99 protein-coding genes, 1 tRNA gene, 5 pseudogenes and 1 riboswitch (1 of these 106 running past the window's edge) are annotated in these 115,343 nt (G+C 69.9%); of the genes and pseudogenes, 42 read left to right on the top strand and 63 right to left on the bottom strand.

Features of this window, described 5'->3' with window-relative positions; genetic code table 11:
• From AB0915_RS03690 to AB0915_RS03675, 4 genes are all read right to left on the bottom strand, one after another.
• Nucleotides 1-603: the start of an ATP-binding protein gene (locus tag AB0915_RS03690; protein ID WP_366689524.1), read on the bottom strand. The gene continues 1,869 nt to the left of window position 1, outside the view; only the first 603 of its 2,472 coding nucleotides appear in the window; the start codon lies at nt 601-603; its stop codon lies off the left edge, out of view.
• 212 nt (nt 604-815) lie between these two features.
• Nucleotides 816-1,139, bottom strand: coding sequence for an STAS domain-containing protein (locus tag AB0915_RS03685; protein ID WP_266981423.1), 324 nt, complete (start codon nt 1,137-1,139; stop codon nt 816-818).
• A gap of 236 nt (nt 1,140-1,375) precedes the next feature.
• Complete coding sequence (locus AB0915_RS03680; protein WP_366689523.1) at nt 1,376-2,224, bottom strand: 3-hydroxyacyl-CoA dehydrogenase family protein; 849 nt, start codon at nt 2,222-2,224, stop codon at nt 1,376-1,378.
• Nucleotides 2,225-2,397: 173 nt separating this feature from the next.
• Nucleotides 2,398-3,039, bottom strand: coding sequence for a helix-turn-helix domain-containing protein (locus tag AB0915_RS03675; protein WP_366689522.1), 642 nt, complete (start codon nt 3,037-3,039; stop codon nt 2,398-2,400).
• Nucleotides 3,040-3,311: 272 nt separating this feature from the next.
• On the opposite strand from AB0915_RS03675, the gene AB0915_RS03670 reads away from it, so the two are divergent.
• Entirely contained in the window at nt 3,312-3,884 is a 573-nt protein-coding gene (locus tag AB0915_RS03670) for a cob(I)yrinic acid a,c-diamide adenosyltransferase (RefSeq protein ID WP_366689521.1), read from the top strand.
• Nucleotides 3,885-3,945: 61 nt separating this feature from the next.
• Here AB0915_RS03670 and AB0915_RS03665 read toward each other — a convergent pair whose 3' ends face one another.
• Nucleotides 3,946-4,488: a hypothetical protein gene (locus AB0915_RS03665; protein ID WP_366689520.1), complete on the bottom strand. Its 543-nt coding sequence runs from the start codon at nt 4,486-4,488 to the stop codon at nt 3,946-3,948.
• Nucleotides 4,489-4,639: 151 nt separating this feature from the next.
• Here AB0915_RS03665 and AB0915_RS03660 point away from each other — a divergent pair, with 151 nt between their 5' ends.
• The 3 genes from AB0915_RS03660 (at nt 4,640) to AB0915_RS03650 (ending at nt 8,530) form a co-directional block, all read left to right on the top strand.
• Nucleotides 4,640-5,836, top strand: coding sequence for a histidine kinase (locus tag AB0915_RS03660; RefSeq protein WP_366689519.1), 1,197 nt, complete (start codon nt 4,640-4,642; stop codon nt 5,834-5,836).
• Nucleotides 5,833-6,483: a response regulator transcription factor gene (locus tag AB0915_RS03655; protein ID WP_366689518.1), complete on the top strand. Its 651-nt coding sequence runs from the start codon at nt 5,833-5,835 to the stop codon at nt 6,481-6,483. The genes AB0915_RS03660 and AB0915_RS03655 overlap by 4 nt, the downstream gene beginning before the upstream one ends.
• 169 nt (nt 6,484-6,652) lie before the next feature.
• A complete protein-coding gene (locus tag AB0915_RS03650; RefSeq protein WP_366689517.1) occupies nt 6,653-8,530 on the top strand; it encodes a glycoside hydrolase family 18 chitinase in 1,878 nt (625 codons plus the stop codon).
• Nucleotides 8,531-8,722: 192 nt separating this feature from the next.
• Here AB0915_RS03650 and AB0915_RS03645 read toward each other — a convergent pair whose 3' ends face one another.
• The 25 genes from AB0915_RS03645 to AB0915_RS03525 form a co-directional block, all read right to left on the bottom strand.
• Nucleotides 8,723-9,169, bottom strand: a complete 447-nt coding sequence (locus tag AB0915_RS03645; RefSeq protein WP_266981437.1) for a DUF2550 domain-containing protein — start codon at nt 9,167-9,169, stop codon at nt 8,723-8,725.
• 137 nt (nt 9,170-9,306) lie between these two features.
• Nucleotides 9,307-9,681 (bottom strand): F0F1 ATP synthase subunit epsilon, encoded by a 375-nt coding sequence (locus AB0915_RS03640; RefSeq protein ID WP_366689516.1) that lies wholly within the window; start codon nt 9,679-9,681, stop codon nt 9,307-9,309.
• Nucleotides 9,682-9,791: 110 nt separating this feature from the next.
• Entirely contained in the window at nt 9,792-11,234 is a 1,443-nt protein-coding gene (gene atpD / locus AB0915_RS03635) for a F0F1 ATP synthase subunit beta (RefSeq protein ID WP_358857416.1), read from the bottom strand.
• A complete protein-coding gene (locus AB0915_RS03630; protein WP_366689515.1) occupies nt 11,234-12,148 on the bottom strand; it encodes a F0F1 ATP synthase subunit gamma in 915 nt (304 codons plus the stop codon). The genes atpD and AB0915_RS03630 overlap by 1 nt, the downstream gene beginning before the upstream one ends.
• A 3-nt stretch (nt 12,149-12,151) precedes the next feature.
• Complete coding sequence (gene atpA, locus AB0915_RS03625) at nt 12,152-13,723, bottom strand: F0F1 ATP synthase subunit alpha (RefSeq protein WP_366689514.1); 1,572 nt, start codon at nt 13,721-13,723, stop codon at nt 12,152-12,154.
• 133 nt (nt 13,724-13,856) lie between these two features.
• Complete coding sequence (locus tag AB0915_RS03620; protein ID WP_366689513.1) at nt 13,857-14,672, bottom strand: F0F1 ATP synthase subunit delta; 816 nt, start codon at nt 14,670-14,672, stop codon at nt 13,857-13,859.
• Nucleotides 14,669-15,214, bottom strand: a complete 546-nt coding sequence (locus tag AB0915_RS03615) for a F0F1 ATP synthase subunit B (RefSeq protein ID WP_366689512.1) — start codon at nt 15,212-15,214, stop codon at nt 14,669-14,671. The genes AB0915_RS03620 and AB0915_RS03615 overlap by 4 nt, the downstream gene beginning before the upstream one ends.
• A gap of 38 nt (nt 15,215-15,252) precedes the next feature.
• A complete protein-coding gene (locus AB0915_RS03610) occupies nt 15,253-15,480 on the bottom strand; it encodes a F0F1 ATP synthase subunit C (RefSeq protein WP_351077768.1) in 228 nt (75 codons plus the stop codon).
• Nucleotides 15,481-15,552: 72 nt separating this feature from the next.
• Entirely contained in the window at nt 15,553-16,389 is an 837-nt protein-coding gene (atpB, locus tag AB0915_RS03605) for a F0F1 ATP synthase subunit A (RefSeq protein ID WP_366689551.1), read from the bottom strand.
• A 210-nt stretch (nt 16,390-16,599) separates the two neighbouring features.
• Complete coding sequence (locus AB0915_RS03600) at nt 16,600-17,037, bottom strand: hypothetical protein (protein ID WP_366689511.1); 438 nt, start codon at nt 17,035-17,037, stop codon at nt 16,600-16,602.
• A gap of 258 nt (nt 17,038-17,295) precedes the next feature.
• Nucleotides 17,296-18,672, bottom strand: coding sequence for an MraY family glycosyltransferase (locus tag AB0915_RS03595; protein WP_366689510.1), 1,377 nt, complete (start codon nt 18,670-18,672; stop codon nt 17,296-17,298).
• A 92-nt stretch (nt 18,673-18,764) separates the two neighbouring features.
• Complete coding sequence (glyA, locus tag AB0915_RS03590) at nt 18,765-20,030, bottom strand: serine hydroxymethyltransferase (RefSeq protein ID WP_366689509.1); 1,266 nt, start codon at nt 20,028-20,030, stop codon at nt 18,765-18,767.
• A gap of 89 nt (nt 20,031-20,119) precedes the next feature.
• Nucleotides 20,120-20,761 (bottom strand): protein-tyrosine-phosphatase, encoded by a 642-nt coding sequence (locus AB0915_RS03585; protein ID WP_366689508.1) that lies wholly within the window; start codon nt 20,759-20,761, stop codon nt 20,120-20,122.
• Nucleotides 20,758-21,405, bottom strand: coding sequence for an L-threonylcarbamoyladenylate synthase (locus AB0915_RS03580; protein ID WP_114246670.1), 648 nt, complete (start codon nt 21,403-21,405; stop codon nt 20,758-20,760). Before AB0915_RS03580 ends, AB0915_RS03585 begins: the two co-directional genes overlap by 4 nt.
• Nucleotides 21,406-21,469: 64 nt before the next feature.
• Entirely contained in the window at nt 21,470-22,315 is an 846-nt protein-coding gene (gene prmC, locus AB0915_RS03575; protein ID WP_366689507.1) for a peptide chain release factor N(5)-glutamine methyltransferase, read from the bottom strand.
• A gap of 40 nt (nt 22,316-22,355) precedes the next feature.
• Nucleotides 22,356-23,432, bottom strand: coding sequence for a peptide chain release factor 1 (gene prfA, locus AB0915_RS03570; protein WP_366689506.1), 1,077 nt, complete (start codon nt 23,430-23,432; stop codon nt 22,356-22,358).
• Between the two features lie 186 nt (nt 23,433-23,618).
• Nucleotides 23,619-23,843, bottom strand: a complete 225-nt coding sequence (gene rpmE, locus AB0915_RS03565; RefSeq protein WP_093693080.1) for a 50S ribosomal protein L31 — start codon at nt 23,841-23,843, stop codon at nt 23,619-23,621.
• A 182-nt stretch (nt 23,844-24,025) separates the two neighbouring features.
• The gene (locus AB0915_RS03560) at nt 24,026-25,129 is read right to left on the bottom strand and encodes an LCP family protein (RefSeq protein WP_366689505.1); all 1,104 of its coding nucleotides are present in this window, start codon (nt 25,127-25,129) and stop codon (nt 24,026-24,028) included.
• Nucleotides 25,130-25,499: 370 nt separating this feature from the next.
• Nucleotides 25,500-27,494 (bottom strand): transcription termination factor Rho, encoded by a 1,995-nt coding sequence (gene rho, locus AB0915_RS03555; protein ID WP_366689504.1) that lies wholly within the window; start codon nt 27,492-27,494, stop codon nt 25,500-25,502.
• Nucleotides 27,495-27,877: 383 nt separating this feature from the next.
• The gene (gene thrB / locus AB0915_RS03550; protein WP_366689503.1) at nt 27,878-28,795 is read right to left on the bottom strand and encodes a homoserine kinase; all 918 of its coding nucleotides are present in this window, start codon (nt 28,793-28,795) and stop codon (nt 27,878-27,880) included.
• A gap of 259 nt (nt 28,796-29,054) precedes the next feature.
• Nucleotides 29,055-30,125, bottom strand: a complete 1,071-nt coding sequence (thrC, locus tag AB0915_RS03545) for a threonine synthase (protein WP_366689502.1) — start codon at nt 30,123-30,125, stop codon at nt 29,055-29,057.
• A gap of 6 nt (nt 30,126-30,131) precedes the next feature.
• Nucleotides 30,132-31,487: a homoserine dehydrogenase gene (locus AB0915_RS03540; RefSeq protein ID WP_366689501.1), complete on the bottom strand. Its 1,356-nt coding sequence runs from the start codon at nt 31,485-31,487 to the stop codon at nt 30,132-30,134.
• 96 nt (nt 31,488-31,583) lie between these two features.
• Nucleotides 31,584-32,975 (bottom strand): diaminopimelate decarboxylase, encoded by a 1,392-nt coding sequence (gene lysA / locus AB0915_RS03535; RefSeq protein WP_366689500.1) that lies wholly within the window; start codon nt 32,973-32,975, stop codon nt 31,584-31,586.
• 26 nt (nt 32,976-33,001) lie between these two features.
• Entirely contained in the window at nt 33,002-34,066 is a 1,065-nt protein-coding gene (nrtL, locus tag AB0915_RS03530; protein WP_366689499.1) for an ArgS-related anticodon-binding protein NrtL, read from the bottom strand.
• 55 nt (nt 34,067-34,121) lie between these two features.
• Nucleotides 34,122-34,604: a response regulator gene (locus AB0915_RS03525; protein ID WP_366689498.1), complete on the bottom strand. Its 483-nt coding sequence runs from the start codon at nt 34,602-34,604 to the stop codon at nt 34,122-34,124.
• 207 nt (nt 34,605-34,811) lie between these two features.
• Here AB0915_RS03525 and AB0915_RS03520 point away from each other — a divergent pair.
• Nucleotides 34,812-34,883, top strand: a tRNA-Arg gene (locus AB0915_RS03520).
• A gap of 891 nt (nt 34,884-35,774) precedes the next feature.
• Here AB0915_RS03520 and AB0915_RS03515 read toward each other — a convergent pair.
• Complete coding sequence (locus AB0915_RS03515; RefSeq protein WP_366689497.1) at nt 35,775-37,115, bottom strand: DUF2254 domain-containing protein; 1,341 nt, start codon at nt 37,113-37,115, stop codon at nt 35,775-35,777.
• A gap of 200 nt (nt 37,116-37,315) precedes the next feature.
• On the opposite strand from AB0915_RS03515, the gene AB0915_RS03510 reads away from it, so the two are divergent.
• Together AB0915_RS03510 and AB0915_RS03505 are read left to right on the top strand one after the other, a co-directional pair.
• Nucleotides 37,316-37,579 carry a CopG family transcriptional regulator gene (locus tag AB0915_RS03510; protein ID WP_366689496.1) on the top strand — a complete coding sequence of 88 codons (264 nt, stop codon included), beginning with the start codon at nt 37,316-37,318 and terminating at the stop codon, nt 37,577-37,579.
• On the top strand, nt 37,576-37,989 hold the full coding sequence (locus tag AB0915_RS03505) for a PIN domain-containing protein (RefSeq protein WP_366689495.1): 414 nt from the start codon (nt 37,576-37,578) through the stop codon (nt 37,987-37,989). Before AB0915_RS03510 ends, AB0915_RS03505 begins: the two co-directional genes overlap by 4 nt.
• Nucleotides 37,990-38,374: 385 nt before the next feature.
• Here the strand turns inward: AB0915_RS03505 and AB0915_RS03500 are convergent, their stop codons facing one another.
• The 4 genes from AB0915_RS03500 to AB0915_RS03485 form a co-directional block, all read right to left on the bottom strand.
• Entirely contained in the window at nt 38,375-39,115 is a 741-nt protein-coding gene (locus AB0915_RS03500; protein WP_366689494.1) for an amino acid ABC transporter ATP-binding protein, read from the bottom strand.
• Nucleotides 39,112-40,011, bottom strand: coding sequence for an amino acid ABC transporter permease (locus AB0915_RS03495; protein WP_366689493.1), 900 nt, complete (start codon nt 40,009-40,011; stop codon nt 39,112-39,114). Before AB0915_RS03495 ends, AB0915_RS03500 begins: the two co-directional genes overlap by 4 nt.
• A gap of 11 nt (nt 40,012-40,022) precedes the next feature.
• The gene (locus AB0915_RS03490; protein ID WP_366689492.1) at nt 40,023-40,892 is read right to left on the bottom strand and encodes an ABC transporter substrate-binding protein; all 870 of its coding nucleotides are present in this window, start codon (nt 40,890-40,892) and stop codon (nt 40,023-40,025) included.
• Between the two features lie 216 nt (nt 40,893-41,108).
• Nucleotides 41,109-41,969 carry an SAM hydroxide adenosyltransferase gene (locus AB0915_RS03485; protein WP_366689491.1) on the bottom strand — a complete coding sequence of 287 codons (861 nt, stop codon included), beginning with the start codon at nt 41,967-41,969 and terminating at the stop codon, nt 41,109-41,111.
• Between the two features lie 606 nt (nt 41,970-42,575).
• Between AB0915_RS03485 and AB0915_RS03480 the strand changes: the two genes are divergently transcribed.
• Entirely contained in the window at nt 42,576-42,743 is a 168-nt protein-coding gene (locus AB0915_RS03480) for a hypothetical protein (protein ID WP_366689490.1), read from the top strand.
• A 65-nt stretch (nt 42,744-42,808) separates the two neighbouring features.
• On the opposite strand, the pseudogene AB0915_RS03475 reads toward AB0915_RS03480, so the two are convergent.
• Nucleotides 42,809-43,066: pseudogene (locus AB0915_RS03475) on the bottom strand (site-specific integrase); the annotation flags it as partial.
• Between the two features lie 315 nt (nt 43,067-43,381).
• Here AB0915_RS03475 and AB0915_RS03470 point away from each other — a divergent pair.
• Both AB0915_RS03470 and AB0915_RS03465 read left to right on the top strand, forming a co-directional pair.
• Entirely contained in the window at nt 43,382-44,425 is a 1,044-nt protein-coding gene (locus AB0915_RS03470; protein WP_366689489.1) for a hypothetical protein, read from the top strand.
• A 52-nt stretch (nt 44,426-44,477) separates the two neighbouring features.
• A complete protein-coding gene (locus AB0915_RS03465; RefSeq protein ID WP_366689488.1) occupies nt 44,478-44,738 on the top strand; it encodes a hypothetical protein in 261 nt (86 codons plus the stop codon).
• 142 nt (nt 44,739-44,880) lie between these two features.
• Here AB0915_RS03465 and AB0915_RS03460 read toward each other — a convergent pair whose 3' ends face one another.
• Nucleotides 44,881-46,188: an MFS transporter gene (locus AB0915_RS03460; RefSeq protein ID WP_366689487.1), complete on the bottom strand. Its 1,308-nt coding sequence runs from the start codon at nt 46,186-46,188 to the stop codon at nt 44,881-44,883.
• Here AB0915_RS03460 and AB0915_RS03455 point away from each other — a divergent pair.
• Nucleotides 46,187-47,176, top strand: coding sequence for a DUF5937 family protein (locus AB0915_RS03455; RefSeq protein ID WP_366689486.1), 990 nt, complete (start codon nt 46,187-46,189; stop codon nt 47,174-47,176). The genes AB0915_RS03460 and AB0915_RS03455 overlap by 2 nt on opposite strands.
• A 243-nt stretch (nt 47,177-47,419) precedes the next feature.
• Here the strand turns inward: AB0915_RS03455 and AB0915_RS03450 are convergent, their stop codons facing one another.
• A complete protein-coding gene (locus AB0915_RS03450; protein WP_366689485.1) occupies nt 47,420-48,076 on the bottom strand; it encodes a hypothetical protein in 657 nt (218 codons plus the stop codon).
• 101 nt (nt 48,077-48,177) lie between these two features.
• On the opposite strand from AB0915_RS03450, the gene AB0915_RS03445 reads away from it, so the two are divergent.
• From AB0915_RS03445 to AB0915_RS03430, 4 genes are all read left to right on the top strand, one after another.
• Complete coding sequence (locus AB0915_RS03445) at nt 48,178-49,725, top strand: RNase A-like domain-containing protein (protein ID WP_366689484.1); 1,548 nt, start codon at nt 48,178-48,180, stop codon at nt 49,723-49,725.
• A 27-nt stretch (nt 49,726-49,752) separates the two neighbouring features.
• Nucleotides 49,753-50,316 carry a hypothetical protein gene (locus AB0915_RS03440; RefSeq protein ID WP_366689483.1) on the top strand — a complete coding sequence of 188 codons (564 nt, stop codon included), beginning with the start codon at nt 49,753-49,755 and terminating at the stop codon, nt 50,314-50,316.
• Nucleotides 50,317-50,399: 83 nt separating this feature from the next.
• A complete protein-coding gene (locus tag AB0915_RS03435; protein ID WP_366689482.1) occupies nt 50,400-50,699 on the top strand; it encodes an RNase A-like domain-containing protein in 300 nt (99 codons plus the stop codon).
• Between the two features lie 13 nt (nt 50,700-50,712).
• Nucleotides 50,713-51,369, top strand: a complete 657-nt coding sequence (locus AB0915_RS03430) for a contact-dependent growth inhibition system immunity protein (protein WP_366689481.1) — start codon at nt 50,713-50,715, stop codon at nt 51,367-51,369.
• A gap of 209 nt (nt 51,370-51,578) precedes the next feature.
• Here the strand turns inward: AB0915_RS03430 and AB0915_RS03425 are convergent.
• The 3 genes and pseudogenes from AB0915_RS03425 to glyA (AB0915_RS03415) all read right to left on the bottom strand — a co-directional run.
• Nucleotides 51,579-51,707: pseudogene (locus AB0915_RS03425) on the bottom strand (DNA-binding protein); the annotation flags it as partial.
• Nucleotides 51,694-51,849: a hypothetical protein gene (locus AB0915_RS03420; protein ID WP_366689480.1), complete on the bottom strand. Its 156-nt coding sequence runs from the start codon at nt 51,847-51,849 to the stop codon at nt 51,694-51,696. The pseudogene AB0915_RS03425 and the gene AB0915_RS03420, both read right to left, overlap by 14 nt.
• Before the next feature lie 78 nt (nt 51,850-51,927).
• Entirely contained in the window at nt 51,928-53,202 is a 1,275-nt protein-coding gene (gene glyA / locus AB0915_RS03415) for a serine hydroxymethyltransferase (RefSeq protein WP_366689479.1), read from the bottom strand.
• 39 nt (nt 53,203-53,241) lie between these two features.
• A riboswitch (ZMP/ZTP riboswitch) is annotated at nt 53,242-53,367 on the bottom strand.
• A gap of 128 nt (nt 53,368-53,495) precedes the next feature.
• Here glyA (AB0915_RS03415) and AB0915_RS03410 point away from each other — a divergent pair.
• Both AB0915_RS03410 and AB0915_RS03405 read left to right on the top strand, forming a co-directional pair.
• Nucleotides 53,496-53,975, top strand: a pseudogene (locus AB0915_RS03410) (hypothetical protein); the annotation flags it as partial.
• A 355-nt stretch (nt 53,976-54,330) separates the two neighbouring features.
• On the top strand, nt 54,331-56,280 hold the full coding sequence (locus AB0915_RS03405; RefSeq protein WP_366689478.1) for a S53 family peptidase: 1,950 nt from the start codon (nt 54,331-54,333) through the stop codon (nt 56,278-56,280).
• Nucleotides 56,281-56,387: 107 nt separating this feature from the next.
• Here AB0915_RS03405 and AB0915_RS03400 read toward each other — a convergent pair whose 3' ends face one another.
• Nucleotides 56,388-57,446: a Ku protein gene (locus tag AB0915_RS03400; protein WP_366689477.1), complete on the bottom strand. Its 1,059-nt coding sequence runs from the start codon at nt 57,444-57,446 to the stop codon at nt 56,388-56,390.
• A gap of 70 nt (nt 57,447-57,516) precedes the next feature.
• Between AB0915_RS03400 and ligD the strand changes: the two genes are divergently transcribed.
• The 7 genes and pseudogenes from ligD to AB0915_RS03365 all read left to right on the top strand — a co-directional run bounded on the left by ligD (nt 57,517) and on the right by AB0915_RS03365 (nt 65,598).
• Complete coding sequence (gene ligD / locus AB0915_RS03395; protein ID WP_366689476.1) at nt 57,517-58,404, top strand: non-homologous end-joining DNA ligase; 888 nt, start codon at nt 57,517-57,519, stop codon at nt 58,402-58,404.
• Nucleotides 58,405-58,531: 127 nt separating this feature from the next.
• Nucleotides 58,532-60,688, top strand: coding sequence for a HEAT repeat domain-containing protein (locus AB0915_RS03390; RefSeq protein ID WP_366689550.1), 2,157 nt, complete (start codon nt 58,532-58,534; stop codon nt 60,686-60,688).
• Nucleotides 60,685-61,002, top strand: a complete 318-nt coding sequence (locus AB0915_RS03385; protein ID WP_366689475.1) for a zinc-ribbon domain-containing protein — start codon at nt 60,685-60,687, stop codon at nt 61,000-61,002. Before AB0915_RS03390 ends, AB0915_RS03385 begins: the two co-directional genes overlap by 4 nt.
• Nucleotides 61,003-61,114: 112 nt before the next feature.
• Nucleotides 61,115-61,300, top strand: a pseudogene (locus tag AB0915_RS03380) (hypothetical protein); the annotation flags it as partial.
• 14 nt (nt 61,301-61,314) lie between these two features.
• Nucleotides 61,315-62,637 (top strand): HAMP domain-containing sensor histidine kinase, encoded by a 1,323-nt coding sequence (locus tag AB0915_RS03375; protein ID WP_366689474.1) that lies wholly within the window; start codon nt 61,315-61,317, stop codon nt 62,635-62,637.
• A 55-nt stretch (nt 62,638-62,692) separates the two neighbouring features.
• Nucleotides 62,693-64,072 carry an FtsW/RodA/SpoVE family cell cycle protein gene (locus AB0915_RS03370; RefSeq protein WP_366689473.1) on the top strand — a complete coding sequence of 460 codons (1,380 nt, stop codon included), beginning with the start codon at nt 62,693-62,695 and terminating at the stop codon, nt 64,070-64,072.
• The gene (locus AB0915_RS03365) at nt 64,069-65,598 is read left to right on the top strand and encodes a penicillin-binding transpeptidase domain-containing protein (protein ID WP_366689472.1); all 1,530 of its coding nucleotides are present in this window, start codon (nt 64,069-64,071) and stop codon (nt 65,596-65,598) included. Before AB0915_RS03370 ends, AB0915_RS03365 begins: the two co-directional genes overlap by 4 nt.
• A gap of 100 nt (nt 65,599-65,698) precedes the next feature.
• Here AB0915_RS03365 and AB0915_RS03360 read toward each other — a convergent pair whose 3' ends face one another.
• A complete protein-coding gene (locus AB0915_RS03360) occupies nt 65,699-66,802 on the bottom strand; it encodes a ferritin-like domain-containing protein (RefSeq protein WP_366689471.1) in 1,104 nt (367 codons plus the stop codon).
• Between the two features lie 178 nt (nt 66,803-66,980).
• Between AB0915_RS03360 and AB0915_RS03355 the strand changes: the two genes are divergently transcribed.
• From AB0915_RS03355 to AB0915_RS03325, 7 genes are all read left to right on the top strand, one after another.
• Nucleotides 66,981-67,916, top strand: a complete 936-nt coding sequence (locus AB0915_RS03355; RefSeq protein WP_366689470.1) for a diiron oxygenase — start codon at nt 66,981-66,983, stop codon at nt 67,914-67,916.
• Between the two features lie 93 nt (nt 67,917-68,009).
• On the top strand, nt 68,010-68,213 hold the full coding sequence (locus tag AB0915_RS03350; RefSeq protein WP_366689469.1) for a hypothetical protein: 204 nt from the start codon (nt 68,010-68,012) through the stop codon (nt 68,211-68,213).
• Nucleotides 68,210-68,476, top strand: coding sequence for a hypothetical protein (locus AB0915_RS03345; RefSeq protein ID WP_327244355.1), 267 nt, complete (start codon nt 68,210-68,212; stop codon nt 68,474-68,476). The genes AB0915_RS03350 and AB0915_RS03345 overlap by 4 nt, the downstream gene beginning before the upstream one ends.
• 100 nt (nt 68,477-68,576) lie before the next feature.
• Nucleotides 68,577-71,183 carry a PQQ-binding-like beta-propeller repeat protein gene (locus AB0915_RS03340; RefSeq protein ID WP_366689468.1) on the top strand — a complete coding sequence of 869 codons (2,607 nt, stop codon included), beginning with the start codon at nt 68,577-68,579 and terminating at the stop codon, nt 71,181-71,183.
• Nucleotides 71,184-71,379: 196 nt separating this feature from the next.
• Nucleotides 71,380-72,549 (top strand): C40 family peptidase, encoded by a 1,170-nt coding sequence (locus tag AB0915_RS03335; RefSeq protein ID WP_366689467.1) that lies wholly within the window; start codon nt 71,380-71,382, stop codon nt 72,547-72,549.
• Between the two features lie 291 nt (nt 72,550-72,840).
• Complete coding sequence (locus tag AB0915_RS03330; RefSeq protein WP_366689466.1) at nt 72,841-73,179, top strand: DUF6479 family protein; 339 nt, start codon at nt 72,841-72,843, stop codon at nt 73,177-73,179.
• 458 nt (nt 73,180-73,637) lie between these two features.
• Complete coding sequence (locus AB0915_RS03325) at nt 73,638-75,278, top strand: ubiquinol-cytochrome c reductase cytochrome b subunit (RefSeq protein ID WP_366689465.1); 1,641 nt, start codon at nt 73,638-73,640, stop codon at nt 75,276-75,278.
• Between the two features lie 9 nt (nt 75,279-75,287).
• On the opposite strand, the gene AB0915_RS03320 is transcribed toward AB0915_RS03325, so the two are convergent.
• From AB0915_RS03320 to AB0915_RS03290, 7 genes are all read right to left on the bottom strand, one after another.
• Nucleotides 75,288-75,677: a cytochrome c oxidase subunit 4 gene (locus AB0915_RS03320; protein ID WP_366689464.1), complete on the bottom strand. Its 390-nt coding sequence runs from the start codon at nt 75,675-75,677 to the stop codon at nt 75,288-75,290.
• Nucleotides 75,674-77,308: a cytochrome c oxidase subunit I gene (gene ctaD, locus AB0915_RS03315; protein ID WP_366689549.1), complete on the bottom strand. Its 1,635-nt coding sequence runs from the start codon at nt 77,306-77,308 to the stop codon at nt 75,674-75,676. Before ctaD ends, AB0915_RS03320 begins: the two co-directional genes overlap by 4 nt.
• A 485-nt stretch (nt 77,309-77,793) precedes the next feature.
• Nucleotides 77,794-79,041: a styrene monooxygenase/indole monooxygenase family protein gene (locus AB0915_RS03310; RefSeq protein WP_366689463.1), complete on the bottom strand. Its 1,248-nt coding sequence runs from the start codon at nt 79,039-79,041 to the stop codon at nt 77,794-77,796.
• Between the two features lie 226 nt (nt 79,042-79,267).
• Nucleotides 79,268-79,918 (bottom strand): ATP/GTP-binding protein, encoded by a 651-nt coding sequence (locus AB0915_RS03305; RefSeq protein WP_366689462.1) that lies wholly within the window; start codon nt 79,916-79,918, stop codon nt 79,268-79,270.
• Nucleotides 79,899-80,312, bottom strand: coding sequence for a DUF742 domain-containing protein (locus tag AB0915_RS03300; protein ID WP_366137515.1), 414 nt, complete (start codon nt 80,310-80,312; stop codon nt 79,899-79,901). The genes AB0915_RS03305 and AB0915_RS03300 overlap by 20 nt, the downstream gene beginning before the upstream one ends.
• A complete protein-coding gene (locus tag AB0915_RS03295; RefSeq protein ID WP_366689461.1) occupies nt 80,309-80,791 on the bottom strand; it encodes a roadblock/LC7 domain-containing protein in 483 nt (160 codons plus the stop codon). Before AB0915_RS03295 ends, AB0915_RS03300 begins: the two co-directional genes overlap by 4 nt.
• Nucleotides 80,788-83,673 carry a nitrate- and nitrite sensing domain-containing protein gene (locus AB0915_RS03290; protein WP_366689548.1) on the bottom strand — a complete coding sequence of 962 codons (2,886 nt, stop codon included), beginning with the start codon at nt 83,671-83,673 and terminating at the stop codon, nt 80,788-80,790. Before AB0915_RS03290 ends, AB0915_RS03295 begins: the two co-directional genes overlap by 4 nt.
• A 366-nt stretch (nt 83,674-84,039) precedes the next feature.
• Between AB0915_RS03290 and AB0915_RS03285 the strand changes: the two genes are divergently transcribed.
• The gene (locus AB0915_RS03285) at nt 84,040-84,825 is read left to right on the top strand and encodes a hypothetical protein (RefSeq protein ID WP_366689460.1); all 786 of its coding nucleotides are present in this window, start codon (nt 84,040-84,042) and stop codon (nt 84,823-84,825) included.
• 347 nt (nt 84,826-85,172) lie between these two features.
• On the opposite strand, the gene AB0915_RS03280 is transcribed toward AB0915_RS03285, so the two are convergent.
• Nucleotides 85,173-85,655 carry a MarR family transcriptional regulator gene (locus AB0915_RS03280; protein WP_366689459.1) on the bottom strand — a complete coding sequence of 161 codons (483 nt, stop codon included), beginning with the start codon at nt 85,653-85,655 and terminating at the stop codon, nt 85,173-85,175.
• A 242-nt stretch (nt 85,656-85,897) separates the two neighbouring features.
• Between AB0915_RS03280 and AB0915_RS03275 the strand changes: the two genes are divergently transcribed.
• Both AB0915_RS03275 and AB0915_RS03270 read left to right on the top strand, forming a co-directional pair.
• A complete protein-coding gene (locus tag AB0915_RS03275; protein WP_366689458.1) occupies nt 85,898-86,749 on the top strand; it encodes a lysozyme in 852 nt (283 codons plus the stop codon).
• Nucleotides 86,750-86,923: 174 nt separating this feature from the next.
• The gene (locus AB0915_RS03270; protein WP_366689547.1) at nt 86,924-87,688 is read left to right on the top strand and encodes a polysaccharide deacetylase family protein; all 765 of its coding nucleotides are present in this window, start codon (nt 86,924-86,926) and stop codon (nt 87,686-87,688) included.
• On the opposite strand, the gene AB0915_RS03265 is transcribed toward AB0915_RS03270, so the two are convergent.
• Nucleotides 87,676-87,897, bottom strand: coding sequence for a hypothetical protein (locus tag AB0915_RS03265; RefSeq protein WP_366689457.1), 222 nt, complete (start codon nt 87,895-87,897; stop codon nt 87,676-87,678). The genes AB0915_RS03270 and AB0915_RS03265 overlap by 13 nt on opposite strands.
• Before the next feature lie 104 nt (nt 87,898-88,001).
• Nucleotides 88,002-90,422, bottom strand: coding sequence for an endopeptidase La (lon, locus tag AB0915_RS03260; RefSeq protein ID WP_366689456.1), 2,421 nt, complete (start codon nt 90,420-90,422; stop codon nt 88,002-88,004).
• 187 nt (nt 90,423-90,609) lie between these two features.
• On the opposite strand from lon, the pseudogene AB0915_RS03255 reads away from it, so the two are divergent.
• Nucleotides 90,610-90,768, top strand: a pseudogene (locus AB0915_RS03255) (nucleotidyltransferase domain-containing protein); the annotation flags it as partial.
• Here AB0915_RS03255 and AB0915_RS03250 read toward each other — a convergent pair.
• Complete coding sequence (locus AB0915_RS03250) at nt 90,702-91,064, bottom strand: hypothetical protein (protein ID WP_366689552.1); 363 nt, start codon at nt 91,062-91,064, stop codon at nt 90,702-90,704. The pseudogene AB0915_RS03255 and the gene AB0915_RS03250 overlap by 67 nt on opposite strands.
• A gap of 345 nt (nt 91,065-91,409) precedes the next feature.
• Here AB0915_RS03250 and AB0915_RS03245 point away from each other — a divergent pair, with 345 nt between their 5' ends.
• From AB0915_RS03245 to AB0915_RS03230, 4 genes are all read left to right on the top strand, one after another.
• Nucleotides 91,410-92,102 carry a spermidine synthase gene (locus AB0915_RS03245; protein ID WP_366689455.1) on the top strand — a complete coding sequence of 231 codons (693 nt, stop codon included), beginning with the start codon at nt 91,410-91,412 and terminating at the stop codon, nt 92,100-92,102.
• A 235-nt stretch (nt 92,103-92,337) separates the two neighbouring features.
• A complete protein-coding gene (locus AB0915_RS03240) occupies nt 92,338-93,075 on the top strand; it encodes a response regulator transcription factor (protein WP_366689454.1) in 738 nt (245 codons plus the stop codon).
• Nucleotides 93,072-94,148 carry a HAMP domain-containing sensor histidine kinase gene (locus tag AB0915_RS03235; protein ID WP_366689453.1) on the top strand — a complete coding sequence of 359 codons (1,077 nt, stop codon included), beginning with the start codon at nt 93,072-93,074 and terminating at the stop codon, nt 94,146-94,148. Before AB0915_RS03240 ends, AB0915_RS03235 begins: the two co-directional genes overlap by 4 nt.
• A 260-nt stretch (nt 94,149-94,408) precedes the next feature.
• Entirely contained in the window at nt 94,409-98,188 is a 3,780-nt protein-coding gene (locus tag AB0915_RS03230) for a multifunctional oxoglutarate decarboxylase/oxoglutarate dehydrogenase thiamine pyrophosphate-binding subunit/dihydrolipoyllysine-residue succinyltransferase subunit (RefSeq protein ID WP_366689452.1), read from the top strand.
• An 89-nt stretch (nt 98,189-98,277) separates the two neighbouring features.
• On the opposite strand, the gene fxsT is transcribed toward AB0915_RS03230, so the two are convergent.
• The 8 genes from fxsT to AB0915_RS03190 form a co-directional block, all read right to left on the bottom strand.
• Nucleotides 98,278-101,271 (bottom strand): FxSxx-COOH system tetratricopeptide repeat protein, encoded by a 2,994-nt coding sequence (gene fxsT, locus AB0915_RS03225; RefSeq protein WP_366689451.1) that lies wholly within the window; start codon nt 101,269-101,271, stop codon nt 98,278-98,280.
• Nucleotides 101,272-101,364: 93 nt separating this feature from the next.
• Entirely contained in the window at nt 101,365-102,753 is a 1,389-nt protein-coding gene (locus AB0915_RS03220) for an HEXXH motif-containing putative peptide modification protein (protein WP_366689450.1), read from the bottom strand.
• On the bottom strand, nt 102,750-103,967 hold the full coding sequence (locus tag AB0915_RS03215; RefSeq protein WP_366689449.1) for an FxsB family cyclophane-forming radical SAM/SPASM peptide maturase: 1,218 nt from the start codon (nt 103,965-103,967) through the stop codon (nt 102,750-102,752). Before AB0915_RS03215 ends, AB0915_RS03220 begins: the two co-directional genes overlap by 4 nt.
• A 169-nt stretch (nt 103,968-104,136) precedes the next feature.
• Complete coding sequence (gene fxsA / locus AB0915_RS03210) at nt 104,137-104,370, bottom strand: FxSxx-COOH cyclophane-containing RiPP peptide (protein ID WP_366689448.1); 234 nt, start codon at nt 104,368-104,370, stop codon at nt 104,137-104,139.
• A 119-nt stretch (nt 104,371-104,489) separates the two neighbouring features.
• Nucleotides 104,490-107,933 carry an SAV_2336 N-terminal domain-related protein gene (locus AB0915_RS03205; RefSeq protein ID WP_366689447.1) on the bottom strand — a complete coding sequence of 1,148 codons (3,444 nt, stop codon included), beginning with the start codon at nt 107,931-107,933 and terminating at the stop codon, nt 104,490-104,492.
• A gap of 7 nt (nt 107,934-107,940) precedes the next feature.
• Nucleotides 107,941-108,987, bottom strand: coding sequence for a MoxR family ATPase (locus tag AB0915_RS03200; protein WP_366689446.1), 1,047 nt, complete (start codon nt 108,985-108,987; stop codon nt 107,941-107,943).
• Between the two features lie 115 nt (nt 108,988-109,102).
• Nucleotides 109,103-111,127 carry a trypsin-like peptidase domain-containing protein gene (locus tag AB0915_RS03195; protein WP_366689445.1) on the bottom strand — a complete coding sequence of 675 codons (2,025 nt, stop codon included), beginning with the start codon at nt 111,125-111,127 and terminating at the stop codon, nt 109,103-109,105.
• 56 nt (nt 111,128-111,183) lie between these two features.
• Complete coding sequence (locus AB0915_RS03190; protein WP_366689444.1) at nt 111,184-111,795, bottom strand: CU044_2847 family protein; 612 nt, start codon at nt 111,793-111,795, stop codon at nt 111,184-111,186.
• A gap of 395 nt (nt 111,796-112,190) precedes the next feature.
• On the opposite strand from AB0915_RS03190, the gene AB0915_RS03185 reads away from it, so the two are divergent.
• Entirely contained in the window at nt 112,191-112,370 is a 180-nt protein-coding gene (locus tag AB0915_RS03185; protein ID WP_023586593.1) for a DUF6104 family protein, read from the top strand.
• 62 nt (nt 112,371-112,432) lie between these two features.
• Here AB0915_RS03185 and AB0915_RS03180 read toward each other — a convergent pair whose 3' ends face one another.
• A complete protein-coding gene (locus AB0915_RS03180; RefSeq protein ID WP_366689443.1) occupies nt 112,433-113,254 on the bottom strand; it encodes a hypothetical protein in 822 nt (273 codons plus the stop codon).
• Nucleotides 113,255-113,407: 153 nt separating this feature from the next.
• On the opposite strand from AB0915_RS03180, the gene AB0915_RS03175 reads away from it, so the two are divergent.
• Nucleotides 113,408-114,265 (top strand): DUF4097 family beta strand repeat-containing protein, encoded by an 858-nt coding sequence (locus AB0915_RS03175; protein ID WP_366689442.1) that lies wholly within the window; start codon nt 113,408-113,410, stop codon nt 114,263-114,265.
• A gap of 1 nt (nt 114,266) precedes the next feature.
• Nucleotides 114,267-115,253: a helix-turn-helix transcriptional regulator gene (locus tag AB0915_RS03170; RefSeq protein ID WP_366689441.1), complete on the top strand. Its 987-nt coding sequence runs from the start codon at nt 114,267-114,269 to the stop codon at nt 115,251-115,253.
• The last annotated feature ends 90 nt before the right edge of the window (nt 115,254-115,343 follow it).

Here is a 115,343-nt window from a genome sequence, read left to right as displayed (position 1 = left end):
GACGGCGCCGACGGACCGGAGCTTCTCGAGAAGTACGGCGCGGTCGGGGCGGAGCAGCGGTGCGTCGTAGACCGCCTCGAAGAGCCCGTACAGCAGGTCCGTGACGGTGCGCTTGAGGCCGGAGAGCCGGACGACTCCGTCCGGTGCGAGGTCCGCGCAGTCGGCGGCGACGGCGCTCAGCAGCGCCGTGCGGCCGGACCCGGCCGGCCCCGTGAGCCGTACCGAGCGGCCGCGCGCCAGCAGGCGCACCAGCCGCTCACGCTCTTCCTGGCGCTCCAGGAGCGGCAGTTGGGGGGCGGGCGGACCCGGTGGTACGGGCGGTGCGGCGGCACGCTCGCGGTCGGCGCGCTCGGCGGCGTTGCGGCGGACCGGCACGGGGGGCTGCTCGCCCGGCGGGCAGAGCTCGACCTCGCTGCCGTCGACCGGGTTGACGGTGAGCAGGAAGTCGCCGGAGACGACCTGCACGACACGCGCCCGCTGCATCGCCTGCTGACCGAAATCGCTGGTCAGCGGCGCGCGGAGCTGCGCTCGCCGTCCGCTTTCCTCGCCGTGGCCGTCATTGTCCTGGCCGAAATCCTCCGGCCCCCGGTGTATCGGGTCCATCGCCAAAGTCCCCCAGACGCGTCGCGCGGTTGCCCCTCCCGGCCTCGCACGCACCGCTGTCGCCTCTGGTCCGGTGTCCGCCCCATGGGTTCCGTCATTCGGGGGACGGCCGAACCCTAGACCGTCGCCCCGTATCCACAAACCATCGGGGTGCCACGCCGCCCAGGACGTCACGGTCTCGTGAGGATTGTGCGTGTTCGGATGAACGCCCTCTACACCCGCGGCAGGGAGTCTGCGGCGATTCCACCCTCGATGGCCAGAATGCGGTGCAGTCGGGTCGCCACCAGCAGGCGCTGCATCTGCGGCGGCACTCCGCGGAGCACCAGCCGCCGCCCGGCCCGCCCGGCCCTCCGGTGTGCGCCCATGATGACGCCCAGTCCGGTGGCGTCCCAGGAATCCAGCTCGGTCAGGTCGAGCACCAGGTCGCCGACTCCGTCGTCGAGGGCGGAGTGCAGGACCGTACGGGCGTCCGCCGCGCTCCGGACGTCGAGGCGGCCCCCGACGACCAGCTCGGTGTGGTCGCCCCTGATATGCATATGTGCTCCCCGGAAATACTCCATGGACGGTCCGTCTGCCTGTTCCTGCCCCTGCTCCGTCTCTGCCACAACTGACTGTGCCGGCCACAGGGAAGTTGCCGTCTGTAAGCGAACCGATACCGAATTCACTCCGTGGAGTGACATCGGCCCGCTGAAGGTCCACCGCAGCCGGGAGCCTCCCCCGGCTGCCCCGGGCCTGATCGACGGCAGATCAGGCACCCGGGGGCCGAATGCGATCAGTAGGTGTAGAAGCCCTGCCCGCTCTTGCGGCCGATGTCACCTGCGTCGACCATCCGGCGCATCAGCTCCGGTGCCGCGAACTTCTCGTCCTGCGACTCGGTGTAGATGTTGGAGGTGGCGTGCAGCAGGATGTCGACGCCGGTCAGGTCCGCCGTCGCGAGGGGGCCCATGGCGTGACCGAAGCCCAGCTTGCAGGCGATGTCGATGTCCTCGGCTGAGGCAACACCCGACTCGTACAGCTTGGCGGCCTCGACGACGAGCGCCGAGATCAGCCGGGTGGTGACGAAGCCGGCGACGTCACGGTTGACCACAATGCAGGTCTTGCCGACGGACTCGGCGAACTCACGCGCGGTGGCGAGGGCTTCGTCGCTGGTCTTGTAGCCGCGTACGAGCTCGCAGAGCTGCATCATCGGGACCGGTGAGAAGAAGTGCACACCGACGACGCGCTCCGGGCGCTCCGTGACAGCCGCGATCTTGGTGATCGGGATGGCGGAGGTGTTGGAGGCGAGGACGGCGTCGTCCCGCACGATCTTGTCGAGGGCGCGGAAGATCTCGTGCTTGACCTCGAGCTTCTCGAAGACGGCCTCGACGACGACGTCCGCGTCGGCGACGGCGTCGAGATCGGTGGTCATGGTGATGCGGGCCAGCGCGGCGTCGGCGTCGGCCGCCTCCAGCTTCCCCTTGGAGACGAACTTGTCGTACGAGGCCTTGATGCCGTCGAGACCACGGGTCAGGGCCGCGTCGGTGACATCGCGCAGCACGACGTCCCAGCCCGCCTGGGCGGAGACCTGCGCGATACCGGACCCCATGAGTCCGGCCCCGATGACGGCGAGCTTCCTGGCCACGTTCGCACCCCTTTGTGTTCGGCCCCGACGGGCGTCGTCCGCGACGACGGTCGGGACGGATTCTTAACGGTTGTTCACATGCTCTCCGGCGGAGATTAGTACCCGTGAGGCGCGCTGGGGCGGCGAAGAGATGCGCGTCACGTCTCACATGACGGACATCACACCGGGACGCGTCATTCGGCAGCGCGTCGCGCGTAGTTGAGCACCTTGTCCCCGAGCACGTCCTCCATCTCGTCGAGAAGGACGAGGGCTGCGCGGGATACCTCGGCGGGCTTGCGGCCGGCGACCATCTCGCGGCTGATGTGGCCGAGCAGGGTGGAGTGGACCCAGGAGAGCTGACCGGCCACCAGCAGCGGCAGCGGGTCGCCGGAGCCGGTGCCTGCCTCCTCGCGCAGGGTCGTCTCCAGGTGGACGAGCGCGTCCTGCTGGACGTACCAGAGGCGGGCCTTGAGGCTGTCGGCCTCCTGGACGACCCGCATGAAGCGCTCGTACCCCTCGATCAGGCCGACCGTCGGCGAGACGCCTTCGACCTGGATGCGCAGTTCACGCAGAACGGCGTCGGCGGCGGACTCGCCCCGGTCGCGGCCGCGCACGTACCGCGAGAGGCGGCCGACGACATCGCTGCTGCGGTCGAGGAACAAGTCCTCCTTGGTGGGGAAGTAGTTGTAGACCGTGTTCACGGAGACGTCCGCGGCCCGCGCGATCTCGGCGATGGTGACCACGTCGAAGCCGCGCTCCAGGAAGAGGGCGGTGGCCACGTCCGAGAGGTGCTGTCTGGTCTGCTGCTTCTTCCGCTCCCTGAGTCCCTCAGCCATAGCACCATCCTAGTTTCGCTGGCGTCGCTTAATTTTTGGGCTGCCGGCAAACTTTCATGGACTCTGTTTTTGTGGTGCCATGCCGGTCATCACCGCAACCGCGCCCGCCCGGACCTTCGCGATCGGACGCGTCCCCGTCGAAACGGTCCGCTCCGTCAACCTCCGCGTCGAGGGCGGCGAGATCCTCGGCTTCCGGCCCCCTTGCGATCGCACGCACCGGACGACGCTCCTCATGGGGCAAACCTGCCGGTCACGGCACTAGGCTCGGCCGCATGGTCAATCTGACGCGCATCTACACCCGTACCGGTGACCAGGGCACGACCGCCCTCGGCGACATGAGCCGCACCGCCAAGACCGATCTGCGGATCTCGGCGTACGCCGACACCAATGAGGCCAATGCCGTCATCGGTACGGCGATCGCGCTCGGGCAGCTGCCGAAGGAGGTCGTGAAGGTCCTCGTCCGGGTGCAGAACGACCTGTTCGACGTGGGTGCGGATCTGTCGACGCCGGTCGTCGAGGAACCGAAGTACCCCCCGCTGCGGGTCGAGCAGCACTACGTCGACCGGCTGGAGGCGGACTGCGACCACTTCCTGGAGCAGCTGGAGAAGCTGCGGTCCTTCATCCTGCCGGGCGGTACGCCGGGGGCGGCGCTGCTGCACCAGGCGTGCACGGTGGTCCGGCGGGCCGAGCGGTCCACCTGGGCGGCGCTGGAGGTGCACGGCGAGGTGATGAACGCGCTGACCGCGACGTACCTCAACCGCCTCTCCGACCTCCTGTTCATCCTCGCGAGGACGGCGAACAAGGAAGTCGGCGACGTGCTGTGGGTACCGGGCGGGGAGCGGTAGGACGGGGCCCCTTCGTCCCGTCCGGCCTTCGAGGACAACGTCTGCCGGACGGGACGGGCCCCTACCGCTCCGCCTTCGCCCGCTTCGGGAACACTGTGTAGCTCACGGCGATGATCAGGTTGATCCCGATCACGAAGAGCATCGTCTGCTGCCAGGACCGCAGCGACGCCACGTCCCCGTCCCCGCCCACGTACCAGATCGCCCCCTGCAGCAGCGCCAGCGCGGTCACCGCCGCGAGCACCCACCGCCCCGCGACCCGCCACTCGTGGACCGCCCTCGGCATCCCGTACTTCGGCGGTTTCACCGGCGGCGGGCCGCCTGCGAACCGGTGGGCGACGCGGGCATCGACCCACATGATGGTCGAGTGGCCGAGTCCGACGGTGAAGCCGATGTACACCGCGGCCAGCCCGTGCTTCCAGTCCGGCTGGGCGCCGTTCTTCAGGTCGATGGCCGTCACCACCAGCAGCGCGAGCTCCAGCAACGGCTCGCACAGCAGCAGTGCGGCCCCGAGCCTCGGCTTCTTCGCCAGGTACCGCATCGCGAGTCCCGCGGCCAGCAGCACCCAGAAAGCGATCTCGCAGAACACGATCAGCGTGACGATCACGGCACTTCTCCTCCCGTTCCCCTTCATCCTGCTCGTTCCACCTGCGCGCTTCGTCGTCGCCAATGACGAGCCGCGACTGCATCCTTCTATGTAGTCGCGGCTCGCCCCGGGTAGGGAGGCCGGCCGCGCGACGACCGTGTTGGATGGGGACATGCTCCTGCCTGCCCGCCCGCACCGCCACGACGTACTCATCGCGGTCATCGGACTGGTCAGCGGTGTCTCGCTGACGGCCGTCGGTCTGGCCATGCAGACCGGCCGGCTCCTCGACTCCCTGTGGGCCACCCTGCCGCCGCTCGCGGTGATGTCGTCGCTGGAGCTGCTGCGCAGATCGGCGCCCCAGACGGCGCTGGTCATCGGCACGCTCACGCTGATGGCCGATCAATTCACGCCGGGGAACCTGGCGACCGTGCTGATGTTCACGGACCTTGTGTACGCGGCGGTGGTGTACGGGTCCCCGGCCGCCGCCCGCCGTATCCCGGTGACCACGTTCCTCATCACGGTCGCGGTCACGATCGGGTTCCTGGCCTGGTTCCGCAGCCCCGAGGCGCTGCTCGTCGGCATCGTCTCCGGCCTGGTCTCGTTCGGGCCCGCGATCACCGGAGTCAGCGTGCGGAACCACCGGGACGCCGCGGAGACCGCCCAACTGCGCGCCGAACAGACGGCGCTGCTGGCCGAGATGGACCGGGCGCAGGCGGTGACCGCCGAACGCGCCCGGATGGCCCGTGAACTGCACGACATGGTCGCCAACCATCTCTCCGCGATCGCCATCCACTCCACCGCGGCGCTCTCCATCGACGAGCCCTCGACAACCCGGGACGCGCTCGGCGTCATCCGGCAGAACAGCGTCGAAGGGCTGGCCGAGATGCGACGGATGATCGGGCTGCTCCGTACCGGGAGCAAGGGGGCGGAACCGAGCATCGCGCCGACCCTGGCCACCCTGGACACACTGATCGAGCAGACCCGCACGGTCGCCGCGTCGAGCGGGCTGACCTGCACCTTTGAGGACACCCGCAGCGAGCAGGAGGCGCTGCCGGCACCGGTCGAGCTGGCCGCGTACCGGATCGTCCAGGAGTCGCTGACGAACGCGCTCAAGCATGCCGCGCCGGGCCCGGTGGGGGTGCGGCTCGGGCGGGCCGGACAGCTGCTGACGGTGGAGGTCACCAGCGTGTTCGGGGACCGCCCGGGGCCGCGCGCACCGGGGTCGGGGGCAGGCCTCGTCGGGATGCAGGAGCGGGTCGCGCTGCTGGGCGGCGAGATCGCGGCGGGACCCGTCACTCCCGGGGACGGGCCGAGGATATGGCGGGTGCGGGCCGAACTGCCCGTCGAGGAAAGGACGGTGAAGGGATGACGATCCGGGTACTGGTGGCGGAGGACCAGTCGGCCGTGCGGGCGGGACTGGTCCTGATTCTGCGCAGCGCGCCCGATGTCGAGGTGGTCGGGGAGGCACCGGACGGTGAGGCGGCGGTGCGGCTGGCCCGTGAACTGCGCCCGGATCTGGTGCTGATGGATGTGTCGATGCCCCGGCTGGACGGGGTGTCGGCAACGCGGCAGGTGGTGGCGGAGGGGCTGGCCGATGTGCTGGTGCTGACGACGTTCGATCTGGACGAGTACGTCTTCGGGGCCCTGCGGGCGGGCGCTGCGGGTTTTCTGCTGAAGAACACCGAGGCGCGTGAACTGCTCGAAGCGGTACGTACGGTGGCGCGCGGCGAGGGCATGATCGCCCCGGCCGTGACGCGCCGGCTGATCGCGGAGTTCGCCGGGACCGCCCCGGCGCGAGCGGCCGGCGCACCCGATCCTGCGGTCCTCGACACACTGACGCGACGCGAGCGCGAGGTACTGGGATGCCTGGGCCAGGGGCTGTCGAACGCCGAGATCGCGGTGCGGCTCTCGATGGCTGAGGCGACGGTGAAGACGCACGTCAGCCGCTTGCTGGGGAAGCTGGACCTGCGCAGCCGGGCCCAGGCAGCGGTGCTGGCACAGGGGTTGGGGATGTGAGGCCGAGAACCGATCTATGGTCCAGACCTCTTGACGATTGGTCCAGACCTTCCTAATCTCACCAGCACACTGCGGTGAGCACGCCATGACAAGGCGGGCTCAGGGCGGCGCAGGGTTTGCAGTCCACGGACCACCCCCCGTTTGTCCGGACCTCACCCGAGGAGCACCGTTGAGCACCGAAACCCCTCTACGCCGAACCGGATTCGGATTCGGCCCGGCCACCACCACCCGTACGAGAGCGATGGCAGGCCTCATCGCGCTGCTGCTCCCCCTCGCCGCGATGGTCGGACTGGCCGCCCCGGCCCAGGCCGCCACCTCCGCGACGGCCACCTACCTCAAGAAGTCCGACTGGGGCACCGGCTTCGAGGGCCAGTGGACGGTGAAGAACACCGGCACCACCGCGCTCAGTTCCTGGACCATCGAGTGGGACTTCCCCTCCGGCACGTCGGTCACGTCCGCCTGGGACGCCACCGTCACCAACTCCGGAACCCACTGGACCGCCAAGAACGCCGGCTGGAACGGTTCGGTCGCCCCCGGCGCCAGCGTCAGCTTCGGCTTCAACGGCGCCGGTCCCGGCGCCCCCACCGGCTGCAAGCTGAACGGTGCCTCCTGTGACGGCGGCAGCGTCCCCGGCGACAACGCACCCTCCGCTCCCGGCACCCCCACGGCGAGCTCCGTCACGGACACCTCGGCGAAGCTGAGCTGGAGCGCGGCCACCGACGACAACGGCATCAAGAACTACGATGTGCTGCGCGACGGTGCCGTGGTCGCCACGGTCACCGGTACGACGTACACCGACACCGGTCTCACCGCGGGCACCGACTACTCGTACACCGTCCGGGCCCGTGACACGGCCGGCCAGACCGGTCCGGTCAGCGGCGCGGTCAAGGTCCGCACCACCGGTGGCGGCGGCAACCCCGACCCGGGCACCGGCGGCAAGGTCAACCTCGGATACTTCACCGACTGGGGTGTCTACGGCCGGAACTACCACGTCAAGAACCTGGACACCTCCGGCTCCGCCGCGAAGATCACCCACATCAACTACGCCTTCGGCAACGTGACCGGCGGCAAGTGCGCGATCGGTGACGCCTACGCCGACTACGACATGGCGTACACCGCCGACAAGTCCGTCGACGGCGTCGCCGACACCTGGGACCAGCCGCTGCGCGGCAGCTTCAACCAGCTGCGCAAGCTCAAGGCGAAGTACCCGAACATCAAGGTCCTGTGGTCCTTCGGCGGCTGGACCTGGTCCGGCGGCTTCGGCGAGGCGGCGAAGAACCCGGCCGCGTTCGCCCAGTCCTGCTACGACCTGGTGGAGGACCCCCGCTGGGCCGATGTCTTCGACGGCATCGACATCGACTGGGAGTACCCCAACGCCTGCGGCCTGACCTGTGACACCAGCGGGCCGGCCGCACTGAAGAACATCACCACCGCACTGCGCTCGAAGTTCGGCAGCAACAACCTGGTGACGGCCGCCATCACCGCCGACGGCTCGGACGGCGGCAAGATCGACGCGGCTGACTACGCCGGCGCCGCCCAGTCCCTGAACTGGTACAACGTGATGACGTACGACTTCTTCGGCGCATGGGCGGACAAGGGCCCGACGGCCCCGCACTCCCCGCTCACCTCGTACAGCGGCATCCCGCAGGCCGGCTTCAACGCGTCCGACGCGATCGCCAAGCTGAAGGCCAAGGGCGTCCCCGCCTCGAAGCTGCTGCTGGGCATCGGCTTCTACGGCCGCGGCTGGACCGGCGTCACCCAGGACGCGCCCGGCGGCACCGCCACCGGTGCGGCCCCCGGTACGTACGAGGCGGGCATCGAGGACTACAAGGTCCTCAAGACCAGCTGCCCGGCCACCGGCACGATCGCCGGCACGGCGTACGCGCACTGCGGCACCAACTGGTGGAGCTATGACACCCCGGCCACCATCGCGTCCAAGATGACCTGGGCGAAGGGCCAGGGCCTGGGGGGCGCGTTCTTCTGGGAGTTCAGCGGTGACACCAGCAACGGTGAGCTCGTGAGCGCGATCAACAGCGGTCTGAAGTAACCCCCACGATCCGCTTCGGGATCAGCGCACAACCCCGGAAAGCAGCCGGGGAGACAGGTCCGCCCCCTGTCTCCCCGGTCCTTCGCTGTGCTGCTGTCCGTGGTGTCCGTGCCGCGCCTGCCCTGAAGTGCCTCAGTCGACGTTCATCCTGCCCCGGACATGTCCCGGGGGCCCCTTCGAGCGAGGCCCGTCTCAAGCGACATTGACTCGCTGGCCGGGCGGAGCCGCCTCCAGCCAGGCGAGGAAGCCGGTCAGGGCGTCCTCGCTCATCGCCAGTTCCAGGCGCGTCTCCCGGTGGAGACAGCCGAGCACGACTGCGTCGGAGAGCAGCGCGAGCTCCTCCTCGCCCTCGGGCAGCCGTCGGTCGATCACCTCGATCGCGGAACGCTCAAGGACGCGGCGGGGCCGGGGAGCGTACGAGAAGACACGGAACCAGTCGATACGGTCACCGCTGTAGCGCGCAACGCCGTACACCCAGCCCTTGCCCGAGAGGTCGGGCTCGGCCGACACGTTCCACCGCACGCTGCAGTCGAAGGTGCCACCGGAGCGCTGGATCAGCCGCCGGCGCAGACCGAAGACGAAGAGACCCACCGCAACCAGTACGACGACCAGGCCGCACACCCACAAAGCGAGGACCATCTCCACCGACCTCCTCGCATCGTCGAGTAACGGATACCACCCGGACTGCACCTGCACCTGCATCGCCTCAGCCGCGGCACGGTCTGGAGAGTTCCAGCTCGGGCCGCGGCTGAGGGTAAAGACATTCGGCGGGGTGCCTAGCGCACCGCCACCGCGCGGATTCGCACATCGGCGCGACGCTCGGCGGCGCCGTCCGCGTCCGACTTCGCACGCTCCAGCGCACGCTCGGCGCGCTCGACATCGATCTCGTCCGCCAGCTCGGCGATCTCCGCCAGCAGCGAAAGCTTGTCGTCAGCGAACGAGAGGAAACCGCCGTGCACCGCCGCGACTACGGTTGCGCCCTCGCTCGTACGGATCGTCACCGGGCCCGACTCCAGCACACCGAGAAGCGGCTGGTGACCGGGCATGACGCCGATGTCGCCGGACGTGGTACGCGCGACGACCAGGGTGGCCTCGCCGGACCAGACACTGCGGTCCGCGGCGACCAGCTCGACGTGCAGCTCAGCAGCCAAGAGTGGCTCCTCGGGTCACCACCCGGCCGTTGGAGCCGGGTGTTGGGTCAATTCTACGGGGCGTGGTGAGGGGGACGGGACGCACCCGCCCCCCTCGGTGAGCCATGGGCTCAGGAGACGCCGAGCTCCTTGGCGTTGGCCTTGAGGTCCTCAATGCCACCGCACATGAAGAACGCCTGCTCCGGGAAGTGGTCGTACTCACCGTCGCAGATCGCGTTGAACGCGGAGATCGACTCCTCGAGCGGAACGTCCGAACCGTCCACGCCGGTGAACTGCTTGGCGACGTGGGTGTTCTGCGACAGGAAGCGCTCGACACGACGGGCACGGTGGACAACGAGCTTGTCCTCCTCGCCCAGCTCGTCGATACCGAGGATCGCGATGATGTCCTGGAGGTCCTTGTACTTCTGGAGGATCCCCTTGACACGCATGGCGGCCGCGTAGTGGTCCTGCGCGATGTAGCGCGGGTCCAGGATCCGGGACGTGGAGTCCAGCGGGTCCACGGCCGGGTAGATGCCCTTCTCGGAGATCGGACGGGAGAGAACCGTCGTCGCGTCGAGGTGGGCGAAGGTGGTGGCCGGGGCCGGGTCGGTCAGGTCGTCCGCGGGGACGTAGATCGCCTGCATCGAGGTGATCGAGTGACCACGGGTCGACGTGATGCGCTCCTGCAGCAGACCCATCTCGTCGGCCAGGTTCGGCTGGTAACCCACTGCGGACGGCATACGGCCGAGCAGCGTGGAGACCTCGGAGCCGGCCTGGGTGTACCGGAAGATGTTGTCGATGAAGAAGAGCACGTCCTGCTTCTGCACATCGCGGAAGTACTCCGCCATGGTCAGACCGGCCAGCGCGACACGCAGACGGGTGCCCGGGGGCTCGTCCATCTGACCGAAGACAAGGGCGGTCTTGTCGATGACGCCCGAGTCCTGCATCTCCTCGATGAGGTCGTTGCCCTCACGGGTACGCTCACCGACGCCCGCGAACACCGACACACCGTCGTGGTTGTTGGCGACGCGGTAGATCATTTCCTGGATCAGAACGGTCTTGCCGACACCGGCACCACCGAACAGACCGATCTTTCCACCCTTGACGTACGGGGTGAGAAGGTCGATGACCTTGACGCCGGTCTCGAACATCTCGGTCTTCGACTCGAGCTGGTCGAAGTTGGGCGCCTTGCGGTGGATCGGCCAGCGCTCGGTGACCTCGGCCTCGGCCTCGGGCTTGTTCAGGATCTCACCGAGGGTGTTGAACACCTTGCCCTTGGTGATCTCGCCGACCGGGACCGTGATGCCGGTGCCCGTGTCGGTCACCGGGGCCTGGCGGACCAGACCGTCGGTGGGCTGCATCGAGATCGCGCGGACCAGGCCGTCGCCGAGGTGCTGGGCGACCTCGAGCGTCAGCTTCTTGAGCTTGCCGTCCTCGGCCGGGTCGGCCACCTGGACGGTCAGCGCGTTGTAGATCTCCGGCATCGCGTCGACGGGGAACTCCACGTCGACGACCGGGCCGATGACCCGGGCGACGCGGCCCGTGGCGACGGCCGTCTCAACTGTGGTCGTCATTACTTGTCACTCCCCGCGGTCGCGTCGGCCAGCGCACTGGCACCACCGACGATCTCGCTGATTTCCTGGGTGATTTCGGCCTGGCGGGCCGCGTTGGCAAGCCGGGAGAGGCTCTTGATGAGCTCTCCGGCGTTGTCGGTGGCCGACTTCATCGCGCGGCGGCGGGCGGCGTGCTCGGAAGCAGCGGCCTGCAGCAGTGCGTTGTAGATCCGGCTCTCGACATACCGCGGAAGCAGGGCGTCGAGGACGTCCTCCGCCGACGGCTCGAAGTCGAAGAGCGGCAGGATCTCGCCCTTGCCCTCTTCTTCCTTCGTCGTGTCGAGGCTGAGCGGCAGCATCCGGTCGTCCACCGGGTTCTGCGTCATCATCGACACGAACTCCGTGAAGACGATGTGCAGCTCGTCCACGCCGCCCTCGGCGGTCTCCTGGGTGACCGCTTCGATCAGCGGGGCCGCAGCCCGCTTCGCATCCGCGTACGTCGGGCTGTCGGTGAAGCCGGTCCACGAGTCCGCGATCTTGCGCTCACGGAAGCCGTAGTAGGCGACACCCTTGCGGCCGATCACATACGTGACGACCTCCTTGCCCTCACCGTGCAGACGCTCGGTCAGTCGCTCCGCCGCCTTGATGGCGTTGGAGGAGTAACCGCCGGCCAGACCGCGGTCGCTCGTGATGAGCAGGATCGCGGCCCGCGCCGGAGCGTCGGCCTCGGTGGTCAGCGGGTGCTTGGTGGTGGAGCCGGTCGCCACCGCGGTCACCGCACGGGTGAGCTCGGTCGCGTACGGCGTCGACGCCGCCACCTGGCGCTGCGCCTTGACGATGCGCGAAGCGGCGATCATCTCCATCGCCTTGGTGATCTTCTTCGTGGCGGTGACGGAGCGAATGCGGCGCTTGTAAACGCGAAGCTGAGCGCCCATCGATCAGCCCTCGCCCAGAAGCTTGCCGTCCGAGGTCTCGAACTGCTGCTTGAAGGCGGCGACCGCGTCGGCAACCGACTGCAGCGTGTCGTCGGACATCTTGGCGCCCTCGGCGATGCTGGTCAGGAGCTCCTTGCGCTCGCGGCGCAGGTACTCCAGCAGCTCGCTCTCGAAGCGACGGATGTCCTCGACCGGGACGTCGTCCATCTTGCCGGTGGTGCCGGACCAGATGGAGACGACCTGCTCCTCGACCGGGTACGGGTTGTACTGCGGCTGCTTCAGCAGCTCGACCATGCGCTTACCGCGCTCCAGCGACGCCTTCGAGGCCGCGTCCAGGTCGGAACCGAAGGCGGCGAACGCCTCCAGCTCACGGTACTGGGCGAGGTCGACACGGAGACGGCCGGAGACCTGGCGCATCGCCTTGTGCTGGGCGGAGCCACCGACACGGGAGACCGAGATACCGACGTTCAGGGCCGGACGCTGGCCGGCGTTGAACAGGTCGGACTCCAGGAAGCACTGGCCGTCGGTGATGGAGATGACGTTGGTCGGGATGAACGCCGAAACGTCGTTCGCCTTGGTCTCGACGATCGGGAGGCCCGTCATCGAACCGGCGCCCATCTCGTCGGAGAGCTTCGCGCAGCGCTCCAGCAGACGCGAGTGGAGGTAGAAGACGTCGCCCGGGTAGGCCTCACGGCCCGGCGGACGGCGCAGCAGCAGCGACACGGCGCGGTAGGCGTCGGCCTGCTTCGAGAGGTCGTCGAAGATGATCAGGACGTGCTTGCCCTGGTACATCCAGTGCTGACCGATGGCCGAACCGGTGTACGGCGCAAGGTACTTGAAGCCGGCCGGGTCGGACGCCGGGGCGGCGACGATGGTCGTGTACTCGAGCGCGCCGGCCTCTTCCAGGGCACCGCGCACGGAGGCGATGGTGGAGCCCTTCTGACCGATGGCGACGTAGATGCAGCGCACCTGCTTGTTCACGTCGCCCGAGCGCCAGTTGTCGCGCTGGTTGATGATCGTGTCGACGGCCAGAGCGGTCTTACCGGTCTGACGGTCACCAATGATCAGCTGACGCTGGCCGCGGCCGATCGGGACCATGGCGTCGACGGCCTTGTAGCCGGTCTGCATCGGCTCGTGCACCGACTTACGGACCATGACGCCAGGGGCCTGCAGCTCGAGGGCGCGGCGGCTGTCGGTCGCGATCTCGCCGAGACCGTCGATCGGGTTGCCGAGCGGGTCGACGACGCGACCGAGGTAACCCTCGCCGACGCCGACGGAGAGCACCTCACCGGTGCGCTGCACCGGCTGGCCCTCCTCGATTCCGCTGAACTCGCCGAGCACGATCGCACCGATCTCGCGCTCCTCGAGGTTGAGGGCGAGACCGAGGGTTCCGTCCTCGAACTTCAGCAGCTCGTTCGCCATGGCCGAGGGAAGACCCTCGACCTTCGCGATGCCGTCGCCGGCAACGCTGACCGTACCGACCTCCTCGCGCGAGGCCGCGTCCGGCTTGTACGCCTGGACAAAGTTCTCCAGCGCGTCCCGGATCTCCTCCGGCCGGATCGTGAGCTCCGCCATCTGGGTTCCCTGCTCTCCTTGTTGGGCCCGAAGTTTCTTAAGGGGGTCTGGGGGCCGACCCCCAGGAATCTTCTGCAGTTTCTGCACGGCCCAACCGGGCCGCTGGTCTTGCTTGTTCTGTTGCTGCGCTGTGTCAGCCGGCCATGCGACGGGACACCTCGTCGAGGCGCTCCGCGATGCTGCCGTTGATGATCTCGTCACCGACCCGCACCGCGATCCCGCCGAGGACCGTCGGGTCCACGTCGAGGTTCAGGTGCATCGGCCGACCGTAGATCGTCGTCAGTGCGGCGCCGAGGCGCTGCTTCTGCTGATCGCTCAGCGGCACTGCCGACGTGACCACGGCGACCATGCGGTCCCGGCGCTCCGCGGCAAGCTTGGAGAGGGACTCGAGTCCCGCTTCCAGGCTACGTCCCCGGGGCTGGGTCACAAGCCGCCCGACGAGGCGCTCGGTGGCGGGCCGTGCCTTGCCGCCGAGCAGGCTGTGCAGCAGCTCAGCCCTGGCAGCGGCGGACGCGGACCGGTTGGTGAGCGCGGCGCGCAGCTCCTTGTCGGAGGCGACGATCCGGCCGAACCGGAAGAGCTCGTCCTCGACGTCGTCGAGATCCCCGCTGCGCTGGGCGGCGGTGAGATCTGCGGTGCTCGCCAGTTCCTCGACCGAGTCGACCAGGTCACGCGACTGCGACCAGCGGGAGCGGACCATGCCGGAGATCAGGTCGACGGTCTCGCCGCCCACCTGGCCGCGCAGCAGTCGTCCGGCCAGCTCCGCCTTGGCCTCACCGGCCTGCGACGGGTCGGTCAGGACCCGCCGCAGTGAGACCTCGCGCTGGAGCAGCGCCGTGACGGCGGCCAGCTCCTCGGCGAGCTTCGCCGCGTCGACCGACGTGTGGTCGGTCAGCGCGTCGAGACGCTCACGTGCGGCAGCCAGTGCCTCGCGGCTCGCGCCGTTCATCGGACAGCCTCGGCCTTCGCCTCGAGCTCGTCGAGGAAACGGTCGATGGTGCGGCTCTGCCGGGCGTGGTCCTCGAGGGACTCGCCGACGAGCCTGCCGGCCAGGTCGGTGGCGAGCTTGCCCACGTCCTGACGCAGCGCGGAAGCCGCGGCCTTGCGGTCGGCCTCGATCTGGGCGTGGCCGGCAGCGATGATCTCCTCGCGCTGCCGCTGGCCTTCCGCCCGCATCTCCTGCAGGATCACGGTGCCCTGCTCCTGCGCCTCCTGGCGCAGGCGGGCGGCCTCGTGACGGGCCTCGGCGAGCTGAGCCTTGTACTGCTCAAGCACGCTCTGGGCCTCGGTCTGGGCCGCATCGGCCTTCTCGATACCGCCTTCGATGGCCTCGCGGCGCTCGTCCAGAACCTTGTTGATGTTCGGGAGGAGCTTCTTGGCGAGGAAGCCGAAGACGATGACGAAGGCGATCAGACCGATGACGAGCTCAGGGATCGGCGGAAAGAGAGGATTCTCTGGTTTTTCGGCCGCGAGCTGAACCAGGGGGTTCACATCAGTGCCTTTCGTCGGAACGGACTAGTCGCAGTTCGTCAGCTGTAGACGAACGGCATGACCAGACCGATCAGGGCGAGCGCCTCACAGAAGGCGAAGCCGAGAATCTGGTTGGCGCGGATCAGGCCGGCAGCCTCGGGCTGACGGGCGAGAGCCTGCGTGCCGTTACCGAAGATGATGCCGACGCCGACACCCGGGCCGATTGCGGACAGGCCATAACCGATGGAGCTGAGGGAACCGGTGACGGCGGCAAGGGTCTGGGACATGCCAGTTCTTCCTTCTCTTTCACGGACCGGTGGGGGTTGGCCACCGGACGACTGGGGGGAGGGGAGGCGCGATCAGTGGTGCTCGGCGACAGCGCCCTGGATGAAGCTGCACGCCAGGAGCACGAAGACGTACGCCTGAACAGCCTGGATGAAGAGCTCGAAGGCGGTCATCACGACGACCATCACGAACGAGACACCCGCGTAGGCGATACCGATGCCGTTCAGCAGGTACCAGCTGGCGATGGTGAAGAGCAGCAGCAGCGTGTGACCGGCGAACATGTTCGCGAAAAGTCGGACCGCGTGCGTGAAGGGCCGGACCAGGACGTTCGAGAAGAACTCGATGACCATGACCAGCGGCAGTACCGGGCCGAGCGACTTGTCGTAGCCCGTCAGGTTCTTGAAGCCGCCGACGAAGCCGTGCCGCTTGAAGGTGATGCTCATCCAGAGGATGTAGACGATCGCCGCCAGGCCCGCCGGGTACGCGATGACCGAGGTCACCGGGAACTGGGCGAGCGGGATGATCGACCAGAGGTTCATCATCCAGACGAAGAAGAAGATCGACACCATCAGCGGGACGTACTTCTCGCCCTCGCGCTTGCCGAGCGTCTCGTAGACGATCCCGCGGCGGACGAAGTCGTAACCGGCCTCGGCGACCATCTGCAGCTTGCCCGGGACGACCTTCGGCTTGCGGAAGGCGGCCCAGAAGAAGCCGACGATGATGACCGTACCGAGGAGCGCCAGCAGCATCGTCTTGTTGAAGTAGACGTTGCTGTCCGCGTTTCCGAAGATCGGCTCGAACAGGAAAGAGTGCAAGCCGGGACCCGGGAAACCACAACCGGAGAAGATGTGGCAATCGGTCTCGAAGGCGAGCACCTGTGTCGGGTCAGCACTCACCGCGGGCTCCTTCAGCGTGGCGCATAGGTACGGCAACCTCGTTGTGTCGGCGCGGCGCGCAGCCGCGGTTCGGCACTGGACTGGTGTTACGGATGTGTGAGCGGCAGTCAGGCATTGAGCCTCGCGATCGAGCAGGCGTCAGCTCACATGCCCGCGCCCGCAATGCCGCAGTTGGAACCGGACGATAGCAGGGTCTGAAACCTGCACTTATACCGCCCCTACCTTTCACGTCTTCGGGCCCGCGTTCGTGGGCTTGTCGCCCTGGTCGGACTCGGGCTCGACGTACAGGATCTTGGCCTTCATGTGCGCACGCGCCTGTGCGCCGATCCACACGAGAGTCAGCGCGACCAGAGTGATCGCGAAGGCTTTCGGGTCGAACATCGTCGTGTTCTTGAATGCGGCGACAAAGATGAACAGCAGGAGGAGCTGAGCCGTATACAGCATCAGCCCCATCGCCTGGAAGAGGTGAGGCAGGGACCTGGCGGTCCGTTGCAGAACCACGAGGCCGATCCCCATGAAGAGGACCACCACGATGGTCGCAACGAGCGCCCCGAGGGCTCCCTTGCCACCGGCGACGCCACTGCTGACGGCGACGGCGACGGCGCCGGCGACAGCGGTGGGTACGGCGGCTTGAAGGAGAGTCCGGACGTCGTTGGACGGCATGGCGGCAGCTCCGCTTGCAGGGGGTGGGCAGTGTGTCGTCATGGACGAGCGTAGGCCCGGTCCGAGTCGATGCTTCGGGCCGATGGACCGTCTCACTGGGGTCCTTCGACTGTGTCACCGGGCTTAGTGAACGGTATCACAAACTATTTGATGAGGTCTTTACTAAGAAAGTGTGCTTGCTGTCACACGTGAGAGTTAACCCGCGCGTGTGAGCAAGATGACTCGACCTCTTGTCCGGTATTGCCCCTGATGCCTGAATCATCGGCGGGCGGAATCGGCCTTACGACTTTTCGAAGAACGCGAACGGGGTCCGATCGCGGTCGCTCCGTTGACGCCGGAGACACCGACGACGACGCGTTCCGGCTCCCGCGGCCCATGCTCGTCCTGCCCCATTTGCCGTTCCCGGGGCTCCTGTTGCGCGTCGTGCGCGGCTTCGGAGCTCTTGCCCCGTTGGTCCCAGCGGCGGTAGCGGGGCGGCACGAAGCGCTCCGCCCAGCGCGGGGCGCGCGGTGTGAAGCGGGGCATCAGCAGCAGGACCAGACCCACCGCGCTCAGCCCCACGATCACCAGCGCGATCCACAGCGACGTCGAGTGCACGGAGTAGCCGACCGCACCGAAGGCGATCAGGGCCGACCAGAAGTACATGATCAACACGGCCCTGCTGTGCGAATGGCCGATCTCCAGCAGCCGGTGGTGCAGATGGCCGCGGTCCGCGGCAAACGGCGACTGGCCCTTCCAGGTGCGCCGGACGATCGCCAGCACCAGGTCCGCGGCCGGGATCGCGATGATCGTCAGCGGCAGCAGCAGCGGAATGAAGACCGGCAGCATCGCGTGCGTGGCCTCTCGCTCACTGCCCGCGAAGAGCTTCATCGCGTCCGGGTCGACCTGCCCCGTGACAGAAATCGCACCGGCGGCCAGCACGAGACCGATCAGCATCGAGCCGGAGTCACCCATGAAGATCCGGGCGGGATGCATGTTGTGCGGCAGGAAGCCGAGGCACATGCCCATCAGGATCGCTGTGAAGAGCGTCGCGGGGGCGGCCGCCTCGATCATGTGCCCGTACCAGAGCCGGTACGTGTAGAGGAAGAACGCGGCCGAGGCGATGCACACCATGCCGGCCGCCAGACCGTCCAGGCCGTCGACGAAGTTGACCGCGTTGATCGTGACGACGACCAGCGCGACGGTGAGCAGCGTGCCCTGCCACTGGGTGAGCGCGACCGTGCCGATGCCGGGGATCGGCAGCCACAGGATGGTCAGCCCCTGGATGACCATGACCGCGGCGGCGATCATCTGCCCGCCGAGCTTGATCAGGGCATCGATCTCGAACTTGTCGTCGAGGACGCCGATCAGCCAGATCAGCGCGGCACCGGAGAGCAGCGCCCGCGGTTCGCTGGACAGGTGGAAGACACTGTCGAGGTTGTACAGATGGGCCGCGACGATCAGTCCGGCGCACAGCCCGCCGAACATGGCGATGCCACCGAGCCTCGGTGTCGGTTCTCGGTGGACGTCACGCGCACGGATCGCGGGCATCGCCCCGACCGCGATGGCGAACTTCCGCACCGGGCCGGTGAGCAGATAGGTCACCGCGGCCGTGACACAGAGCGTCAGCAAGTAATCACGCACGGGCTGCCCCACAGATATCGCCGGCCATCTCAGCCCACACCTTAACTACGTCGGCCTCATGGTTGAGGACACGGAGGTACGGGCGATGGTTGCATGCACCACGTCTACCCCGGATAGGGAGGATATTTCCCGGCCAGTTCCCTCACCTCGGCGCGGACGTCGCCTTCCTCACGTACCGCAGCCCCGAAGAGCACCGCGAGCCGTGCCATGTCGGTCACGTTCATGCCCTGGGTGGTGACCGCGGCAGTGCCGAGCCTGATGCCCCGGGCGTCCCCGTAAGGCAGCGCGCAGGTGTCCAGCACCATGCCCGCCGCCGCGAGCCGTTCGCGGGCGGTGCGGCCGTCGACGCCCAGTGGCGCCGGGTCCACGACGATCAGGTGGGTGTCCGTGCCGCCGGTGGTCACTTCGAACCCCTCGGCCTCCAGACCGGCCGCCAGAACCCGGGCGTGTGCCACCACGTGATGGGCGTACGCGGCGAACGCCGGTGTTGCCGCCTCGCCGAACGCGACCGCCTTCGCCGCAACCGTGTGCATCTGCGCGCCGCCCTGGGTGAACGGGAAGACCGCCCGGTCGATCCGCTCGGCCAGCTCCGATCCGCACAGGATCATGCCGCCGCGCGGCCCGCGCAGCACCTTGTGCGTGGTGGCGCACACCACGTCGGCGTACGGGACGGGACTGGGCGCCGCTCCCCCGGCGATCAGCCCCATCGGGTGCGCGGCGTCGGCGATCAGATACGCGCCGACCTCGTCGGCGATCTCGCGGAACAGCTTGTAGTCGGGATGGCGGGGGTACGAGATCGAGCCGCTGACGATCGCCTTGGGCCGGTGTGCCCGGGCCAGGGTGCGCACCTGCTCGTAGTCGATCAGGCCGCTCTCCGAGTCGACCCCGTACCCGACGAACTCGAACCATCGGCCGGAGAAGTTGGCGGGCGAGCCATGGGTGAGATGTCCGCCGTACGGGAGACCCATCGCGAGCACCGTGTCGCCGGGGCGCAGCAGGGCCGCGTACGCCGCCAGGACGGCCGAGGAGCCGGAGTGCGGCTGAACGTTCGCGTGCTCGGCGCCGAAGAGCGCAGTGGCCCGCTGGACGGCGATGAGTTCGGCGGCGTCGGCCAGCTCGCAGCCGCCGTGATGGCGGGCGCCGGGGTAACCCTCGGCGTACTTGTTGGCGAGCGGCGAGCCGAGGGCGGCGAGTACCGCGGGCGAGGTGAAGTTCTCGGCGGCGATCAGCTGCAGCGTGCTCGACTGCCGGTGCAGCTCCCCCAGCAGCACGTCGGCGATTTCCGGGTCTCCCCGGAGCAGGGCGCCGAAATCCTGCGGCAGGGCTGTGACGGTGGCGGAGGAGGGTGCGGCGGGAGTGGTGACCGACATCTGACGGCTCCGGGCCTGGGGAGGGGGATGCGTTGGCGTCGGATCCAATGTAGGCCGGTACGCGTGCGCCCGCCCGCTGCCCGGGCGCGTCAGTGCGGGGCCGGTACGCCCGTCAGTGCGGTGACCACCGGGTCGAGCGCCTGGTTGATCTCGTCGCCGATGGAACGGAAGAACGTGATCGGGGCACCGTACGGGTCGTAGACCTCGTCCGCCTCGGCAGTGGGGGCCAGCAGCCAGCCGCGCAGCGCGGCGGCCGCACGGACCAGCGCACGGGCGCGTTCGACAACACCCTCGTCGCGCGGGTCGGGCAGCGTCGCGGGGTCTATGGCCCGGACCAGCCGGGTGAATTCCTTGAGCGTGAACGTCCTCAGGCCGGCCGAGTGACCCATCGAGATCACCTGGGCGCGGTGGTCCCGGGTGGCGGTCAGGACGAGGTCGGCGCGGATCACGTGCTCGTCGAGGAGCTCGCGGCCGACGAAGCCGGTGGCATCGGCGCCGAAGTCGGCGAGGACGATCTCGGCGTTGGTTTCCATCGGGGCGCCTTCGTGCCCCCAGGTGCCCGCGCTCTCCACGACCAGGCCGCCGCTGAGCGGGTCGCCGAGCCGGTCCACCAGGGCATGGCGGGTCAGCCGCTCGGTGATCGGCGAGCGGCAGACGTTGCCGGTGCTGACGTGGAGGATGCGGAAGGTGTCGGTCCGCCCCGCTATGCCACGCCCCTCAGGGGCGGTCAATTGGCCACCTCGAGGTCCGGTACCACCTTGCGGAGTTCCTCGACGGAGAGGGCTCCGGCCCGCAGCAGGACCGGGACCTTGCCGGTGACGTCGACGATCGAGGACGGCACGATGCCGGGCGTCGGGCCGCCGTCGAGGTAGACGGAGACGGAGTCGCCGAGCATCTCCTGGGCGGCGTCGCAGTCCTCGGGAGCCGGGTGTCCGGTGAGGTTGGCGCTGGAGACGGCCATCGGGCCGACCTCGGTGAGCAGTTCGATGGCGACCGGGTGCAGCGGCATCCGGATGGCGACGGTGCCACGGGTGTCGCCGAGGTCCCACTGGAGCGAGGGCTGGTGCTTGGCGACAAGCGTGAGGGCTCCCGGCCAGAAGGCGTCGACGAGTTCCCAGGCCTGCTCGGAGAAGTCCGTGACGAGGCCGTGCAGGGTGTTCGGGGAGCCGATCAGGACAGGGGTCGGCATGTTGCGGCCGCGGCCCTTGGCGTCGAGCAGGTCGGCGACGCCCTCGGAACTGAAGGCGTCGGCACCGATCCCGTAGACGGTGTCGGTGGGCAGCACGACCAGCTCTCCGCGGCGGACGGCGGACGCGGCTTCACGCAGACCCGTCGTACGGTCGGTCGCGTCGTTGCAGTCGTATCGCCGAGCCATCAGCCGGCCTCCTCAAGCATGTACGGGTATGGCGGGTACGGGTCGTGCGGGTGCGTGGCGCCGGTCACGGCATGGCCTTGCGGGCCGTCGCGAACCGGGGCCGTCGGTTCAGATCGGGGTGGTCGGCCGCGTCGGCCCAGCCCCGCTCCTCGGTGAAGATCCACGGCACCTGGCCGCCCTGGGTGTCGGCGTGCTCGATGACGACGAGGCCACCGGGGCGCAGCAGGCGGTGCGCGGTGCGTTCAAGGCCGCGGATGGTGTCGAGTCCGTCCTCGCCGGAGAAGAGCGCCATCTGCGGATCATGGTCACGGGCCTCGGGTGCCACGTACTCCCACTCGGTGAGCGGGATGTACGGCGGGTTGGAGATGACCAGGTCGACCTGGCCGTCGAGCTCGGGAAGGGCTGTCAGAGCGTCTCCGCGGTGCACGGTGACCCGAGACCCCTCGGCGTTCTTCCGCGTCCATCTGAGGGCGTCCTCGGAGAGCTCCACGGCGTGCACGCGCGAGCGCGGCACCTCCTGGGCCATGGCGAGGGCGATGGCGCCCGATCCCGTGCACAGGTCGACGATCAGCGGCTCGACGACGTCCATCGCCCGGACGGCGTCTATCGCCCAGCCGACGACCGACTCGGTCTCCGGGCGGGGCACGAAGACTCCGGGGCCGACCTGGAGCTCCAGGTAGCGGAAGAAGGCGCGGCCGGTGATGTGCTGGAGCGGTTCGCGGGCCTCGCGGCGGGCGATGGTCTCCCAGTACCGGGCGTCGAAGTCCTCGTCCGGCACCAGGTGCAGCTCGCCCCGCTTGACACCGTGCACGAACGCGGCAAGTTCCTCCGCGTCGAATCGCGGCGAGGGTACACCGGCGTCGGCCAGCCGTTGGGTGGCCTGGGCCACCTCGGCGAGCAGCAGGTTCATCGCGGTTCTCCGTACGGGTTTACGGGCGGGGCGGGCGTTCTTATGCGGCGGCGAGCTTGGCGGCGGAGTCGGCGTCGACACAGGCCTGGATCACGGCGTCCAGCTCCCCGTCGAGCACCTGGTCCAAGTTGTACGCCTTGAAGCCGACGCGGTGGTCCGAGATCCGGTTTTCCGGGAAGTTGTACGTACGGATCTTCTCGGAACGGTCGACGGTACGCACCTGGCTGCGCCGGACGTCCGAGGCTTCCTGCTCGGCCGCTTCCTGGGCCGCGGCAAGCAGTCGCGAACGCAGGATACGCATCGCCTGCTCCTTGTTCTGGAGCTGGCTCTTCTCGTTCTGGCAGGAGGCGACCACACCGGTCGGCAGGTGTGTGATGCGGACGGCGGAGTCCGTGGTGTTGACGGACTGGCCGCCGGGGCCCGAGGACCGGTAGACGTCGATACGGAGATCGTTGGCGTGGATCTCGACGTCGACCTCCTCCGCCTCGGGCGTGACGAGCACACCGGCGGCGGAGGTGTGGATACGGCCCTGCGACTCGGTGGACGGCACGCGCTGCACGCGGTGCACCCCGCCCTCGTACTTCAGCCGGGCCCACACGCCCTGGCCGGGCTCGGTGGCGCCGTTGCCGCCCTTGGTCTTCACCGCGACCTGGACGTCCTTGTAGCCGCCGAGCTCGGACTCGGTGGAGTCGATGATCTCGGTCTTCCAGCCGATGCGCTCGGCGTACCGCAGATACATGCGCAGCAGATCGCCGGCGAAGAGGGCCGACTCGTCGCCGCCCGCGCCCGCCTTGATCTCCAGGAGCACGTCCTTGTCGTCACTGGGGTCGCGCGGGACCAGGAGGAGGCGGAGCTTCTCGGTCAGCTCCTCGCGGTGCTTCTCCAGCTCCTTGACCTCGGCGGCGAACTCGGGGTCGTCCGCGGCGAGCTCGCGGGCGGTTTCGATGTCGTCACCGGCCCGCTTCCAGGAGCGGTACGCACCGACGATCGGGGTCAGCTCGGCGTAGCGCTTGTTGAGCTTGCGCGCGTTGGCCTGGTCGGCGTGGACCGCGGGATCCGCGAGCTTCTTCTCGAGATCGGCCTGTTCGCCGATCAGTTCCTCGACCGCCTCGAACATCGGGGGCTCCTGGGGGTGGGGTATCCCCTGCTCATGAAGAGCTTGGGGAAGGTACTCGATATGCCTGCTGCACGGCGTCGTGCTGTCCGGGCGGGGTACGGGGAGACCCCGTACACCCGGCCGGAAAAAAACGCCGGCCTCGGCGCCCCCCCGGAAGAGGGCGCCAAGGACCGGCGCAAGAGCTCGCTACTTGCTGGCGGAGCCTGCAGCCTTGCCGAAGCGGGCCTCGAAGCGGGCCACACGGCCACCGGTGTCGAGGATCTTCTGCTTGCCCGTGTAGAACGGGTGGCACTCGGAGCAGACGTCGGCGCGGATGTTGCCGCCGTCGATGGTGCTCCGGGTGGTGAACGACGCGCCACAGGTGCAGCTGACCTGCGTCTCGACGTACTCGGGGTGGATGTCGCGCTTCAAGGGTGTCTCCTAGGTTCGGGAGGGCGCCGGGTCGCATGCGCGGATTTGCGCATCCGTGAACCGGGACCGACGTACCAGTCTGCCAGGACCAGCCGTATCTCCCAAAACCGGGGGCGGGCCGCAACTATTCCCGACCGTTCGGGAACACATCGCGTCTGTCCTGTTACCGATGTGACGGGGGTCTACTGGACGACCTTGCCGGCCACGCCCTTGTCGCCCGCCGACTTCTCGGTGGCGGAGGCCGGGATCGGCTTGTCGTGCTTGAGGGCGGTCCACACCTGCTGTGCGGACTCCTCCAGCGGAATGACGCGGTTCGGGTCGGCCGGGTCGTACTGCACGGGCATCGTCACCATGGTGACGTTCTTCGAGCCGAGCCCCTTGAGACCGGTGGCGAAGCCGGTGAGCTTCTCGACCGAACCCAGGTCGGAGTCGGTGGTGACGGCCTTCGTCGCCGTGTCCGCGAGGTCGAACAGGGTCTTCGGGTTCGAGAACACCCCGACGCTCTTCACCTGTTCCATCAGCGCCTTGATGAACGCCTGCTGGAGCTGGATGCGGCCGAGGTCGCTGCCGTCGCCGATGCTCTTGCGGGTGCGGACCAGGCCGAGCGACTGTTCTCCGTCGAGGGTGTGGGTGCCGGGCTGCAGATGCAGATGACTCTTGGAGTCGTCGATCGCCTGCGTGGTGGTGATCTTGACTCCGCCGAGCTGGTCGATGAGCTTCTTGAAGCCCGTGAAATCGACCTCGACGTAGTGGTCCATGCGGATGCCGGACATCGACTCGACGGTCTTGACCGCGCAGGCCGGTCCGCCGACCTCGTACGCCGTGTTGAACATCGCGCGCTGCTGGCCCGCGACCGTCTCACCGGTGGTGTCGCTCGTGCAGTCGGGGCGGGTGACGAGGGTGTCGCGCGGGATGGAGACGACGCTGGCCGTCTTGTGACCCTTGTTGACATGCACGACCATCGCGGTGTCCGAGCGGGCGGTGCCTTCGTCCGCGCCGTAGGCGGAGTTCGCGCCGGAGCGGGAGTCGGAGCCGAGGACGAGAATGTCCTGCGAGCCGTTGTCGACGTTGACGGGGCGGTTCTTGCCGAGCGCGGCGTTGATGTCGACGGCCTTGAGATTGTCGTTGAGCTTCACGTACGCGTATCCCAGCCCCGCACCGCCGACGACGACCACACCGGCCGCGGTCCAGGCGGCTATGACCGTGGCCCTGCGGCGGCGGGACGGCTTCTTCCGGCGCTTGCCGGTGGCGCGTATCCGGGTGCTGCTCCCGCTCTGCCCGGCCATCCGTCTCCCTCGATCCTCGCTTGCTCCCGGCGACCCCTTGCTGTGGTGTTCGGGCATTGGTTGTGTCGCTCTGTCGCCACTTCGTACGACGACGTGACTCGGAGAAGGGTTGCACAGCAACATGTGACGCCCATGTGGCGACGGAACCCGCACGCAGCGCCGGTGAACAGCCGGTGACCCCGCACCCACCTGCGGTTTCTTGCCCGCTACAGCCAATTTGGACGCGGGGGCGGAACGGTCGCCGTGTGGCGAAGGTCTCGGATCGGGCGGTTCGAGCGAAACACCGGAAAAAGGGCCGACCCCGTCACCGAGGTGACGGGGTCGGCCCTTTTGACGACCGGCGGTGCAGGACTGCCGGAACGGTACGAGGTCAGTCGTTGCCGTTGCCCGGGGCGGGTGTCGTCTTCTGGATCTGGAGGAGGAACTCCGCGTTGGACTGGGTCTTCTTCATCCGGTCCAGGAGCAGCTCGATCGCCTGCTGCTGGTCGAGCGCGTGGAGCACCCGGCGCAGCTTCCAGACAATCGCCAACTCGTCGCTGCCGAGCAGGATTTCTTCCTTACGGGTGCTGGACGCGTCGACGTCCACCGCCGGGAAGATGCGCTTGTCCGAGAGCTTCCGGTCGAGCTTGAGCTCCATGTTGCCGGTGCCCTTGAACTCCTCGAAGATCACCTCGTCCATGCGCGAGCCGGTCTCGACGAGCGCGGTGGCCAGGATGGTCAGCGAGCCGCCGTCCTCGATGTTGCGCGCAGCACCGAAGAAGCGCTTCGGCGGGTACAGCGCGGTCGAGTCGACACCACCGGACAGGATGCGGCCGGATGCCGGGGCCGCGAGGTTGTACGCGCGGCCGAGGCGGGTGATCGAGTCCAGCAGGACGACCACGTCGTGACCCAGCTCGACGAGACGCTTGGCGCGCTCGATTGCCAGCTCGGCGACGGTGGTGTGGTCCTCGGCGGGACGGTCGAAGGTCGAGGAGATGACCTCGCCCTTCACCGACCGCTGCATGTCGGTGACCTCTTCCGGACGCTCGTCGACCAGGACGACCATCAGGTGGCACTCGGGGCTGTTGACGGTGATCGCGTTGGCGATCGCCTGCAGGATCATGGTCTTGCCGGTCTTCGGCGGGGCCACGATCAGGCCTCGCTGGCCCTTGCCGATGGGAGCGACCAGGTCGATGATCCGCGTCGTCAGCACGTTGGAGTCGGTCTCCAGACGGAGCCGGTCCTGCGGGTAGAGCGGGGTCAGCTTCTGGAACTCCGGGCGGCCGCGGCCGGACTCGGGCGCCATTCCATTGACCGAGTCGAGGCGGACGAGCGCGTTGAACTTCTCGCGGCGCTCGCCGTCCTTGGGCTGGCGCACCGCACCGGTGACGTGGTCACCCTTGCGCAGGCCGTTCTTGCGGACCTGGGCGAGCGACACGTACACGTCGTTCGGGCCCGGCAGGTAGCCGGAGGTCCGGATGAACGCGTAGTTGTCGAGGATGTCCAGGATGCCCGCGACGGGGATCAGGACGTCGTCGTCGGTGACCGGCGGTGCGTCGCTCGCGAAGTCGTCGCGGCCACGACGGCCACGGCGGTCGCGGTAGCGGCCACGGCGGCCGCGACGGCCACCTGCCTCGTCGTCGTATCCGTCGTCCTGCGGGCCGCCGCCACCCTGCTGGCCCTGGCGCTGCTGGCGCTGGCCGCCCTGCTGACCCTGGCCACCGCCCTGCTCGTCGCCCTTGCCACGGCGGTCGCGCTGACGGTCACGGCGGTCGCCGCGCTCACCGCGGTCGCCACGCTCACCGCGCTGACCGCGGTCGCCACGGCGGCCCTCGGCGGTGTCCACGGCGGCTTCGGCCTTCGCCTCGGCGCGGTCCTCGCTCTTCGGCTCGGCCGGCGTCTCCGCCTTGGCCTCGACCTTGGGCTCCGTCTTGGTTTCCGGGCTGCCCGCCTGTGCGGTCGCACGGCGCCGACGACGCTCGCCCACGGGCTGGTCGTCACTGGCCGGCTGGCCGGGGATGTCGATCTGCTGCTGAGCCGTGGCCTTCTCGGCGGGCGCGGCGGCGGACTCGTCCCCGGTGCGCGACTTGGAGGTGGCGCGCCGCTTGGGCTTGGTCTCGGCGGGCGCGGCATCGGCCTTGGGCGCAGCACTGCCGGCCTGCGCCTCCTTGATGACCTCGATCAGCTGGCCCTTGCGCATCCGCGCAGTGCCCTTGATGCCGAGGCCGGACGCGACCTGCTGCAGCTCGGCCAGGACCATGCCATCGAGGCCGGTGCCGGAGCGGCGGCGCCGTGCGGTGGTGCCAGTGGCAGCACCTTCGGCGGGCGCGGCGCTGTCGACAGTCTTGTCGGCAGTCACGCCCATCAGATCGGTGGTGTCGCTCACGAAGGGTCCTTCCCTGGAGCGGACGTCGGCCTTCTGGCTCGGCGACCGGTTGTGCTGTCCGACTGCGGTCTTTGATCTTGCGGACCGTGCCGGGGCGGTGGTCCGCCGGGTACGGCGGAGAGATGAATGTGCAAGGGTCCGGCGCGAGCATCCCCCTGCTCGGCCCACTCCTGGACAAGCGAGGGGTGTCGTGCCGGTTCCGGAGCGTGCTCGAAACTGCTCAGGCAGGCTGCTCAGGCAGTTGGGGAGGCTCTCGGAAGAAATGGTGGCCCCTGAAAGGGACACGAAGCAACGCGCCACATAGACGTCGGTTGCAGACTTGAGGTTAACACTACCGGCTCCAACAAACATTCCCCCTCTCACTCACCGGCAATCACTTCTCGCTACGGGGCGAGCGGCAGGACACTCGCACCCGAGGCGTCGAGAGCGAGCCGGTTGGCCGCCCATCCCTCGCCCGCCAGTCGTGCGACCTTGTCGGCCGCACCGTCCTCGGCCAGCGCCAGCACGGTCGGCCCGGCACCGGAGATGACTGCAGGGACGCCGTCGGCGCGCAGTCGGTTGACAAGTTCCACGCTCTCCGGCATCGCCGGGGCGCGGTATTCCTGGTGCAGTCGGTCCTCGGTCGCGGCGAGCAGCAGCTCCGGGCGCCGGGTCATGGCCTCGACAAGGAGCGCCGCACGGCCTGCGTTGAACGCGGCGTCGACGTGCGGGACGGTGCGCGGCAGCAGTCCGCGGGCGGTCTCGGTGAGCACCGGCTTGCCGGGGACGAAAACCACCGGAACGATGGAATCAGAGGGATCCATCCTGATCGCCCGGGCGGATCCGCCGTCCATCCAGGCCAGCGTGAAGCCGCCGAGCAGACATGCGGCGACGTTGTCGGGGTGGCCCTCGATCTCGGTGGCGAGTTCCAGCAGGGCCGCGTCGTCGAGCCGGGCGTCGCCGCCGATGGTCACGGCGCGGGCCGCGACGATGCCGGCACAGATGGCGGCGGAGGAGGAGCCGAGGCCGCGCCCGTGCGGGATGCGGTTGGCACAGACGATCTCCAGGCCGCGGGGCTGTCCGCCGAGCAGGTCGAAGGCGGTGCGCAGGGAGCGCACGAGGAGGTGACTCTCGTCGCGGGGCAGGGTGTCGGCACCCTCGCCGGCGATGTCGATGTGCAGCCCGGAGTCGGCGACACGGACGACGACGTCGTCGTAGAGCCCCAGCGACAGGCCGAGGGCGTCAAAACCCGGGCCCAGGTTGGCGCTGGTGGCGGGGACGCGCACCCGGACGGCGGCGGCTCGGAAGGCGGGACCGGCCATCGCTTCGACGACTCTCCTTGTGAGGCAGCGGGGATGTGTTGCGGCAGGGATTGTGGCGGTGGATCTTTCGTAAGCCTGTGGAGAACCCGATGGCCACGACGGCAGCACCGCGGCAGGTGCGGCGTGGCAGGTTGGGTACAGCTTATCGAAGGAAGGTTCTGTCGCGACATAGGGCGCACAGGAGGCGCACGATGCGTGTCGCACGCCTCCCATGCGCTCTCCGCCCCGAAAAGGGGCGGTTGAGCCGCTGCTGTTCCGGTTACGCCAGGCCCAGCTTCTCCGCAGCGGTGGCCGCATCGACCGGTACAGTGACCGGCTGCGGGGCACCCGCAACGGCCCAGTCTGGATCCTTCAGGCCGTTGCCGGTGACCGTGCAGACGATCTTCTGGCCCGGGTCGACCTTGCCCTCTTCGGCGGCCTTGAGAAGACCGGCGACCGACGCGGCCGAGGCGGGCTCCACGAAGACGCCCTCCTGGGAGGCCAACAGCCGGTAGGCGGCCAGGATCTGACGGTCCGTGACCTCGTCGATGAAGCCGCCCGACTCGTCCCGCGCGGCCAGCGCGTACTGCCAGGAGGCCGGATTGCCGATCCGGATCGCGGTGGCGATGGTCGACGGGTCCTTGACGACCTCGCCGCGGACGATGGGCGCGGAGCCGGAGGCCTGGAAGCCCCACATGCGCGGCCTGTGCGTGGACATCGCGTCCGCCGCGTACTCCGTGTAGCCCTTCCAGTACGCGGTGATGTTGCCCGCGTTGCCGACCGGCAGGACGTGGATGTCCGGAGCGTCGCCGAGCGCGTCGACAATCTCGAACGCCGCGGTCTTCTGGCCCTCGATCCGGACCGGGTTGACCGAATTGACCAGAGCCACCGGGTAGTTGTCCGAGAGCGAGCGGGCCAGCGTCAGGCAGTCGTCGAAGTTGCCGTCGACCTGCAGGATCTTGGCGCCGTGGACGAGCGCCTGGCCCATCTTGCCGAGCGCGATCTTGCCCTGCGGCACGAGGACGGCGCAGACCATGCCGGCCCGCACCGCGTACGCGGCGGCGGAGGCGGAGGTGTTACCGGTGGAGGCGCAGATGACGGCCCGCGCACCCTCTTCCTTGGCCCGGGTGATCGCCATCGTCATCCCGCGGTCCTTGAAGGACCCGGTGGGGTTGGCGCCCTCCACCTTGAGGTGCACCTCGCAGCCCGTACGCTCGGAGAGGACCTGAGCGGGAACGAGCGGCGTACCACCCTCACGAAGCGTGACGACCGGCGTCGTGCTCGTGACCGGAAGGCGGTCCCGGTACTCCTCGATGATGCCGCGCCACTGGTGGGTGCCCTTGGTGGTCATGGGTCCTTACTCCCCTTCAACACGCATGATGCTGGCGACACCGCGCACGGTGTCGAGCTTGCGCAGCGCCTCGACGGTCGCCGAGAGGGCGGCGTCGGGCGCGCGGTGGGTGACGACGACGAGGGACGCCTCGCCGCCTCCACCCACCCGTCGCCCGCCGCCGCCCTGCTCGATGGCGACTTCGTCGCCGCTGCCTGAATTTCGGCCTTGCTGACGGACCGTATCGATGGATACGCCCTGTTCGGCGAAGACCGTCGCGACCTGGGCGAGTACGCCAGGTTTGTCGGCCACGTCGAGGCTGATGTGGTACCGCGTGACGACCTCGCCCATGGGGCTGACCGGCAGACGCGTGTACGCGGATTCTCCGGGGCCGGTGGCCTCGCCGAGCTTGTTGCGGCAGACCGCGACCAGGTCGCCGAGGACCGCGGAGGCGGTCGGCGAGCCACCGGCGCCGGGGCCGTAGAACATCAGCTGCCCCGCGGCCTCCGCCTCGACGAAGACCGCGTTGTACGCCTCGCGGACGGACGCCAGCGGGTGGCTGAGCGGGATCATCGCGGGGTGCACGCGCGCGGTGACGGACTGCCCGTCGGCGGCCCGCTCGCAGATGGCGAGGAGCTTGACGGTGCAGCCCATGCGGCGGGCCGAGGCGATGTCGGCGGCGGTGACCTCGGTGATGCCCTCGCGGTGCACCTCGCCGATCCTCACCCGGGTGTGGAAGGCGATCCCGGCAAGGATCGCGGCCTTGGCGGCGGCGTCGAAGCCCTCGACGTCGGCGGTCGGGTCGGCTTCGGCGTAGCCGAGGGCGGTGGCCTCGTCGAGTGCCTCGGAGTAGCCGGCGCCGCTGGTCTCCATCCTGTCGAGGATGAAGTTGGTCGTGCCGTTGACGATGCCGAGCACCCGGTTGACCTTGTCGCCGGCGAGGGACTCGCGCAGCGGCCGTACGAGCGGAATGGCACCGGCGACGGCTGCCTCGTAGTAGAGGTCCCGGCCGTGCTGCTCGGCGGCGGCGTGCAGTGCGGCGCCGTCCTCGGCGAGCAGCGCCTTGTTGGCGGAGACGACGCTCGCGCCGTGCTCGAAGGCGGTGGTGATGAGCGTCCGGGCGGGCTCGACGCCGCCGATGACCTCGATGACGACGTCGATGTCGCCCCGTTTGACCAGGGCGGTCGCATCGGTGGTGATGAGTGCGGGGTCGATGCCCTCGCGCACCTTGGAAGGGCGGCGGACGGCGACGCCGGCGAGCTCCACGGGCGCGCCGATGCGCGCGGCGAGGTCGTCGGCGTGCGTCGTCATGATGCGCGCCACCTCTGAGCCGACCACTCCACAGCCCAGCAGCGCCACCTTCAGCGGACGCGTACGCATCATCCGACCTCGTTTCTCATACATGCTCATGTGTGGACCAGTCTCACTCACCGGACGGGCGTTTCTGCCACCCGTCCGGATCCTGAGACATATATTTCATCAGCCGACATCGAGACGCAGGAGATCTTCCTCCGTCTCCCGCCGGACGATCACGCGCGCCTCTCCGTCGCGCACGGCGACGACGGGCGGGCGCAGCGCGTGGTTGTAGTTGCTCGCCATGGCGCGGCAGTAGGCGCCGGTGGCGGGCACCGCGAGCAGGTCGCCGGGCGCGAGGTCCGACGGCAGGAACGCGTCCTTGACCACGATGTCGCCGCTCTCGCAGTGCTTGCCGACGACGCGGACGAGGAGGGGCTCGGCGTCGGAGCGGCGGGAGACGAGCGCGACGGAGTACTCGGCGTCGTACAGCGCGGTGCGGATGTTGTCCGACATGCCGCCGTCGACACTGATGTAGGTACGGAGCCCCTCGAGGTGCTTGACGGTGCCGACCTCGTACAGCGTGAACGCGGTGGGTCCGACGATGGCGCGCCCCGGCTCGACGGAGATCCGCGGGGTGGCGAGCCCGGCCGCCTCGCACTCGCGGGTCACGATGTCGCCGAGTGCCTTGGCGATCTCGTGCGGCTCGCGCGGGTCGTCGTCGGACGTGTACGCGATGCCGAGACCACCGCCGAGGTCGATCTCCGGCAGCTCGATGCCGTGCTCGTCGCGCACCTCGGCGAGGAGCTGGACCACACGTCGGGCGGAGACCTCGAAGCCGGCCATGTCGAAGATCTGCGAGCCGATGTGCGAGTGGATGCCGACGAGTTCGAGCCCGTCGAGAGTGAGCGCCCGGCGGACCGCCTCGGCGGCCTCTCCCCCGGCCAGCGCGATGCCGAACTTCTGGTCCTCGTGCGCGGTGGCGATGAACTCGTGGGTGTGTGCCTCGACGCCGACGGTCACCCGGATCTGTACGCGCTGCCGCTTGCCGAGCCGCTGCGCGACGTGCGAGACCCGGACGATCTCCTGGAACGAGTCGAGCACGATCCGCCCGACTCCGGCCTCGATGGCGCGCTCGATCTCGGCGACGGTCTTGTTGTTGCCGTGGAAGGCGATGCGTTCGGCGGGCATCCCGGCGTCGAGCGCGACGGTCAGCTCACCACCGGAACAGACGTCGAGGTTGAGCCCCTCCTCCTGGAGCCAGCGCACGACGGCCCGCGACAGGAACGCCTTTCCGGCGTAGAAGACATCGGCGTCCCGCCCGAAGGCGTCGGCCCAGGCGCGGCAGCGGGCACGGAAGTCGCTCTCGTCGAGGAAGTAGGCGGGCGTCCCGAATTCCTCGGCCAGCCGGGTCACTTCGATCCCGCCGACGGCGACGACACCGTCGGCGTTGCGGGAGACGGTGCGGGCCCAGACCTTCTCGTCGAGGGCGTTGAGGTCGGCGGGCGGGGCTGCGTAGTGGCCCTCGGTCAGGACGTCGGCGTGACGGGGACCGGCGGGGTGTGCGGATCGGCTCATGGTGGTGCTCTGCTCTCTCAGGTCTCTCAGAGGACTTCGGGTGCGCTGATGCCGAGCAGGGACAGGCCGCCTGCGAGCACCGCCCCGGCAGCTTCGGCAACGGCCAGCCGGGAGCGGTGGGCGGCCGAGGGTTTCTCGTCGCCCTTGGGCAGCGGCGGGCAGGCGTCGTGGAAGTCGAAGAAGGCGTGCGCGATCTCTTCGAGCTGCCGGGCGAGCCGGTCGGGCGCGCGGTGACGGGCGGCGGCGGCGAGAGCCTGGGGGTAGTCGGCCAGCGTACGCAGCAGTGCGGGGGCGTCGACGTCCTCGTCGTACGTCCCGGTGAATCCGAGAAGGGCCGCGCCACGGGTGAGGGCGCAGACCCGGGAGTGGGCGTAACGGACCAGGAAGAGCGGGTTGCCGGTGCCCTGGACGAGCAGCTCCGCACCGAGCGGGGCGTGGTCGTGCCCGGCCGGCCGCAGCAGTCCCCACCGGGTGGCGTCGGGACCGAGCCGCCGCAGCAGCTCCCCCGCGCCGGCACCGGCGGGAACGGGCCGGATGGCGGTGAGCGGAGTCGGCGGCTTCCCCTGTGCGTCGACGTGGACACCCAGCCGTGCCCAGTCCGGGTCGGGCGTCCCGTCGCAACTGGTACGCACCAGCGCGCCCTGCGTCCGCGCGATCGCGCGCAGCGTGTGGGTGGTGACCGCCGCCCGGACCTCGCGGGCGTGGCTGAACTGGAGGATGTCTCCGGCGAGCGCGTCCCCGTGCCCGTACCGGGCCCCTCGCGCCAGCACCTCACGTACGAGTGCCTCGCGCGCCCGGACATCGGCCGACGCGTCGAGGGTGAAGCTCAGGAACCCGGGCCCGGTGACGTCGACCCGCCCGATCCCGGGCACGCCGGCGACCCGGTCCCGCAGGATCTCGGCCACTTCCCTGGCCGGACGCGCGGCGGGCCCCGCCAACTGAAGTGCGACGGCACAGGCGTAGTCCCCGGTCCCGCCGGGCCTGGTCCTCTCCACCCGCACGCGCGCGGGCACGGGCGCGCGCAGGACGTCCTCGTCGACCGCGCGGCGCACGGCGTGCAGCACGGTCCTGGAGAGATCGGCGGGGGTCACGGGACAAGCGTATGGGAGGGAGGGGGGCCTTTCGCGACCCGGTTTCGCCATGCGGTCAGCCCGCGGCGCTCTCCGCCCTCCCGGCACGGTGTCTGCCGTCGACCGACGGCGGGGCCTCCCTGTTCGCCAACTGTTGTACGAGCCGCACCAGCTCGCTCGGCTCGAAGGGCTTCGCCAGGAAGGCGTCGACCCGGGCGACGACGCCGTTGTCCACCTCGTACTGCGTACCGGCGCTGATGATCGCGACAGGCAGATGGCTGGTCCGGGGATCGGAACGGAGCCGGGTGGCGGTCTGCAGACCGTCGAGCCGGGGCATGACGACATCAAGGGTGATCACATCCGGACAGACCTGATGCACCAGATCCAGACACTCGACACCATCGGCCGCGGTCACGACCTCGAAGCCCTCAAGCTCAAGATTGACCCTGATCAACTGCCGGATGACCTTGCTGTCGTCGACAACAAGCACGCGGCCACACGCCCCTGACACACTCAGAGGGTAGGTCGGGCGTAGGGGCCGCGTACGGGTTTTGCCCATTTCCGGCCCCGGACGGGTGGCGGGCGGACGGCACATGGCCGACACGGCGGCCCTGCGGGCGGGCGCGCGACCGGGCCGGCGGCGCGGGGCACGGCTGCGCCGGGGCGCGGGGGCGACGCGCGACGGCGACCGCGCGGAAATACCTGTTCACGGACACCCGCCAGAAGCTGGTAGTGTTTCATTCGTCGCCAAGCAGTACGGCGACACGCCCCCGTAGCTCAGGGGATAGAGCATCGGCCTCCGGAGCCGGGTGCGCAGGTTCGAATCCTGCCGGGGGCACCGCAGTCCGGACAGCGTGATCAAGCCGCTGATCAGGCAAAGTGCCAAGTACAAAGGGTCGGACTCAGTCTCACTGAGTCCGACCCTTTGTCGTTGTGTGTCACTGATCGCGAGTGAGTGGCGAGTGGGTTTTCAGGGTTGAGCGCAGCTCACTCGCTGGTCTCCTCGCCCCATCCCATGGCCTTCTCGATCTTCTGGTTGTTCAGCTCCTCGTGCCCGTCGATGCAGCCCGCGTACCGGCGACCAGCACGGGTGGTATCGGCACTGGGCGGTCGGTGTTCGCCTCACGTGATTTAAGGCCGCGCCGGTCGTGCCGGTGACCGGAGTCCGTCCACTTCGTTCCGACCACCGGGCGCGTCTCGCGAAAAGTCAGGGTGCCGCACCCCTTTTCGGGGAGATAACAGTCCTTCTTCCGGAGCCCTACCGCTTCGGCCACCCGTCGGCGGCTGTCCTTGGTCAATGAATTTAGTCGACACCGGTTGCGTGACCTGCGGCGACTGTCTTCGCTGTCAGGGGGCGGATGACGCTCGCCGCGATTGAGCGACGGATCAAGGCGTGGGTCATTGCCTCGTGTGGGGGTTTGGGCTGTCGGTCTCGGCTTCGGGAGGTTGTAGAGCGCCGCCCCACTACGAGGTCCGGGGGCAGGCGGCGAAGCGGTGGTCCAGGGCGTGTTGCGGGTCGGCGGTCCAGGGCCTCGGTGCGTGCCTCAGTGGGCGCTGGTGCGCAGCACGGCGGCTTGCCAACCGGCGAAGGCCGCTACCTCGACGGCCACAGCCGGCAGCAGGACGGACACGGCGTCGACCGGTCGCGTTACCGCGAGGTTCGAATCCTGCCGGGCGCAGTGGACAAGCCGTGGCGCTGCAGGACTGCCGGCATTGCCTGCCGACGTGGTCAGGGAGTTGGTGGCCCGTCTGGTCGGTTGTCGGGGGTGTGAACGGTCGAACGATTCCTGGCCACTTGCCGGCGCATGGCTTCCGCCTCCGCGTGGGCGAGGGCGAGGTCGGTCGGCTGCGCCACCTCTCGCTCGGCGTCGGCGATGACGATGCGGGCCTGTTCCTCGATCGCCGCCGACCGCTCGGCATCGTCGGCGACCACGGCGGCGCAGTTGTGGAGCAGGCGGAGCAGGGCATGGGCGACGGTCGGTTCACGGGCCCCGTAGCGTCGGATGAGCCCGCACATCACGGCGAGGTATTCCGGAAACCGCCGCCCGGGAATGATCACGGCGGCCCCGCCGGCGTCGCGGACGACGTGGTTGCCCAGGGGGCGCCGGGCGAGCACACAGAAGATCACGGACAGATGGTCGATGGCCTGCACCGCCGTGTACGGATCGTTGACCGCCGGAGACAACGCCTTGCAGGCGACGTCGACCAGTTGCCGGATTCCGAGCGCAGCGTCCTGTTCCAGGGTGCGCTCGAATCCGATACGGACGCCGGCATCCATCGCCTGCGAGAACTCCTGAGGGGCCGGAGCGGGATCATGCGGTGAAGCCCGCCAGATCCACGCCAGCGTCGTTCCCGCGACGACGTGTTCGCCCACCCGGGGTCGCAGCCGCAGACAGACACCGTGCCCGGCCGCGGTCCGCAGCAGCAGGTGCGGGCGCACCACCTGTACGTACCCGGAGCGGTGGGAGGCAATGGCCACGGCCCACTCCGGCACGTCGACGACATCCTCGCCACTCGCGAACACCCCATCGCGGATCACCCGGACGGTGTTGCGCTCCACCACACTCATGATCGCGTCGACCTGGATGGAGTGCACCAGATGGTCGGCGAAGAACACCAGCAGGCCGAGGCTGACGAACAGCAGGACGAGCGCGCCGCTCACCGCAACCCGGGGAAAGTTCTCGGAGCGGCCCCCTCCCGAAACACCGACCGTGTAGAGACCGGCCGCGCTGTAGGCGAAGGTGGCCACGAAGACGCTGAGCACGATCTGATTGGGCCGGTCGCGGAGAAAGTTGCGCAGCAGCCGCGGCGAGAACTGGGTGGATGACAGTTGCAGCGCGACCACGGCCAGGCCCAGCAGCACGGCGATGACCGTCACCATCGTCCCGGTGATCCCGATCAGCAGCGTCCGGGCATCGTCGGCGGTCCCCTGAAACGCCAGCGGCGAGCCCGAGCCGGTCTTGACGAGGGACAGCAACGACCCGGTGACCAGTGCGGCCACCACGGACAGGGTGGGAAGCACCCACAGCGATCCGCGAACGTACTCCGCCAGCGCATCACGTCGGATCATGGGCAACCCCCGCACGTCGATGCTTGGCCGGGTATGGCCAGTATCCGACGTGCGCGTCGGCTGTCCAAGTGATCACGCTCCCTGAGATCACTGCGTTCCGACAGTCCGCGTCCTCGGTCAATCCTGTTCAACGGGGTCGCCCCATAGCGAGCAGACGGATGGATAACCCATCAAGGATGATTGGAGGTAGGATAAAGGGCATGAGCGAGCCTACCGGCAAATACTCGATTACCATGCCGCGCGACATCGCGGAGGCCGCCAAGGCCCGCAGCGGTCCCTCCGGTCTGTCCGCCTACGTGGCCGCCGCCGTCGCCCGGCAGATCGAACGCGACAACCTCAACGAACTCATCCAGGTCGCCGAGGCCGAGCACGGCCCCGTCACCGACGAGGAGATCCAGGCGCTGCGCGACCAGCTCCACCAGGCCTGCCTCGAGCAGACCCGCGGCAGGACGGACGCGGCGTGACCCGCTCTCCCGCCGTACCCGGCGGCACCTTGGTTCTCGACAGCGAGGGGCTGTCGAAGGCCGTGCTGCGCGACCGTACGGTCACCGGCTGGTTCGCCCTGGCCCGCGCCGACGACCTGAGGGTGATCACGTCTGCGGCCACCCTGGTCGAGGTGGTCCATCCCCGGATCAATCGCCCCGCCCTGGAGTGGACCCTCTCCCGCCTCATCGTGGAGCCGGTCACCGAGCCGATCGCCCGGCACGCCGCCGCCCTCCTGGCCGGCACCGGCCTGCACGGCCACAGGTACGCCATCGACGCCATGCTCAGCGCCACCGCCCTCGCCGCCCCCGGCCCCGTCACGATCCTCACCTCGGACCCCGAGGACCTGACCGCCCTGTGCGGCGGCCAGGCCACCGTGATCAAGATCTGACCCAAGCCCTCGTCGGTGAGGGCCCCCCTTCAGTCCTGCCTCTACTCGTCATCAGGCTCGGGTGCCTTACCGGGGGCACCCTTCATGAGGCGCCCAAAGACCCCGTCACCAGCGGAAACGCTGAGGCCGGGGTCTTCGCGTATGTGCAGGCGTGTGCGGCCGCGAGCGGCACTATGACGCCGTCTGTGGACTGTTCGTGGACAGGATCGTGGAGCATCTGCCCTGGTCAGCCCTCAGAGATGGCGGGGTCCGATGCTGCGCGACGTCCGGGCCTCGGGTTGCAGACTGTAACGACAACCCGAGGCCCTACGTCTGGACGAAGGCCGCCGACCAGATCCTCGAGTCCCTCGCCGGAGACTGCCGAGGGATCAAGGACTTCGGGACACTAGCGTTCCAGCACGCGGGACAGGAAGCGCCGGGTCGACTCCTGGCGGGGGTCGGTGAGCACCTGCTCCGCGGTGCCCTGTTCGCGGATCACGCCGTCCTGGAGGAAGCAGACCTGGTCAGCGGCCTGCCGGGCGAAGCCCATCTCGTGCGTGGCCATCAGAATGGTCAGGCCGCGCTCCTTCAGGTCCGTGACCACGTCCAGCACCTCGCCCACCAGTTCGGGGTCGAGCGCCGAGGTGATCTCGTCGAAGAGCAGCACCTGCGGGTCGGTGGCCAGGGCCCGGGCGATCGCGGCCCGCTGCTGCTGGCCGCCGGAGAGCCGGTCCGGGTAGTCGTGCGCCTTGTCCGCGAGGCCCAACCTGGCGAGCAGTTCGCGGGCCGACTCCTCGGCCTGCCTGCGCGGCACCTTGTGCACCTGGCGCGGGGCGAGCGTGATGTTGTCCAGCACGCTCAGGTGCGGGAACAGGTTGTACGCCTGGAAGACGATGCCGATCCGCCGGCGGGCCAGGTTCGCGTCCAAGCGGGGATCGGTCAGCTCGGTCCCGCCGAGATGGATGGTGCCGTCGTCGACAACGTCCAACAGGTCGATGCAGCGCAGCAGGGTGGATTTGCCTGAGCCCGATCCGCCGATCAGGCAGACCACCTGGTGCTCGGCGACATCCAGGTCGATCGAGCGCAGGACCAGGCGTGAACCGTACGCCTTACGCAGGGCGCTGATCCGCAGCAGTGGCTCGTTCACTGTCCAGCCTCCGCCCAGGTGCGCTGTGCAGCGCGGCGCTGCAGTCGGTCGGCGTACCTCGTCAAGGGGATGGTCACCGCGATGAACAGGGCTGCCGCCCCCAGGTAGGGGGTGTAGTTGAAGTCGTAGTTCGCCTTGATCTGCGCGACCCTCAGCGCCTCCAACGGCCCGAGGACGGCCACCAGGGCGGTGTCCTTCTGCAGTGCGATGAAGTCGTTGAGCAGGGGCGGCAGGACGTTACGCACCGCCTGCGGGAGGATCACCCGCCGGAGGGTCTGCGACTCGCTGAGCCCGAGCGCCCGCGCGGCGTTGCGCTGCGCGGGGTGAACCGAGTTCAGGCCGGCCCGTAGCACCTCACCGACGTAGGCGGTGTAGGAGAGCACCAGCGCGATCACCCCGAGCAGCCAGGGCTGGGAGGGGGTGCCCTGCAGCTGGAGCGCCGGCAGGCCGAAGCCGACCAGGAAGACCAGCAGCAGGGTCGGCACTCCGCGGAAGACGTCCACGTACAGGGTCGTGGCCAGGCGCAACGGCTGCAGGCCGGGCGCCCGGGTGACCCGCACCAGGGCGATCAGCAGGCCCAGGACGAGGATCAGCACCTCGGCGATCAGGAACATCTGGACGTTGAGCCAGAAGCCGTCCAGGATCTCGGGGAACGTCTTGCGGAACTCCGCGCCGTCCAGGAACCGGCTGTGCAGCCGGTCCCAGCCGGGCGAGGCGACCACTGTCGCCGCCACCGCCACCAGGCTGACCAGGGTGCACAGGGTCGCGATCCATCTGTTGCGCCGCTGGCGGGCGCGGCGGAACCGCTCCCGCTCGAGCTGCCGCTCGCTCGGCCGGTATTGCTTGTCCTGCGGGTTGGCCTGCTGATCCAGCTCGGCCGTGGTCTTGTGCTCCACTGTGCGACCCGCTACGGCTTGAGCTCGGGGGCGTTGGCCGAGGCCGACAGCCACTGGGAGGTGATCTTGTCCAGCGTGCCGTCGGCCTTGAGCTCGGCGAGCGCCTGGTTGACGCAGGGGGTCAGCCCGCTGCCCTTGCCCAGCAGCAGGCCGAACTGCTCCGGCGTGCCGCCGTGGTAGCCGAACTGGCCCAGGATCTTGCCACCGTGCACCTGTGTGCCGGCCAGGTAGAACACCGTCGGCAGGTCGGTGACGAGCGCGTCGATCTGGCCGTTCTGCAGGGCGTTGATCTCGTCGTTGGTGGTGTTGAAGACGCTCGGCTGCCGGCCGGGCTTTATCTCGTCGAGCACCGCCTGGTAGCTGGTGGTGGCAACCTGCACGCCGATCTTGGCGTCCTTGAGCGCGGCCAGTGAAGTGGCGCCCGCGTACTTGGACTTGTTCAGTACCAGGACGGCCTGATTGGCCGTGTAGTAGCTGGTGGAGAAGTCCACCGCCTTCGCCCGCGCCGGGGTGCTGGAGATCTGGTTGATGTCGAAGTCGAAGTTCTTCGGTCCCGGGGCGTAGGAGTTGTCGAACGGTTCGACCACCCACTTCACCTGGCTCCGGCTGAAGCCGAGCTTGCCGGCCACCGCGTAGGCCACGGCACTTTCGAAGCCCTTGCCGTTGGACGGGTCGTTGTGGTCGAACCACGGCGTGTAGGCCGGGGAGTCGGTGGCGACGGTCAGCTGCCCCTGCCGGTGGAGGCTCGGGCTGGTCGCGCAGTTGCCGGAGGCCGTTGCGGTGGCCGTGGCCGTGCTCTGGGGCTGGGGCGCGCAGGCGGCGGCCGTCAGCACCACGACGGCGCCCAGCGAGGTGGCGAGGGACGTGCGGGAAAGGGACATGGGGGTTCCTTTGGAAATGCTGTCCGGAACGGACGGTGCGAAAGAAAAGCGGGGGGGGGTAGTGCGCTCAGCGACACAGATCGGCGGCGCAACGCACGTGGTCAACGTGCCGACGGCGCACCAGGCGGAGGATTCCGGACATGCGCTTCAGCATTCCGGGCGCTGCGCTGCGGTGTCAATCGAGGCGGCCGTCGTTCGAGACGCCGCGACAACGCGTCAGCTGGTGGGATGGAGGACCCGGTCGCCTTCGCGCAGACCGAACAGTTCGGCTGCGGAACCGCCCCGCACCACCAGTTCGGCGAATCCCAGGCCCGAACTTCCGGTGGTGATGCCCGGCTCGCCGTACGGCACATCGGGCAGCCGGTCGTAACAGCGCACCTGGATCCGGCGGCCGTCGCGGGCGCTGTGGACGGACAGACCAGCCGCCACCCGGTGGCCGGGGATGGCAGCGACGGGGCGGTCCAGCTTGCAGTTGCCGAAGTTGTCCACCACGGCGACCCGCACCACGCCGGCCGTCTCGGCGCCCACCGCCCGCTGGTCGGGCCCGCCCACGACGTGCGGCCGCGCGGGGACCGGGCGACCGTCCACCAACCAGCGGGCCAGCAGCGGCACGTACCAGAGGCTGCGGAACTGGGTCCGCCCGATCTCCTCGGCCTCGGCCGGCGACAGCTCGGCCCACTGAGCGGCGGCCGTCTCCACCACCTCGCGCACGTCGGTGACCTGAATCTCCGTCAGGTCCAGGTAGGTCGACAGCGGCGCGAGGACTCGGGGATTCAACGTGCTGATCACCAGGTGCTGCTTGTGGCGGAAGTAGCAGAACGGCGCCCCGTTGGGCCAGGAGCCGTCCCGCGGCGCGATATTGACCAGCACCACGACCGGGTGCGTCGGCCCGCCGACGAGATCGGTGGCGCGCAGCAGGTCGAGCAGCGTGAGCGCGGCGACGCCCTCCGGGTCCGGCCCGGTCAGCGGAAGGACACTCGGCGTGGCCCCGAAGAGGGCGGCGATCCTGGCCGACTGTCGGGCCACCGCGTTGGGGTCGGCGCAATCGGTGAGCGAGATGACCGGGGGGTGGGTCATGGCGAGGTTCTCCTGCCGGATGGAGTCGGCCGCACGCGGCGGCCACGGGGACGACTGGGGGTCGGTGAGGAGCGCGGGAGGCAACGGGGACAACAAAAAACGGACCCCCCGTTGCCGGAGGGTCCGTCGCGTCCTGCGCGCACACGGCTTCGCTAGCGAAGCGCCTCCGACATTCGGGGCATCATTCGCATCATGGCGAGGGTGGTGGTGTGCAGCATGGGCGGCACTTTAGCACCGCAAATACCCACCCGGTCCACCCTGACCAGAATGTGGACCGGGACCGTCGCGGGGAGGGGCTACGCGGGCCGGTCGGCAAGGACCGAGTTGGCGAGTGCGAACCGGGTGACCCGCTGTATGTGCAGGCGTGTGCCGCCCGAAGCGGCCGTATGTCGGGGTCCGTGGACGAGCCGTGGACGGGATCTTGGAGCATTCCCGCAGGTGATGAGACTCCTTGGAGTCGAGCAGACCTGCTCCTCATTATCGTCGTCCCGGTCTTGGACCATATGCCGCGGGCGGGGAGTATGAGCATGACTGAGGGGGCTGTCGTGCCCTCTTCAGTCGCCGCCCGCCGGCAGACGAATGGACGAGTTGGGGGATCTCGTGGATGTGACCACGCTTGCCGTTGCGCTCATCAGCGTCGGAGGAGCGCTGGGCGGAACTCTGGGCGGGGCAAAGCACACTCGCTTGCATATGCTCGATGCGCTCGATAGCGATTCGACGAACCTTGAGCGCCTGCTCGCCTCCGAACAGAGCCAGGTCGCCAGGTCTGCTTGACGGGCAGCACAAATGATGAGGCCCCTGGGCAGGACGCCAGGGGCCTCGGACGTGGTCGGGTGCTGTCACTCGTACTCGCGAAGCAGGTCCTCGATACGCCGGTTGGCAACGTCCTGCCGTCCGTCGAGGCATTTCGCGTAACGGGTCAAGAGGACCTCAGCGCTGTTGCCGGCGCGTTCGGCAACCTCGGTGGGATCGACTCCAGCATTGAGCCACGTCGACAGCGCCGAGTGCCGAAGGTCGTACGGCCGACTCGCGAGAGGCGAGGCCACGACAGCCGGCGGCAAGGCGAGGAGCCGGGCCTCCTGCCACAGGCGGTAGTACTCCAGCCGTAGATCGTGCAGTCGGCACGCCGCACCGGTGCAGAACAGCCTTCAGTGCAGCGAGATCCAATCGTCCGCAAGGCCCGTTCGTTCCTCCCCCAGGCGAGGGAGGCGGATGGTCCGTGCGTTGGATGTGACCGGTGCGGGTGCGGGGGAGTCTTGGTTGTCAGCAACACGGAACCGGAGGTCAGGGTGGCTGTTCCTACGAACTCGCAGACACATGCCGGCTCCAGGCCGCCGTTGCAGGACACGGGGTGGACGGTGTGGTCGCGGCGCTGGCCCATATGGGCACCGCATGCCGCCGCGGCGTGGGGCGTGTTGTTCGCCGCAGTCCAGGTCACATGGGCTGCATCGGGCACCACCGTGCCCTGGTCGCCGGACGTCGCGTATGCGCCGGGGGTCCAACTGCTCCTGGCTGCCCTCGCCGTCCTGGCCGCCGGAGCCTGCCTCGCCACCACCCGGACGCTCGCCAGGCGTGGCCGCGTGACGGTGGCGGCGTCGCTGATCCTGGCGGTCCCGGTGTTCGTCATGGGGATGGCCGGCCTGCCGGCGTACTTCGTGATGCTGGCGTCGTTCTCCGGGGTGGAGAGCGCCACCGGCCTGGCGCATACGCTGTTGAGCGCGGTGGGCGCCGCACTTCTGATCCTCGTCGCAATGTCGTACCGCCGACGGCTGCGCGGCAGGTGCCCGCGGTGCGGACACGACCATCCAGGTGATTTTGACGGTCCGCTCGCCCATCCCGGCCCCTCCCTCGCGTCGAGGCGAACCAGAGTCACGGTCTACCTGCTCATGGGCGGGCTCCTGCCGTGGGCCGCAGTCAAGACGATCTGGACGCTGGGCGGCGATGCGATCGGTGTGACGGCCCAGGGGTGGCGGGAGAGCAACGCGGGCGCGTCGGGGGTCGCGAAGGCCCTCGCATCGGTGGGAATCGACGTCACCGTGCTGGCCGCGGCGGCCGCGGTCTTCCTGCTCCTGGGACTGCTGCACCCGTGGGGACAAGTCTTCCCCCGCTGGACACTGTTCCTCTCCGGGCGGCGAGTTCCACGGCTACTGCTCTTGCTGCCGGCCTGGTTGTGCGCGGTCGGCCTGTCGGTGTACGGAGTCGTCCTGCTGATCACGGCCCCGCTCATCGGCATCGGAGTGCTGCCGAAGCTGGAGCCGTCCGGTGCGTTCACCACCAGTTCCGGGATCACCTGGATGGTCGCGTTCGGCGGGCTGGCCTTTGGCGGTCTGGGCTTTGGCCTCATCGCGGCCGCCCGTTCCTACTCCGCCCGGACCCGCCCCGCCTGCGCCAATGCCGCCACTCCAGTACCGACACCGTCAGCAGGGCGATCGAGCTCCGTCAGCCCGCCGGCGTGATCACGATCTACGGCTGGAGTATTAGTAGGCATCCTTTGGCCTGCTGGACGTATTGGCAGGCGAACGGCCCGGCTGGAGGGAACGCGCCGCGAACCTCGCCAACGACGTCGCCGCCGTCCACGCCTCCCAGTCCGCGGTCACGCATGCGGCGGCGAAGCTCCACACGGCCGAAGCGGTGGCCGGTGGCCAGGAAGAGATCGTCCAGTTCGAGGTCCCACTAGGCGGTGGCGTGCTCGACGATCACCTTGGGAGGCTGCCCCGCCGCTGTCACTACCTGCGGTGGTGTCACACGTTCGAGGGGCGGTCTCCGTGAGACCGCCCCTGCACGTTCAAAGCCCCGCTAACACTCCCGCCACCCGGTGAAACCCACAGGTCAGACACCGAATTCCTGCTGGAGTACTAGGCGAGGGCGACAAGGAGCATCACGCCTGCGATCGCGCCCGGACGCGGCCGGGTCACGGGCTGGTTCCGAGGGTGGTCATTTGCCGAACCGGCGACAGCGCGATCGGGATCCACACACAGGCCAGGAACGCGGCCGAGGCTCCCAGGGCCCACCGGATACCACTGGCCGTGGCCAGAGCACCAGTTGTTGCGGCGCCAAGCGCGACAGCGCCGGTGAAGAGCACGCGCATGGTGCCGTTGACACGGGCCATGAGGCTGGCAGGGGTGACTTGCTGCCGGAAAGTCATCATCAGGACGGAGTCGAAGCCGACTTTGAGCATGACCAGCGCCCACCCGACAGCTGCAATGGGGCCGGGCACAGGTCGGCCGAGCAGAGGGATGGCGATAGCCAGTGGTGCGACCGCGATCCCGACGAGCAGGACCGCTCGACCTGCGCCGAGCTTGTCGGCCAGCCTGACGGCTGTCACGGCGCCAATCAGGCCGCCGACACCGCCAGTGCCGAGGAACATCCCCAGAGTCCTCTCACTCCATCCGAGCTCGGTCAGCGCGAGCACTGGGAGCAGCGTCATCACTCCGGCGATACCGATGTTGACCATGGAGCCGGCGATCACCACGGTGCGTAGGACAGGCTGGCGGGCGACGAACGTGACGCCCTCGCCGATCTCGTGCAGTAGGTGCCGTCGAGGGGCATCGCTGGCCGGACGCTCCCGCGTGGTGAGCGTGGACAACCACCCTGCGGACCACAGGTATCCCGCGGCCATGACGAGCAGCACCATGGGCGCGGTCAGCAGTCCGGCCGCCCACCCAGCCAACGGTGGACCCCCGATGAGCGCTGCCTGGGTGATCGTGGCCAAGCGCGCGTTGGTGCGCGCGAGCAGGGCACCGGGGGCTAGATCCTTGACGAAGCTCTGGGCGCCCAGGTCGAAGAACACCGTTGCCACGCCCTGAATCACCACGACTGCCAGCAGGTGGGTCATCGTCAAACGCCCGAACCGCGCGGCAACGGGCACGGTGATCAGCGCAGCCGCCCGCACCAGGTCCGCGCCGATCATGACCGGACGGCGCCGCACCCGGTCCAACCACGCACCGACCGGCAATCCAAGGATCACGAAGGGCAACGTCAGCGCGGTCTGCAACAGCGACGTCCCTTCTGCCCCCGCGTGCAGCATGGTGACCGCCGTCAACGGAACGGCCACCTGACCAATCTGGGCACCCCACAGCGCAACCCCGGACGCCGTGAGATACCGAGTGCGCTCCCGTGGAGCGGCCGCCGAACCCGCCGCGATTGTCTCAGTCATGGCAGGCAGCGTCCGGGAACTCATCACGCTCTTCAATGGATTCACGCTAGAGTGAATGCTCATGACGCCCACGCTCACCCTGGCCTTGGACACGGCTGATCTGAGCCATCTGCGCTGGGCCATCTCGCCGGCCTGGGAGCTGCTGGCATCCATCAGGACACTGACCCAGTCGGCAAGCCACGCGATCCACATGCCATGGCTGTCCGATCACCGCCACGACCCGCTCCTCACCGGACCTGGAACGGCCGCAGCCCGCGACCTCACCGCAGGCCCCCCGAGCCACCTTCCCGGGTTCCTTGCGCCCACCCCGCTCTCACCCCTGACCGCGCTCGACGACGAACTCGACGAGGTGCGCCGCACCCCGTCCGATGTCGTCCGCCGTGACTTGGCCGCAGTCTTCGGTGGCGATCTACCGGCCAGCTTGGCACCGATGCTGCGCGCGCCCCGACGCGAAATGGAGACGATCGTCGCTGACCTACGTCGCTACTGGCAGCGCGCCCTGGCCCCGACCTGGCCGAAGATCCAAGCCCTGCTCGAGTCCGATATCCACTACCGGGCCCGCTCCCTGACTGAGCGCGGACCTGCGGCGATGTTCGCCGACATCCACCCCGACCTCGCCTTCGATCAGGCCACCGGAACTCTACGGATCGTCAACCGACAGGCAGGTCTTGTCGATCCGCATCGCTCACTAGAGGGACGCGGCTTGGTCCTGGTGCCGTCGGCGTTCGCGTGGCCAAGGCTCTACGTCAAGACATCGGCGCCTTGGGTTCCCGTGATCCGCTACCCCGTCCGTGGCATCGGAACCCTGTGGGAATCACGCGCCGACACCTCCGACTTGGCCCCAGCGCTCGGCGCCACCCGAGCCATGCTCCTCAACCTCCTCGAAACCCCAGCCAGCACTTTGGAGCTCGCCAACCGAACCGGACTGGCTCCTGGCGGTGTATCCGCACAGCTGCACAAGCTCACCCAAGCCGGCCTCGTCGTACCCCACCGAACAGGACGAATCGTGCTCTACGCCAGAACAGTCAGAGGCGAAGCCCTGCTCCGCTGAGACGGGCCATGAAGATCTCGATCTACAGCTGGAGTACTAGCCCCTTCAGTCGTAGATCAGTACCGCCGCTGTAGTTTGCTCGGCTCTGTTCGGCGGGGGTCGTGGGGTGCCGGGTGCGGCTGAGCGGCTGTGGTTGCGTCGTCGGTGACAGGCGCGGGCGAGGCCTGGTGGTAGCGGCGCCAGCGTGACCAGTGCAGTCCGTGCCTGATCCGCTCCTTCGGTGCGGGCTGAGGGGCCATCACCTCAAGGAGTCGACGGACCTCGTAGGCGGTATAGGCGATCGGGGCGGTGCCATCGAGGCTGGTGGGACCTCGGAAGTCCCCCTCTCTGCCCCAGCGGCCTGTCGGGCCGGGGAGTGGCCTGTTCGCGTGCGGCGGCGGCCTGGGCGACCAGGAAGGCGGCGGCCAGTTGCGCCAGGGTGATGTGCCGGTACCAGCCGTGGAAGGAGCGCACCTCGTAGTCGGCCATCCCGGCCGCCGACTTGGCCAGCTTGATAGCTTCTTCCACCCGCCGGCGCGCCCCGGGCACCAGTACGAGCTCCTCCACCTCGGTCTCCTGCGGGCCCCAGGCCAGGTAGTAGTCCCGCTTGTCGGGTTCGGCCGGGCGGCGGCGGACGATCACCCACCGGGCCCAGGCACCCTCCCCGACCTCCGAATCGGGGTCCGGGATGCGGCGCACCCACCACTGCCAGGCGCGGGAGTCCAGTTGGCGCGGGCCGGCCGCGAGCTCGACCCAGTCCTGGTCGCCCGCGACGCGTTCGACCAGGCGGGCCAGGTGCCGCCAGCCCGGGCGCGGCAGCACCGTGTGGTCGGCCGGCACTTTGACGGCATAAGGCAGGCGGTGCCGCTCCAGGAAGGCACGGAAGGCCCCGTCGCGGCCGTAGACCTCGTCCGCGGCCACCCACACGCGCCCGGTCGGCAGGTCGGCAGGTCGGCAAGGATCCGCTCGATCATCTGCTCGGCCAGCCTGGGCTTGGTGGCGAAGCCCAGCTCATCGGGGACGTGCGCGGGCTGGAGGTCTGGGGCAGATCCGTGCTCAGCGTCGGCGGCGTAGCAGTCGGGTTCACCGAGACGGCCAACGCCTACACCCGGGCGGACGCGGCGACCCACCCCAAGCCGGGGAAGACGGCCGAGCAGCGCCCGCGGCCCACGGTCATCGACAAGGCCCCGAACTTCGACTCGATACCCGACATCAAGTGGGGCGACGACGACGGCGACGACATCCTGCGCGGTCTGATGGAGGGGATCCCGGAGATCGTCCGGGACGTCCTCCAGCCCCTGTGCAAGCACGTGTTCCGGGTCGGCAAGGTCGCGGACGTCCACCCCTTCCCGCAGCAGCACTACCTCAACTCCCTGTGCCACAGCTGGATGAGCGTCTCCATCACGGCGTCGCTGGGGGCGGACCAACTCACCCAGGCCGTTGGCGCCATCACCAACCACCAGCAGGCCGACTGGGAAGCCGCGATGCGGACCTTCTGCAGCGCCCTGTGGGGCGCGACGGCCTGGGGGCAGCAGCGGAACGGTTACCAGTGGGCGCAGACGGCCGGCTCCGGTCCAGGCACGCCCCGCGTGCCCACGGGCAGCGAGCCGGTGCTGGCCGTACTGAAGGACACGGCCGACAACATCGCCACTATCCTGCGCGAGTACGCGGAAGCTGCCGTCGACCTGAACCGCGATGTCGCGGACGAGCTCCACCGCGCCATGTGGAAGGCCGCCAAGGAGATCATCGAGGACCTGGCCAAGCCCAAGGACCCCAAGAGCATTCTCAGCACCGTCACGTCCGTCATCGGCAAGGGTGCGGGCCTGGTCCTGTCGTTCGACGTCAAGACCGTGCTGAACATCGACACGGCCAAGCTGAACGGGATCGTCGACACGTACACCGGCATTCTGGCGGGTCTGACCACCCGCATGGAGGCGCTGAAGGAGCCGCTGGACGAGGCGTACCTGAGCGCCCCCAAGTTCGAGGCCGGCGTCGCCCGTGCGCAGGGCTTCGGCGCCCGGGCCCTGGAGGAGTTCAAGGACTCGCAGGTCTGGCTGAAGGTCGACTCGAACGGCAACTACGACCTGAACCTCGCCGCCAACGAGTACATGGCGGACGGCCATACCCTGGACAAGCACGTCGGCAAGACGGACGAGCAGCTCGCGCAGCGCCTGCGCGACCAGCAGTCGAACGGCCCGACGCAGGCCTGGCCGTATGGCAAGCCCATGCCAAGCGGCTCCTCGGCCTTCCCGAACTACCAGCGCGCGGAGGAGCTGACCGAGTACACCCTCAACAAGAACAAGGCCGCCATCGAGGCGTGGATCAAGGGCCCACCGCCGGCGTCCGACGGCGACGTCAAGTCGTTCTACGCGACGGCGCCCAACGGCGAGACCAGTGGCCGCAGCGTGAGCAAGCAGCCGGTGGACCCGAACGACCCGCTGTCCGGGTACAAGCAGGGCGGCCTGAACGCCAAGGCGTACGACGTGAACGGCATCGACACGCGAATCCGGTACGACAGCAGCCGCACCCCACCGTTCACCGTCATGACGTCGATGCCCTCCAAGTCCTAGCGCCCCGCCGAGAAAGGCCAGCACCACATGTCCGTCGATCAGGCGTCCTGGGAAGCCGCAGTACGCCACCTGTACGAGGACGCGTACCCGTACGACGCCACGGGCCCGCGTCGCCACGAGGACTGGATCCTCGACGTCCTCGCGCTGATGGCCCGGGCCGTCCCGGACCCTCGGGGCTGGGCCGGTCTCGACGACGCGGCGCAGAGCCCGGAGCGCGAGGGATTCCCCACGTACCCGTTCGCCGTCCACTCCCCGGAGTACGTCGCGCAGCGCCTCCACGAGATCAACCAGGCCAGCGCCGAGAACCTGCTGCTGGCCCTCACGGACGACTGCTGCACCCTGTCCAACTTGGAGCGCTTCACAGAGAGCGAGGCGGAGCTACGGGCGATGGCGCGCACGATCCTCGCGCGTTACGGGGACGAGGCCACCTATCACACCAACGTCAGCAGGCCCGGCCCTGTGCCTGGCACGCTCGACTTCACGACGCCGAACTGGGGGTACAGCCTGCTGAGCGTTTACACGGAGGACTACGGTCTGGTCGTCGTCACGGACACCGAGGTGGGCATGTTCTGGAACTTCTCCGACTACTGATCCGCCTGCGGACCCGGCTGCCGATCCGAATGCCGATCCGAATGAGCGCAGCTCCTGACCAGGTGATTTGAGAGGATTCCCCCGTGCTGACCCGTTCCGCTTCCTATCCCGACCGGGAGACCGCCCAATGGGCCACCCAGCAGGTGGTGACCGCCAACGAGCAGGCCGTCCACCGCTGGCTCGCCCAGGGCACCCGGGCACGCCTCACCATCGAGGCCGCCTGGCCCTCCCGCGAGGATCCCGTGGGCCGGGTCCAGCTGGAGGCCGACCTGCTGGCCGGGCAGGGGCCCGTCGATGTCCGCGCGGCGCGCGTGGTGTTGCGCCGCGAACCGTCGAGCCCGCACGGCTTCGTCGTCCACACGACCGTCCCGTTCTACCTGTAGGGGCCGCACGCACATGTCCATGAAGCCCCTCGAACACGACCGCCGGTACGGCGAGCTGGACCAGGTGATGCGCGCGTACCTGGGGCAGCCGGCCGACGACACCCCGGAGCGGCGCAGCCGCGCGCTGGACGCGTACCTCCGTCGCACCTGGCACACCCGCCCCTCGGCCATCGCGGAGGCGGAGCGCCAGCTGCGCGAGTACAGCCGCAACCCTCCGGGCCGCATCCGGCACGGCCTGGGCGAGTTCTACGCGATCCCGGACACCGGGATGCCCCAGTCGGAGATCGGCGGCTGGCTGATGGTGCTGGCCGACCACCTGAAGAAGAGCATCGAGGAAGGCGACGTCCCGGAACCGTCGTCCCCGCAGACTCACTGGGAGTGGCACGCACGCTTCCCGGAGACCGCGCAGCTGCTCGGGGGCTGGTTCTCGCAGGACATCGTCGACGAGTTCCCCGACCACGACGCGGCCGCCGCCGACTACGCGGCCACCACCGACCCCCAACTGGTCGCACGCCTCGTGGGCGAACTCCACGAGTTGCTCACCCTCCCCCTGGACGAGGGGGACTACGCCTTGGCAGCCGCCGAACTCGGCATGGAGGTAGGCCCGCCCGAGCCGTTCTCCTACGGCGCCTGGTTCCAGTCGCTGGCGACGACGCTGTCCAGCATCTGATCCAGCCCCCTGACCTGTGGCTTTCCCGAGGCGAAGCGGGCGCTACCAGTTGGCTGCCGCACGGCGCCCCGCGTTACGGGACACATGGAGGGCGCGAGCGCGCATGGAAAGGGGCGGGGTGATCCCCTTTGTCCAGCTCCACCGGAGCATCGGGAGGATCGCAGGTGGGATGGATGGCATGAGCGAGCACACCGGTAAGTACTCGATCATTCCAGGGCTGGGCGGTTGGTGCGCGGGTGAACCACCTCCGCCAGGGTGGCCGCGGATGTGATCACGCGCAGGTCGTCGGTGCGGGCCAGGGCGAGCCAGGTGGCGACCGTGCGGTCACACAGGACGGCGGACGGATTGACCGGGGCGGACGGTCACCGCCGCGATCTCGGTCTCTGCTGGTGCAGGGACGATGCCGGGGGCCACCAGTTCCGCCCAGACCGTTTTCCCGACTCCGGCCGGACGGTTGTCCACACCCCAGCGGTCTGCCACCGGCAGGACCGTACGGCCGAGCCGGTGACGGACGCCGGATCCCGGGGTGCGGGATCCGGCGGACATCACGCGGTCAGGTCACGCCACCGGCAGACCCGGCGCCGGATACGCGTCCATCAGGGCCTTCACCTCGCCGCGCACCTTCTCGACGGCGGACTCGTCGCCCGTGCGGGCCGCCTCGACGACGCGGTCGATCCACTCCGCGACCGTGCCCATCTCGGAGGCGGGGATCCCGCGGGAGGTCAGGGCCGGGGTGCCCATGCGGATGCCGGACGGGTCGAAGGGCTTGCGAGGGTCGTACGGAACGGCGTTGTAGTTGACGACGATGCCGGCCCGGTCCAGGGCCTTCGCCGCGATCTTGCCGGGTACGTCCTTGCCGGTGAGGTCGATCAGCAAGAGGTGGTTGTCCGTGCCGCCGGAGACCAGGTCGAAGCCGCGGGAAGCCAACTCCACACCCAGGGCGCGGGCGTTGGCGACGACCTGGTGGGCGTAGTCGCCGAAGCCGGGGGTCGCGGCCTCCTTGAGGGCCACCGCGATCGCCGCCGTGGTCTGGTTGTGCGGGCCGCCCTGGAGGCCGGGGAAGACGGCGCGGTCGATGGCGCGCGCGTGCTCCGCCCGGCTCAGCAGCATCGCGCCGCGCGGACCGCGCAGGGTCTTGTGGGTGGTGGTGGAGACCACGTCGGCGTACGGGGCGGGCGAGGGGTGGGCGCCGCCCGCGATCAGGCCCGCGATGTGGGCGATGTCGGCGACCAGGACGGCACCGACCTCGTGGGCGATCTCGGCGAAGCCGGCGAAGTCGATCGTCCGGGGTACGGCCGTACCGCCGCAGAAGATCAGCTTGGGGCGCTCGGCGCGGGCCAGGTCGCGGACCTCGTCCAGGTCGATGCGGCCGGTGTCGCGGCGGACGCCGTACTGCACACCGCGGAACCAGGTGCCGGTCGCGGAGACGCCCCAGCCGTGTGTGAGGTGGCCGCCCATCGGCAGCGACATGCCGAGCACGGTGTCGCCGGGCTGCAGGAAAGCCAGGTACACCGCGAGGTTGGCGGGCGATCCGGAGTACGGCTGCACATTGGCGTGGTCCATGCCGAAGAGGGAGGTGGCCCGTTCGACGGCCACCGTCTCCACCTGGTCGATGATCTGCTGGCCCTCGTAGTACCGCTTGCCGGGGTAGCCCTCGGAGTACTTGTTCTGGAGCACTGTGCCGGAGGCCTCCAGCACGGCTGCGGAGACGTAGTTCTCACTGGGGATCAGGCGAAGGGTGTCGGCCTGGAGCTGCTCCTCCGCGGTGACGAGGGCGGCGAGCTCCGGGTCGGTGGCGGTGAGTGCGGGGCGGCGGTTCTCGGGTGTCGTCACGGGATCCTCCCGGGTCTGGCGCATGGCTGCGGCGTGGACCCGGATTGCCCAGGCGGACGGCTCTCCGGCGGTAACGCCTCCAGGCAGGCCCGGAGTGTGCCGCTTCCTCGTGGTCGGTTCCACGGATCACCCCTGCCGGGATGCGCGCCAGTCGCGGCGCCTCTCAGTCTACTGACGGGGGCGGCCCGGGGAGCTGTGTGATGGGCCGTTCGTGGATGTTTCACCCCGATTGACACCCTTCGTGGCCGCGAGGATGGCGGGAGGGCCGGGCGCGGTCAGGGGTGCCGCGCCGGCGGGCGCACGCCCGGGACATCGCCATCGCCGCGGAGATCGCCGCCGACCGGCCCGCGGCGGGCAGGCGGCTGCCGCCGTCCGGGAGTCCGGGCGGTTCCCGGACGGAGCTCGTGATCAGCAACGACGCCCCGAGCGGCGTCGAGATCCTCTACACCGGTCCGGTCACGGCCGCGTCTCACTCAAGGGGTGCGGCAGCTGTCGGCAGTACACCTCGGAGGGCAGCGGGTCGTCGCTCGCCTGCAAGTCCGGCGGCAGGAACTATCCGGAGGCGCGGTTGCGGCTTCCTGCGGGCGAGTACCACTTCCTGTACAAGCACGGCACGGGTGCGAGCGTGGCCGTCCACAGCTACTCGTCCGGGTCGCGGATCAAACCCGGCTACACGTATACGAGTTGTACGTACGTCGTCGAGAGCTCGTACGGGCTGGCTGCCCTCCCTGACCAATCCCGTCAGCCTTGCGCCAGCGGGTTCTTCTCGGTGATCCCTGCGGACTGCGTGGTCACTGGGTCCCCTTTCCGTTTCGGCCGGCATCCTGCGCACCGGCGCGTCCTCAGGTTCTCCTGCGGTCCGGCGGAGCAGTCCCGTTCGCGAGGCAATGGCCCCTTTCCGGACAGACACGCGCGGACAACCGGTCAAAGACGGCCGGAGCAGTACCCTCCCGGCTGCACGCATTTCCGGACTTTCACCTCGAAATGCCCTTCGCACGGCTCCTCTTGACAGTTTCTTGGTGAACGCATGCCCCTTACGTAAAGGGTTCCTCGCCAGAGTGGCGGCTTACATGTGCACATCATCCGGCACATGCTCCACACGCGAAGAACCACATCGCAGGGGGTTTCATGAGAACCAGTCGTGCCAGACGTCGCGCCGGGCTGAGCATGGCAGCGACACTGCCGCTGCTCGCCGGTGCACTCGCCCTCGGCATACCGTCCGCCAGCGCGGACTCCGCACCCGCCGGCCGCGATGCTCTGCAGGGCACCAAGCCGGTCTGGGCCACGGCCAAGGCCGACCAGGGGGCCACCGCCGACAGCGGAAAGGTGAGTGTCCGGGTCCATCTGGCCGGCCGGGACGCGAAGGGGCTGGCCGCCTACGCCGCCGCCGTGTCCGACCCGAAGTCCCCTTCGTACGGGAAGTACCTGAGCGCCAAGGAGGCGCAGGCCCGCTTCGGGGCGACCCAGCACCAGATCGACCAGGTCGTTCAGTGGCTGAAGTCGAGCGGGCTGACCGTCACCGGCGCCCATCAGCACTACGTCTCCGCCACCGGTGACGTCGCCGCGGCCGAGAAGGCGTTCAGCACCCAGCTGCGCAACTACCGCAAGGGCAGCCGGACCTACCGCGCCCCGTCCTCCACGGCCTCCGTCCCGGCCGCGCTGAGCGACGCCGTCCTCGCCGTCTCCGGTCTGGACAACGCGCCGCACAAGTCGAGCCACGACGAGACGCTGCCACCGCCGGACGCGGTGTTCCGCAACTCCGGTCCGTTCTCCTCGTACTTCGGCTCCAGGACGGCCTCGACGCTGCCGAGCGCGTACGGCTCCAAGGTCCCGTACGCGATCAAGGGCTACACCGGCAAGCAGCTGCGCGCCGCGTACGGTGCGGGCAGATGGACCGGCAAGGGCGTGACCGTCGCGATCACCGACGCGTACGCCTCGCCGACCATCGCGAAGGACGCCGCCGAGTACGCCAAGCGCAACGGCGACGCCCCGTACAGGCACGGGCAGCTCAGCCAGGTCCTGCCGGACGACTATACGAAGACCGAGGAGTGCGGGGCGTCCGGCTGGTACGGCGAGGAGACCCTCGACGTCGAGGCCGTGCACGCGGTCGCGCCCGCCGCCAACATCGTCTACGTGGGCGGCGCGTCCTGCTACGACGCCGACCTGCTGGACTCGCTCAACAAGATCGTCGACCACCGGCTCGCCGACATCGTCTCCAACTCCTGGGGCGACGTCGAGGCCAACGAGACCCCGGACGTCGCAGCCGCGTACGACCAGGTCTTCAAGATGGGTGCGGTCGAGGGCATCGGCTTCTACTTCTCCTCCGGCGACGACGGCGACAACGTCGCGTCCACCGGCACGAAGCAGATCGACGTCCCGTCCAACTCTGCCTGGGTGACGTCGGTCGGCGGCACCTCACTGGCCGTCGGCAAGCACGACACGTACCAGTGGGAGACCGGCTGGGGCACGCTGAAGGCGTCCCTCGCCGCCGACGGCAAGAGCTGGACCGGCTTCCCCGGCGCGTACACCTCGGGCGCGGGCGGCGGCACCAGCTCGACCGTGAAGCAGCCGTTCTACCAGCGCGGTGTCGTCCCGGACTCGCTCGCGCGGGCGAACGGCAAGGCCCGGATGCGTACCGCCCCGGACATCGCGGCGGTCGCCGACCCGAACACCGGCTTCCTGGTCGGCCAGACGCAGACGCTGCCCGACGGCTCCCTCGGCTACGACGAGTACCGCATCGGCGGTACGTCGCTGGCGGCGCCGGTCATCGCGGGCGTCCAGGCGCTCGCGCAGCAGGCCCAGCACGGCCGGCCGCTCGGCTTCGCCAACCCGGCGATCTACGCCCGGTACGGCTCGAAGACGTACCACGATGTCACCGACCACCCGCTGGGTGCCAAGCGTGACCTCGCGGTCGCCCGCGTCGACTTCGCCAACAGCTCCGACGCGGCGGACGGCTTGCTGACGTCGGTGCGCAGCCTCGGCAAGGACGCCTCGCTCAAGGCGGTCAAGGGATACGACGACGTGACGGGTGTCGGGACTCCGGCAGCCGGATACGTGAACTCGTACCGCCGGCACTGACGCACAAGCTCGACGCGATGACTGCTCCGGGGCTTCGGCTCCGGGGCAGTCCTGCGTGGCAGCCCTGCGGACGCCCGGTCCCGGCGGCAGCGACTGCCGGCGTCCCGTCAGGCCGAGGCGCGTTTCCTGGGGGTTGCCTTCTTGGCCGTGGTCTTCGCGGTCTTCTTCGTCGCCGTCTTCGCGGTCGACTTCGTGGTCGACCGTGCGGTGGTCTTCTTTGCCGGGGTTCTGCCCGGTGTCGACTTCTTCGCGGCGGTCTTCCGGGGGGTGGCGGTCGCGGAGGCCTTCTTCTTCGCGCCGGTTCCGCCGCTCTTCTTGCGGGTGGCGAGCGACGTCACCTCGGCCACCGGTGCGCTCTCGGATTCCTCCGCCTCTTCCACCTCCTCGCTGCGGGCCTTCTTCGCCGCCCGGACGCTGCTCTCCAGTGCCGCGATCAGGTCGATGACCTTGCCACCGCCGATGTCGCCGGATGCTGCCGGTTCGAGTGCCTCGCCGGAGGCCTTCGAGGCGATCAGCGCCTCGACCGCCTCGCGGTAGTCGTCGTGGAGGGTATCCATGTCGACCTCGCCGAGCGTGGCCATCAAGGCGTCCGCCAGGTCGAGTTCGGCTTCGCGGATCGTGATGTCGGTCTCCGGGGCCACACCGTCGGTGGCGCGGATCTCGTCGGGCCAGAGCAGGCCGTGCATCGCGATCACGTCGTCGACGACGCGCAGCATGCCGAGCCGCTCCCGGCCGCGGAGCGCGTACTTGGCGACGGCCACCTTCTGGCTCCGCTTCAGGGCCTCGCGCAGCAGCGTGTACGGCTTGGCGGCGGGGACTCCGTTGGCGGAGAGGTAGTACGCCGTGTCCATTTGGAGCGGGTCGATCTCGGTGGCGGGCACGAAGGCGACGATCTCGATCGTTTTCGCGGTGGGAAGCGGGAGCGAGCCGAGGTCCTCGTCGGTGATCGGGATGATCGAGCCGTCCGCGTCCTCGTACCCCTTGCCGATCTCGGCGGCCGTCACTTCCTGCTCGTCGATTTCACAGACCTTCCGGTAGCGGATCCGGCCGCCGTCGGCGAGGTGGATCTGGCGGAAGGAGATCGAGTGGCTCTCGGTGGCGTTGACCAGCTTGATGGGGATGCTGACCAGCCCGAAGGAGATCGCGCCGTTCCAGATGGACCTCACCGTTCACCCCTTTGTCCATGGAAATACCGATAGATCACCGTTGATACCAAATTCATGTGATTCTTATCGTATGACGCCGATCACCGAGGTGGAGGGGCGGCGCCTGGCGCTCAGCAATCTCGACAAGGTTCTGTATCCGGCCACCGGAACCACCAAGGGCGAGGTGCTGCACTATTACGCGGCCACGGCGGCGGGAGCCCTGCTCGCGCATCTGTACAACCGGCCGGTGTCCTTCCTGCGCTATCCGGACGGGCCGGACGGGCAGCGGTTCTTCACCAAGAACCCCCCGCAGGGCACCCCGTCCTGGGTACGGATCGCCGAGGTGCCGCGGCATATGGCGCAGCAGGCCGGACAGGTGCTCATCCAGGATCTGGCGTCGTTGATGTGGGCGGCGAACCTGGTGGTGGAGTTCCATACGCCGCAGTGGCAGGCCGACAGGCCGGGGATCGCCGACCGAATGGTGTTCGACCTCGATCCGGGGGCTCCGGCAACCGTCGTGGAGTGCTGCGCGGTGGCCCTGTGGCTGCGCGAAAGGCTGGCGGCGGACGGGCTGCTCGCGTACGGGAAGACCTCTGGATCGAAGGGGCTGCATGTTCTCGTACCGCTGGAGCCGGCCTCCTCCGATCGGGTGTCGGCGTACGCGAAACAGCTGGCGGTGGAGGCGGAGCGGGACCTTCCGGAGCTGGTGGTGCACCGGATGACACGTGCGCTGCGGCCGGGGAAGGTGTTCGTCGACTTCAGCCAGAACGCGGCGGCGAAGACGACCGCCACCCCGTACACGCTGCGTGCCAGGGCCGAGCCGACCGTGTCCGCGCCTGTCACCTGGGCGGAGGTCAAGGACTGCCGGAGCCCCGCCGAACTGGTCTTTCTGGCCGGTGACATGGCCGGGCGGCTGGAGCGGTACGGGGATCTGCTCGGCCCGCTCATCAATCCGAACCGGGCCCGGCCGCTGCCCTGATGGCGCACGCATCCGGCCGTTGCCATGTCTGCAAGCAAAAGGGTGCATGCGGCGGGTGGATTGTCCGGGCCGTGGTGCACACTCTGCGCAGACACTGCAATACGTGAATGCGCGGGGAGGCGACGGCATGTTCGCGGGGATCGACGAGGTCGACTGGGCCTCGATGGAGCATGCTTACGGGCCTGCCGACGACGTGCCGGGCCTGCTGCGGGGGCTCGCGTCCGCCGATCCGGCGGAGCGCGAACAGGCGCTGGACAGTATGTACGGGGCCGTTCACCACCAGGGGGATGTGTACGACTGCACACTCGCCTGCATTCCCTTCCTCTTCGAGCTGGTCGTGGACCCGGGGATCCACGACCGGGGCAGCATCGTCGAGCTGCTCACCAGCATCGGCGGCATCGATCTGGACGAGGACGACGAGGACTTCGACGAGGAGGACTTCGACGAGGAGGAGATCGAGGACGCGGCGAACTACGCGATGGCGGCCTCGGCCGTCACCGCGGGCGCCGGGGCGTTCTTCGAGCTCATCGCCGACGAGGACCCGGGGGTACGGCAGGCCGCACCGCTGGCGCTCGCCACGCTGCACAGCCACCCGGCGCGGGTCCTCGCGCTGCTGCGGGAGCGGCTGCCGGTGGAGCCGGACGAGGAGGTGCGGCTCGCGCTCGTGGAGGCGGCGGGCCGGGTCGCGCTGCGGAACCGCCCGCTGGCCGGGCAGGCGGCGGACTGGCTGAGCCGGCTCGCCGCGGAGGCGTACACCCCGGCGCTGCGGCTGGCTGCCCTTGCCCAGCTGGCCCGCTGCGCGCCGGACATGCTTCCGGGCGATGTCGTACGGATGGTGGCGGGGTTGCTGACGGAGCTGCGCTCGACGCCCGGCACGGCATCCGGGGCGCCGGACCCGGTGGGCGCCGCCGCACAGGTCGACGAGTCGGGGCCGGACGAACCCGCCGAGGAGCGGGGTGCCCCGGTGACCCTGGTGGGGCAGCTGCGGGCACTGTCCGCGGCGGAATCCGCCGGGCGCAGCGCCCCCTGGACGGCAGATCTGCTGCGGACGCTGCATGTCGGGCTCGATGACCGGGTCGCCGACCGGAGCGCGCTGCTGATCGACCAGCTGCGCAGCCCCGACCGCTGGCAGCGCATCGACGCGGTACGGATGAGCAGCGGGCTGATACGGGCCTGGCGGGGCTCGTACGAGGAGCTGGTCCGCCTCGTGGGTGCCCAGCTCGCGGACCCCGAGCCGCGGCTGGCCGAGGCCGCCTCGCACATGCTGGAGGAGCTGTTCGGGCTGGCCGCGCCCGCCGCGGACGCGCTGGCGGCGCGGGTGGCGGCGGATCCCGGGTCCTGGGTGAAGGAGTGGGCGAGCGAGCAGCCGGGGCTCGGCAGCGCGGTGAAGGCGCTGGCCCGGCTGGGTGACGCCCGGGCGGTGCCCGCGCTGGCCGCCGCGCTGGAGCGGCCCGAGGTGCCGCACGACGTGGGATTCGCCATCGGGTATCTGGGCGCGGCCGCGGCCCCGCTCGCCGGAGTGCTGCGGCGCAGGCTGGGCGGGCTCGATCTCGACGAGGGGGTGTACGACCGGGCGAGCCCGCTGCTCGGCGGGCTGACCGCGCTGCGGGCGGGCGAGGCGGCGCCGGAGGTGCTGCGGGTGCTCCGCGGGGCGCCGGAGTACCGCGGGGAGTGGCTGCGGACCTCGGCACTGCGGGCGCTCGGCTCGTTCGGCCCGGCCGCCCGGTGCGCCGTCCCGGAGTTGCGGGCGCTGATCCGCCGCCCGGGGACCCCGGCGGCGACGGAAGCGGCTCAGGCACTGTGGGCGGTCGAGGGGGACGCGGAGGCCGTGCTGCCGGTTCTGATCGAGGGCCTGGGGGCGGAGCACGCGCACGAGCGGCGCGCGGCGGTGAGCGCGCTGGGCGGGCTGGGTGCGCGCGCGGCCGTGGCGGCACCCCGGCTGCGGGCGCTGCTGGTCCATGACGAGCTGTGGCTGCGGGTGGACGCGGCGATCGCACTGTGGGAGGTGACGGGGCGGACCGAGGAGTCCGTACCGGTCATGCTGGCCGCCTGGGAGATGAACCGTCATGTCAGGGTCCGGGTGGCCGAATGCCTGGCGCTGATGGGTGTTGCTGGTGCAGGGTCGGATGCGGCACATGCGCTGCGCGCCGAACTCGCCTCCGTAAGACGTCACAACGCCATGGACGGCGGGTACGGCAGCCACGACACATACGAGGACGAAAAGCTGCTGGTGCTCTGCCGGCGAGCGCTTCACGAAGTAACGGGGAAGGGGCCCACGACGTGATCATTTTTGGTACGCGAGGCTATCTGTACCAACTGGCCGTTCTGACGATGGTCTGCGGCTGGTGCGGCAATCCGGCCGCGCACACACTGCGGAAGCGGGTCACGAAGTTCACGCTGTTCTTCGTGCCGCTGTTCCCGTTCTCGACGAAGTACGCGACGCAGTGCACGTTCTGCGGCGGGGAGCAGAAGATCCCGAAGGAGCAGGCCGACCAACTGCTGGCGCAGCACGTGGCATCGCAGGACGGCAACCCGTTCGGACAGGCCCAGCAGCAGCCGGGGTATGCCCAGGACGGACAGAACCCCTACCAGCACTGACACAACCGCGGCTGCACCGATAGAAAAGAGCATAAGGGACTTCCTTCCGCATAAGGTCGACGGGTCATGGGTCGGCGGACCCATGACCGGACGTCCGGGAAGGGAGGGAGTCATGCGCCCGCATCTCCGTGTGACGTGCCGTGCGAAGGCGGCCCTCGTGGCCGGCGTCGGCGCCGCGCTGCTGGCCGGCTGTGACACCGGCGGCAAGCTGAGGAGTGCCGGACGGGCCCCGGCCGCCATCGGGCCCGACCGGCTCTGGCCGCAGCTGCCGCCCGCCTCCGCCGCCCCGTACGACTACTCCGCGGTGCGGCGATGAGGCGACGGAGAATGCGCGCGCCCGCGTGGACCGCGACGCTCGCCTGGAAGTCGGCGGTGTTCATCACCGTGATGTCCTGCGCATTCGCCGCGCTGCTGGGCGTACTGGTGCACACCGCGGTGACCCGGGATGCCGTCGACGAGGCCCGCGCCGACGCGCTCTCCCGGCTGAGCGATGTCACCGCGGCGTACAAGGCGGGCGAGGCGCTCCCGCCGGGTTCCGGCATTGATCCGCCCGGGCTGCCCGCGTCCCTGCGCGCCCTCGCCGTGAGCGGGCATCAGGGCACGCTCGTCGCCGACCTCCACGGGCGTCCGACGATGTGGGCGGCAGGCCCGGCCGACGGCCGCGCGCTCGCCACCGCGATCGACTACAGCCGCAGCGCCCACGTGATCAACAGCCTCGACCGCGCGATCGTCGGCTCCTCGCTGCTGGCGATCGGTGTCACGCTGCTGGTCGGCGCGTTCGCCGTCACCCGGGTCACCCGTCGGCTGCACCAGACCGCCCAGGTGGCCCGCCGGATCGGTGCGGGCGATCTCGATGCCCGCGTCGACGACCCCCGCACCTCGGACCCGTCGCGCCCGCAGGACGAGGTGGCGATCGTCGCCGGTGCGCTGGACACGATGGCGTCCACGCTCCAGCGCAAACTGCTGGCCGAGCAGCGCTTCACCGCCGACGTGGCGCACGAGCTGCGCACCCCGCTGACCGGTCTCTCGGCCGCGGCCGAGCTGTTGCCGGCGGGCCGCCCGGCCGAGCTGGTGCGGGACCGGGTGCGGACGATGCGGACGCTGACGGAGGATCTGCTGGAGATCTCCCGGCTCGACGCCCGCACGGAAGAGGTCGATCTCGCGGTTCACGAACTGGCTCCGCTCGCCGTGCGGGTGGCGAGCGCCTCGGGAACGGAGACGGAGGTCCGCGTCGTGGGGGCGGAAGCCGGAACCGGGGCGAGGCCCGTGCGGGTCGAGACCGACAAGCGGCGGCTGGAACGGGTCCTCGGCAATCTGATCGCCAATGCGCACCAGCACGGCCGGCCCCCGGTGGTCGTGACGGTCGACGGGCCGGTGGTGACCGTACGCGATCACGGTCCGGGGTTCCCGGACTATCTGCTGGCCGGTGGTCCGCAGCGGTTCCGTACCGAGGAAGGCGGCAAGGGCCACGGGCTCGGACTGACCATCGCCGTCGGGCAGTCGGCGGTCATCGGCGCCGAGCTCGTCTTCGCCAACGCGGAGGACGGCGGGGCGGTGGCGCGGCTGACGCTCCCGGAATACGTACGACCCGACGGCGAACCGCCCGGCCATGGCGACCAGACAGAGGCGACGTAAGGGAAATGAAGTGACATAAGGGGAATATGGTGCACCTCTTGCTACGTTGCGTGGCATGACCGCCACGAGGACGGACGCGCCCCCGCCGCAGCTACGCCTGCCCAAGCGGCGCGGGGTCGAGCTCGCACTCCTCATCGGAGCCGTCCTCATCTCCGTCTACGGCTACGCCGCCGTCGGCCTCGCGCACGACCGCGCGATCCCGCCCGATGTCGCCGGTTACGGTGCCGGTCTCGGGCTGCTCGCACTCCTCGCGCATCTCGCCGTCCGCTTCCGTGCCCCGCACGCCGATCCGCTGCTGCTCCCCATCGCCGTCCTGCTCAACGGTCTCGGACTGGTGCTGATCTACCGGCTCGACCTGGAGACCCCGAAGGACCAGGCGGCGCCCACCCAGCTGGTCTGGTCGACGCTCGGGGTCGCGCTCTTCATCGTGGTCGTCGTCTTCCTCCGCGACCACCGGGTGCTCCAGCGGTACGCCTACCTGTCGGTCGCCGCATCGCTCGTCCTGATGATCGTGCCGATCTTCTTCCCCGCGGTGAACGGTGCCAAGATCTGGATCCGGATCGGCGGATTCTCTTTCCAGCCGGGCGAGTTCGCCAAGATCCTGCTCGCCGTCTTCTTCGCCGCGTACCTCTCGGCGAACCGCCACGCGCTCGCCTACACGGGCCGCATGATCTGGAAACTCCAACTGCCCACCGGCCGGGTGCTCGGCCCGATCGTGGCGATCTGGCTGCTCAGTGTCGGGGTGCTGGTCCTCGAGCGGGATCTGGGTACCTCGCTGCTCTTCTTCGGCCTCTTCGTGATCATGCTGTACGTGGCGACCGGCCGGACCGGGTGGATCGCGGTTGGGCTGCTGCTCGCCGCCGTCGGCGCGTTCGCCGTCGGCTCCTTCGAGCCGCATGTGCACAGCCGGGTGCAGGACTGGCTCGATCCGTTCGCCTCCATCGCCGCGGGCCAGGGACCGAGCCAGCTCGCCCAGTCGCTGTTCGCGTTCGCCGCGGGCGGGATGCTCGGCACCGGGCTCGGTCTCGGCCACTCCATCCTCATCGGTTTCGCCGCCAAGTCCGACTTCATCCTGGCCACGGCGGGCGAGGAGCTCGGGCTGTCCGGTCTGACCGCGATCTTCCTGCTGTACGCGCTGCTGGTCGCCCGCGGCTACCGGGCCGGGCTCGCCCTGCGCGACACCTTCGGGCGGCTGCTGTCGATCGGGCTCGCATCGATCCTGGCCCTCCAGGTCTTCGTGATCGCGGGCGGCGTGATGGGGCTGATCCCGCTGACGGGCATGGCGATGCCGTTCCTCGCCCAGGGCGGTTCGTCCGTCGTGACCAACTGGATCATCGTGGCGCTGCTCATCCGGATCAGCGACCTCGCCCGCACCCCCCACCCCGACCAGGTGGAGAACGGGGTCATCGCACCGATCGTGGAGGACCCGTCGTGATCCGCTACATCCGGCGGGCCGCCGCGTTCTGCCTGCTGCTGCTCATGGCGCTGCTGCTGAACGCCGCCCGCGTCCAGGTCTTCCAGGCGGACGAGCTGGACGACAACCCCGCCAACCGCCGCGGCACGATCGCCCGCTACGGCCAGCCGCGGGGCAACATCCTGGTCGGCAGCACGTCGGTCGCCGGCTCCAAGAACACGGACGAGCAGCTCGCCTACGAGCGCACCTACACCGACGGGCCGCTGTACGCGCCGGTGACCGGGTACGCCTCGCAGACGTACGGCACGACGCTCATTGAGAACGCCGAGGACGACATCCTCTCCGGCACCGATCCGCTGCTCGCCCCGCTGCCGCTGTGGGACGAGATCACCCGCAGCAGGCAGCCCGGCGGCAATGTCGCAACGACCGTCAAGGACTCCATGCAGCGCGCCGCGTACGCCGGGCTGGGCGGGCGGCGGGGTGCGGTCGCCGCCCTCGAACCGTCGACCGGCAAGATCCTGGCGCTGGTCTCGACCCCTTCGTACGACCCCGAGCGGCTCTCCGGCACCGGATCGTCGGTCACCGACGCCTGGCGGCAGTTCAACAGGGCGAGGAGCCAGCCGATGCTCAACCGGGCGATCCGGCAGACCTATCCCCCCGGCTCCACCTTCAAGATCGTGACGGCGGCCGCGGCGCTCGACGCGGGTGTGGTCGAGGACCCCTACGCGGGGACCGACACCCCGTCCCCGTACGTCCTGCCGGGGACCAGCACCACGCTCCCCAATGAGGCCGGCGGCTGCGAGTACGCGTCGCTCGCCGAGGCGATCCGGGTGTCGTGCAACACCGTGATGGCCCATCTGGGGGTGGAGGTCGGGCTGGACGGGATGGTGAAGGCGGCGCGGAAGTTCGGCTTCAACGACACCGGACTGAAGATCCCGTCCGGCGTGGCCAAGAGCAACTTCGACACCGACATGAGCGACGACCAGCTGGCCCTGTCGTCGATCGGACAGTTCAACACGACGGCGACACCGCTGCAGATGGCCATGGTGGCGTCGGCCGTCGCGAACGGCGGCGACCTCAAGTACCCGTATCTGGTGGACCGCACGACGACCAGCACCGGCACCACCGTCCATCAGAACCGCCCGCGCTCCTACCACCAGGCGATGAGCCCGCGGACCGCGACGCAGCTACGGCAGATGATGATCGACGTCGTGGAGCAGGGCACCGGATCCAATGCCGCGATCTACGGGGCGACGGTCGGCGGCAAGACCGGCACCGCTCAGCACGGCATCGACAACTCCGGTACCCCGTACGCCTGGTTCATCTCCTGGGCACAGGCGCCGAACTCGAACCGGCCGGCGGTCGCGGTCGCGGTGGTCGTCGAGGACGCCGCCGCGAAGCGGGCGGACATCAGCGGGGGCGGCAGCGCGGCGCCGATCGCCCGGGCCGTCATGGAGGCGGCGCTGCAAGCTGTCGGCACGGGGGGCGCACCCCCGTCCGGGGCGTCTCGCGGCTCGGAACGACACGTGCGGCGCGGCACACGCTGATGACACCTCCGGTGCGGATGGCGGAGCCGGTGCGCGGCTTCACGGCCGGCCTCTGATCGCCGGTCGTCGAAGACCCTCGCACCGGACCGTCCGGCATCTTCTAGGCAGCGCCCTCCGCTATCGCCTCCTCGACCTCCGCGACCCGCGCCCGCTCCTCCGTCGCGAACCGGTCCCGGTCCAGCTGCTCGGCTATCTCCTCGTCCTGGGCCATGAGCAGGTCGAGGTTGGAGTCGCCGAGTTCGAAGACGCCCATGTCGACGTACGCCTTCTGCAGCCGCTCGCCCCACAGACCGATGTCCTTGACGCACGGGACGATCCGGCTGAACAGCAGCTTGCGGAAGAGCTGCAGGAACTCCGAGTGCTCGGAGAGTTCCTTGGCCTCCTGCTTGCCTATGCCGAAGTTCTCCAGCACCTCGACGCCGCTGAGGCGGTCGCGCATCAGGTAACAGCCCTCGATGACGAACTCCTCGCGCTCGCGCAGTTCGGCGTCGCTCAGCTGCTTGTAGTAGTCGCGCAGCGCCATCCGGCCGAAGGCGACGTGCCGGGCCTCGTCCTGCATGACGTAGGCGAGGATCTGCTTGGGCAGCGGCTTGTTCGTGGTGTCGCGGATCATGCCGAACGCAGCCAGCGCCAGGCCCTCGATCAGGACCTGCATGCCCAGGTAGGGCATGTCCCAGCGGGAGTCGCGCAGGGTGTCGCCGAGCAGGCCCTGGAGGCTGTCGTTGATCGGGTAGAGCATCTGCACCTTCTCGTGCAGGAACCGGCCGTATATCTCCGCGTGCCGGGCCTCGTCCATGGCCTGGGTCGCGGAGTAGAACTTCGCGTCCAGGTCGGGGACGGATTCCACGATCCGGGCGGCACAGACCATCGCGCCTTGTTCACCGTGGAGGAACTGGCTGAACTGCCACGAGGTGTAGTGCTTGCGCAGCTCACCCCGGTCCCTCTCGGTCATCTTGGCCCAGTGCGGGGTGCCGTACAGCGTGAGGGCCTCGTCGGGGGTGCCCAGCGGGTCGGCGGGGTCGACCTCCAGGGACCAGTCGATGCGCTTGTTGCCGTCCCACTGCTTGTCCTTGCCCTTCTGGTAGAGGGCGAGAAGGCGTTCACGGCCGTCGTCGTAGTCCCAGTTGAACCGGGCGGCGCCGGAGGCGGGCACCTGCCACAGCGGCGTGTCGGGGGCGGTGGTGTAGAGGTCGTGTGTCGACACGGACGGCTCCTTCGCCTCGCATGCTCGGCCACATTCCGCTGCGGTTGCGTCAGTTGGCAGGTTCACACGTTGCTGTACGCCGGGTCAACAAGTCGCGCGCGAGGGATTGACCGCCTTACTGACAAGCAGTCTCATAAGAAGTGACCCCCGGTAACCCATAGGTGAGGTGCCCTCAGCCATGACGACAGTGACCGAACGCGACGTGCAGGTGCTCCGCGACGCACTGGGCCCGCTACGGGACCGCGAGCAGATCGCCGAGCGCCTCCTGGAGTCCTCGGCCAAGCACTCCTTCGATCCGGACACCGAGCTCGACTGGGATACGGCGGTCGAGGACGGCAAGTGGTTCTGGCCGCCCGAGCTCGTCTCCCTCTACGACACCCCGCTGTGGCGGAGGATGCCGGAGGAGCAGCGGATGGACCTGGCCCGGCACGAGGCGGCGTCGCTGGCCTCGCTCGGCATCTGGTTCGAGATCATCTTGATGCAGCTGCTGGTCCGGCACATCTACGACAAGCCGGTGACCAGCAATCATGTCCGTTACGCGCTGACCGAGATAGCCGACGAGTGCCGGCACTCGATGATGTTCGGCCGCATGATCCAGTGGGGGCGGGCGCCCAGCTATCCCGTACCGCGCGTCTATCACAACCTGGCGCGGGTGCTGAAGACCGTGTCCACGACGCCCGGTTCGTTCGCCGCGACCCTGCTCGGTGAGGAGATCCTCGACTGGATGCAGCGTCTGACGTTCCCGGACGAGCGTGTCCAGACGCTGGTGCGCGGCGTGACCCGGATCCATGTGGTCGAGGAGGCACGGCACGTGCGCTACGCCCGCGAGGAGCTGCGCCGCCAGATGGTCACGGCACCTCGCTGGGAGCGCGAGCTCACCCGGCTGAGCTGCGGGGAGGCGGCGCGCGTCTTCTCCGTCTGCTTCATCAACCCGCAGGTGTACGAGAACGTCGGCCTGGACCGCCGCGAGGCCGTCGCCCAGGTGAAGGCGAGCGGCCACCGGGCGGAGGTCATGCAGTCGGGTGCCAAGCGGCTGACGGACTTCCTCGACGACATCGGTGTGTTGAACGGGGTGGGGCGCAGGCTGTGGAAGAGCTCGGGTCTGCTGGCCTGAGCCGGCGACCCCGGCGGAGGGGCGCCGCAGGAAGTGCCCGGCGGATCACGACCGTGAGCCGCGACCTGTCCGCCCCTGATCGGCCGGGCACAGTTGATCGCCCTGCTCGCGGCCACCGCGGCAACGAACGAGGAGACGGCATCCGTGATGGCGGCACTGCTGCCGCTGGGGACCGCCTCCGGTCCGGCCGGGAAGCCGGCGGCCCGGCTGGTCCCCGTGGTCGGCGGGGCGGCCCACCCGCTGTCGCCGGACCGAAGGCCTCCCCGGAACACGCCCTGGGTCAGACTGGGGGCGTGAGAAGCGAGAACACCACCTTCAGGGGCGGCCCGCTGGACGGGCGGGTCCTCCCCGTCCTCGTCGGCTCGACCGGCCACCCGCCCAAGTGGTACGAGGTCCCGGTGCCGGACGCCGACGGCGGACCGGCCACCGTGTACGCGTACCGACGGGTCCCGGCCGGATACTCCAAGCGGCTGGGTGTGCAGCGCGGCTGGGTGTACGAGTACGCCCCCGAGGGCCGCGAGCGCCACACTCTCAAGTGGCCCTGGTCGAAACCGAGCTGACCCGCTGGTCCGGCCGGGGTGCGTCGGCCGCCTCTTGATTGCCGGACCCTCTAGGATCGGCGGATCCATGGTCACGAGAACGGTCACAAGGGGGTGCGCCATGGAGGCGCTGCGTCAGGACGATCCACGCCGCCTCGGTCCGTACACCGTGCTGGCGCGGTTCCGCGAGACGGCGAGCGCTGTCCAGTACCTCGCGCACGACGCGAGCGCTGCCGACACCCCGGACGGCACCGCGGACCGGACCGTCGTGATCACCGCGGCCCGGCCCGAGCTTGCCGCACTGCCCGCCTTCCGCCGCCGCTTCGAGGCGGAGGCGCGCACCGCGGACCGGCTGGCGGGTGGCTGGGTCCAGCCGCAGCTCGCCACCCGTACGGACGACGCGGAGCTGTGGACGGCCGTGGCGTACGTACCGGCGCTGACGCTCGCCGAGGCGATCGACGCAGCGGGTCCCCTCCCCGAGCGTGCCGTGCGGATACTGGGCGCCGGCATCACCGAGACGCTCTCCCGGGTACACGCCACCGGGGCCGTACTGGAGGGGCTCGCCCCGAGGACCGTGCTGCTGGCCGGGGACGGACCGCGGCTCACCGCCTTCGGCCCGCTGGGCGCGGCAGCCGATGCCGAGGCCAGATCGGGCGGGCAGCTCTCCGTACGGCTCGGGTATCTCACCCCGGAGCAGGTCGAGGGCGAGACGGCGGGACCGGCCTCCGACCTCTTCGTGCTCGGCCTGCTGCTGGCGTACGCGGCGACCGGCACGACCCCGCTCGCGGACGGCCCGGCGAAGGAGGCAGCCGAGCGGATCGCGCATGCGGAGCCGGAACTGGGCGCGGTCCCGGAGGACTTGCGCGGACTGATCGCGCGCTGCCTGGCCAAGGACCCGGCCGAGCGGCCGAGCTCCGGGACGGTGGCGGCGGAACTGGCGCTGGAAGGGGCGGCGGGCCTCGCCAGGGGCGGCTGGCTGCCGCCGCAGGTGTCGAAGACGCTTGCGGAACAGGAGTCCCGCGTCAGGGAGCTGGTGTCCCGAGGCGCGGCCGGCGAGCCGGCGGACAGCCCCGTCGGCACAGCCCCGCACGGGTCTCTCACCGAACCTGCCGACGCCCCACCTGACAGCCCCGCCACCGGCGCGCCCGGCGACGGCGGCCGCGGAGAAGACACCCGGACCACCCGGATCGGGAGCGTCGGCAGCCCCCGCGCCCCGGAGCCCGACCGGCCGACCACCCAGTTGTCCATCCCGCGTGAGCGGACCGGTCCCCCGGACCGGCTGCCCGCCGTCCTGCCGCCCGTCGCGCCGCTCGTGCCACGCCCCCTCCCGGCCCCGGCAGTGGCGGTTCCCGCCTCGCCCGTGACTCCCACGCCCCCACCCGCACCCGCCCCCTCCTCCCCCTCCGCCACCCTCGACCGCCGCACCCTGCTCTTCGGTGCGGCCGCCGGCGCAGCCGGGCTGATCGTCGGCGGTGGAGGTGTGTTCGCCCTCGGGAGCGACGCCTCCGACGCCTCGGACGACGGTAAGCCCGCCCCGTCCCCCAGCGGCCCCACCGTGGCCGGGCTGCCGCCGCAGCCGCGTTGGGTGTACAGACACCCCGAGGCCGAACCCGCGCCGCTCACCGCCGCGCTCTGGCGCGACCGGCTGCTCGTGCTGACCGACGAGACACAGGCCTCCGCCGTCGATCTGCGGACCGGCCACCGCCTCTGGGAGTGCCCGGACGCGGCGAAGGGGCAGGCGGTCCTGGCTGCCGGTGACGCGTTCTGCTTCGTCGCCGGGCCGTCCGAGTTCCTCTGGCTGTCGCCGAAGGACGGAACGGTCGCGCACCGGGTGGCGTACGAGAACCAGTTCGAGGGTGCACCGTTCCTGACGGTGTCCGACGTCATCGGCCAGTCCGGTCCGGCGATCTGGTTCACCGGCTCGCACAAGGTCACCGTGAAGGCCAAGAAGCCGAAGAAGGGCAAGAAGCCCGGGAAGGACACGCAGGTCGTCACGTCGTTCCTGTTCGCGTACGACATCGTGCGGCGCGAGGAGCTGTGGCGGGCCCCCGTACCCACCGGCCGGGAATCGACGACCCCCGCCTACCAGCTGATCGCCGTTCGCCCCGACGACATCGTCGTACGTCAGAAGAGCGCGACGCTCACCCCCGGCGACGTCAAGGCCGCCAAGGGCAAGGCCGTCTTCCGTGGGTTCGACCGCAGGAGCGGGAAGCTGCTGTGGACCAAGTCGTTCGGCACGGTCGGTCCGGACGGGGCAGCCGTCGGGGATGACCAAGGACTGCTGTACGCGGCGGCGGGCGACGCCCTCCAGTCGTTCGAGATGCCCGCGGGCAAGCCGAAGTGGACGCTGAACGGCACGCCCGGGTCCGTATTCGGAACACCGGTCCCGGCCGGGAACCTGCTGCACACCACCAGCCGCAACCAGGAGGTGGGCGCGGTCGAGCGGGAGTCCGGAAAGCTGCGCTGGCGGCGGTCCACCGAGGCGGTGCCCGGCGGATGGGCGCCGGTCGTCACCGTGAGTTCCAGCGGCAGCACCGTGCTGGCGGCCGGGGCCGCGCAGGTCACCGCGTTCGCCGCGGCGGACGGCCGGCGGCTGTGGAAGTTCCAGGACATCGGGGTGCAGGACCCGAAGGGCGCCACGGTCACCGCCCCGTACCGGGTGCTGGCCTTCGGGAAGTCCGCCGTCGTCCAGCGGGAACGGATGTTCTACGCGTTCCCGGTGAAGTGACCTCGGAGGTGTCCGGCGGATCAGGGCCCCGGCCGTGATCCGCCAGGCCCCTTGAGTGTCGTCCCGCCGTCCGGGCGAATCCGGGCGCCGCCACACCGCACTGTTCTTGCATCACCCGCCCCCCAGTGACCGTATTGACGCGTTGCGCTCACTCATGGGGTGGTCCCACGATCGCCCCGTCATCGGAGGTGATTCCGTGTCGTCCAGGGTTCTGCGCACCGTCTGCGCGGCGGCACTCGCCACGGTGGTCGCGGCCTCACCCGCCGTCGCCGCCACCGCGGACCCGAGCAGCCCCGGCTCCTCCGGCCCCGCCCGTGAGCCACGCGCCACGAAGAACGTCGCTGAGCTGCTGACCGAGCTCAGGAAGCTGTACCAGCAGGCCGAGGAGGCCAGCGAGGCGTACAACGGAACCACCGCGAAGCTGAAGAAGCGGGCGGCGGATGCGAAGAAGCTGGACACCGCTCTCGCCGTGGCGCGGACCGCGCAGGGCCGCAGCCGCGATGACGCGGGGCGGCTGGCCCGGGAGCAGTACCAGGGGCAGTCCGACTTTTCCTCGTACGTCCAGCTGATGCTGTCCCGCGACCCCGAGCACGCCCTGGACCAGGAACACGTCATTCAGCGGGTGGCGGCCGGCCGGGCCGCGACCGTGAAGCGGCTCACCGGTGCCGAGAAGCGCGCCGACGGGCTGGCCTCCGCGTCCCGCAAGGCGCTCGAGAAGCAGCGGGTGCTGGCCGCGCGGCAGAAGAAGCAGCGCGACACCGTGCAGTCGCAGCTGAGGAAGGTGGAGGCGCTGCTGGCCGAGCTCTCCGCCGAGCAGATCGCCCAGGTGTCCCAGCTGGAGCAGCAGGCCACGGACAAGGCCCAGGGCACGCTGGTCACCTCGGGCGCCCTGTCCTCGGCCCGGCCGCCGTCCCAGCAGGGCGACGAGGCGGTGAAGTACGCGGTCAGGCAGCTCGGCAAGCCGTATGTGTGGGGCGCGGAGGGTCCGGGGTCGTTCGACTGCTCCGGGCTCACCTCGCAGGCCTGGGCGAACGCGGGGCACACGATTCCGCGGACCTCGCAGGAGCAGTGGAAGCAGCTGCGGAAGGTACCGCTGAACGCGCTGCGCCCAGGTGACCTGGTGATCTACTTCCCCAAGGCCACGCACGTGGCCCTGTACGTCGGCAACGGCCTGGTGGTGCAGGCGCCCCGGCCCGGGTCGCAGGTGAAGGTCTCGCCGCTGGCGTCGAATCCGCTGCTGGGCGCCGTGCGCCCGGATCCGGAGAGCCCGTCGCTGGGCACGTACAGCCTCCCAGAGCCGGCCCGGGACACGTCCGGCGGCTCGGACGCGGGGTACAACTCCTCGTCCGAGCCGGGCGACGAGTAGCCGCATGCAGTACCCCGGCGCACACGTCAGCCGGGTCGCGCACCGTCGCTCTTCCTACGGGAACCGGCCGGCTGTCGTATCTGGCTCCCCGCCCGCCCGGACGTAGACTTACCAGGGAGCTTGAGCCTTGCCAGACGTCCAGTTCAGGCGGGCCCCCGCGAGATTGATGCCGCCAAGGCGGCGGGACTGGAGTTCCCACGGCTCCGGCCATCGCCGGCTCTTTCTCAAATGAGCGGAAGCCCCTGCCTCGCTTTGTGAGCGGTGGAATCCCTCAGGAAGGACGTGGGCCAGATGAGCCACTATGTGAGCCAGGTGCCCATCAGCGACATCACAGTGACCGCTTCGGCTGTGCGCTGGATTTTCCCCCTCGGCATAGTAGTGGTCGTAGTCGCTGTTCTGCTGGGCCTCGTCTGGTGGGACACGCGCCGTCGGTCTCGAGCACGACAGCAGGGACCACGGGCCGAGTATTCCTCCCGAAGCCAGCGGCCTTTTCTCGGCGAAAAGGTGAGGGATGCAGATGATTTCGGGGAAGGTCTCAGCCCATATGAGCTCAACCGGCCCTCTTCGCCAAGGGACGCACGCAAATACGAAAACGGTGGGGCTTTTGGCAGTGGAGGACCAGGCGGCTGATGGGTCGGCGACATCGGCGGCACGTGCCGAGATTCGGACGGGCAGTGGGCTCTGATCGCCACCGGCCCCCTCCGGGCCCGCGACGTCTGCGGAGCCCTCGACCACGAACTGCTGCCGGAGAACATCGAAGGCACCCGCGCCAAGCTGAAACGCCTCGAAAAGCTCGACGTCCTCGCCGAGGTCGAGGCTGGCAGCTTCGCCGGGAAGCAGTAGTCGACCAAGCCCGCCGACCAGCAGCCCTGTCCCAACTTCACAGCTCACGAACCGCCCTCTGAGAGTTCCCGTGGTGGGGGTGTCCGACGCGTGCGACCCCACCCTGCACGTCGGGGCCAAGTCCGCCGATCAGGTGCCGATACCGAGATTCTGCGTAGTCCCTTCGAGTAATGCGTTGCTCATAAAGGGCGAACCGGAACAATAAGGGACGGATAACGGAAGGGAGACCGACGGGAGAGTGGTGCATGCCCCTGCGGAGACGTAAGGCGCAGCTGAAGACCCGGGCCGGGAAGGCGGCAGTCAGTGGATACGGCGCGGTGGATGCGCGCCTGCCCGTCAGCGAGCTGGCCAGGCAGCTGCTGCGCAAGGCCTTTCCCGACCACTGGTCGTTTCTCCTCGGCGAGATCGCCCTCTACTCGTTCGTGGTCCTGCTCCTCACCGGCGTCTACCTCACCCTGTTCTTCGACCCGAGCATGATGGAGAGCGTCTACACCGGTTCCTATGCGCCCCTTCAGGGTGTGAGGATGACGCAGGCCTACACCAGCACCATCGGAATCAGTTTCGACGTGCGCGGTGGCCTGCTGATCCGTCAGATCCATCACTGGGCGGCGCTGGTGTTTGTCGCCGCGATCGCCGTCCATCTACTGCGGATCTTCTTCACCGGCGCCTTCCGTAAGCCGCGGGAGGCCAACTGGATCGTGGGCATGACCCTGTTCGTACTCGCGCTCCTCGAAGGATTCGCGGGCTACTCGCTGCCCGACGATCTGCTGTCCGGTACGGGCCTGAGAACGGCGGCCACCATTGTGGGGTCGATCCCTGTCGTCGGAACGTACATGGAGCTGTTCGTCTTCGGAGGACCGTTCCCGGGCAATGACGTGATCCCTCGCCTGTACGCCGTGCACATCCTGCTCGTGCCCGGCCTGATCGTGGCGCTGATCACCGCTCATCTCATGCTGGTGGTCTACCTCAAGCACACCCACTGGGCGGCGCAGGGGAAGACCAACAAGAACGCCGTCGGCTCACCGGCGTTCCCGCACTTCACTGCGAAGACCACAGGTTTCTTCCTCATGGTGTTCGGCGTACTGGCCCTGCTGGGCGGGCTCGCCCAGATCAACCCCGTATGGAACTACGGCCCCTACCGTGCCGACCAGGTTTCCGGTAACGCACAGCCGGACTGGTATGTCGGGTTCCTGGAGGGCGCGCTCCGGCTGATGCCGCCATGGGAGACCAACATCGCGGGTCACACCATCATGTGGAATGTGTTCATTCCGGCGCTCGTGCTGCCGGGCGTGGTCTTCACGGTGCTGTTCCTCTATCCCTTCTTCGAGAGGTGGGTGACGGGCGACCGCAGGGAACACCATCTGTGCGACCGGCCGCGCAACCGGCCGACCCGCACCGGGCTCGGCGTGGCGGCCATCGTCTTCTACGCCGTTCTCCTGGTCGCCGGCGGCAACGACGTCGTCGCCTTCTCGTTCAGGGTTTCGATCCAGGTCATGACCTGGATCCTCAGGATCGCGCTGGTCGCAGCCCCGCTGCTGGCGTTCGCGCTGACCAAGCGCCTCTGCCTCGCGCTTCAGATGCGGGACCGCCGCCGGCTGACCGAGGGTGAGGAAACCGGCCAGGTGACCCAATCGATGAACGGCGATCTCTCGGAGAGCCACCGCGGCCTGAGCCCGACAGCCCGCTACCGCATCCTGATGCGTGATGTCCCGACGCCCCTGGAGCTCCCCGTGGAGGGCCCGATCTCGCGTCGGCGACGGCTTCGGACCGTACTGAGCGGCTGGTACTACAGGGACCTCGTGGACCTGCCCGCCACGGACGAGCAACAGTCCCGGATCGCCGAGCGGACGGCGCCACCGGCACCGGTTCGCGAGCCCGAGGACTGAGAGCCGCCCTCAGCCCTGCACACGCGCGTACTGGAAGACCATTCCGAACACCCCCGCCAGGACCAGGCCCAGCCCGATCACGAAGAGCCACAGACCGAACACCACACCCAGAGCGAGCAGGGCCACCCCCGCGGCTGTCAGCGACGGCCAGATGCTGTGCGGAGAAAAGAAGCCCACCGGACCGGACCGCTCATGGATCTGCCCGTCCCCGCGGTCCTCGGGACGCTGCCCCTTCCTCCGGTAGTTGGTGGCGAAGAAGAACGTGACCAGCAGCGCCATGAGGAACGAGATGGTAAGCGCCGCCGAGCCTGTCGGATCCCGGGACCACACGGCGTAGAGAACATCGGTCACGAGAAAGAACCCCGCGACTCCGGCGAAGAGAATGGCCTCGGTCTTCATTCGCCCGACTCCTCCTCGGCGCCCGAAATGGCGTGGGGCCCGCCTCGGCCGAGGCCCGGCTTCTCCTTCAGGGGGTGGTGCAGGTCGAAGGCCGGCGAGTCGGAACGTACGCGGGGCAAAGCCCGGAAATTGTGCCTCGGGGGTGGACAGGAGGTCGCCCACTCCAGGGAACGGCCGAACCCCCACGGGTCGTCCACTTCGACCTTCGGTGCGTAACGGCTGGTGTGCCACACGTTGTACAGGAACGGCAGGGTCGACAGGCCGAGCACAAAGGAGCCGATGGACGAGATCGTATTGAGCACGGTGAAGCCGTCCGCTGCGAGATAGTCGGCGTAACGGCGGGGCATTCCGGCCTCCCCCAGCCAGTGCTGGACCAGGAAGGTCAGCTGAAAGCCGACGAACAAGGTCCAGAAATGGATACGTCCGATGCGTTCATCCAGCATGCGTCCGGTCAACTTGGGCCACCAGAAGTAGAAACCGCCGAACATCGCGAAGACCACTGTGCCGAAGAGCACGTAATGGAGGTGGGCGACGATGAAGTACGAATCGGTGAGGTGGAAGTCCAGTGGGGGCGAGGCGATCAGCACCCCGCTGAGGCCGCCGAGGAGAAATGTCACGAGGAAGCCGATCGCCCAGAGCATGGGTGTCTCGAACGTGATACTGCCGTGCCACATGGTGCCGATCCAGTTGAAGAACTTGACACCGGTTGGCACGGCGATGATGAACGACATGGCGGAGAAGAACGGCAGGAGAACGGCTCCCGTAGCGAACATGTGATGGGCCCAGACAACCGCCGAGAGCATGGTGATGCTGATCGTGGCCATGACCATTCCGAAATACCCGAACATCGGCTTCCGACTGAACGCGGGAATGATCTCGCTCACCACTCCGAAGAAGGGCAACGCGACAATGTAGACCTCGGGATGGCCGAAGAACCAGAACAGGTGCTGCCACAGCAGCGCCCCGCCGTAGGCGGAGTCGAAGACATGCGCCCCGAACTTCCGGTCGGCTTCGAGGACGAGCAGCGTGGCAGCGAGCACCGGAAACGCGAGCAGCGCGAGGATCGAGGTGAACAGAACGTTCCAGGTGAAGATCGGCATCCGGAACATGGTCATACCGGGGGCGCGCAGACAGACGATCGTCGTGATGAAATTGACCGATGCCAGGGTCGTACTGATCCCCGACAGCACCAGGCCCATGGTCCAGAGGTCTCCGCCGGCGCCGGGCGAGAAGACGGCACTGTTCAGCGGAGCGTAGGCGAACCAGCCGAAATGTGCCGCGCCGCCGGGCACCACGAATCCGGACACCACGATGATTCCGCCGAAGAGGAAGAGCCAGTAGGTGAGCGCGTTCAGGCGAGGGAAGGCGACGTCGGGCGCGCCGATCTGCAGCGGCATGATGGCGTTCGCGAAGCCGCCGAACATCGGTGTGGCGAACAGCAGCATCATGACGGTGCCGTGGATGGTGAACAGCTGGTTGTACTGTTCCGCGCTGACAATCTGAAGTCCTGGCCGGGCCAGCTCCGCGCGCATGAGCATGGCCAATACTCCGCCCAGCAGGAAGAACCCGAACGCGGTGACCATGTAGAGATTGCCGATGACCTTGTGGTCCGTGGTCGTCAGCCACCCCATGAGTCTCACACCGGCATCGATGCGCCTGTTGGCCACCGGCTCGGCTTCCTGCAGGTCCTGCGCCATCGGTTCTCCGTCCCTCCCGATTGACTCGATGGTGGAGCCTGCCGCCATGGACGGCCCGTACGACTGGCGGTGACACCTCGAATTTCACCGGTTCACCGGTGCTCCGATCGGGTGTCACAGGGGCCCGCCGTATCCGGGATGCTCGGGGGATCATGAGTCAGACAGTGCGTGGAAGGGGGGTGCGGCGTCCTACGGACCCGTGCGGATTCGGGGGGACGGCGGCCAAGCTGACCGATGCCTTCCAAGGAGGAGCAAGGCATCCGCCCTCCTGGAAGGCATCGGCGACGCATATGTGTCCCGCAGGCGCCCATGAAAACCTTGGGAGCTCCCGCCGTGGGCGCCCGAAGAGGGGTCTGTGGGCCGTGCGAGGGCGGCCCACAACCACCAACATTGACCAACGCCAACCGCTGCTTCGCAGGTCAGGTGGCTGATGCGGCCCCGGAGACCTGAGCCAGGTACGCGTTCGTCTTCTCCGGGTCGAAGAAGAAGTTGTCGAAGTCCGCCGGGTTGTTGAACCCGTTGGCGAACCGGTCGGCGACCGGCTGCAGCTGACCGGCGGCGCCGATCAGGTTCAGCACGTGCTCCGGCGGTACGCCGAGCATGGCGTTCGTCCACTTCACGACGTGCTGCGCGGTGTCCCAGTAGCGGTCGAACGTGGACTGCATCCAGTCCGCGTCAAAGGCCTGGTCGCCGTGCTCGATGATCGACTTCAGGTACGCGTCGGCGCACTTGGAGGCGGAGTTGGAACCCTGGCCGGTGACCGGGTCGTTGGCGACGACGACATCCGCCACGCCGAGCACCAGGCCGCCGCTGGGCAGCCGGCCGATCGGCTTGCGCACGGTCGGGGCGTAACGGCCCGCCAGGGTGCCGTTGGCGTCGGTCAGTTCGACCTTGGTGGCGCGCGCGTACTCCCACGGCGTGAACTGCTCCATGAGCTCCAGCGTCTTCGCGAGGTGCTCGGAGGGGTCCTTGATGCCCTGGAAGACGTCCAGCGGGCCACCCGGGATACCCTCCCAGAACAGGATGTCGGCGCGGCCGGACGTGGTCAGGGTCGGCATCACGAAGAGCTCACCGACACCAGGGACCAGGTTGCAACGGACCGCGTCGAACTCGGGATGCTCGGGGCGCGGGCCCATGCCGTGGACGTACGCGACGGCCAGGGCGCGCTGAGGGGCGTCGAACGGCGAACGGGACGCGTCCCGGCCGAACATGGAGACCAGCTCGCCCTTGCCCGCGGAGACCATCACCAGGTCGTAGGTGCGGGAGAAGTAGTCGAGGTCGGAGACGGCCGCACCGTGGATGACGAGCTGTCCGCCGCGCTGGGCGAACGTATCCATCCAGCCGGCCATCTTCACGCGCTGGTCGACGGACTGGGCGAAGCCGTCCAGCTTGCCGACCCAGTCGACGGCGCGCGAGGAGTCGGGGGCGGCGACCGAGACGCCGAGACCCTCGATGCGCGGAGCCTGGGACTCCCAGAAGTTGAGCTTGAGGTCGCGCTCGTGCTGCAGCGCGGTGTCGAACATGCACTGCGTCGACATGACCCGGCCGGACCGGACCTCGTCGGCGGTGCGGTTGGACATCAGGGTGACTTCGTACCCATGGGACTGCAGTCCGAGGGCGAGCTGGAGACCGGACTGGCCGGCTCCGACTATGAGTATCTTCCGCATCGCGGTTCTCCGTTACGTCTACGTGGTACGTGCGCGAGGTGTGTCTAGTGCGGTGAGGGGCACCAGTGCCGTGACCGGCAGTGTTGTCCCATGACGAGCGTGGTCCGGTGCGTGCGATCGCACGGCAGAGGGTCGCCCCGCTCCTGGGCGTATCGGGGCGAGCCCGACAACGCAGCGAGCGGGCGTACCAGGCGTCGCACGGCAGGCGGGACTTTCGAAACACGCCCTAGGCGGGGGCCGCGTCAAAAGCGTGACCCACGAGGGCCAGCAGCGACTCGACGACGGTGATCCTGTTACGCGCGTCCATGATCACAACAGGCACGTCCGGGGGTACGGTCAGGGCCTCCCTGACGTCCTCCGCCTCGTAACCGGGCGTCCCCTCGAAGTGGTTGACGGCCACGATGTACGGCAGTCCGCAGCTCTCGAAGTAGTCGAGCGCGGGGAAGCAGTCGGAGAGCCGCCGGGTGTCGGCGAGCACCACCGCACCGATCGCGCCGCGCACCAGGTCGTCCCACATGAACCAGAAGCGCTGCTGTCCGGGCGTGCCGAACACGTACAGCACGAGGTCGTCGTCGAGCGTGAGACGGCCGAAGTCCATCGCCACGGTCGTGGTGACCTTGTCGGGCGTCGCGGTGAGGTCGTCGGTCTCCTCACTGGCCTGGGTCATCAGTGCTTCGGTCTGCAGCGGGGTTATCTCGGAGACCGATCCCACGAAGGTCGTCTTGCCGACCCCGAACCCGCCCGCAACGACTATCTTCGTGGCGATGGGCGCCCTGGTGTGATCCAACTGCCAGGCCTGGATCGACTCCTCGGCCTGGTCCTCCGGTCCCGGCTGACGCGGGGCGGACAGGAGTGGATCAGAGACGACGGAGTCCATTCAGCACCCTTTCGAGCAGTGCGCGGTCGGGCTGGCCGGTGCCGTGACCGGTCCCGTACACACGGATCTTTCCCTGGTCGGCCAAGTCGCTGAGCAGCACTCGGACCACGCCGAGCGGCATCTTCAACAGGGCCGAGATCTCCGCGACCGTACGCATGCGGCGGCAGATTTCGACAATGGCCTGGAGCTCCGGCATCACCCTCGTGGCGAGGTTGCCGTTGGTGAGCTCGCGGCGCTCCTCGGGCGCTTCCAGCGCGGCCACGAACGTCTCGACGAGAAGGACGTGACCGAAGCGGGTGCGGCCGCGGGTGAGCGAGTACGGGCGGACTCGGGCGGGCCGTCGGTCGGACCCGCGGACCGGGAGCCTCGGGGCGGGTTCAGCAGCGGGCGTCACTGGGCGCTCTCCATCGATTTGCGCAGTTCACTGCGGAGTTCGGGGGTGAGTACGTGTCCGGCACGGCCGACGAAGAGCGCCATGTGGTACGCGATGACGCTCATGTCGCAGTCGGGGGTGGAGTGCACGCCGAGCAGCGAACCGTCACTGATCGACATGACGAAGACGCTGCCCTCGTCCATGGCGACCATGGTCTGCTTGACGCCGCCGCCGTCCATCAGTTTCGCGGCGCCGATGGTGAGGGAGCCGATGCCGGAGACGATGGTCGCCAGGTCGGCGCTGGAGCCTCGGGGGCCGTCCTGCGGGCCGCCTGTCGCTGCGGCTGTCTGGCGGCCGGGGTCGGAGGAGAGCAGCATCAGTCCGTCGGACGAGACAACGGTGACCGAATGGACCCCTGGCACCTCCTCCACGAGATTGCTCAGCAACCAGTGAAGGTTCCGGGCCTCGGTGCTCAGCCCGAATGTGCTGGGCGCAGTCAACTGCGTGCCTCCTCGACTGTGTCCCCCGTCTCATCGGTTCGACCGCCGAAATGGTCTGCCCGCTCGGTCTGCTCGGTCTGCGCGGTCTGCGCGGTGCCGGCACCGGTGACGGCACCGTCGGCGATCTCCGCCTCGACGTCGCGGCGGCCGTCCTTCGCCCCCTGGTGGAAACCGCCGAGGCGGCGGCGCAGCTCGTCCTTGTCCAGACTGCCCCTGCGCTCGGCGGTGGGGACGGCGGGCTTGACGACCTTGGGGGTGCGCTTGGGAAGGCCCTTGTCGGTGATGCGTTCGGCCTGCGGCTCCGGCTGCCGGGGGCCGGGAAGGGCCTCGGCGGCGGACGCCGGGGAAGGAGCCGGGGCGGTGAAGAGCTCCGGGGTCTCGTCCGCGGTGCGCTCGTGGCGGTCGGGGCCGATGGCGTACGGGTCGGGGGCCGCCGGGGTCTCATGGGCCGGTGCGGCCGACGGGGCCGGCTGAGCCGCGGGGACGTTCCGGAGCCCCGGGAGCCGGACCTGCATCGTGGTCTCGGACTCGGACTCGTCGGGGACGACCGGCTCGGGTTCCGCCGGAGCGGGCGCCTCCGCCGGAGCGGGCGCCTCCGCCTGGGCCGGGTCCGATGCCGACTCGCGGATCGCCTGCTCGGCGGCGGCGATCAGCGGGTCGGCGGGCAGCGCGAGCGTCCGGCCCGGCAGGGCATTGGAGTTGGCCTCGGCGACCGATCCGGGCAGGTTCAGCGCGGGTGCGTCCCCCGGCGCGGTGACGGGCGGCGGCGTGGCGCCGGGCGGCGCCTTCGGCAGCAGCGCCTGCGGCAGCACGACGACCGCCGTCACCCCGCTGCCCTTGTGCTCGCGCAGCTGGACCCGCACCCCGTGGCGCGCCGCGAGCAGCGACGTCACCTGGAGTCCGAGGCCCGCGCCGTCGGCGCTCTGCTCGCCCGCCGTGAACGAGGACGGGTCGGCCAGGCGGGCGTTGAGCTCATCCATCCGTACGGACGACATGCCGATGCCCTCGTCCTGCACGGAGAGCATCACCTCGCCGGTCTCCAGCAGCCAGCCGGAGAGCTCGACATGCGAGTCGGGCGGCGAGAAGGAGGTCGCGTTCTCCAGGAGTTCGGCCACCAGGTGGCTGAGGTCGTCGGCGGCGAAACCGGCGAGCTGGGCGTGCGGCGGCAGGGACTGGATGGTGACCCGCTCGTACCGCTCGATCTCGCTGACGGCCGCGCGCAACACGTCGACCAGCGGGATCGGGCCGGAGTGCCCGTGGCTGTGCTCGGCGCCCGCGAGGACCAGCATGTTCTCGCTGTGGCGTCGCATGACCGTGGCCATGTGGTCGAGCTTGAAGAGGGTGGCGAGCCGCTCCGGGTCCTGCTCGCGGTCCTCCAGGCTCTCGATGACGCCGAGCTGGCGTTCGACGAGGCCGAGGGTGCGCAGCGAGAGGTTGACGAAGGTGTGATGGACCGTGTTCTTGAGCCGCTCCAGCTGGGTGGTCAGATCGGCGGTGCGGGCCTGGAGTTCGGCGCACTGGACCGTGAGGGCCTCGCGTCCGGCGATCAGTTCGCCGCGCTCGTTCTCCAGATTCTCGAACCGGCCGTTGAACTCGTGGAGCAGCCCGTGCAGCTGGCCGTGCAGGGCGTTGAGGGATCGAACGACCTGGGCGAACTCGTCGTTGCGGCCGGTGTAGCGGACCGGCTCGGCGGTGGCGGGCTCCGCGGCGAGGCGGGCGGCGCCGATCCGCAGGACGGCGAGCGGCTGGGTCAGCGTACGGGCCACGGCGGTGGAGACGCCGACGGCGATCAGCAGACAGCCGCCGAGGAGCGCGATGCGCAGTTCGAGAGCGGTGACGTCGTCGTCGCGCAGCTGCTCCAGGCGTCGCACCTGGTCCGTGCCGAGGGCGGACTCGACGCTGCGCATCCGGTCGACGCGGGCGGAGAGTGCCGCCTCGACCTTCTTCCGGTCGGCCTTCTGGTCGGAGTCCGACAGCTCGGGACGGTCGGTGAGTGCGGCGAGGTACTTCTCCGCGCGGTTGACCTCGGGCCCGGTGACGGTGGAGGAGAGCTTCCCGCGGGCGGTGCTGCCCGCGGCCTGGTCGAAGTCGGCGAGCGAGGAGAGCTCGCGCACCCTGGCCTGCTGGGCGGCGGCGCTCAGCGCGTCACGGTTGCGGTCGTCCTCGCTGCTGCCCTCGTCCTGGCTCTGGACGGGCAGCCCGGTGAACGGGTCGATCTGCGGGACCGTGGCCTCTTCGCGGGGCACGGAGAGCGCGGCGATCAGCAGCCCGCGAGTGGCGGAGGCCTGATCGGCGGCCCGGCCGAGGGCGAGGGGCGCACGGGTGGCCTCGGCGGCCCGCGGCGGGGTCTTCTCGGCAAGGTCGTCGGCGAGGTCGTGGAGCTTGGCGATGACCTCGGAGTACGCCTGGTGGGCGTCGAGTGCCGAGCCCTTGCCGGTGAGGGCGGTGCGGCGCAGGGAGGGGATCGTGGAGAGGTCGCGGCGCAGCGCGGCGGGAGCCGTGGCGCGGATCTCGTCGATCTGCTGGTCGACGCGGGCGCGGGGGCCGTCGTTCTTCGCGCCGGACTTCCCGTCCCGGCCGCCCGCAATATAGGCGGTGACTTCGTCGCGCTCGTCCGCGAGGGAGTGGGCGAGGGCCACCGCCTGCTGGTTCAGCTGGGCAAGGGTGACCAACCGCTGGGACTCGGTCAGTTCGGTGGAGGCGCCGAGGGCCGCGGGCGTGCCCGCGGCGATGACGGTGATGCCGACGACCGCGACGCCGGCGACCAGCCGGCTGCGTACGCGGACGGTGCGCCGGGTCGGCTCACTCCCGCTCGGCGCCGGAGGTGTCACCCCGGTACTTCTTTGCTCGCTGCCTTTGCTCCGCGGCCGCTTCTTCTGCACCGGTGCTCGCAATCTTGACTCGTCCACCCTTGAAGCAGAGGTGACGCACGTTCATATGTGGAAGGACACCCCGACCCCTGGTACGGCTTCCGACCATTCCAGTGCTTTTGAGAGGGGGGCGCGCATCAACCGCTCCGCCACCTGAACGAGTGAACATCACTCCGGAGTTGACGAACAAGTCTCCCCTCGGGCGCCGCAGCCCACACCTGGATCACCGGCTGGAACTTCCGCCCGGGCTTTGGCAGGATGCCCGCCCGCACCCGGCGCGGAGCCACCCCTTCCGCTCAAGCCTCCCCACTGACCTGCCTGTACGGCCCAACGCCACGATCGTGCAGGCCCCGTGAAGGCGTCGTGCAGACTGGCCGTATGCGCATCGAACTCGCCTCGGTCCCCGGTAGTCCCGAGCGCCCCAACGAGGACTGGGCAGCCACCGCGCTCCCCGCTTCCGGCGGGGGTGGCACGTTGGTTCTGCTCGACGGAGTCACTCCGCCACGGGGGGACGACGGTTGTGTGCACTCCGTACCCTGGTTCACCGCGCGGCTGGGCGGGGCGCTGGTCGAACTGTCGGGTTCGCGGCGGGATCTGACGCTCACCGAGATCCTCGCCGAGTCCATCAGGCGCACCGCCGACACCCATCGCACCTTGTGTGACCTTTCTCACGTACGCACCCCACAGGCGACCGTTGTCGTGGTGCGCTGGGACGGGGAAGCGATCGAACACCTGGTGCTCTCCGACTCCGTACTGCTGTTCGAGTCACCGGACGGAACGGTGCGCGCGCTGCTCGACGACCGGCTCGACCGGCTGCCGCCGGGCTCGCTGGCCACCGAGGCGATCGCCGATACGCGGGTACGGAACAAGGAGGGCGGCTTCTTCACCGCTGCCGCAGACCCCGGGGTGGCGGTCCGCGCCGTGACCGGGCGGACGCCTCTCACCGAGGTGCGGGCGGTGGCCGCACTGACGGACGGGGCGAGCCGCTGGACGGAGATGTTCCATGAGGGCGACTGGGCGGCCTGCCTCGCGGTGCTCCACAAAGAGGGCACACAGGGGCTGATCGACCGGGTGAGGGCCCTGGAGGACGCGGACACGGAGCGTGCGCATCTGCGGCGCAGCAAGACGCACGACGACGCGACGGCGGTCTACGTGGTGCTGTAACGGCCTCCCCCGCGACAGGGAGTGGATCAGCGAGCGGCGCCGTGCGACTTCGACGGCAAGGCGGAGGACGGAGTCGACGCGGAGGGGGCACCTCCCACGCCCTTAAGGCTGTGGGGGAGTCGGTGACCGACGACAACGCCGAAGGGGGCCCCTCCCTGCTCGAGCGAAGCCGAGAGCTTGGGGGAGCGGTCGCAGGGCGCCGCGAGCCCACTCCCTATCGCGGGGAAGGCCGTAGGTCACCCGGGTGCGGGGTCGGCCCACGCCGGCGGCGTGGGCGGTTTCCGCGGGGCGGAGGCCGGAGAGCACCCGCGGATGCCCGGCCGGGCCGGGTTCGGGCCCGGCCGTCGTCAGTCCTCGGCCCGCGCGTTCAATTGGTGCAGCAGCCGTGCCAATTCCGCCACCTCGGTCCGGTCCCAGTCGGCGAGCTTGCTCACATACCGTTCGCGGCGCGCGTCGCGGACGCTGCGGAAGCGCGCAAGCCCCTCGTCGGTGAGATGGACGAGGAAGGCCCGCCCGTCGGCCGGATCGGGCTCGCGCGCCACCAGTCCGAGCTCCTCCAGGGCGCGCAGTTGACGGCTCATGGTCGCCTTCCCCACGCCGAAGTACGCGGCGAGGTCGGTGGCCCGCTGCTGCCCCACCGACTCCAGCCGTACGAAGAGTCCGTACGCCGCGGCCTCCAGCTCGGGATGGACCTCCCGTGCCATCTCGCCGGAACTGGCCCGCGCGCGGCGCAGAAAGACAGCCAATTCCCGCTCCAGTGCCAGGAATTCGTGGTCCGCACCACTCCCTCCGGTCGCGCCGGGTTCACTACCGCTTTCGCTCCCGTGCACGTCAACACTCCTCATGAGCTTTCCTGCCGCTGAAAATTTCTTGCGCCGCCGGTCATCACCGCAGCTCCGCCAGTATTTCGCAGGCGTAGACCAACGGCACCGCCCAGGCCCTCTTCCGCCGCGCGGGTCTACGTGCGTAGCGTCATATCTGGCATGTCCACACCATGACATGCCGCAGGGGGTGCGCCGAGCCGCCCCCCTGGGTCTGCAGATCCCCCCACCGAGGCCTCGGAGGCACGCACATGCCCGTGCACAGATCCGGATCCGGAAAGACCCGCCGCTCACGTCTGGCGGCACTGGGAACCCTCCTCGCAGCACTTTCGCTTCTGCTCACCCTGCCCGGCGCGGCCATCGCAGCCGACTCCCCCACGGCCGCCGCCAAGAAGCCCACGCGCGGGTCGGCCACGATGGGCATGGGCGTCATCGCCCACGACGGCCAGGGCGGCCTGCCGGGCGGCACGCTTGTCGCCCAGACCGAAGGCGTGGACGTCAGCAGCCACCAGGGCAACGTCGACTGGGCGACTCTCTGGAACAGCGGCGTCCGGTGGGCCTACACCAAGGCCACCGAGGGCACGTACTACACGAATCCCTACTTCGCGCAGCAGTACAACGGCTCGTACAACGTCGGCATGATCCGCGGTGCGTACCACTTCGCCACCCCGGACACCACGAGCGGCGCCACCCAGGCCAACTACTTCGTGGACCACGGGGGCGGCTGGTCGAGGGACGGCAAGACGCTGCCCGGCGTGCTCGACATCGAGTGGAACCCGTACGGCGCGCAGTGCTACGGCAAGACGCAGGCCGGCATGGTCTCCTGGATCCGCGACTTCGTGAACACGTACAAGGCGCGCACCGGGCGTGACGCGGTCATCTACACCGCGACCAGCTGGTGGACGACCTGCACCGGGAACAATGCGGGCTTCGGCACCACCAACCCGCTGTGGGTGGCCCGTTACGACACCACGGTCGGCACGCTCCCGGCCGGCTGGGGCTACTACACGATCTGGCAGTACACGTCGTCCGGCCCGTACGTCGGCGACCACAACCACTTCAACGGCGCTCTCGACCGCGTACAGGCACTCGCCAACGGCTGAGCCTCCGCTCCCCGGAGCCCCGGTGACGCACCCCGTCACCGGGGCTCCCGCACGCCTCCACCGTCACCTCCGCCTCCGTCCACGCCACTATGCACTCAACGTATACACCCCGTGTATAGTCCCTGAACATCGCACGCCGGGTGCGCTGTTCAGTCGTGAGGGAGTGACGTGATCTTGCCCAGGAAGACGAAGTCGGTCGGTACGGGGTTGGCCGTCGCTCTTGTGACGGCAGTCACTCTCACGCTGACCGGCTGCTCGATACAGACCACGGCCCCGGGCTCGGCGCGGGGGGACGCCGCCTCCGACGCCAAGGGCTCGTTCGGCCCGGTGGACTGCCGCAAGGCGAAGTGCATAGCGCTGACCTTCGACGCGGGGCCCGGCGAGGACACCCCGCACCTGCTGGACATCCTCAAGGAGAAGAAGGTGCACGCCACCTTCTTCCTGCTCGGCAAGAACCACGTGCTGAAGCACCCCGACACGGTGCGCCGCATCGAGGCGGAGGGCCACGAGGTGGCCAACCACACCTGGTCGCACAAGATCCTGACGGACCGGAAGCCCGCCGACATACGTGCCGAGCTGGAGAAGACGCAGGACGCGATAGCGAAGATCACCGGCAAGAAGCCGCGGCTGATGCGCCCGCCGCAGGGCCGTACCGACGACACGGTCTCCGGCGTCAGCAAGGACCTGGGGCTCTCGCAGATCCTCTGGAGCGCCACCGCCAAGGACTACTCGACGACCGACTCCGCACTGATCAAGAAGCGGATACTCGACCAGGCGAGCAAGGACGGCATCATCCTGCTGCATGACATCTACAAGGGGACCGTGCCCGCGGTGCCGGGCATCATCGACGCGCTGAAGGAGCGCGGCTACACCCTGGTGACGATCCCGCAGCTGATGGCCCCCGCCGAGCCGGCGCCGGGGACCGTCTACCGCCCCTGAGCCGTCACGACGCGCAGCAGGACCCCGGCGCCGGTACGCCGGCGCCCTTGAACGGTGCCGTCCCGGTTCCCCCAGCGCATAGCGAGCCGCTTCTCGTCCGCCCCCTCGCCGGCCGGGCGCACCACGGAGTCCACGGGGACGGCGGTCCGGCCCACGGACCGCGGCAGCAGCGTGGCCTTTCCGCGCCCCGCCCGGACGCGGAACAGCACGTTCCGGCACCCGGACAAGCGGAACGGCCCGCACCACCCTTTCGGGTGGCGCGGGCCGTCCGACCGGCCGCGCACGTCGTGCCACGCCCGTCACGCCATGGCGCTCACGCCGCGGCCGGGACCCTCTCCTCCGCCCCGGCCGTGGCCGGGGCGAGGGCGATCTCCAGCACCTGGCGGACATCGGTCACCGGGTGGACCTCCAGCTTCTCCAGGACCTCGGCCGGGACGTCGTCCAGATCGGCCTCGTTCCGCTTGGGGATCACCACGGTGGTGATACCGGCCCGGTGGGCGGCCAGCAGCTTCTGCTTCAGCCCGCCGATCGGCAGCACCCGTCCCGTCAGCGACACCTCACCAGTCATCGCCACATCCGTACGGACCAGCCGCCCGGAGAGCAGCGAGGCCAGCGCCGTCGTCATCGTGATACCGGCACTCGGACCGTCCTTGGGCACCGCGCCCGCCGGGAAGTGGATGTGCGCCCCCCGGTCCTTGAGGTCGGCGACGGGCAGTTCCAGCTCGGCGCCGTGCGAGCGCAGGAAGCTCAGCGCGATCTGCGCGGACTCCTTCATGACGTCGCCGAGCTGACCGGTGAGGGTCAGTCCGGCCGCGCCGGTCTCCGGGTCGGCCAGCGACGCCTCGACGAACAGCACGTCACCACCGGCGCCGGTCACCGCGAGTCCGGTCGCCACGCCCGGCACCGCGGTGCGGCGCTCGGCCGGGTCCTGGGCGGACTCGGGGACGTGGTGCGGCCGTCCGACGAGACCCCGCAGGTCCTCGTCGGTGACGGTGAACGGGAGCTCCCGGTCGCCCAGTTCGTGCTGGGCCGCGACCTTGCGGAGCAGCCGGGCGACGGCCCGCTCCAGGTTGCGTACGCCCGCCTCACGGGTGTACTCGCCGGCCAGCTTGCGCAGCGCCGACTCGTCGAGCGTCACCTCGCCCTCCTCCAGACCGGCCCGCTCCAGCTGGCGCGGGAGCAGGTGGTCGCGGGCGATGACGACCTTCTCGTCCTCGGTGTAGCCGTCGAGCCTGACCAGCTCCATGCGGTCGAGCAGCGCCTCCGGGATGGCTTCCAGGACATTGGCGGTGGCCAGGAAGACGACGTCGCTGAGGTCGAGTTCGACCTCCAGGTAGTGGTCACGGAAAGTGTGGTTCTGCGCCGGGTCGAGGACTTCGAGGAGCGCCGCGGCCGGGTCGCCGCGGAAGTCGGAGCCGACCTTGTCGATCTCGTCGAGCAGGACGACCGGGTTCATGGAACCGGCCTCCTTGATGGCGCGGACGATGCGCCCGGGGAGCGCACCGACGTACGTACGCCGGTGGCCTCGGATCTCCGCCTCGTCCCGCACACCGCCGAGCGCGACGCGGACAAACGTGCGACCCATGGCGTGCGCGACGCTCTCACCCAGGGACGTCTTGCCGACGCCGGGCGGTCCGACGAGGGCCAGCACCGCCCCGCCCCGACGCCCGCCCACGACCCCGAGGCCGCGTTCGGCACGGCGCTTGCGCACCGCGAGATACTCGGTGATCCGTTCCTTCACGTCCTCCAGGCCCGCGTGCTCGGCATCGAGGATCTCCTTGGCCGCGCGGATGTCGTACGCGTCCTCGGTCCGTTCGGTCCACGGCAGTTCGAGGACGGTGTCCAGCCAGGTTCGGATCCAGGAGCCCTCGGGGCTCTGGTCGGACGAGCGCTCCAGCTTGCCGACCTCCTTGAGCGCGGCCTCACGGACATGCTCGGGAAGATCGGCGGACTCGACGCGCGCCCGGTAGTCGTCGGACTCGCCCTCCGCGTCGCCGTTGAGCTCGGACAGCTCCTTGCGTACGGCTTCCAGCTGGCGTCGCAGCAGGAACTCGCGCTGCTGCTTGTCGACGCCCTCCTGGACGTCCTTGGCGATGGACTCGGCGACGTCCTGTTCGGCGAGGTGTTCGCCGAGCCACTGGATGGCGAGCTTCAGCCGGGCGACCGCGTCGGCGGTCTCCAGGAGCTGCACCTTCTGAGTGGTGGTGAGGAACGGTGAGTAACCCGAATTGTCGGCAAGCGCGGAGATGTCGTCGATCTGCTGGACCCGGTCCACGACCTGCCAGGCGCCGCGCTTCTTCAGCCAGCTGGTGGCGAGGGCCTTGTACTCCTTGACCAGCTCGGCGGCGACGCCGGGGAGCGGCTCGGGAGCCGAGACGTCCACGCGGGTCCCCTCGACCCAGAGTGCACCCCCGGGTCCAGTGGTTCCGGCCCCGATCCGCACGCGGTCACGGCCGCGGATGAGGGCGCCCGGGTCTCCGTCGGAGAGCCGGCCGACCTGCTCGACGGTGCCGAGTACACCGATCCCGGTGTAGGTCCCGTCGATCCGCGGCACCAGCAGCACCTCGGGCTTGCCGCCACCCGGACGGGCGGCGGCCTGAGCAGCCTCGACGGCGGCCCGGACATCGGTGTCGGACAGGTCCAGAGGAACCACCATTCCGGGCAGCACCACCTCGTCGTCGAGTGGCAGCACAGGCAAGGTGAGCGGAGTGACCGCGTTGGACTCAGTAGCCATGATCTCCCCTTCGGCACTCAAGTTGAGTTATACGGACTCAATGCTCCTGAGCGTCTTTATGTTCCCGGGGTCGTGTTCGCTCTCAGCGATCTTCTTCCACCCGCCCGTCACCTGCGAAAACCACTCGGCAGCCGCGGCACGCACCTGGCACAGTGCCCGTATGACCGACAACGGCCGCCGCGGATCTCTGGGTAAGAGAGGACTGGCCGACGACGGGACGATCCGACACGAAGGCTCACTGAGCCGCCTGCCGGCGGCGTTCACCCCCCGCGCCTACCTCTACGGCAGCATTCCGCGCGGCACGGCCATTCCCGGCGTCTCCGATCTGGACCTGCTGCTCGCCCTGCGGCCGACCCTGCCGTTCTCGGCCTGCTCATCGACGATCTGCTTGGCCGGCTGCCGAGTACGTCGTGGTACACGGCGAGGAGGCACCGCGCCCATGACCGCCCCGACCCGACCCTCGCGCCGGTGCAGGAGCGGCCAGTAGGCCACCCCGACCAGCAGGGCGAGCGGATGCCCCCAGCCGGTGAGCGGATCGGTGAACACGAGCAGATCGTGCGCCAGCACCACCCCGACGCCGCCCAGCACCAGGGCGCGGACCAGCGGGGTGAGCAGTCCGGCGAGCGCGCCGACACTCGCCATCGGCCGGGTCGGCGGCGCTGATCGGTGCCCGGCTGAGCCGGCTGCCGATGACGGTCTACGGCGGCGCGGTCCACCTGGCGGCGCCCCGCACCCCCGGTGGCGCGGCCGCCCCTCTGGGCCTGGCCGATGCAGCCGGGGCCGCAGGGGGCGGCGTGGGCGGTGGCAGTGGCGGCGTACGTGGCCGGCGGGGCGCTCCTCGTGGTGCGCGGCGCACGGCCGGAGCCCGTTTGACCACGTCTTTCGCCTCCCCGCGCCCCGTACGGATCTGGCAATTGGCTGGTCCCGGCCGCGCGGCCGGGCGAGGATGGCAGGGACTCACCCCCCCCTCTACCGGAGACCGAGGACATGCCCACCGCCGACCGCCATACCGCCCACAGCCCCGTCACGCTCGACCGCCGCGAAGGACCGTACGGGGAGGTCGTCCTGCGGGAGCGGGGTGACGATTTCGAGATCATCGCCAACGGCTGCTTCCTGATGGACACCGCGGACGGTCGCTCCGAGCGGCTGCTGATCGACGCGGCGCTTGCCGCGCTGCCCGCCGGGCGGCCGGACCCGGCGGTGCTGATCGGCGGCCTCGGGGTCGGCTTCTCCCTCTCCCACGCGGCAGCCGAGCCGCGCTGGGGGCGGATCGCGGTCGTCGAGCGGGAGCAGGCGATCATCGACTGGCACCGGGGTGGCCCGCTGGCCCGGATCACCGGTGCCGCACTCGCCGACCCGCGGACCGAGATCCTGGCGACGGATCTGGTTGCGTACCTTCGCACGACTACGGACCGTTACGACGCGCTGTGCCTGGACATCGACAACGGACCGGACTGGACCGTCACCGACGACAACGGCAGCCTGTATGCGCCCGCCGGTCTCGCCGACTGCCGGGAGCGGCTGAATCCGGGCGGAGTACTCGCGGTCTGGTCCGCGCAACCGTCCGCCCACTTCGAACAGGCCTTGCGGAATGCCGGATTCAGCGGCGTAAGGACGGAAGAGGTGCAGGTTGCCCGAGGTGTGCCCGACGTGGTTCATCTCGCACTTCGGACCGCCTGAGGTCCCCCACCGGGTATGCGCGGCCCCGGACGCCCGGGGGCCAAGCGCCACAAGGCAGACACTCCGCCTCCTCCGCGCGTCCAACCCGTTCCTGTGCCGTTACACCCTGCGTAGCCGGGAGCCGTCCGGTGGCTCTACGCTGCTGAGCGGCAAACGGGATCACCCACGAAATCCACAAGCGAAGACCGTGCGTCCGGGGGGATTGGCCCCCCGCGAGAACGGGCAGGGCGGGGCGATGGAACAAACACACACCACCCACAACGGTGTCGCGGCGACCCCGAGCGCACAGCGCCGGGTGCTGGTGGTCGAGGACGACGCGACAATCGTCGATGCCATCTCCGCCCGCCTGCGGGCCGAGGGCTTCCTGGTGCAGACCGCGCTCGACGGCCCCGCGGCCGTCGAGGCAGCCGAGTCCTGGCAGCCCGACCTGATGGTGCTCGACATCATGCTGCCGGGCTTCGACGGCCTGGAGGTGTGCCGCCGGGTGCAGGCCACACGTCCGGTGCCCGTGCTGATGCTGACCGCCCGGGACGACGAGACCGACATGCTGGTCGGCCTCGGTGTCGGCGCGGACGACTACATGACCAAGCCGTTCTCGATGCGTGAGCTGGCCGCCCGAGTGCATGTCCTGCTGCGCCGGGTGGAGCGTGCCGCACTGGCCGCGGTGACACCGCGCAGCGGCATCCTGCGCCTCGGCGAGCTGGAGATCGACCACGCGCAGCGCCGGGTGCGGGTGCGCGCCGAGGACGTCCACCTCACGCCGACCGAGTTCGATCTGCTGGTCTGCCTGGCCGGCACACCGCGCGCGGTGCTCTCCCGGGAGCAGTTGCTCGCGGAGGTCTGGGACTGGGCGGACGCCTCCGGCACCCGTACCGTCGACAGCCACATCAAGGCGCTGCGCCGGAAGATCGGTGCGGAGCGGATCCGCACCGTGCACGGCGTCGGTTACGCCCTGGAGACCCCGGCGCCATGACCCGGCCCGGCTCGCGACTGCGTCCTTTCTCGGTCAAGGCCAAGCTGGGCACGCTCGTCGTGGTCTCGGTGTTCATCACGACCGGGCTGCTGATGGTGGCGGTGCGCACCAGGACCGAACTGCGGTTCATCACCGTGTTCTCGGTGATCGCGACGCTGCTGATCACGCAGTTCGTGGCGCACGGTCTGACGGCGCCACTGGACGAGATGACGAAGGTCGCCCGGTCGATCTCGCACGGCGACTACACCAGACGGGTGAGAGGCGCCGGCCGGCGCGACGAGCTCGGCGACCTGGCGCAGACGATCAATCTCATGGCGGACGATCTGGAGGCCGTGGACCGGCACCGCAAGGAGCTGGTGGCCAACGTCTCGCACGAGCTGCGTACGCCGATCGCGGCGCTGAGAGCGGTGCTGGAGAACGTCGTGGACGGGGTCTCCGCGGCCGATCCGGAGACGATGCGCACGGCGCTCAAACAGACGGAACGGCTCGGCAGGCTGGTGGAGACGCTGCTGGACCTCTCCCGGCTGGACCACGGGGTCGTCACCCTGAAGGCCCGCCGCTTCGAGGTGTGGCCGTATCTCTCGGGCGTGCTGAAGGAAGCGAACCTGGCCGCCTCGCACCGCCGGCTCTCCTCCGGCTCCGGGAACCACGGCCGCAAGGACGTACATCTGCATCTGGATGTGTCGCCGCCCGAGCTGACCGCGCATGCGGACGCGGAGCGGCTCCACCAGGTGGTGGCCAATCTGATCGACAACGCTGTCAAGCACAGCCCGCCACACGGCCGGGTCACGGTGCGGGCACGGCGCGGCGCGCAGCCGGAGTCGCTGGATCTGGAGGTCCTGGACGAGGGCCCGGGCATCCCCGAGTCCGAGCGGCACCGGGTCTTCGAACGTTTCAACCGGGGCGAGGTGCCGTCCCCGCACGGTCCGGGCAGCGACGGCGGTACGGGTCTGGGGCTCGCGATCGCCCGCTGGGCGGTGGATCTGCACGGCGGCCGCATCGGAGTGGCTGAATCAGCTCGCGGCTGCCGGATCCAAGTCACTCTTCCGGGGATCCCTCAGCCACGCAGTTGACATAGGGTTCGAACCGGAAGGGCGCGTTCTACGTGTCGTCCCACGAGGGGGATACGGTCCACGTGGCCGTAGCCACGGCCTCGCGTACCCGGACTGAAGCGGAACCATGCTTGTTTCCCGCCATTTCCTGCGCCGAAACCAGCTCTTTGATGTGACTTGCACGACGAAGACCGGCCCGGCCTGCATGGAACGGTCAGGGAGGCGTAGCCTTGATTTCCGCTGTCCATCACCTTGTGAAGCGGAAGAGGGCGGTTGCCGCCGTGTCGTCTCAGTCCCCCAGTAACTCAAGCATCTCGACCGACCAAGCCAGCCCGGGCACGAGTCCGGCTGCGGCTTTCGGCCCCAACGAGTGGCTCGTCGACGAGATCTACCAGCAGTACCTCCAGGATCCCAATGCGGTCGATCGCGCCTGGTGGGACTTCTTCGCCGACTACAAGCCGGGTACGTCCGGCGCGGCGGACAAGCCCGTTCCCGGCGCCGCAGCCGCGGGGACTGTGGTGCCCCCGGCCGCCACCGCGCCGACCGCGCCGGCGCAGGCCCCGGCGAAGCCCGCGGCTGCCGCTCCGGCCGCTGCCCCGGTGGCCCCGGCCGCGCCCGCCGCTCCGGCTGCGCCCGCCGCTCCGGCCGCGAAGGCCGCCGCGCCCGCCAAGGCGGCCCCGGCCACTGCCGCCGAGGGTCCCGAGTACGTGACGCTGCGCGGCCCGTCCGCCGCCGTGGCGAAGAACATGAACGCCTCCCTGGAACTGCCGACGGCCACGTCCGTCCGCGCCGTTCCGGTGAAGCTGCTCTTCGACAACCGCATCGTCATCAACAACCACCTCAAGCGCGCCCGCGGCGGGAAGATCTCCTTCACCCACCTCATCGGGTACGCGATGGTGCAGGCCCTCAAGGCCATGCCGTCGATGAACTGCTCCTTCGCGGAGAAGGACGGCAAGCCGACCCTGGTCAAGCCGGAACACGTCAACCTCGGTCTGGCCATCGACCTGGTGAAGCCGAGCGGCGACCGCCAGCTGGTCGTCGCGGCCATCAAGAAGGCCGAGACGCTCAACTTCTTCGAGTTCTGGCAGGCGTACGAGGACATCGTCCGCCGCGCCCGCATCGGCAAGCTCGGCATGGACGACTTCACCGGAGTCACCGCCTCGCTGACCAACCCCGGCGGCATCGGCACCGTCCACTCGGTGCCCCGCCTGATGCCCGGACAGGGCCTCATCATGGGTGTCGGCGCGATGGACTACCCGGCGGAGTTCCAGGGCACCTCCCAGGACACGCTGAACAAGCTGGGCATCTCGAAGGTCATGACCCTGACCTCGACGTACGACCACCGCGTCATCCAGGGCGCCGCCTCCGGCGAGTTCCTGCGGATCGTGTCCCAGCTCCTGCTCGGCGAGAACGAGTTCTACGACGAGATCTTCAAGGCGCTGCGCATCCCCTACGAGCCGGTCCGCTGGCTCAAGGACATCGACGCCTCGCACGACGACGATGTCACCAAGGCCGCGCGGGTCTTCGAGCTGATCCACTCCTACCGGGTCCGCGGCCACGTCATGGCCGACACCGACCCGCTGGAGTACCGCCAGCGCAAGCACCCCGACCTGGACATCACCGAGCACGGCCTCACCCTGTGGGACCTGGAGCGGGACTTCGCGGTCGGCGGTTTCGCCGGCAAGACGCTGATGAAGCTCCGCGACATCCTCGGTGTGCTGCGTGAGTCGTACTGCCGCACCACCGGCATCGAGTTCATGCACATCCAGGACCCGAAGCAGCGCAAGTGGCTCCAGGACCGGGTGGAGCGTCCGCGCCCCAAGCCGGAGCGCGAGGAGCAGCTGCGGATCCTGCGCCGCCTCAACGCCGCCGAGGCGTTCGAGACGTTCCTGCAGACCAAGTACGTCGGGCAGAAGCGGTTCTCGCTGGAGGGCGGCGAGTCCGTCATCCCGCTGCTCGACGCGGTCATCGACTCCGCCGCCGAGGCCCGCCTCGACGAGGTCGTCATCGGCATGGCCCACCGCGGCCGCCTGAACGTCCTGGCGAACATCGTCGGCAAGTCGTACGCGCAGATCTTCCGGGAGTTCGAGGGCAACCTCGACCCGCGGTCGATGCACGGCTCCGGCGACGTCAAGTACCACCTGGGCGCCGAAGGCACCTTCACCGGTCTGGACGGCGAGCAGATCAAGGTCTCGCTGGCCGCCAACCCCTCGCACCTGGAGGCGGTCGACCCGGTCCTCGAGGGCATCGCCCGCGCCAAGCAGGACCTCATCAACAAGGGCGGCACGGACTTCACGGTCCTGCCCGTCGCGCTCCACGGCGACGCGGCCTTCGCGGGCCAGGGCGTCGTCGCCGAGACGCTCAACATGTCGCAGCTGCGCGGCTACCGCACCGGCGGCACCGTGCACGTGGTGATCAACAACCAGGTCGGCTTCACCGCCGCCCCGGAGTCCTCCCGCTCCTCGATGTACGCCACCGACGTGGCGCGCATGATCGAGGCGCCGATCATCCACGTCAACGGTGACGACCCCGAGGCCGTCGTCCGGGTGGCCCGGCTGGCCTTCGAGTTCCGGCAGGCGTTCAACAAGGACGTCGTCATCGACCTCATCTGCTACCGCCGCCGCGGTCACAACGAGGGCGACAACCCGGAGTTCACCAACCCGCAGATGTACACCCTGATCGACAAGAAGCGCTCGGTGCGCAAGCTCTACACCGAGTCCCTCATCGGTCGCGGCGACATCACGCTGGAAGAGGCCGAGCAGGCGCTCCAGGACTTCCAGGGCCAGCTGGAGAAGGTCTTCGCGGAGGTCCGCGAAGCCACCTCGTCCCCGGCTCAGACCCATGTCCCGGAAGCGAAGCCCGAGTTCCCGGTCGCCGTCACCACCGCGGTCTCCGCGGAGGTCGTGAAGCGGATCGCCGAGTCCCAGGTCAACATTCCGGAGCGGATCACAGTCCACCCGCGCCTGATGCCGCAGATGCAGCGCCGTGCCGCCTCAGTGGAGAACGGCACGATCGACTGGGGCATGGGCGAGACCCTGGCCATCGGTTCGCTGCTGATGGAGGGCACCCCGGTCCGGCTCGCCGGCCAGGACACCCGCCGCGGCACCTTCGGCCAGCGCCACGCGGTCCTCGTCGACCAGGTGACCGGCGAGGACTACACCCCGCTGCTCTACCTCTCCGACGACCAGGCCCGCTACAACGTCTACGACTCGCTGCTCAGCGAGTACGCGGCGATGGGCTTCGAGTACGGCTACTCGCTGGCCCGCCCGGAGTCGCTGGTCATCTGGGAGGCCCAGTTCGGTGACTTCGTCAACGGCGCGCAGACCGTCGTCGACGAGTTCATCTCCTCGGCCGAGCAGAAGTGGGGCCAGACCTCGGGCGTCACGCTGCTCCTGCCGCACGGCTACGAGGGCCAGGGCCCGGACCACTCGTCCGCCCGCCCGGAGCGCTTCCTCCAGATGTGCGCGCAGAGCAACATGACGGTCGCCATGCCGACGCTCCCGTCGAACTACTTCCACCTCCTGCGGTGGCAGGTGCACAACCCGCACCACAAGCCGCTGGTCGTCTTCACCCCGAAGTCGATGCTCCGCCTCAAGGCGGCGGCGTCCAAGGCGGAGGAGTTCACCACCGGCGGCTTCCGCCCGGTGATCGGCGACGACTCGGTCGACCCGAAGGCGGTCCGCAAGGTCGTCTTCTGCGCCGGCAAGGTCTACTACGACCTGGATGCCGAGCGCGAGAAGCGTGGCGTCAAGGACACGGCCATCATCCGGCTGGAGCGTCTGTACCCGCTGCCGGGTGCCGAGCTGCAGGCCGAGATCGCCAAGTACCCGAACGCCGAGAAGTACCTCTGGGCCCAGGAGGAGCCGGCCAACCAGGGTGCCTGGCCGTTCATCGCCCTGAACCTGATCGACCACCTGGACCTGGCCGTCGGCGCCGACGTCCCGCACGGTGAGCGCCTGCGTCGCATCTCGCGACCGCACAGCTCCTCCCCGGCGGTCGGCTCGGCCAAGCGCCACCAGGCCGAGCAGGCGCAGCTGGTCGCCGAGGTCTTCGAGGCCTGATCAGCGGCTGTACGTGCGAAAGGGCCCGGCCCCGCGAGTGATCGCGGGGCCGGGCCCTTCGGCGTGTCGCCGTTCCTTCGGTGACCGGATCAGATGATCGGCGGCTCGAAGTCCCAGTACGGCCGGTTGCGGGACCGTGCGGAGACCGTGTGGACGTGCTGTGCGCCCAAGGTCGTCACGAGGTCGCCCAGCGCCTCGCTCTCGATCTTCTCGGCCCGCTGCCGGTCCCGAATCCCGCGCAGGTCCGCCGCGTGGGCGATCCGGGCCGAGAGTGTCAGCGGGTGGGTCCGGCCAAGGACCTCGGTGGCGCGAGTGATGGTGGTCTCCGTGAGGGCGGCGGCGGACTCGGGGTCGCCGATCAGGTTGCGCAGTGCCGACGCGTTGATGGCGCAGCCCAGAGTCCAGGGATGGCTCTCCCCCACGGCCTGGGTCATGGCGGCGAGCGCCCCCTCGATGAGCACGTGGGCGTGTTCCCGTTCTCCCACGTTGCGCAGAATGAGCGCGTGGTTGGCGCGGGTGCCCGCCACAAAGGGGTGGGACTCGCCGAGCATGTCGACGTAGCCGCTCACGACCTTCTCGCTTATGTCCCTGGCCTGGTCGATGTCCGCGTGCTCGCGGGCGAAGCAGCTCTGGCTGGCCGCGAACATCATCGTCAGTGGGTCGCCCTCGCCGAGCACCCGCTCGCAGCGCTCCAGCACGCGGGTGAACAGCGCTCGGGCCTTGTTCCGGTCCCCCGAACGGTAGTGGCACAGCGCGAGGTTGTGTTCGGCGCGCAGGGTCTGCGGGTTGTCGGGGCCCATCACGAGCCGGTGCACCCGGGCGCTCTGCGTCTGGAGCGACTCGGCCTCGGCGTAGCGGCCGAGCAGGCGCAGGTCGGTGGCGTAATTGATCTCGGAGTAGAGGGTCCAGTTGTGGCGTTGGCGCAGCAGTTGGCGCCGGGCCTCCAGGGTGCGCCGGTTGAGCTCCAGGGATTCCTCGTACCGGCCGAGCAGCCGGAGCGACATGGCAAGGTTGTTCTGCGCGTTGAGCGTCCGCGAGTCCTGTTCGCCGAGCAGTTCGCGGTAGGCGGCCAGGATCCAGCCGGAGATCTCCAGCGCCTCGTCGTACCGGCCGAGCCCCCGCAGGTCGGCGGCGAGACCGCCGGCCGCGCGCAGGTGTTCCAGGTCGTGTTCGCCGCGTTCGGCGCGCAGGTGGTTGACGGCGGCCCGTTCGATGGCCTCCGTGCCTGCGTAGTCGCCGACCGCCCGCAGCAGGTTGGCGTAGTTGTAGCTGAGGTCCCAGACCCTGGGGTGGTTCTCGCCGAGGAGTTCGCGCCAAGCCTTCACGGCTCGTGCGCCGAGTTTGATGCCTGCCCGGTACTCGCCCGACAGGTACATGTACCGCAGGCAGTTGAGGACCAGGGTGTGGACCGCCGAGTCGGTGCTGAGCAGGACGTCGGCCCACTTCAGGTGGGGGGTGATCTCAGCGTAGGCAGGCCACAGGCGGGTGTCCGTGGGGCGGCCGGGGTCGGCGGCGGCAAGGGCTCTGCGGACCACGCCGATGAATTCCTGGCGGTCCCGCTCCGGCATGTCCTTGCTGACGATCTGGTGGACCATGCGGTGCAGGTAGAGCGATTCGCCGGCGGACGGGTCGTCGATGCTGGACTCATGGGACTCCAGGCGGACGACGGAGTACTGCCGGAGCTGGCCGATCGCCTTGTTCCACAGCAGTGGGTCGTTCATCAGGCCGGCCAACTGCTCAGGAAGTTCCCCGGCGGGCATCTCCTTCAGGAGCCGTACGGGGATGGATCCGGGGGCGAAGAAGGTGCACAGGCGCAGCAGGTCGACGGACTGGGGGACGGTGTCCTTGAGCTTGTTCAGCAGTATCGACCAGGCGGTCTGGAAAGCGAGCGGGAAATCCGCGGAGACCTTGACGACGTCCTGGTCGATCCCGCCTTCGAGGAGTTCGATGTACTCGTCGACGGACATGTCGGAGTCGTTGAGCCATCCCGCCGTCTGGTCGAGGAGCAGCGGCAGGTCCTCCAGTGCGTCGGCGAGCAGGTCGGACTCGGACTGGGTCAGCCGTGGGGCACGACGCCGGATGAAGGCGACCGATTCCTCACGGCGGTAGACCGGGACTTCGACGAGGTTGCTGTTGTGCTCGCCCCACTCCGGGTTGCGGGACGTGATCAGGACGTGGCCGGGGCCGGTCGGTACCAGATCCCAGATCTGTTCGGGCTCGTCGGCGCCGTCGAGGACGAGCAGCCAGTGGGAGTGGGGGTCGCCACGGCGCAGCGAGTCACGGACCGCGCGGAGCCGTTCGCCGTACTCGGCACCGGTGGACAGGCCCAGTTCCGGGGCGAGTTCGGCGAGTTTCTGGCGGTAGAGGGCGCGGCGGTCGGCGGGGACCCACCACACGACGTCGTACTCGGAGCCGAACCGGTAGACATACTCCGCGGCCAACTGCGTCTTGCCCACGCCCGACATGCCGTGCAGGGTGACGACACCCGCGCCGGAGCCGGCGTCCTGGAGGGCTCGGTAGGCGTTGCTGAGCAGTTCCTCTCGGCCGGTGAACCGGGTGTTGCGGCGCGGTACGCCGCCCCACACCTCGGGAGTTTCGGACGGGAACCGCGGTCCCGGCCTGGCCGCCGTGGTCTCGGGCAGCGGGTCGGCGGGGAGACCGAGGCGGGTCAGCAGCCGTCGTTCGGCCTCGTCGGCGCCGACGTTGGTCAGGTCGGCCGCCCCGAAGACGGACGTGGCGCCGGGCAGCGCCGACGTGGTGACGGAGACGGCGACGAAGCGGTCCTGGTCGGGGGCGACGACCTCGCGCAGCGCCCGGTTCCACTCCTCATGGCTACGCGGGCCGAGCTGGAAGTACCAGTCGCTCAGGATCACCAGGACACGGCCGCGGGCCAGAGTCAGATCCCGCAGGCTCTCCTCCAGTGGCACCTCCACCGGTGGGTCCCAGCGCTGCTGGACGACCGTCACTCCGCGCCGCTCCAGACGGTCGCCGATCCAGGCCGCCCAGGCCCGGTTGAAACCGGCGAAACTGATGGTGACGGTCTGCACCCCGGTTGCTCCAACTTGCTTACGCGTTCCGGGCATTCAACCGTCTCCCTGCCTCGATTCGAGCCTTATCAACATACACCGGGGACCCTGTGGCGATCAGGTGGTCGGCGGCGCCGGTCAGGTGCGCGCTCACGCCCGTCGCGAGCCGTTCCTCTGCTGCCATATCACGCGCGCGGTGCTCACATACGCCTGCGCCCGGGCCAGATGACCCGTGGGGGGCGGACAATCGGCCAGACGGTCGTAGAGGGTGATCATCTCGTTGACGAGCACCCTTCCCTCGGCGGTCAGCGCGCCCGAACCGGCCAATACGGGCAGTACGGCTCCTACTTGTTCGCGGCAGCGGGCGTGTTCGGCCCAGGAGAAGTCGCGGTGGGTGACGCGCTCCGCGCCGAGTGCGAACCGCTGCCAGTAATCGGCGAGCGCGAGGTGCGAGTACGCGCCCTGGAACAGCCCGTCGAACGGCCGGGGGTCGGAGCGCCAGGGTGCGAAGTGCCGGGGGGCGGAGTCCTCGTGGTGCAGCCGTACGAGGGCACCGATCGCGGCCAGCTTGGTGTGCTGGAGTTCGTGCACGAGGGTCGAGGCGAAGTAGGCGGGGGTGGCCGGTTTACTGCTGAGGACCGCGCCGAACGCCTCGCGCCTGGTACCGCTGCAGTGCGCCGCGCCCTGGCCGGTGGGGCCCGATCCGGGCGGCGGGCCGAGTGGCACCAGGCAGCGCAGCAGCACGGCCGCCTCGGTCACGCGGTGTTCGCCGCCCATCCGGAGCAGCGGTTCGACCCCTGACCAGGACTCCGTCCACGCCTTGCGTTCGCTGTCGTCGATGTTGACTGCGTCGCTCAGCCCGTGGCGCTCGAGGCCGCTGCCCGCGGTGCGGTACGGGTCGAGATCGTCCAGCGGGACGGGGCCGGCGCCGGGCAGTACGGCGGGCAGGGACAGTGCGGGCAGCCAGCGCGGGTCGGGGGAACTCGTGGTGCCGTCCTCGTGCGCGTGCACGACGAGGGGCCTCTCCTGATGGTGGCGGAGCGTCAGTTCTGCTCCGGTGGATGTGATGTCGAGCCAGCCGTCGGGCATCCGCAGGGCCCCCAGGGTCGGTAGCGACAGCAGTCCGCCGCGCGCGGTGAGCCGGGCCGTGAACGCCAGCCGTGCGCGGATCGCCGCCGCTGCGGCGAGCGCGCCCGCGTGGTCGAGGTCCGCGTGGAGTTGGGGGGCGGGGGCAGTGGCCGTCAGGCCCCGCAGGCAGCTCTGCGCCCAGGGGCCCGCCAGGGGGTGGAGCAGCACCGCGCGGGCAGCGGTCCGGTCGGCTCGGTCGGCTGCTTCGAGCAGCGCCCAGTCCTGGCGCAGCCGGTCGAGCCGGTCCGGTGGGCAGACGGTCGCGGGAGCTGCCCCTGCGGCGTCGAGGAGGGCCCGCAGCAGGACGAGACGGCGGGTGTCCTGGTCGCGTACGAGCAGGCCGAGGTCGTCGGAGTCGCCTTCGGTACGGCCGAAGGCGCGGAGTGCGCGGTCCGGGAGTGGGGGGCTCATCGGTGGTCTCCTGCGGTTGCGGCGGCCAGCCGGTCCGCCACATGGCGGACGAGCCGGTCGAGGTCGGCGCAGTAGACGGAGGGGTTGGTGAAACCGTTCTCTGCGCGGTAGCGGTGGGCGTAGTGGCCGCCGCCGCAGACCGTCAGCAGCGGGCAGGCCCGGCAGGCGGCGGCGAGTGCCCCGGCACCTGCCTGACGGGCGGCGACGCCGGGGTGGCGCAGGGCGTCGTCGAAGCTGTGGCGGAAGATGTCGAGTCCGGTGGCGGCCGCCGTGTCGTAGGCGGACTTGAGGGAGTCGACCTGTTCGATCGCCCCGTCGGTCTCGACGACGACGGCGTTGACCGGGTCGAGGCCCAGCGATTCGGTGGCGGCGGGCAGGCCGAGCAGCAGGGCGAGGCACTCCTCGAAGAGCCGGACCCGGGTCTCCCGCCGACCGGCCGGCCACCAGCGGTCGAAGACGGTGCACAGCCAGTCGCCGTACGGGGTCGGGCGCGCCGGACCCGGTCCGACGCCCGGCGTTCCGGGCTCGGGTATGCCCGGCGGCGGGGTGGTCCAGTTTCCGTGCGGCAGCAGGAGGTCCAGGGCCGGTGGGCGCAGGGCGAGCAGCGACTCGTACATCTCGACGGGGTCGGTCCGCGGGTCGACGACGGTGAGGATGCCCGCGTACGCGTCGGGGTGCCGGTCGGCGAGGAGCTGGGCGCCGCGGGAGGCGGCGGGCCAGGAGGGGCGTCCCGCGTGGTCGGTGCGGAGGGTGTTGTGCCGGGCCAGACCGCCGTCGAGGCTGATTCCGATGCGGATGCCGTGCCGGGCGAGAGTGGCGATGCGGTCGTCGGTGAGCAGGGTGGCGTTGGTCTGCACGGTGGCGTGGAGCGTGCAGCCGCCGGGTATCCGTTCGCGCACCCGGTCGGCGAAGGTGCCCAGCCTCCCTGCGCCCGCGAGCAGGGGTTCACCGCCGTGGAGGACCAGGGCCACGCTGCGCAGGGCATGCGTCGCCGCGTGTTCGGCGATCCGGTCCGCCGTACGGTCCAGGACGGCCGGTGCGGCGGCGGCCGGGCGGGCGCGCCATGTTCGGTCGGGGCCCTCGTACAGGTAGCAGTAGCGGCAGGCGAGATTGCAGCGACCGTGGGCCTTGACGATGAACTGGCCGAAGGGGACGGCTGGCCGGGCGACGCTGTCCGGGCGCGCGGGCGCGCCTGGCGTCGTCTGTCGGGACACTCCGGCACCCCCGTGCTGTCCGTCTGCCGGGGCGTCCCCCGCTGTCGGGAACGCCCCTGTCATCGGCCCGGGGCGCGTCTTTGCGGCCTGCCGCCCGGGCAGACACTTCCCGGGCCGTGCCGCCCTGTTCACCCGGACCGCGGACCGCGTCCGTGCGGTCCGCCGCGCCTCAGAAGGCGTTGGTGAAACCCCACAGCATCTCCCGCGGCTGCTCGGCCCTGTCCCGGAGGTCCGCGACCACCGCGGCGAGGACCGGGTGGTCCAGCGTCCGCAGCGCCTCCAGATCGAGCCCGAGCAGGTCCGGCAGCGCGCCGGGCTCGTGGCCGGACCCGGCGCCGGGTGCCTCGGGTGTGCCCGCCCCGGCCCTGCGTGCCGATGCACCCGGCTCGCTCAACTCGCTCATCATGCCTCCCCGTTGACTGTGCAGTGGGCTCCGCGGTCGCACGCTCACCGTCGAGCGAACACCGCCCAGCCCGTGTCCCTGACCCTCGTACCACCAGCCCGGCGCACGCCGTCGTGCGCTCAGCGCTCCAGCTCGGCCAGCCGCTCGGCGGTCGACTCGCCCGCCGCGCCGCCGGCGTTCGGCAGTTTGCGCCATTCGAGGCCGGCCGCCCGGTACGCCTCGCGCGCGGCCCGGGGACGCCCCGCCTTCTGATACGTCATACCCCGCCAGTGGTTGGCCATAGCACCCAACTCCACTGCCTCTTGACACTGTTGTGGACTCTCCAGCTCCGCTTCCGCCGTGCGGGCGGACTCGGCCGCGTCCCGGAACGCCTCGGCCGCGTCGTCGAGCCTGGCCGGCCGCTGCAGCACCCGCGAGGCATCGAGATGGGACCGGCCCAGCGCCAGCCAGCAGCGCGCCGCGGTCAGCGGATCGCGGGCCTCCTGCGCGGCGAGACCGAAGAGGTGCTCGGCCTCCCGCAGATCGACCCGGTCCTCGGTGGCCCGGTGCCGCAGCATCAGGGCCCGGCCGAGCATCAGCAGCCGCTCGGCCTGGCGCGCGCTGCCGGACGGCGTCTCCGTACGGCAGTCGCGCAGCACCCGCACCGCCGCGCCGATGTACTCGCGCCCGTCCGGCAGTTCGGCACGCCGCAACAGGGTCCCGCCCCATTCGGCGAGCAGATCCGCATGGGCCCGGGAGTCGCGCGGGACGCCGCGGGAGGCGCGGGCGAACCATTCGGCGGCCGCCACGAGTTCGTCCGGTGCGTCCAGCTGTTCGTAGCGGGCGACCCGGACCCGGCCCGCCCTGGTCTGGAGCGCGGCGCGCTGACGCTGTTCCCTGACGGTCACCAGCGCCTGGTCGATCAGGGCCGCCGCCTCGTCCGGTTCGCCGCCGGAGGCCAGCAGGGCGTCCACCAGGTCCAGCAGGATCCGTACCTCGGTGCCCAGGGTGTGCCGGCCGCCGCCCGCCCCGAACGCGGTGCGCAGCGAGCGGGCCGCCTGCTCCGCGTACACCCGTGCCTGTTCGGTGTCGGCGGTCGCCCCGGCCAGTTTGAGCAGGGCCCGGCCGTGCGCCAGTGGCAGCGTGGCCGGACGGTTCTCCTGGTCGGGCCAGACGTCGGCGAACGCCTCCAGCATTCCTGCCGCGGCCTGCAGCAGGGCGCTGTCGCCGCCGAGGCGCCACTGCGCCTCCAGGGCGCGTACGCGCTCCAGGGTGAGCCGCAGCGCCTCGCCCGGGTCGAGGCCGGGGGCCGCGCAGGCGACCGTGTACTCGCGGTCGGCGCGTCGGAGCAGGGTCAGTGCGCCGCGCCGGTCGCCGCGCCTGCGCCGGTCGTCGGCCGCGGCGTGCAGCACCTTGGCCAGCACCGCCCGTTCGCGTACCGCCCCGGGATGCGCGGCAGCCCGTTCCGCGGCGTTCTCGGCCTCGCGCAGGAGGTCGTCGCCGCCCTGGACCTCCCACAGCCGCAGCACGCAGCGCGCGTACTCGGCCCACAGTTCGGGGTCGGCGCCCGGGTACCGCTCACGCTCGGTCGCGCCCCGGAGCAGCTGCACGGCGTCGATCAGGTACTGCACCATGCTGTCCGAGTCGAACTGGCGCAGGAGTGCCCGGGCGCTCTCCACCGCCGTGTGCGTCGTCCGGCCGGGGGCGTCGTGGCCGCCCCGGTCGCCGTAGGGCGCGAACTGCTCGGGCAGGGGCATGAAGCGCTCCAGTACGCGCGCCGCGACCTCGGCGAAGGGATGGGGAACGCGCGACCCGCCGTCTCTGTCGCTCTCCCCGTTCTCGTCACCCTCGTCGTTCTCCCCGATGCCGCCGCCCGGCGCGTGGCGGCCGAGGTCGGTGGCGTACGAGGAGGCGCGTCGGCCGTCTCCGAGCTGGGCGAACGCCAGCGCGGGAAAGTTCGGACCGCCCTTGCCGAACCGCTGTTCTATGTACTCCGAGCAGTGCTTGAGCACGAGCAGCGCCTCGTCACGTCCCAGCGGCCCGAGCAGCGCCTCCTGGACGCCGGGCGCGAACTCGTACCACTGCCCGTCACCCGCGCCGTCGCCCCTGCTCCGCGAGATCAGTCCGCTGAGCAGCACCTCGGCGAGTTCGGAGGGGCCCGAGTCGGGCAGCATCGTCCGCTGCACCAGCTGCATCACCGGCAGATAGAGGGGCGCCGCGGCGAGATAGACCGCGAGCTGCCCGGCAACCGGCGAGGCCGCCGAGCGGAAGCGGCTGACCAGCTGGAGCGAGGACAGCCGGTCGCCGGGGCGTGGTGCGGGCGCGGCGGGCTGGTCGGCCCTGACCCAGCCGACCGCTCCGGAGATCCGTCCGGCGCCGGTGCCGGAGAGCAGTCGCGCCCAGGCGTCGAGCGCGCCCGCCACGGGCGGGAGTACGGGCACGGCGAGGGCGCCGGGACGCGCGGTGGGTGCCCCGCCCGCCTCCTCGGTGACCTTCAGTACCGCGGCACCGGAGAGCCCTTCGCCGCGGGAGAGCACACCGAAGGTCACCGGCAGCCGGGTGCGGTTCCACATCCGCTGCGGCAGCGGCTGCAGTACGGCGGTGGGGGCCTGCCGGGCCAGCTGGTGGAGCAGCCGGTGGGCGCGCCCGCTGTGCCAGAGCGGTCCGGCGCAGTCGCTGACCAGGATGGTGACGCGGCGGCCGGTCGGATCGCTGAGCCGGTCCGCGGAGTTCAGCGGGGCGGCGGCCGGGTCGGGACTGCGGCTGACCGCGCAGGAACCGTCGGGGCCACGGTGCAGATAGCGCACCTGGACATCCCGAAAGGCACCCAACTGGCCGAAGATCTGCTGGAGTTCGCCGAACATCCGGTCCCAGACGCGCATCGATGAGGAGGCGTCCATGACGAACTGCAGCAGTGCGTCGGCGCGGGACACCCCGCGGAACACCGGGATGATCAACCCTCCTGCGCGTGCGCTGAGTTCGGCGGTGGCCGTCTCGTCCAGGGTGCGGCGCAGGGGTGGCGCGGCGGGGCGATAGCGCTGCAAGGGACGGAGGGCTCGCTGGATTTCAAGAGGTGCGGGCAGGGCGGGGGCAGCGGGCACGCCGAGGGTGAGGGTGGCGGCGCTGCGGCTCCCTCGGCCGTGCGGCCCGTCACCCTCGCGCTGCCCGTCGCGGCGCGGGACGGAGTCCGCAGGGGGTACCGGATACAGAGCTATCCGGCGGTCGGTGGCCGCGGGATCCCTCTGCTCCGCGGGCTCGTCGTCGTCCGGTGCGGCGCCCGTGCCGTGCGCGCGCCCGGCCGTGGTGCGGGCGGACGGTGCGGCCGGTCCCGCGTCGGACAGCTCGGCGCGAGAGAACGGCACGGCGGGGCCGCCCTGCTCCTCGGCTCCTTCCGGCGTGTCGGTGCGACGGGTCCATCGGGCGAGCCACAGGGCGTCGCAGAGCTGTTCGGCGTCAGGGTCGAGCCCGGCCTCGCGCAGCCGGGCGACGAGTGCGGGCAGCAGGCCTCCGTCGTACGGCTCCGGTTCCGCAGGACGCCCTCCCCCTGCTCCGTCCGGGCCGTGGCGTGCCGCGGCGTCGGGCATCAGCGCATCACCTCGGCCTGTCGAGTCGCTGGATGAGCAGGTCGGCGAGCCGGTCCCGGCCGGCGGGGGCGGCCGCGTCGGTGAGGTAGATGGCATTCAACAGCTGGTCGGTGGCCAGGAGTTCGCTGCGCGACCGCTCCAGGAAATGGGCGATGAGATCGTCTCCGGAGCGCGCCGCCTCGTCGCCGAGGTGGGCGCGGACGAAGGTGGCGAGCCGCTGGTGGTCGGGACGGCCCAGCTCCAGGTGGATGCAGCGCCGCATCAGCGGGGCCGGGAAGTCGCGCTCGCCGTTGCTGGTGAGCACGACGAACGGGAACGCCCCGCACTGCACACGACCGCCCTTGACCGTCACCTTGGTGCCGTCGTCGGTCAGCACCTCGGCCTCACCGCCGGGCAGCCGGTCGGCGATGCGCTCCAGTTCCGGAATGCCGAACTCGCCCTCCTCCAGCACGTTGAGGAGATCGTTCGGCAGGTCGATGTCGCTCTTGTCGAGCTCGTCGATGAGCAGCACGCGGGGCCGGTCGGAGGGCAGCAGCGCGGTGCCGAGCGGGCCGAGCCGGATGTAGCTGCCGACGTTCTCCGCCGCGCCGGAGCCGGCCGCCCCGGCCGCTGCGCCGTGCGCGGCGATCTGGACGTCCTGCAGCCTGGCGATCGCGTCATAGTGGTAGAGGCCGTCGAGGAGCGTGGACCGGCTGACGATGGGCCAGCGCAGGACCCGGCCGAGCCTGAGTTCATGGGCGACGGAGTGGGCCAGCGTGCTCTTTCCGGCGCCGGGGCTGCCGGTGACCAGCAGCGGGCGCCGCAGGTACAGCGCCGCGTTGATCATTTCGAGTTCCTCGGCGCCGGGCCGGTGGAGTTCGGCGATGTGCCGGTGGCCACCGAGACGCCGGGTGGCGGACCCGTCCGTCCGGTCGCTCCCGGTACCGCCGTCGCCGGGGTCCGGGGCCTCGCGGGCCGCGAAGTCCCGCCAGGGCGGCGGGGACGGCAGTTGATCGATGCCGTCGTGCGGTTCACCGGCCCCTCGGTAGATGAGCCACTCGCTGGGTTCACTCATAGCGTGTTCCTCGTCGTCACTCGTCCGCCAGGTCCGGTGTGAGGGGCAGCAGCCGTCGAACGCACCTCACGGTATCGATCCGTGAACTCCCCGGTAAGAGGCCGGCCGGCGCTGTTCACGGCGCCTCCAGGAGCTGATCGGAACCGGGGATCATATGGTGCGGATCGTCATAGAACAGCACGACGCCGTAGGACCAGAAGGCATCGGCACGTTCCGCCTTCACATCCCTTCTCAGCTCGTGGATCCGCTGCGGCAGCCGGTCGGCGGTGCGCGTCTGAGCGACGGTGTTGAGGGCGCGCCGATGGAATTCGGAGCAGACCCCGTCCGGTTCCCCGGTCCGTCGCCACAGGGCCACCCCGAAGCCGCCGTCGAGGATCCGCACCAGTCCGGCCGTGGTCTCGGGGTCCGGCCGGCCGCCGTACCGGCAGAGGACCGGCACGGTCTCGTACGCCAGGGTGCGCAGCCTCGCCACCTCCGGTACGCGTACCCCCATTCCGTCCTCGCAGTCGACGACTTCGGCCTGCACCGAGGAGTTCCGGGTGCCGTTCCACCGGGCCCTGCGCAGTCTTTCCACGTCGTCGTCCGGCGGCTGCTCCCGCGCCGAGCGGCGGACGACGACCGGGCGCACGGCTCCGAGCGGCAGCCCGTCCGGGGTCACCTTCCAGTTGTCGACGTCCAGACCGAGCAGCGCGGGTGGGATCGCGACCTGGAGCATGGCGGGGCTGTCGGGTTCGTCGCACCGCCGGAACGCCTCGGCGAGCGGGGCGGCCAGCCGGTCCGGGAGCGCGCCGAGCCCCGTGCCCTGGCTGTCCTCTGCGACGGGCAGGACCTCCCCGGTGCGGCGGGCGACGCCGATCCGCCAGTCGTAACGGTCCCGTTCCCAGCCCCTCGGTTCCAGTTCCAGCAGGACGAAGGCGCGTTCGCCGTACCGGGTCGGCTCGCCCCTCGGCTCGGGGGCATGCTGGTGTTCCTGGTCCCGGCTCTGCCGGACGGCCCGCCAGTGCAGCACGAGTTCCTGCCGGAAGTCGCGGGACAGGTCCTCGTCGGCGATCCGTTTCACCCATTCCCACAGGGACTTCGTGGCGGCCCGGGTGGACGGCACGTCGTACGGGCGGTCGGCGGCGAGGACGCCCATGCAGTAGCGCAGGATCAGTTCGAGTGCGGCGTCGCGGTCGCGGACGCGGGCGTCGTACAGCGCGCCGAGTCCGTCGCGCCAGCCGCGCGGCGCCGGACGGAGATCGCGCGCATGGACGTTCGGCAGGCCGTCGAGCAGCCGCAGCAGATTGCGGGTGCTGACCGGCGGCGGGAACTCGGCGAGCCTGCCCAGGAGGTCGATCCGCCGCTTGGGGCTGAGCACCCGGCCGGGCGGGCCGGGGAGCTCGCTCTGCACATCGGCCCAGGTCCGCTCGGTGGACGCCGGGCTGTTGTGCCGGTCGGCGTGGTAGCGGTCGTGGGCGTGGAAGACGGCCTGGTACGTGTCGTCCGTCTCGGTCTCCACGGGTCCGGCCGGCACGGTGAGGGAGCGGAGCCGCTCGATTCCGATGGCGGTGCCGCCCTGGTGGCCGTCGAGCCGCGATTTGATCACGCCGACGACCTCGCCGCGGGTGACGTCCACGACGGGCCCGCCGGACATCCCGGGCGCCAGCCAGTCCTCGGCAAGCCGGATCTGCTGGTCGGCATCGGCCCAGCCGCCGAAGGTGCCCTTCACCTCGCAGTCGCCGCTGAGCGTCGTCAGCCCGCCGCCCGGAGCGGGCGCCCAGCCCACGACGCGGACCTTGCGGCCGCGGAGCATGGCCTCCGAGCGCTCGGTGACGTACACACAGGGGTGCTCGACGGGCCGCCGCAGCTGAATGAGCGCGAGGTCGGGCGCGGGCCAGCCCTGGGCGCCTGCCGGCCGGGTCTCGGGCAGCGCGGCGAGCACCACGCCGGGGACCTCGGTCAGCCCGGCGTCGTAGGGGTCGGCCCTGAACAGCACGTTCACCTCGCGCCCCTCCCCCTGCATGGCGACATGTGCGCACGTGAGGACCCAGCTCGGGGCGATGAAAAAGCCACTCCCCAGGAAGCCCGGGCCGGGTTCGTCAGTGGCATACCCGTCCCCCCGGCGATGGATGCGTACGGTGGCGTCCCGCACGAGGTCCATGAGCGCAGCCTCCTCCGGCCCCGGGCCCCTTTCTGCGCCCCCGGCGGTCTCCTCCGTCATGACCCGCCGCCGTCGGCCGTCGCGGCACCGTCGGGGTGCGCCGGTGCGCCGGTGGATGCTCCGGCGGACGCATCGTCCGAGGATGCGGGGGCGTGCGACGGCGGGGACGCGGGGTCGGGCCGTGCGGGTGCCGGTCCCGGCGGCACCGGTGGTGCAGGCGGGACGGCGGGTGCGGGCGGGGCGGACGGCATGGGTGGCGCGGCGGCCTGCGCGGGCACCTGCGGCGTGATCGGCGGATCGATGGCCGGGCCGCCACCGCTCCAGGTGAGCGTGACCTTGATGGCGCCCTTGGCCTCCCCGTCCGCGAGGAGTCCGACCACCTTGCCGGCCTTGGCGGTGAGCTCGATGCCGAATTCGACGCTGACCTCGTCCGGCCGCACGGCCCGCAGCGGCTCGGCGAGCGACCGCGCGACGCTGGTCACCACCCCCTGCAGGCTCTCCACCCGGGCCTGCACCTGGTCGGCGAAGTCCGAGAAGCCGGTGTCCGTGTAGGACAGCCCGTTCCCGGCCGGCTGCCGCTCAAGTTCCTCGGCCCCTGAGATGCGCGCCCAGACCGGTGTGCCGTCCGGCATCTCAATGCGTGCAATACGGGCCCCGCTGTCACTCATGACACCCCCGTTCCCCGAACTCCCCGCAGGTTAACGGCAGTACGCGATCGATGCGATGCACATCCGTCAGGACGCCGGGGCCGGGCGCACCGGTTCTCGGACGCTTCCCGGCCGGATTCCGCCGCCCCCGCCGAGGGTCCCGCGCCCGCACTCCCGGCCCCCTGAGGGCTGTCACCAGGCATTACGGCCTCCCTCGCAGTAGGGAGTGGTCAGTGAGCGGCGTCGTGCGGCTTCGATGGCAAGGCGGAGGACGGAGTCGACGCGGAGCGTCGGTGACCGGCGACAACGCCGAAGGGGGCCCCTCCCTGCTCGAGCGAAGCCGAGAGCTTGGGGGAGAAGCCGCAGGGCGTCGGGAGCCCACTCCCTGCCGCGGGGGAGGCCGTTAAACTTGCGCCATGTACTTCACCGACCGTGGCATCGAGGAGCTGGAGAAGCGGCGCGGCGAGGAGGAGGTCACTTTCGAGTGGCTCGCCGAGCAGCTGCGTACGTTCGTCGACCTCAATCCCGATTTCGAGGTGCCCGTCGAGCGCCTCGCCACCTGGCTGGCCCGGCTGGACGACGAGGACGAGGAATAGGGCGACGCCCTAGGGCGCGTCCGCCGGGCCCCGCCGGCCGGGATCAGCCCCCTCGTCCCGGATCAGCGACCGTCGGCCCGGATCCGATCGTACGCAAGACCGAGTGCCCCGTGCACGATCAGCAGCGCTCCCGCGAACGCCCACCCTCCGCTGCGGCGCCCGATCCCCCAGGTGACGAGCGGTACCCCCGCGGCGAGTTGGGCGGTGGCGAGCGCACGCGCCTTGGGTCCGCGCAGCCACGGGCCGAGTCTGCCGCTCTCGACCGCGTCGAGTTCGATCTTCACCGCGTCGCGCCAGCCCGCCCAGGCGATCCGCTCCGTTCCGGGCCTGCTGTCGGCCGAGGCGTGCAGCCGATCGGCGGGTTCGCCGGGATCGAGGCCGGCCGGGAGGGTCAGTCCGATGCGGGTGAGTGCGGCGAGGAGACCGCGCAGCCGGGTGCGGGCGTCCGCATCGGGATCCGGGCGGGTCAGCGTTTCGAGCCGCTGGATGTCCAGGACGGGGTCAAGCCCGAGCCGCGCGGCAAACGTACGCATCGCCTCGCCCTCACCCGCCGGAGTCCCGTCCGCCAGCCAGATGTATCCGACGGGCCGCCGGAAGTCGGACGCGAGCGTATAGCCGGCCCGGTCGCCGTCCCACCACAGCGCGAGAACCGGCCAGGTGGAGCCGACCGCGAGCGCGGTGGCCCAGCCGCCCACCACACTGTCGACCGGCTGATCCCCTTCTCCCCCGTCCCGCCAAGGTCTTCCTTCCGGCACGAGGACGCTCCACCCGTCTCCCGCGGGCGCGAGCAGCATGCGTTCGCGCAGTAGATGGGCCACCGGCCGTACGGAGTCGGGTTCGGCTCGGCAGAGCAGCACCGCACCCACGGGTGATGTCGCGTTCACGCCTCACACCGTAGGGCAATTTGCCCATATTTGGCGCCATTTGATCGACCCAGGCCATCCCACCCTCTCTTGACTTCCCCGAACCGCGATATATCGTGTTCTTCAAGAGACGCGATATGTTGCGTCAACGCGCGCTCCTGGGAGGTCAGATCCATGCCTGTGTCGACGTGGGCCATCGCCGAGCCTCAGAAGCTCACCTTCGACGACCCGGTGACGGCGCTCAGCGTGCGCATCGTCAACGGCACCGTCAACGTCGTCGGCACCGAGGAGCCGACCGCGCGGCTGGAGGTCTCCGCGATCGAGGGCCCGCCGCTCAATGTGACGCAGAAGGACGGCATCCTCACGGTCGCCTACGAGGACCTGCCCTGGCACGGCTTCCTGAAGTGGTTCGACCACAAGGGACGGCACCGCAGCGCGGTGGTCTCGCTCGCCGTGCCGGCCGGGTCGACGGTGGAGCTCGGCACGGTCGGTGCCGGAGCGCTGGTCTCGGGCGTCCGGGGACGTACGGACGTGCGCGGCATCACCGGCGACACCACGCTCGTCGGCCTCGGCGGCACGGTCCGCGCGGACACGGTCTCCGGCAGTGTGGAGGCCCAGTCCGTCACCGGGGAGCTTCGCTTCAAGTCGGTCTCCGGCGATCTGACGGTCGTCGAGGGCGCCGGGACGGTGGTACGGGCCGAATCGGTCAGCGGCAACATGGTGCTGGACCTGGACCCGACCGGGAAGCCCACGGACATCCGGCTGACCACGGTCTCCGGCGAGGTCGCCATCCGGCTGCCGCACCCGGCGGACGCGACGGTCGAGGCGAACACGGCCAGCGGCGCCGTCTCCAACAGCTTCGAGGATCTGCGGGTCGGCGGCCAGTGGGGGGCGAAGCGGATCACCGGGACGCTCGGCTCAGGCACCGGGACGCTGAGGGCCACGACCGTGTCGGGGTCGATAGCCCTGCTGCGCCGCCCACCGGCCGAGGACGATCCGTACGACGCCGAGTCGACCGGAAAGGTGCTCTGACATGCCCTCCGTATTCGCCCATGGGCGGCTCCGCCTCTACCTGCTGAAACTCCTGGACGAGGCACCCCGTCACGGCTACGAGGTGATCCGGATCCTCGAGGAACGTTTCCAGGGCCTGTACGCACCGTCGGCGGGCACCGTCTATCCGCGCCTGGCCAAACTGGAGGCCGAGGGTCTCGTCACGCACGCCACCGAGGGCGGCCGCAAGGTCTACTCGATCACCGACGCGGGCCGGGCCGAACTGGCGGACCGTGGCGGCGAACTGGCCGATCTGGAGCTGGAGATCCGCGAGTCGGTCTCCGAACTGGCCGCCGAGATGCGGGACGACGTGCGGGGCGCGGCGGGGAAGCTGCGCAGCGAGATGCGCGCGGCAGCCGGCGAGACCCGGCACACCTCCGCCACCGGGACCGGCGCGAAGAGCGACCGGGGCTCCCCGTTCGGCGACTTCACGGACTTCGGCGACAGCGAGGCCTGGCGCACCGCCAAGGAGGAGCTGCGCAAGGCCAAGCAGGAGTGGAAGGAGCAGGCCCGCCGGGCGAAGGACGAGTCCCGCCGTGCCCGCGAGGACGCCCAGCAGGCGCGCCGCCAGGCCAAGGAAGCCCAGGAGAAGGCGCGCGAGCAGATGCAGAACGCGGCCCGGCAGGTCCAGGAGCACTTCGCCCGGGGTGACTGGCCCACCGGCGTACGGGAGGGGCTGGCCGAGATCACCGGCCGCCTGGCCGGCTACACCGGGACGACCGGCCGACCCTCGTACACCAAGCCCGAACCGGCGGCCGCCGACCCCGACTGGGGCAAGGAGACGGGCACGACGGGCGACCCGGCGCGCGACCTGGACCGCCTGCTCGACCGCTTCCGGGACGACATCCGCGACGCGGCCCGCGACCGGGGGGTCACGGAGGACCAGCTGGTGGAGGCCCGCCGCCATCTGTCGACGGCGGCGGCCGGCATCGGCGCGCTCCTGCGGAAGGGCGCCGACGCCAAGGAGTGAGCGGGGCCGGGGGCCACCGATACCGACTGATTCAGCGCCGAAAACTCATCGCTGCCCGGTGCAGAACAGGGGACGGGCTGCGGTCCGCCA

The sequence above is a fragment of the Streptomyces sp. NPDC048411 genome, from assembly GCF_040704695.1.
Classification (GTDB): Bacteria; Actinomycetota; Actinomycetes; order Streptomycetales; family Streptomycetaceae; genus Streptomyces.
This window is presented reverse-complemented; position numbering and strand designations above follow the sequence as displayed.

Bases quoted from the DNA above. Each gene is read 5' to 3' on its own strand.
- AB0915_RS03510 (WP_366689496.1), top strand. From the start codon at position 37,316: ATGAGCGAGCCTACCGGCAAATACTCGATTACCATGCCGCGCGACATC.
- AB0915_RS03175 (WP_366689442.1), top strand. From the start codon at position 113,408: ATGCCTGTGTCGACGTGGGCCATCGCCGAGCCTCAGAAGCTCACCTTC.
- AB0915_RS03490 (WP_366689492.1), bottom strand. From the start codon at position 40,892: ATGTCCCTTTCCCGCACGTCCCTCGCCACCTCGCTGGGCGCCGTCGTG.
- AB0915_RS03580 (WP_114246670.1), bottom strand. From the start codon at position 21,405: ATGGCTCGGCGATACGACTGCAACGACGCGACCGACCGTACGACGGGT.
- AB0915_RS03560 (WP_366689505.1), bottom strand. From the start codon at position 25,129: ATGGCCGGGCAGAGCGGGAGCAGCACCCGGATACGCGCCACCGGCAAG.
- AB0915_RS03185 (WP_023586593.1), top strand. From the start codon at position 112,191: ATGTACTTCACCGACCGTGGCATCGAGGAGCTGGAGAAGCGGCGCGGC.
- AB0915_RS03685 (WP_266981423.1), bottom strand. From the start codon at position 1,139: ATGCATATCAGGGGCGACCACACCGAGCTGGTCGTCGGGGGCCGCCTC.
- AB0915_RS03170 (WP_366689441.1), top strand. From the start codon at position 114,267: ATGCCCTCCGTATTCGCCCATGGGCGGCTCCGCCTCTACCTGCTGAAA.
- AB0915_RS03515 (WP_366689497.1), bottom strand. From the start codon at position 37,115: ATGATCCGACGTGATGCGCTGGCGGAGTACGTTCGCGGATCGCTGTGG.
- AB0915_RS03285 (WP_366689460.1), top strand. From the start codon at position 84,040: ATGCGCATCGAACTCGCCTCGGTCCCCGGTAGTCCCGAGCGCCCCAAC.
- AB0915_RS03600 (WP_366689511.1), bottom strand. From the start codon at position 17,037: ATGCCGTCCAACGACGTCCGGACTCTCCTTCAAGCCGCCGTACCCACC.
- AB0915_RS03645 (WP_266981437.1), bottom strand. From the start codon at position 9,169: ATGGTCCTCGCTTTGTGGGTGTGCGGCCTGGTCGTCGTACTGGTTGCG.
- AB0915_RS03320 (WP_366689464.1), bottom strand. From the start codon at position 75,677: ATGAAGACCGAGGCCATTCTCTTCGCCGGAGTCGCGGGGTTCTTTCTC.
- lysA (WP_366689500.1), bottom strand. From the start codon at position 32,975: ATGAGCCGATCCGCACACCCCGCCGGTCCCCGTCACGCCGACGTCCTG.
- ligD (WP_366689476.1), top strand. From the start codon at position 57,517: ATGACGCCGATCACCGAGGTGGAGGGGCGGCGCCTGGCGCTCAGCAAT.
- AB0915_RS03245 (WP_366689455.1), top strand. From the start codon at position 91,410: ATGCCCACCGCCGACCGCCATACCGCCCACAGCCCCGTCACGCTCGAC.
- AB0915_RS03240 (WP_366689454.1), top strand. From the start codon at position 92,338: ATGGAACAAACACACACCACCCACAACGGTGTCGCGGCGACCCCGAGC.
- AB0915_RS03440 (WP_366689483.1), top strand. From the start codon at position 49,753: ATGTCCGTCGATCAGGCGTCCTGGGAAGCCGCAGTACGCCACCTGTAC.
- AB0915_RS03310 (WP_366689463.1), bottom strand. From the start codon at position 79,041: ATGCGGAAGATACTCATAGTCGGAGCCGGCCAGTCCGGTCTCCAGCTC.
- AB0915_RS03275 (WP_366689458.1), top strand. From the start codon at position 85,898: ATGCCCGTGCACAGATCCGGATCCGGAAAGACCCGCCGCTCACGTCTG.
- AB0915_RS03355 (WP_366689470.1), top strand. From the start codon at position 66,981: ATGACGACAGTGACCGAACGCGACGTGCAGGTGCTCCGCGACGCACTG.
- prfA (WP_366689506.1), bottom strand. From the start codon at position 23,432: ATGTTCGAGGCGGTCGAGGAACTGATCGGCGAACAGGCCGATCTCGAG.
- AB0915_RS03655 (WP_366689518.1), top strand. From the start codon at position 5,833: ATGACGATCCGGGTACTGGTGGCGGAGGACCAGTCGGCCGTGCGGGCG.
- AB0915_RS03235 (WP_366689453.1), top strand. From the start codon at position 93,072: ATGACCCGGCCCGGCTCGCGACTGCGTCCTTTCTCGGTCAAGGCCAAG.
- lon (WP_366689456.1), bottom strand. From the start codon at position 90,422: ATGGCTACTGAGTCCAACGCGGTCACTCCGCTCACCTTGCCTGTGCTG.
- AB0915_RS03205 (WP_366689447.1), bottom strand. From the start codon at position 107,933: ATGCCCGACGCCGCGGCACGCCACGGCCCGGACGGAGCAGGGGGAGGG.
- AB0915_RS03455 (WP_366689486.1), top strand. From the start codon at position 46,187: ATGACGCCCACGCTCACCCTGGCCTTGGACACGGCTGATCTGAGCCAT.
- AB0915_RS03330 (WP_366689466.1), top strand. From the start codon at position 72,841: ATGAGCCACTATGTGAGCCAGGTGCCCATCAGCGACATCACAGTGACC.
- AB0915_RS03525 (WP_366689498.1), bottom strand. From the start codon at position 34,604: ATGGGCAAAACCCGTACGCGGCCCCTACGCCCGACCTACCCTCTGAGT.
- AB0915_RS03405 (WP_366689478.1), top strand. From the start codon at position 54,331: ATGAGAACCAGTCGTGCCAGACGTCGCGCCGGGCTGAGCATGGCAGCG.
- fxsT (WP_366689451.1), bottom strand. From the start codon at position 101,271: ATGCCCGGAACGCGTAAGCAAGTTGGAGCAACCGGGGTGCAGACCGTC.
- ctaD (WP_366689549.1), bottom strand. From the start codon at position 77,308: ATGGGGTGGCTGACGACCACGGACCACAAGGTCATCGGCAATCTCTAC.
- fxsA (WP_366689448.1), bottom strand. From the start codon at position 104,370: ATGAGCGAGTTGAGCGAGCCGGGTGCATCGGCACGCAGGGCCGGGGCG.
- thrC (WP_366689502.1), bottom strand. From the start codon at position 30,125: ATGACCACCAAGGGCACCCACCAGTGGCGCGGCATCATCGAGGAGTAC.
- AB0915_RS03375 (WP_366689474.1), top strand. From the start codon at position 61,315: ATGAGGCGACGGAGAATGCGCGCGCCCGCGTGGACCGCGACGCTCGCC.
- AB0915_RS03370 (WP_366689473.1), top strand. From the start codon at position 62,693: ATGACCGCCACGAGGACGGACGCGCCCCCGCCGCAGCTACGCCTGCCC.
- AB0915_RS03325 (WP_366689465.1), top strand. From the start codon at position 73,638: ATGCCCCTGCGGAGACGTAAGGCGCAGCTGAAGACCCGGGCCGGGAAG.
- AB0915_RS03670 (WP_366689521.1), top strand. From the start codon at position 3,312: ATGGTCAATCTGACGCGCATCTACACCCGTACCGGTGACCAGGGCACG.
- AB0915_RS03430 (WP_366689481.1), top strand. From the start codon at position 50,713: ATGTCCATGAAGCCCCTCGAACACGACCGCCGGTACGGCGAGCTGGAC.
- glyA (WP_366689509.1), bottom strand. From the start codon at position 20,030: ATGTCGGTCACCACTCCCGCCGCACCCTCCTCCGCCACCGTCACAGCC.
- AB0915_RS03620 (WP_366689513.1), bottom strand. From the start codon at position 14,672: ATGAACGGCGCGAGCCGCGAGGCACTGGCTGCCGCACGTGAGCGTCTC.
- AB0915_RS03540 (WP_366689501.1), bottom strand. From the start codon at position 31,487: ATGATGCGTACGCGTCCGCTGAAGGTGGCGCTGCTGGGCTGTGGAGTG.
- AB0915_RS03190 (WP_366689444.1), bottom strand. From the start codon at position 111,795: ATGAGTGACAGCGGGGCCCGTATTGCACGCATTGAGATGCCGGACGGC.
- AB0915_RS03485 (WP_366689491.1), bottom strand. From the start codon at position 41,969: ATGACCCACCCCCCGGTCATCTCGCTCACCGATTGCGCCGACCCCAAC.
- AB0915_RS03220 (WP_366689450.1), bottom strand. From the start codon at position 102,753: ATGAGCCCCCCACTCCCGGACCGCGCACTCCGCGCCTTCGGCCGTACC.
- AB0915_RS03305 (WP_366689462.1), bottom strand. From the start codon at position 79,918: ATGGACTCCGTCGTCTCTGATCCACTCCTGTCCGCCCCGCGTCAGCCG.
- AB0915_RS03340 (WP_366689468.1), top strand. From the start codon at position 68,577: ATGGAGGCGCTGCGTCAGGACGATCCACGCCGCCTCGGTCCGTACACC.
- atpD (WP_358857416.1), bottom strand. From the start codon at position 11,234: ATGACGACCACAGTTGAGACGGCCGTCGCCACGGGCCGCGTCGCCCGG.
- AB0915_RS03610 (WP_351077768.1), bottom strand. From the start codon at position 15,480: ATGTCCCAGACCCTTGCCGCCGTCACCGGTTCCCTCAGCTCCATCGGT.
- AB0915_RS03200 (WP_366689446.1), bottom strand. From the start codon at position 108,987: ATGAGTGAACCCAGCGAGTGGCTCATCTACCGAGGGGCCGGTGAACCG.
- prmC (WP_366689507.1), bottom strand. From the start codon at position 22,315: ATGAACCTGCTGCTCGCCGAGGTGGCCCAGGCCACCCAACGGCTGGCC.
- AB0915_RS03630 (WP_366689515.1), bottom strand. From the start codon at position 12,148: ATGGGCGCTCAGCTTCGCGTTTACAAGCGCCGCATTCGCTCCGTCACC.
- AB0915_RS03250 (WP_366689552.1), bottom strand. From the start codon at position 91,064: ATGGCGAGTGTCGGCGCGCTCGCCGGACTGCTCACCCCGCTGGTCCGC.
- AB0915_RS03675 (WP_366689522.1), bottom strand. From the start codon at position 3,039: ATGGCTGAGGGACTCAGGGAGCGGAAGAAGCAGCAGACCAGACAGCAC.
- AB0915_RS03660 (WP_366689519.1), top strand. From the start codon at position 4,640: ATGCTCCTGCCTGCCCGCCCGCACCGCCACGACGTACTCATCGCGGTC.
- AB0915_RS03195 (WP_366689445.1), bottom strand. From the start codon at position 111,127: ATGGACCTCGTGCGGGACGCCACCGTACGCATCCATCGCCGGGGGGAC.
- AB0915_RS03390 (WP_366689550.1), top strand. From the start codon at position 58,532: ATGTTCGCGGGGATCGACGAGGTCGACTGGGCCTCGATGGAGCATGCT.
- AB0915_RS03460 (WP_366689487.1), bottom strand. From the start codon at position 46,188: ATGAGCATTCACTCTAGCGTGAATCCATTGAAGAGCGTGATGAGTTCC.
- atpA (WP_366689514.1), bottom strand. From the start codon at position 13,723: ATGGCGGAGCTCACGATCCGGCCGGAGGAGATCCGGGACGCGCTGGAG.
- thrB (WP_366689503.1), bottom strand. From the start codon at position 28,795: ATGGCCGGTCCCGCCTTCCGAGCCGCCGCCGTCCGGGTGCGCGTCCCC.